101 protein-coding genes and 2 tRNA genes (2 of these 103 running past the window's edge) are annotated in these 113,767 nt (G+C 72.0%); 36 read left to right on the plus strand and 67 right to left on the minus strand.

Annotated elements, in window-relative coordinates:
• From ACFVQG_RS19615 to ACFVQG_RS19645, 7 genes are all read right to left on the minus strand, one after another.
• Window positions 1-945 carry the 5' portion of a tetratricopeptide repeat protein gene (locus tag ACFVQG_RS19615; protein ID WP_383384433.1) on the minus strand. It extends 36 nt beyond the left edge of the window, so 945 of the gene's 981 nt are visible here — the first part of the coding sequence; it begins with the start codon at window positions 943-945; the stop codon falls past the left edge of the window.
• A 102-nt stretch (window positions 946-1,047) separates the two neighbouring features.
• Window positions 1,048-2,286 (minus strand): HD-GYP domain-containing protein, encoded by a 1,239-nt coding sequence (locus tag ACFVQG_RS19620; RefSeq protein WP_383384436.1) that lies wholly within the window; start codon window positions 2,284-2,286, stop codon window positions 1,048-1,050.
• The gene (locus tag ACFVQG_RS19625; protein WP_383384440.1) at window positions 2,283-3,599 is read right to left on the minus strand and encodes an HD-GYP domain-containing protein; all 1,317 of its coding nucleotides are present in this window, start codon (window positions 3,597-3,599) and stop codon (window positions 2,283-2,285) included. The genes ACFVQG_RS19620 and ACFVQG_RS19625 overlap by 4 nt, the downstream gene beginning before the upstream one ends.
• A 116-nt stretch (window positions 3,600-3,715) precedes the next feature.
• Window positions 3,716-4,027: a mycothiol system anti-sigma-R factor gene (gene rsrA / locus ACFVQG_RS19630; RefSeq protein ID WP_383384444.1), complete on the minus strand. Its 312-nt coding sequence runs from the start codon at window positions 4,025-4,027 to the stop codon at window positions 3,716-3,718.
• The gene (gene sigR / locus ACFVQG_RS19635; RefSeq protein ID WP_383384448.1) at window positions 4,024-4,710 is read right to left on the minus strand and encodes an RNA polymerase sigma factor SigR; all 687 of its coding nucleotides are present in this window, start codon (window positions 4,708-4,710) and stop codon (window positions 4,024-4,026) included. The genes rsrA and sigR overlap by 4 nt, the downstream gene beginning before the upstream one ends.
• Before the next feature lie 239 nt (window positions 4,711-4,949).
• Window positions 4,950-5,591 carry an alpha/beta family hydrolase gene (locus ACFVQG_RS19640; RefSeq protein WP_383384451.1) on the minus strand — a complete coding sequence of 214 codons (642 nt, stop codon included), beginning with the start codon at window positions 5,589-5,591 and terminating at the stop codon, window positions 4,950-4,952.
• A 1-nt stretch (window position 5,592) separates the two neighbouring features.
• Window positions 5,593-6,408: an SOS response-associated peptidase gene (locus ACFVQG_RS19645; RefSeq protein WP_383384454.1), complete on the minus strand. Its 816-nt coding sequence runs from the start codon at window positions 6,406-6,408 to the stop codon at window positions 5,593-5,595.
• Window positions 6,409-6,458: 50 nt separating this feature from the next.
• Between ACFVQG_RS19645 and ACFVQG_RS19650 the strand changes: the two genes are divergently transcribed.
• From ACFVQG_RS19650 to ACFVQG_RS19665, 4 genes are all read left to right on the plus strand, one after another.
• Entirely contained in the window at window positions 6,459-7,172 is a 714-nt protein-coding gene (locus tag ACFVQG_RS19650; protein WP_383384457.1) for a M50 family metallopeptidase, read from the plus strand.
• Between the two features lie 181 nt (window positions 7,173-7,353).
• Window positions 7,354-8,694: a 3-phosphoshikimate 1-carboxyvinyltransferase gene (gene aroA / locus ACFVQG_RS19655; protein WP_383384460.1), complete on the plus strand. Its 1,341-nt coding sequence runs from the start codon at window positions 7,354-7,356 to the stop codon at window positions 8,692-8,694.
• 16 nt (window positions 8,695-8,710) lie between these two features.
• Window positions 8,711-9,721 (plus strand): ribosome small subunit-dependent GTPase A, encoded by a 1,011-nt coding sequence (gene rsgA, locus ACFVQG_RS19660; protein WP_383384463.1) that lies wholly within the window; start codon window positions 8,711-8,713, stop codon window positions 9,719-9,721.
• A gap of 120 nt (window positions 9,722-9,841) precedes the next feature.
• Window positions 9,842-10,165, plus strand: a complete 324-nt coding sequence (locus ACFVQG_RS19665) for a DMT family transporter (RefSeq protein ID WP_383384466.1) — start codon at window positions 9,842-9,844, stop codon at window positions 10,163-10,165.
• 19 nt (window positions 10,166-10,184) lie between these two features.
• Here the strand turns inward: ACFVQG_RS19665 and ACFVQG_RS19670 are convergent, their stop codons facing one another.
• Window positions 10,185-10,787 carry a TetR/AcrR family transcriptional regulator gene (locus ACFVQG_RS19670; RefSeq protein WP_383384469.1) on the minus strand — a complete coding sequence of 201 codons (603 nt, stop codon included), beginning with the start codon at window positions 10,785-10,787 and terminating at the stop codon, window positions 10,185-10,187.
• A 346-nt stretch (window positions 10,788-11,133) separates the two neighbouring features.
• Between ACFVQG_RS19670 and hisN the strand changes: the two genes are divergently transcribed.
• Together hisN and ACFVQG_RS19680 are read left to right on the plus strand one after the other, a co-directional pair.
• Entirely contained in the window at window positions 11,134-11,934 is an 801-nt protein-coding gene (hisN, locus tag ACFVQG_RS19675; RefSeq protein WP_383384472.1) for a histidinol-phosphatase, read from the plus strand.
• 119 nt (window positions 11,935-12,053) lie between these two features.
• A complete protein-coding gene (locus tag ACFVQG_RS19680) occupies window positions 12,054-12,446 on the plus strand; it encodes a cyclic nucleotide-binding/CBS domain-containing protein (RefSeq protein ID WP_383384475.1) in 393 nt (130 codons plus the stop codon).
• A 70-nt stretch (window positions 12,447-12,516) separates the two neighbouring features.
• Here ACFVQG_RS19680 and ACFVQG_RS19685 read toward each other — a convergent pair whose 3' ends face one another.
• Window positions 12,517-13,971 (minus strand): catalase, encoded by a 1,455-nt coding sequence (locus ACFVQG_RS19685; RefSeq protein WP_383384477.1) that lies wholly within the window; start codon window positions 13,969-13,971, stop codon window positions 12,517-12,519.
• Window positions 13,972-14,115: 144 nt separating this feature from the next.
• On the opposite strand from ACFVQG_RS19685, the gene ACFVQG_RS19690 reads away from it, so the two are divergent.
• A complete protein-coding gene (locus ACFVQG_RS19690) occupies window positions 14,116-14,532 on the plus strand; it encodes a Fur family transcriptional regulator (RefSeq protein WP_383384480.1) in 417 nt (138 codons plus the stop codon).
• A gap of 129 nt (window positions 14,533-14,661) precedes the next feature.
• On the opposite strand, the gene ACFVQG_RS19695 is transcribed toward ACFVQG_RS19690, so the two are convergent.
• The 4 genes from ACFVQG_RS19695 to ACFVQG_RS19710 form a co-directional block, all read right to left on the minus strand.
• A tRNA-Met gene (locus ACFVQG_RS19695) sits at window positions 14,662-14,735 on the minus strand.
• Between the two features lie 386 nt (window positions 14,736-15,121).
• Window positions 15,122-17,032: a sel1 repeat family protein gene (locus ACFVQG_RS19700; RefSeq protein WP_383384483.1), complete on the minus strand. Its 1,911-nt coding sequence runs from the start codon at window positions 17,030-17,032 to the stop codon at window positions 15,122-15,124.
• Between the two features lie 206 nt (window positions 17,033-17,238).
• Window positions 17,239-17,312, minus strand: a tRNA-Met gene (locus tag ACFVQG_RS19705).
• Window positions 17,313-17,356: 44 nt separating this feature from the next.
• Window positions 17,357-20,284 carry a UPF0182 family protein gene (locus tag ACFVQG_RS19710; protein ID WP_383385552.1) on the minus strand — a complete coding sequence of 976 codons (2,928 nt, stop codon included), beginning with the start codon at window positions 20,282-20,284 and terminating at the stop codon, window positions 17,357-17,359.
• A 163-nt stretch (window positions 20,285-20,447) separates the two neighbouring features.
• Between ACFVQG_RS19710 and ACFVQG_RS19715 the strand changes: the two genes are divergently transcribed.
• Entirely contained in the window at window positions 20,448-20,990 is a 543-nt protein-coding gene (locus ACFVQG_RS19715; protein ID WP_383384486.1) for a PPA1309 family protein, read from the plus strand.
• An 85-nt stretch (window positions 20,991-21,075) separates the two neighbouring features.
• On the opposite strand, the gene ACFVQG_RS19720 is transcribed toward ACFVQG_RS19715, so the two are convergent.
• The 3 genes from ACFVQG_RS19720 to ACFVQG_RS19730 all read right to left on the minus strand — a co-directional run bounded on the left by ACFVQG_RS19720 (window position 21,076) and on the right by ACFVQG_RS19730 (window position 24,350).
• Entirely contained in the window at window positions 21,076-22,173 is a 1,098-nt protein-coding gene (locus ACFVQG_RS19720) for a PDZ domain-containing protein (RefSeq protein ID WP_383384488.1), read from the minus strand.
• Window positions 22,174-22,549: 376 nt separating this feature from the next.
• Window positions 22,550-23,011: a molybdenum cofactor biosynthesis protein MoaE gene (locus tag ACFVQG_RS19725; protein WP_383384491.1), complete on the minus strand. Its 462-nt coding sequence runs from the start codon at window positions 23,009-23,011 to the stop codon at window positions 22,550-22,552.
• A 226-nt stretch (window positions 23,012-23,237) separates the two neighbouring features.
• Complete coding sequence (locus tag ACFVQG_RS19730) at window positions 23,238-24,350, minus strand: SDR family oxidoreductase (RefSeq protein ID WP_383384494.1); 1,113 nt, start codon at window positions 24,348-24,350, stop codon at window positions 23,238-23,240.
• Between the two features lie 194 nt (window positions 24,351-24,544).
• Here ACFVQG_RS19730 and ACFVQG_RS19735 point away from each other — a divergent pair, with 194 nt between their 5' ends.
• Entirely contained in the window at window positions 24,545-25,981 is a 1,437-nt protein-coding gene (locus ACFVQG_RS19735; RefSeq protein WP_383384498.1) for a zinc-dependent metalloprotease, read from the plus strand.
• Entirely contained in the window at window positions 25,978-26,499 is a 522-nt protein-coding gene (locus ACFVQG_RS19740; RefSeq protein ID WP_383384501.1) for an NUDIX hydrolase, read from the plus strand. Before ACFVQG_RS19735 ends, ACFVQG_RS19740 begins: the two co-directional genes overlap by 4 nt.
• A gap of 68 nt (window positions 26,500-26,567) precedes the next feature.
• On the opposite strand, the gene ACFVQG_RS19745 is transcribed toward ACFVQG_RS19740, so the two are convergent.
• From ACFVQG_RS19745 to ACFVQG_RS19760, 4 genes are all read right to left on the minus strand, one after another.
• Window positions 26,568-27,323 (minus strand): AIM24 family protein, encoded by a 756-nt coding sequence (locus ACFVQG_RS19745; protein ID WP_383384503.1) that lies wholly within the window; start codon window positions 27,321-27,323, stop codon window positions 26,568-26,570.
• A gap of 16 nt (window positions 27,324-27,339) precedes the next feature.
• Window positions 27,340-28,020 (minus strand): AIM24 family protein, encoded by a 681-nt coding sequence (locus ACFVQG_RS19750; RefSeq protein WP_383384506.1) that lies wholly within the window; start codon window positions 28,018-28,020, stop codon window positions 27,340-27,342.
• Between the two features lie 12 nt (window positions 28,021-28,032).
• On the minus strand, window positions 28,033-29,796 hold the full coding sequence (locus tag ACFVQG_RS19755) for a TerD family protein (RefSeq protein ID WP_383384509.1): 1,764 nt from the start codon (window positions 29,794-29,796) through the stop codon (window positions 28,033-28,035).
• 168 nt (window positions 29,797-29,964) lie between these two features.
• On the minus strand, window positions 29,965-30,555 hold the full coding sequence (locus ACFVQG_RS19760; RefSeq protein WP_383384512.1) for a M48 family metallopeptidase: 591 nt from the start codon (window positions 30,553-30,555) through the stop codon (window positions 29,965-29,967).
• A 273-nt stretch (window positions 30,556-30,828) separates the two neighbouring features.
• Here ACFVQG_RS19760 and ACFVQG_RS19765 point away from each other — a divergent pair, with 273 nt between their 5' ends.
• On the plus strand, window positions 30,829-32,067 hold the full coding sequence (locus ACFVQG_RS19765; protein WP_383384514.1) for a TOMM precursor leader peptide-binding protein: 1,239 nt from the start codon (window positions 30,829-30,831) through the stop codon (window positions 32,065-32,067).
• Window positions 32,060-33,457, plus strand: a complete 1,398-nt coding sequence (locus tag ACFVQG_RS19770) for an ABC1 kinase family protein (protein WP_383384516.1) — start codon at window positions 32,060-32,062, stop codon at window positions 33,455-33,457. The genes ACFVQG_RS19765 and ACFVQG_RS19770 overlap by 8 nt, the downstream gene beginning before the upstream one ends.
• Before the next feature lie 158 nt (window positions 33,458-33,615).
• Here the strand turns inward: ACFVQG_RS19770 and ACFVQG_RS19775 are convergent, their stop codons facing one another.
• The 4 genes from ACFVQG_RS19775 to ACFVQG_RS19790 all read right to left on the minus strand — a co-directional run bounded on the left by ACFVQG_RS19775 (window position 33,616) and on the right by ACFVQG_RS19790 (window position 37,177).
• Complete coding sequence (locus ACFVQG_RS19775) at window positions 33,616-33,939, minus strand: hypothetical protein (protein ID WP_383384519.1); 324 nt, start codon at window positions 33,937-33,939, stop codon at window positions 33,616-33,618.
• Entirely contained in the window at window positions 33,936-34,313 is a 378-nt protein-coding gene (locus ACFVQG_RS19780; RefSeq protein ID WP_383384522.1) for a WhiB family transcriptional regulator, read from the minus strand. The genes ACFVQG_RS19775 and ACFVQG_RS19780 overlap by 4 nt, the downstream gene beginning before the upstream one ends.
• Window positions 34,314-34,489: 176 nt before the next feature.
• Window positions 34,490-34,813 (minus strand): hypothetical protein, encoded by a 324-nt coding sequence (locus ACFVQG_RS19785; RefSeq protein WP_383384525.1) that lies wholly within the window; start codon window positions 34,811-34,813, stop codon window positions 34,490-34,492.
• A gap of 162 nt (window positions 34,814-34,975) precedes the next feature.
• Window positions 34,976-37,177 (minus strand): ATP-dependent DNA helicase UvrD2, encoded by a 2,202-nt coding sequence (locus tag ACFVQG_RS19790; RefSeq protein ID WP_383384528.1) that lies wholly within the window; start codon window positions 37,175-37,177, stop codon window positions 34,976-34,978.
• A 195-nt stretch (window positions 37,178-37,372) separates the two neighbouring features.
• Between ACFVQG_RS19790 and ACFVQG_RS19795 the strand changes: the two genes are divergently transcribed.
• Complete coding sequence (locus ACFVQG_RS19795) at window positions 37,373-37,630, plus strand: mycoredoxin (RefSeq protein ID WP_383384530.1); 258 nt, start codon at window positions 37,373-37,375, stop codon at window positions 37,628-37,630.
• A 62-nt stretch (window positions 37,631-37,692) separates the two neighbouring features.
• On the opposite strand, the gene nudC is transcribed toward ACFVQG_RS19795, so the two are convergent.
• The 5 genes from nudC to ACFVQG_RS19820 all read right to left on the minus strand — a co-directional run bounded on the left by nudC (window position 37,693) and on the right by ACFVQG_RS19820 (window position 47,785).
• A complete protein-coding gene (nudC, locus tag ACFVQG_RS19800; RefSeq protein WP_383384533.1) occupies window positions 37,693-38,637 on the minus strand; it encodes an NAD(+) diphosphatase in 945 nt (314 codons plus the stop codon).
• Between the two features lie 150 nt (window positions 38,638-38,787).
• Window positions 38,788-40,200, minus strand: a complete 1,413-nt coding sequence (locus tag ACFVQG_RS19805) for a dipeptidase (protein ID WP_383384536.1) — start codon at window positions 40,198-40,200, stop codon at window positions 38,788-38,790.
• Window positions 40,201-40,210: 10 nt separating this feature from the next.
• Window positions 40,211-43,672 (minus strand): UvrD-helicase domain-containing protein, encoded by a 3,462-nt coding sequence (locus tag ACFVQG_RS19810; RefSeq protein WP_383384538.1) that lies wholly within the window; start codon window positions 43,670-43,672, stop codon window positions 40,211-40,213.
• A gap of 121 nt (window positions 43,673-43,793) precedes the next feature.
• On the minus strand, window positions 43,794-47,141 hold the full coding sequence (locus tag ACFVQG_RS19815; protein ID WP_383384541.1) for an ATP-dependent helicase: 3,348 nt from the start codon (window positions 47,139-47,141) through the stop codon (window positions 43,794-43,796).
• A gap of 257 nt (window positions 47,142-47,398) precedes the next feature.
• The gene (locus tag ACFVQG_RS19820) at window positions 47,399-47,785 is read right to left on the minus strand and encodes an MGMT family protein (protein WP_383384544.1); all 387 of its coding nucleotides are present in this window, start codon (window positions 47,783-47,785) and stop codon (window positions 47,399-47,401) included.
• A gap of 185 nt (window positions 47,786-47,970) precedes the next feature.
• Between ACFVQG_RS19820 and ACFVQG_RS19825 the strand changes: the two genes are divergently transcribed.
• From ACFVQG_RS19825 to ACFVQG_RS19835, 3 genes are all read left to right on the plus strand, one after another.
• Entirely contained in the window at window positions 47,971-50,715 is a 2,745-nt protein-coding gene (locus tag ACFVQG_RS19825) for a lysylphosphatidylglycerol synthase domain-containing protein (RefSeq protein WP_383384547.1), read from the plus strand.
• A gap of 84 nt (window positions 50,716-50,799) precedes the next feature.
• The gene (locus tag ACFVQG_RS19830; RefSeq protein WP_383384550.1) at window positions 50,800-52,344 is read left to right on the plus strand and encodes an alpha/beta hydrolase; all 1,545 of its coding nucleotides are present in this window, start codon (window positions 50,800-50,802) and stop codon (window positions 52,342-52,344) included.
• A 209-nt stretch (window positions 52,345-52,553) separates the two neighbouring features.
• On the plus strand, window positions 52,554-54,083 hold the full coding sequence (locus ACFVQG_RS19835) for an alpha/beta hydrolase (protein WP_383384553.1): 1,530 nt from the start codon (window positions 52,554-52,556) through the stop codon (window positions 54,081-54,083).
• A 122-nt stretch (window positions 54,084-54,205) separates the two neighbouring features.
• On the opposite strand, the gene moeZ is transcribed toward ACFVQG_RS19835, so the two are convergent.
• The 7 genes from moeZ to ACFVQG_RS19870 form a co-directional block, all read right to left on the minus strand.
• Window positions 54,206-55,384, minus strand: a complete 1,179-nt coding sequence (moeZ, locus tag ACFVQG_RS19840) for an adenylyltransferase/sulfurtransferase MoeZ (protein ID WP_383384556.1) — start codon at window positions 55,382-55,384, stop codon at window positions 54,206-54,208.
• A 63-nt stretch (window positions 55,385-55,447) separates the two neighbouring features.
• The gene (locus ACFVQG_RS19845) at window positions 55,448-56,209 is read right to left on the minus strand and encodes a spherulation-specific family 4 protein (RefSeq protein ID WP_383384559.1); all 762 of its coding nucleotides are present in this window, start codon (window positions 56,207-56,209) and stop codon (window positions 55,448-55,450) included.
• A complete protein-coding gene (locus ACFVQG_RS19850; protein WP_383384562.1) occupies window positions 56,197-57,234 on the minus strand; it encodes an NAD-dependent epimerase/dehydratase in 1,038 nt (345 codons plus the stop codon). Before ACFVQG_RS19850 ends, ACFVQG_RS19845 begins: the two co-directional genes overlap by 13 nt.
• Before the next feature lie 55 nt (window positions 57,235-57,289).
• On the minus strand, window positions 57,290-58,366 hold the full coding sequence (locus ACFVQG_RS19855; protein ID WP_383384565.1) for a hypothetical protein: 1,077 nt from the start codon (window positions 58,364-58,366) through the stop codon (window positions 57,290-57,292).
• A complete protein-coding gene (locus tag ACFVQG_RS19860; protein WP_383384568.1) occupies window positions 58,363-60,033 on the minus strand; it encodes a DUF3492 domain-containing protein in 1,671 nt (556 codons plus the stop codon). Before ACFVQG_RS19860 ends, ACFVQG_RS19855 begins: the two co-directional genes overlap by 4 nt.
• 210 nt (window positions 60,034-60,243) lie before the next feature.
• Complete coding sequence (locus ACFVQG_RS19865; protein WP_383384571.1) at window positions 60,244-61,842, minus strand: DUF3152 domain-containing protein; 1,599 nt, start codon at window positions 61,840-61,842, stop codon at window positions 60,244-60,246.
• 8 nt (window positions 61,843-61,850) lie between these two features.
• The gene (locus tag ACFVQG_RS19870) at window positions 61,851-62,900 is read right to left on the minus strand and encodes an alpha/beta fold hydrolase (protein ID WP_383384574.1); all 1,050 of its coding nucleotides are present in this window, start codon (window positions 62,898-62,900) and stop codon (window positions 61,851-61,853) included.
• Window positions 62,901-63,159: 259 nt separating this feature from the next.
• On the opposite strand from ACFVQG_RS19870, the gene ACFVQG_RS19875 reads away from it, so the two are divergent.
• The 4 genes from ACFVQG_RS19875 (at window position 63,160) to ACFVQG_RS19890 (ending at window position 65,250) form a co-directional block, all read left to right on the plus strand.
• Window positions 63,160-63,381 (plus strand): hypothetical protein, encoded by a 222-nt coding sequence (locus ACFVQG_RS19875; protein ID WP_383384577.1) that lies wholly within the window; start codon window positions 63,160-63,162, stop codon window positions 63,379-63,381.
• A gap of 242 nt (window positions 63,382-63,623) precedes the next feature.
• The gene (locus tag ACFVQG_RS19880) at window positions 63,624-64,271 is read left to right on the plus strand and encodes a TetR/AcrR family transcriptional regulator (RefSeq protein ID WP_383384580.1); all 648 of its coding nucleotides are present in this window, start codon (window positions 63,624-63,626) and stop codon (window positions 64,269-64,271) included.
• Window positions 64,272-64,439: 168 nt separating this feature from the next.
• Entirely contained in the window at window positions 64,440-64,667 is a 228-nt protein-coding gene (locus tag ACFVQG_RS19885) for a DUF3107 domain-containing protein (RefSeq protein ID WP_383384583.1), read from the plus strand.
• A 313-nt stretch (window positions 64,668-64,980) separates the two neighbouring features.
• The gene (locus ACFVQG_RS19890) at window positions 64,981-65,250 is read left to right on the plus strand and encodes a hypothetical protein (RefSeq protein ID WP_383384586.1); all 270 of its coding nucleotides are present in this window, start codon (window positions 64,981-64,983) and stop codon (window positions 65,248-65,250) included.
• Between the two features lie 75 nt (window positions 65,251-65,325).
• Here ACFVQG_RS19890 and ACFVQG_RS19895 read toward each other — a convergent pair whose 3' ends face one another.
• Complete coding sequence (locus ACFVQG_RS19895) at window positions 65,326-66,126, minus strand: ferritin-like domain-containing protein (protein WP_383385555.1); 801 nt, start codon at window positions 66,124-66,126, stop codon at window positions 65,326-65,328.
• A 502-nt stretch (window positions 66,127-66,628) separates the two neighbouring features.
• On the opposite strand from ACFVQG_RS19895, the gene ACFVQG_RS19900 reads away from it, so the two are divergent.
• On the plus strand, window positions 66,629-69,013 hold the full coding sequence (locus ACFVQG_RS19900) for a DEAD/DEAH box helicase (RefSeq protein WP_383384589.1): 2,385 nt from the start codon (window positions 66,629-66,631) through the stop codon (window positions 69,011-69,013).
• A gap of 95 nt (window positions 69,014-69,108) precedes the next feature.
• Window positions 69,109-69,996 (plus strand): alpha/beta fold hydrolase, encoded by an 888-nt coding sequence (locus ACFVQG_RS19905; RefSeq protein ID WP_383384592.1) that lies wholly within the window; start codon window positions 69,109-69,111, stop codon window positions 69,994-69,996.
• Between the two features lie 8 nt (window positions 69,997-70,004).
• Here the strand turns inward: ACFVQG_RS19905 and ACFVQG_RS19910 are convergent, their stop codons facing one another.
• Window positions 70,005-70,898 carry an NYN domain-containing protein gene (locus ACFVQG_RS19910; RefSeq protein WP_383384595.1) on the minus strand — a complete coding sequence of 298 codons (894 nt, stop codon included), beginning with the start codon at window positions 70,896-70,898 and terminating at the stop codon, window positions 70,005-70,007.
• Between the two features lie 193 nt (window positions 70,899-71,091).
• Here ACFVQG_RS19910 and ACFVQG_RS19915 point away from each other — a divergent pair, with 193 nt between their 5' ends.
• Complete coding sequence (locus ACFVQG_RS19915; protein ID WP_383384598.1) at window positions 71,092-71,244, plus strand: hypothetical protein; 153 nt, start codon at window positions 71,092-71,094, stop codon at window positions 71,242-71,244.
• Between the two features lie 5 nt (window positions 71,245-71,249).
• Here ACFVQG_RS19915 and ACFVQG_RS19920 read toward each other — a convergent pair whose 3' ends face one another.
• The 4 genes from ACFVQG_RS19920 to ACFVQG_RS19935 all read right to left on the minus strand — a co-directional run bounded on the left by ACFVQG_RS19920 (window position 71,250) and on the right by ACFVQG_RS19935 (window position 74,585).
• Complete coding sequence (locus ACFVQG_RS19920) at window positions 71,250-71,855, minus strand: MarC family protein (RefSeq protein ID WP_383384600.1); 606 nt, start codon at window positions 71,853-71,855, stop codon at window positions 71,250-71,252.
• A gap of 77 nt (window positions 71,856-71,932) precedes the next feature.
• Window positions 71,933-72,790 carry a PHP domain-containing protein gene (locus ACFVQG_RS19925; protein ID WP_383384603.1) on the minus strand — a complete coding sequence of 286 codons (858 nt, stop codon included), beginning with the start codon at window positions 72,788-72,790 and terminating at the stop codon, window positions 71,933-71,935.
• A gap of 201 nt (window positions 72,791-72,991) precedes the next feature.
• The gene (locus tag ACFVQG_RS19930) at window positions 72,992-73,633 is read right to left on the minus strand and encodes a DUF6758 family protein (RefSeq protein WP_383384606.1); all 642 of its coding nucleotides are present in this window, start codon (window positions 73,631-73,633) and stop codon (window positions 72,992-72,994) included.
• 367 nt (window positions 73,634-74,000) lie between these two features.
• Window positions 74,001-74,585 (minus strand): suppressor of fused domain protein, encoded by a 585-nt coding sequence (locus tag ACFVQG_RS19935; RefSeq protein WP_383384608.1) that lies wholly within the window; start codon window positions 74,583-74,585, stop codon window positions 74,001-74,003.
• Between the two features lie 461 nt (window positions 74,586-75,046).
• Between ACFVQG_RS19935 and ACFVQG_RS19940 the strand changes: the two genes are divergently transcribed.
• Both ACFVQG_RS19940 and ACFVQG_RS19945 read left to right on the plus strand, forming a co-directional pair.
• On the plus strand, window positions 75,047-76,162 hold the full coding sequence (locus tag ACFVQG_RS19940; protein WP_383384610.1) for a magnesium and cobalt transport protein CorA: 1,116 nt from the start codon (window positions 75,047-75,049) through the stop codon (window positions 76,160-76,162).
• Between the two features lie 18 nt (window positions 76,163-76,180).
• Window positions 76,181-76,699, plus strand: a complete 519-nt coding sequence (locus ACFVQG_RS19945; RefSeq protein ID WP_383384613.1) for a hypothetical protein — start codon at window positions 76,181-76,183, stop codon at window positions 76,697-76,699.
• Window positions 76,700-76,790: 91 nt separating this feature from the next.
• On the opposite strand, the gene ACFVQG_RS19950 is transcribed toward ACFVQG_RS19945, so the two are convergent.
• The gene (locus ACFVQG_RS19950; RefSeq protein WP_383384616.1) at window positions 76,791-77,555 is read right to left on the minus strand and encodes a hypothetical protein; all 765 of its coding nucleotides are present in this window, start codon (window positions 77,553-77,555) and stop codon (window positions 76,791-76,793) included.
• A gap of 203 nt (window positions 77,556-77,758) precedes the next feature.
• Between ACFVQG_RS19950 and ACFVQG_RS19955 the strand changes: the two genes are divergently transcribed.
• Genes ACFVQG_RS19955 through ACFVQG_RS19965 form a run of 3 tightly spaced genes read left to right on the plus strand, consistent with a single transcriptional unit; the run spans window position 77,759 to window position 80,811 of the window.
• Window positions 77,759-79,042, plus strand: coding sequence for a magnesium transporter MgtE N-terminal domain-containing protein (locus ACFVQG_RS19955; protein WP_383384619.1), 1,284 nt, complete (start codon window positions 77,759-77,761; stop codon window positions 79,040-79,042).
• The gene (locus tag ACFVQG_RS19960) at window positions 79,032-79,634 is read left to right on the plus strand and encodes a DUF1003 domain-containing protein (protein WP_383384622.1); all 603 of its coding nucleotides are present in this window, start codon (window positions 79,032-79,034) and stop codon (window positions 79,632-79,634) included. Before ACFVQG_RS19955 ends, ACFVQG_RS19960 begins: the two co-directional genes overlap by 11 nt.
• A gap of 43 nt (window positions 79,635-79,677) precedes the next feature.
• Complete coding sequence (locus ACFVQG_RS19965; protein WP_383384625.1) at window positions 79,678-80,811, plus strand: Mrp/NBP35 family ATP-binding protein; 1,134 nt, start codon at window positions 79,678-79,680, stop codon at window positions 80,809-80,811.
• A 105-nt stretch (window positions 80,812-80,916) separates the two neighbouring features.
• Here ACFVQG_RS19965 and ACFVQG_RS19970 read toward each other — a convergent pair whose 3' ends face one another.
• The 5 genes from ACFVQG_RS19970 to sigE all read right to left on the minus strand — a co-directional run bounded on the left by ACFVQG_RS19970 (window position 80,917) and on the right by sigE (window position 86,149).
• Window positions 80,917-81,576, minus strand: a complete 660-nt coding sequence (locus tag ACFVQG_RS19970) for a hypothetical protein (protein ID WP_383384628.1) — start codon at window positions 81,574-81,576, stop codon at window positions 80,917-80,919.
• 190 nt (window positions 81,577-81,766) lie between these two features.
• On the minus strand, window positions 81,767-82,210 hold the full coding sequence (locus ACFVQG_RS19975) for a sec-independent translocase (protein WP_383384630.1): 444 nt from the start codon (window positions 82,208-82,210) through the stop codon (window positions 81,767-81,769).
• Between the two features lie 118 nt (window positions 82,211-82,328).
• On the minus strand, window positions 82,329-84,230 hold the full coding sequence (locus ACFVQG_RS19980; RefSeq protein ID WP_383384633.1) for a trypsin-like peptidase domain-containing protein: 1,902 nt from the start codon (window positions 84,228-84,230) through the stop codon (window positions 82,329-82,331).
• A gap of 135 nt (window positions 84,231-84,365) precedes the next feature.
• Entirely contained in the window at window positions 84,366-85,379 is a 1,014-nt protein-coding gene (locus ACFVQG_RS19985) for an anti-sigma factor family protein (protein WP_383384636.1), read from the minus strand.
• Window positions 85,376-86,149 (minus strand): RNA polymerase sigma factor SigE, encoded by a 774-nt coding sequence (gene sigE / locus ACFVQG_RS19990; RefSeq protein ID WP_383384639.1) that lies wholly within the window; start codon window positions 86,147-86,149, stop codon window positions 85,376-85,378. Before sigE ends, ACFVQG_RS19985 begins: the two co-directional genes overlap by 4 nt.
• 163 nt (window positions 86,150-86,312) lie before the next feature.
• On the opposite strand from sigE, the gene ACFVQG_RS19995 reads away from it, so the two are divergent.
• Window positions 86,313-87,011 (plus strand): O-methyltransferase, encoded by a 699-nt coding sequence (locus ACFVQG_RS19995; RefSeq protein ID WP_383385558.1) that lies wholly within the window; start codon window positions 86,313-86,315, stop codon window positions 87,009-87,011.
• Window positions 87,012-87,128: 117 nt separating this feature from the next.
• Here the strand turns inward: ACFVQG_RS19995 and ACFVQG_RS20000 are convergent, their stop codons facing one another.
• The gene (locus ACFVQG_RS20000; RefSeq protein ID WP_003966491.1) at window positions 87,129-87,296 is read right to left on the minus strand and encodes a DUF3117 domain-containing protein; all 168 of its coding nucleotides are present in this window, start codon (window positions 87,294-87,296) and stop codon (window positions 87,129-87,131) included.
• 366 nt (window positions 87,297-87,662) lie between these two features.
• Between ACFVQG_RS20000 and ACFVQG_RS20005 the strand changes: the two genes are divergently transcribed.
• Window positions 87,663-88,466 (plus strand): enoyl-CoA hydratase/isomerase family protein, encoded by an 804-nt coding sequence (locus ACFVQG_RS20005; RefSeq protein WP_383384642.1) that lies wholly within the window; start codon window positions 87,663-87,665, stop codon window positions 88,464-88,466.
• 281 nt (window positions 88,467-88,747) lie between these two features.
• Here ACFVQG_RS20005 and ACFVQG_RS20010 read toward each other — a convergent pair whose 3' ends face one another.
• Together ACFVQG_RS20010 and ACFVQG_RS20015 are read right to left on the minus strand one after the other, a co-directional pair.
• The gene (locus tag ACFVQG_RS20010; protein ID WP_383384644.1) at window positions 88,748-89,380 is read right to left on the minus strand and encodes a DNA-3-methyladenine glycosylase I; all 633 of its coding nucleotides are present in this window, start codon (window positions 89,378-89,380) and stop codon (window positions 88,748-88,750) included.
• The gene (locus ACFVQG_RS20015) at window positions 89,377-89,724 is read right to left on the minus strand and encodes a DivIVA domain-containing protein (RefSeq protein WP_383384647.1); all 348 of its coding nucleotides are present in this window, start codon (window positions 89,722-89,724) and stop codon (window positions 89,377-89,379) included. Before ACFVQG_RS20015 ends, ACFVQG_RS20010 begins: the two co-directional genes overlap by 4 nt.
• A gap of 165 nt (window positions 89,725-89,889) precedes the next feature.
• Between ACFVQG_RS20015 and folP the strand changes: the two genes are divergently transcribed.
• Complete coding sequence (folP, locus tag ACFVQG_RS20020; RefSeq protein ID WP_383384652.1) at window positions 89,890-90,750, plus strand: dihydropteroate synthase; 861 nt, start codon at window positions 89,890-89,892, stop codon at window positions 90,748-90,750.
• A 128-nt stretch (window positions 90,751-90,878) separates the two neighbouring features.
• Here the strand turns inward: folP and ACFVQG_RS20025 are convergent, their stop codons facing one another.
• Window positions 90,879-91,634, minus strand: coding sequence for a TIGR00730 family Rossman fold protein (locus tag ACFVQG_RS20025; protein WP_383384654.1), 756 nt, complete (start codon window positions 91,632-91,634; stop codon window positions 90,879-90,881).
• Window positions 91,635-91,741: 107 nt separating this feature from the next.
• Window positions 91,742-92,821 (minus strand): succinyl-diaminopimelate desuccinylase, encoded by a 1,080-nt coding sequence (dapE, locus tag ACFVQG_RS20030; protein WP_383384656.1) that lies wholly within the window; start codon window positions 92,819-92,821, stop codon window positions 91,742-91,744.
• 78 nt (window positions 92,822-92,899) lie between these two features.
• Here dapE and ACFVQG_RS20035 point away from each other — a divergent pair, with 78 nt between their 5' ends.
• Window positions 92,900-93,898 carry a heavy metal transporter gene (locus tag ACFVQG_RS20035; RefSeq protein WP_383384658.1) on the plus strand — a complete coding sequence of 333 codons (999 nt, stop codon included), beginning with the start codon at window positions 92,900-92,902 and terminating at the stop codon, window positions 93,896-93,898.
• A 326-nt stretch (window positions 93,899-94,224) separates the two neighbouring features.
• Entirely contained in the window at window positions 94,225-94,656 is a 432-nt protein-coding gene (locus ACFVQG_RS20040) for an ATP-binding protein (protein ID WP_383384660.1), read from the plus strand.
• Between the two features lie 187 nt (window positions 94,657-94,843).
• Here the strand turns inward: ACFVQG_RS20040 and ACFVQG_RS20045 are convergent, their stop codons facing one another.
• Both ACFVQG_RS20045 and fdxA read right to left on the minus strand, forming a co-directional pair.
• Window positions 94,844-95,950: a bifunctional succinyldiaminopimelate transaminase/glutamate-prephenate aminotransferase gene (locus ACFVQG_RS20045; protein ID WP_383384663.1), complete on the minus strand. Its 1,107-nt coding sequence runs from the start codon at window positions 95,948-95,950 to the stop codon at window positions 94,844-94,846.
• 119 nt (window positions 95,951-96,069) lie between these two features.
• Window positions 96,070-96,396 carry a ferredoxin gene (gene fdxA / locus ACFVQG_RS20050; RefSeq protein WP_053665104.1) on the minus strand — a complete coding sequence of 109 codons (327 nt, stop codon included), beginning with the start codon at window positions 96,394-96,396 and terminating at the stop codon, window positions 96,070-96,072.
• Between the two features lie 141 nt (window positions 96,397-96,537).
• Between fdxA and ACFVQG_RS20055 the strand changes: the two genes are divergently transcribed.
• Both ACFVQG_RS20055 and ACFVQG_RS20060 read left to right on the plus strand, forming a co-directional pair.
• Window positions 96,538-97,551 (plus strand): GNAT family N-acetyltransferase, encoded by a 1,014-nt coding sequence (locus tag ACFVQG_RS20055; protein ID WP_383385565.1) that lies wholly within the window; start codon window positions 96,538-96,540, stop codon window positions 97,549-97,551.
• A 22-nt stretch (window positions 97,552-97,573) separates the two neighbouring features.
• A complete protein-coding gene (locus ACFVQG_RS20060) occupies window positions 97,574-98,425 on the plus strand; it encodes a tetratricopeptide repeat protein (RefSeq protein ID WP_383384666.1) in 852 nt (283 codons plus the stop codon).
• 94 nt (window positions 98,426-98,519) lie between these two features.
• Here the strand turns inward: ACFVQG_RS20060 and ACFVQG_RS20065 are convergent, their stop codons facing one another.
• The 4 genes from ACFVQG_RS20065 to ACFVQG_RS20080 all read right to left on the minus strand — a co-directional run bounded on the left by ACFVQG_RS20065 (window position 98,520) and on the right by ACFVQG_RS20080 (window position 102,457).
• Window positions 98,520-100,721 carry a hypothetical protein gene (locus tag ACFVQG_RS20065; protein WP_383384669.1) on the minus strand — a complete coding sequence of 734 codons (2,202 nt, stop codon included), beginning with the start codon at window positions 100,719-100,721 and terminating at the stop codon, window positions 98,520-98,522.
• Between the two features lie 225 nt (window positions 100,722-100,946).
• Window positions 100,947-101,330: a DUF6113 family protein gene (locus tag ACFVQG_RS20070; protein ID WP_383384672.1), complete on the minus strand. Its 384-nt coding sequence runs from the start codon at window positions 101,328-101,330 to the stop codon at window positions 100,947-100,949.
• Window positions 101,327-102,196, minus strand: a complete 870-nt coding sequence (gene mshB / locus ACFVQG_RS20075) for an N-acetyl-1-D-myo-inositol-2-amino-2-deoxy-alpha-D-glucopyranoside deacetylase (protein WP_383384675.1) — start codon at window positions 102,194-102,196, stop codon at window positions 101,327-101,329. The genes ACFVQG_RS20070 and mshB overlap by 4 nt, the downstream gene beginning before the upstream one ends.
• A 66-nt stretch (window positions 102,197-102,262) precedes the next feature.
• Complete coding sequence (locus ACFVQG_RS20080) at window positions 102,263-102,457, minus strand: hypothetical protein (RefSeq protein ID WP_360217543.1); 195 nt, start codon at window positions 102,455-102,457, stop codon at window positions 102,263-102,265.
• Window positions 102,458-102,656: 199 nt separating this feature from the next.
• On the opposite strand from ACFVQG_RS20080, the gene ACFVQG_RS20085 reads away from it, so the two are divergent.
• Complete coding sequence (locus tag ACFVQG_RS20085) at window positions 102,657-104,777, plus strand: prolyl oligopeptidase family serine peptidase (RefSeq protein ID WP_383384678.1); 2,121 nt, start codon at window positions 102,657-102,659, stop codon at window positions 104,775-104,777.
• A gap of 217 nt (window positions 104,778-104,994) precedes the next feature.
• Here the strand turns inward: ACFVQG_RS20085 and ACFVQG_RS20090 are convergent, their stop codons facing one another.
• From ACFVQG_RS20090 to ACFVQG_RS20125, 8 genes are all read right to left on the minus strand, one after another.
• Complete coding sequence (locus ACFVQG_RS20090; protein ID WP_383384681.1) at window positions 104,995-106,035, minus strand: ABC transporter ATP-binding protein; 1,041 nt, start codon at window positions 106,033-106,035, stop codon at window positions 104,995-104,997.
• A complete protein-coding gene (locus tag ACFVQG_RS20095; RefSeq protein WP_383384684.1) occupies window positions 106,028-107,008 on the minus strand; it encodes an ABC transporter ATP-binding protein in 981 nt (326 codons plus the stop codon). Before ACFVQG_RS20095 ends, ACFVQG_RS20090 begins: the two co-directional genes overlap by 8 nt.
• Before the next feature lie 9 nt (window positions 107,009-107,017).
• Window positions 107,018-107,998, minus strand: coding sequence for an ABC transporter permease (locus tag ACFVQG_RS20100; protein ID WP_383384687.1), 981 nt, complete (start codon window positions 107,996-107,998; stop codon window positions 107,018-107,020).
• On the minus strand, window positions 107,991-108,914 hold the full coding sequence (locus ACFVQG_RS20105; protein WP_383384690.1) for an ABC transporter permease: 924 nt from the start codon (window positions 108,912-108,914) through the stop codon (window positions 107,991-107,993). The genes ACFVQG_RS20100 and ACFVQG_RS20105 overlap by 8 nt, the downstream gene beginning before the upstream one ends.
• Window positions 108,915-108,926: 12 nt before the next feature.
• Window positions 108,927-110,561: an ABC transporter substrate-binding protein gene (locus ACFVQG_RS20110; protein ID WP_383384692.1), complete on the minus strand. Its 1,635-nt coding sequence runs from the start codon at window positions 110,559-110,561 to the stop codon at window positions 108,927-108,929.
• Window positions 110,562-110,740: 179 nt separating this feature from the next.
• Entirely contained in the window at window positions 110,741-111,874 is a 1,134-nt protein-coding gene (locus ACFVQG_RS20115) for an ABC transporter ATP-binding protein (RefSeq protein ID WP_383384695.1), read from the minus strand.
• Window positions 111,875-111,889: 15 nt separating this feature from the next.
• Window positions 111,890-112,951: an ABC transporter ATP-binding protein gene (locus tag ACFVQG_RS20120; RefSeq protein ID WP_383384697.1), complete on the minus strand. Its 1,062-nt coding sequence runs from the start codon at window positions 112,949-112,951 to the stop codon at window positions 111,890-111,892.
• Window positions 112,952-112,966: 15 nt separating this feature from the next.
• A protein-coding gene (locus tag ACFVQG_RS20125) for an ABC transporter permease (protein ID WP_383384700.1) crosses the window boundary here: on the minus strand, window positions 112,967-113,767 show its 3' portion. It continues 177 nt past the right edge of the window; the window shows 801 of its 978 coding nt (coding positions 178-978); its start codon lies off the right edge, out of view; the stop codon is at window positions 112,967-112,969.

Below are 113,767 nucleotides of genomic sequence, written 5' to 3' on the forward strand. Positions count from 1 at the left end.
ATCCGGGCTGTCGGCCACCCAGCCGTCCAGCAGCCCCCGGACCAGGGAAGCCGGCGCAGCCAACCCGCACTCCCGCTCCGGCACCCACAGCTGTCCGTCCGTCCGGTGCCCGAGCGGCCCCGGGTGCCCGGGCTCGCTGTGGTCGTGCGGGTCGAGATGCTCGCCGTCGCCCTCGTCCGCGGGCATCCGGGACTCCGAGCACATCCGGCACAGCAGCCGCACGGACGACGACCAGTCCTCCGCGGCGAACCCGGCGTCCGCGGCGAGCTGCTCCAGCGCGTCCCGGTCGGCCTCGGTCGCCGCCTCGAGCAGCACCACCCAGGTCGGCACGGGCGAGGGCGCCCACAGCTCGATCTCGTCGAACACGGGGTAGCTGTGCCCGGCGGAGGTGGTCCGCTCGCCGTGCGGCACCCCGTCGTGCAGCACGACCTCGCCCCAGCGCCGCCCGGACGACGGCAGCGGGATCGACAGCACCTCGATCCGGGCGGGGTCCAGGCGCCGCCCCCACACCACCTCGGCCTCGCCCTCGGGCGACAGCCGTACGGCAGCGCTGCCGAGGTCCATGCCGACGGGCTCACCGGAGACGGCGGCGCCGCCGGGGACGTCGAGGCCGTACGCCTGCCAGGCGCGGCGGGCCAGCGACCAGTCCTGGAGGGCGGTGGCGGCGATGCCGACGTTCCACCAGTCGGGTGCGCCGGTCTCCCGGTCGAGCAGCGCTACGGCGCGCAGCCCGGCGGCCCGCGCCTGCTCCCAGTCGTGCCGGAACTTGTGCAGCAGGGCGAGGTTGAACCAGGACTCCGACAGCCAGGGCTCCAGGTCGGCGGCCCGGGTCAGCAGCGCGCCCGCGTCCTCGTAGCGGCCGTCGCCGATCAGGGTGAACGCACGGTCGGTGGCCTGCCGCCAGGAGGCGGAGGGCCGGTGCCGTCCCTTGCCGAAGATCCTCACGATTCCCGCCTGCCAGTTCCGTGGAGTGGGCTGGCTATGCCTTTCGCGCCCCCGAACACCCTCTCCTGCGCATCAAACCACGTATGGCTGGGGGGCCGCTCGCTACCCATGGGTTACCCAGCCTCGGGCGGGGTCAGACTCCCGGGCCAGCGCCCGGGCCAGTGACTCCACCACTTCCGGAGCGTAGTCATCCGCGGTACCCAGGCGCAGCTCCTCCAGCGCCGTCAGGGCCCCGCCGGGACCGGCGCCGCGCGCCCGCTCCTCGTAGGCGTTCACGGCCCGCACGATCCGGGCGGCGAGCGGCTGCTCCCCGCACGGGTCGGCCTGCCGCTCCACGACCACCGCGACGGCCGGGTCCACCCCGGTCTGCCGTACGACGGCCCCGCCGAGCAGCGCGATCCGCCGCTGTTCGGTGGCCGGGAGGTGGGCGGTGGCCCCGTCCGGGACCGGGTCGACCAGGCTCAGCTGGCCGATGTCGTGCATGAGCGCCGCGTGCTCCAGCACGGTCAGCTCCGGCTCGGTCAGCCCCAGGTCCCGGCCCACGGCCCGGCTGAGCGCGGCGACCCGCCGCGCGTGCCCGGCCGGGGTGTATCCGGCGACCTCGGTGGCGCGGGCGAGGGAGGCGATGGTCTGCCGGTAGGTGGTGCGCACGGCCGCGTACCGGCGGTAGGCCAGCTGTACGAGGAACAGCGGCAGACAGAACACCGGCAGCGCCCACAGGCCCACCACGGCGACCGCGAGCGCCGTCACCGCGCCCGTGGCGCACACCGCCGAGCCGATGCCGAGCAGCCCGCGCAGCTCGTCCCGCAGCAGCGGGCCGAACGGCCAGCCGGTACGGGAGTGGGCCGCGGCGGCGGCGAGCACGGCGTCGCACAGCGCGGTGAGCGCCAGCAGGGCGAGCAGCAGCAGGGCGTAGGCGGGGCCGATCCAGGCGTCGAACACGCCCCGGTTGTAGAGCGGCTGGAAGCAGACGGCGGCGAAGCCGACGGTGAGCACCCGGCGCGCCAGGTGGTCCGCCGTACCGCGCCGCCCGCGCGCGAGGTGCGGTACGCAGCCCACCAGCGAGGCGGCCAGTACGACGGCGACGACCTGGGCGGCGCCGTGCCCGGTGGCCCGGCCCGCGTCCTGCCCGAGCAGCGCGTACGCCAGCGCCCCCGCGGCCCCGAGCGGCGCCGCCTCCCGGGGCGGGGCGCCGGTCCACCGGGTCAGCTCGCCGACGACGACGAACACCCCGAAGGCGAGCGCGACGCCCCGGTCGTCCAGCCCCTGCCAGAGGGTGACGGCGAGGGCGGCGGAGGCCAGGGCGGCGGCGCAGAGGTGGATGAGCCGGTGCAGGGTCACGGGCCGCTCCGAGCGGCACCGGCGGGACGATCGGCGCCGGTGGGGTCGCCCTGGGGCGGCGGTGCCTCATCGGCCGTCACCGCCGGACTCCACCCCCACCGCCGTACCACCCGTGCCAGCGCCCCCACCATCCGTGGATCGAACTGCGCCCCCGCGCACCGCTCCAGCTCCCCGAGCGCCACCGGGACCGGACGGGCCCGCCGGTAGGCGCGGGTGGACGTCATCGCGTCGAAGGCGTCGGCGACCGCCACCACCCGCGCGGACTCCGGGATCTGGCTGCCCATCAGCCCGTACGGGTACCCGCTGCCGTCCAGCCGCTCGTGATGGTGCAGGACCGCCGCCCGCGCCTCGCCCAGGAAGGCGATGCCGCGCACCATCTCGTGCCCGTACTCGGGGTGCAGCTCGATCACCCGCCGCTCCTCGGGCGTCAGCGGCCCGTCCTTGCGCAGCAGCCGCGTGGGCACGCCCAGCTTCCCCACGTCGTGCAGGATCCCGGCGAAGCGGAGCGTCTCCACGCGCTCGTCGTCCATGCCCAGCTCCCGGGCGATCATCATGGACGCCTGGCCGACCCGCTCGCTGTGGCCGCGGGTGTACCCGTCCTTGATGTCGACGGCCTGCACGAGCGCCCGGATCGTCGCCCGGTGGGCGGCCCGCTCCCGGTGGTACTGGGCGAACACCCACCACGACACCCACATGGGCAGCAGCACGAGCAGCGCGGCGACGGGCCCGTACGGGCTGCGCCACAGGACGGCCATCATCAGCCCGGCGAGCCCGTGCGCGGCGACGGCGGCCAGCGACCTCGGGAACAGCCCCCGCCAGGCCCGCCGCACCGGCACCCGCTCGGCCAGCACGAGGATGCCCCCGTCCAGCGCGGTCAGCACCAGGCAGAAGACCAGCACCGCCGCCCCCGCGGGCAGCAGCGCGTAGGGGAAGTCGGGCGCCACGACCGCGTGCCGCCCGCCGAGCGCCCAGTGCGCGCGGGCGGCGGCCCACACGGCGAGCACCAGCTGCCCGGCCCGCCAGATCCGCCGCAGCCCCGCGGGCCGCTGCTCGACGGACGACAGCAGCGCCCCCGGCACCGCCACGAGCGCGGCGGCGGGCGGGGGCAGCAGGAAGGCCCCGGCGAGGAGGACGGGGTAGCAGGTCCCGGCGGGGCGCCGCCGGGCGATCAGTTCGCCACCGGCGTAGAGCAGCGCGAGCAGCGCCACCGCCCACCAGGGCGTCCGCACGGTGGGCAGCGACAGCAGACAGAGCAGGCCCCCGAGGGCGACAACGGCGACGTACACGCGTGCCCGCGCCGGTATCGCCTCCATGACGCCCCTTCCCCACCGCCCGGCCGTCGGTTCAGGCTGGGAGCGTAGGTCGGGAAGGGGGGAGTCCGAGGCGGGATACGCCTCGGATTAGCACATTCGAGTGATGCCGGAACCCGTCAGGATTCCTGGGGCGTGGCCGGACCCGCGGTCACGTCGTGGTCGGGGACGGCCTGCCCGGAGCGGATCAGCTCCAGCCGCCCCATGACCTTGGCGCGCAGGTCGGTCGGCACGTCGTCATGTCCGCAGCACCGCTTGACCAGCTTCTTCACGGCCTGTTCGAGGCCGTACTTCTCCAGGCACGGCGAGCACTCCTGGAAGTGCTGCTTGAACTTGTCGCGGTCCACGTCCGGCATCTCGCTGTCGAGGAACTCGTAGAGATGGTCAAGGACCTCGCTGCAGTCCGTCTCGTGGTGCTCTCCGCAGCTCATGAGCCCGAGCCTTTCGCTTCGTTCGACTCTCCGGCGCCGGCCGGGACCAGACCCCGCTCGCGGGCGTAGTCCTCGAGCATGCCGCGCAGCTGACGGCGGCCCCGGTGCAGCCGGGACATCACCGTACCGATGGGTGTCCCCATGATGTCCGCGATCTCCTTGTACGCAAAGCCCTCGACGTCCGCGAGATACACGGCGATGCGGAATTCCTCGGGGATCGCCTGCAGCGCTTCCTTCACGTCCGAGTCGGGCAGGTGGTCGAGCGCCTGCGACTCGGCGGAGCGCAGACCGGTCGACATGTGCGACTCGGCGCGGGCGAGCTGCCAGTCCTCGATCTCCTCGGCCGCGCTGCGCTGGGGTTCACGCTGCTTCTTGCGGTACGAGTTGATGAACGTGTTGGTCAGGATCCGGTACAGCCACGCCTTCAGGTTGGTGCCCTCACGGAACTGGTGGAAGGACGCGTACGCCTTGGCGTACGTCTCCTGCACCAGGTCCTCGGCGTCGGCGGGGTTGCGCGTCATGCGCAGCGCGGCCGAGTACATCTGGTCGAGGAACTCCAGCGCGTCCCGCTCGAAGCGCGCGCTGCGCTCCGCGGTCGACTCCGCGCCCCTGCCGCCCAGGCCCTCGGGCTGCTCCGCCTGGCCGTTGTCGGTCCCTGCGTCGGTACCGGGAACCGGACCCACCTCCTCAAGTGTCCGGGCGGGACTGACGTCGGTCCCACCAGAATCGGAGGATAGACGACGATCCGGTCCGCCCGCCGCTCGAATAGGAGCGTTCTTGGCCGCGTGCAGCACTGTCCAGTCCAGGTCAGTACGGCTGCTGCGGTCCGGGCAGATGGTCGAACCCATGCGGCGGACTTCCTCTCCTGCGAACTGTGTCTGTCCGCCACAACAGAGGCACGGCCTCCGGCATTCCCGAACCCTTACCCGAGCGCTGCGGCCCACTCGAGGACACCGTCGGTGACGATCCGCACCGCGTCCTCCTGGCTGATCCCCGCCCGCTTGGGCACGGCGAGGCCGTGGTCGGCGCCCGGAACCTCGACCAGGTCGTACGCGCCCTCGGGGAACTCCTCCGGCCGCCCGAACGGGTCGTTGCCGCCCTGGACCACGAGGGTGGGCACCCCGGAGCCGAGCAGTTCGCCGGCGCGGGACTTCTCCGGCTTGCCCGGCGGGTGCAGCGGGAAGCTGAGCGCGAGCACGGCGTGCGCGCCCAGTTCGGCGGCGGTGCGGCAGGCGACGCGCGCCCCGGCGCTGCGCCCGCCGGAGACCACGGGCAGCCCCGGCTTGGCGACCGCGGGCCAGATCCCGCGCCAGCCGACGTCGAGGGTCCTGGGCGCGGGGGCGACCTTCTTCCCGGCGACCCGCCAGGGCTGCTCCACGAGGGCGACGCTCACACCGTGCCCGGGGAGGACCTCCGCGAGCGCCTGGAGGTCGCGGGCCTCGATGCCGCCGCCCGCGCCATGGCTCACCGCCAGGACCAGGCGGGCCTCGCGTGCCCGGTGCCAGGTGACGCGGGCGTCCCCCGCGTCCGTGGTGATGGTCTCGGTCGTCGCGCTGATCGTCACGCTAGAAGAGTGTGCCCTCTTCCGGCCCCGCCAGCTCCTTCAGCAGCTCCGGGCCGTTGTTGCGGACGTTGCTGACGTCGGTGGAGACCGGGTAGGCGCGCAGCAGCCCGGCGGGCGGCGGCGCGAGCAGCTCGCGCAGGTCGTCGGCGTCGGTGCGGGCCGGGTCCAGCCAGGCGTCCCAGCGGTCCGGGGTGAGCATCAGCGGCATCCGGGGGTGGATCTCGGCGAGGGTGTGCGGGCCTTCGGCGGGGGCGACGGCGAGCGGGGTGGTCTCCGCCTCGGTGGTGATGACGGAGCAGGTCGCCCACCAGGCGCGCGGATGGTCGTCGGGCAGCGTCCGGTCCCGCCAGAACTCGTACAGCCCGGCCATCGCGAACACCGAGCCGTCGGCCGGGAGCACGAAGTAGGGCTGCTTGCGCGGCCGCTTGCGCTTCCCCTCCACCTCCAGGTCGCGCTCCTGCTGGCCGGTGACCCACTCGAAGTAGCCGTCGGCGGGCACGATGCAGCGCCGGGTGGTGAAGGCGCGGCGGTACGACGGCTTCTCGTGCACCGTCTCGGCGCGGGCGTTGATCATCCGGGCGGCGCCCTCGGGCGTCTTGGCCCAGGAGGGGATCAGGCCCCACTTGAGCCTGCGCAACTGCCGAACCGGGCGCGGGTCCGGCGCGTCTCTCAGAGGACGGTCGAGAACGGCGTAGACCTCTTTGGTGGGCGCCACGTTGTAGTCGGGCGCCAGTGCCTCCTCGGGCTCCCACTTCTCGATCTCAAAGATTCCTGCGAGATCCTCGGCCCCACGACTCGATGCATACCGTCCGCACATACGTGCCACACTGCCAGACTCCGCAGCACGAGAGGGAGCGCACCGGACACATGGACAGCACGACAGCCACCTCCCTGTGGGACGGACTGACCGGCGTCCAGCCGGAGCCCGACCTGTGGGTGATGATCGCCACCCTGGTCGCGGCGCTCGCCGTGGTCGTCCCGCACCGTGTGTGGCGTCTCTCCCGCAACGCCATCACCATCGCCCACGAGGGCGGCCACGGTCTGATCGCCCTGCTGACCGGCCGCACCCTCACCGGCATACGGCTGCACTCCGACACCAGCGGTCTCACCGTCAGCCGGGGCAAGCCGTACGGCCTCGGCATGATCCTGACGGCCGCCTCCGGTTACACCGCGCCCCCGCTGCTCGGCCTGGGCGGCGCCGCGCTGCTCGGCGCCGGGCGGATCACGCTGCTGCTGTGGCTGGCCACGGCGCTGCTGGTGGCGATGCTGGTGATGATCCGCAACGCCTACGGGGCACTGACGGTGGTGCTCACCGGTGGCACGTTCCTGCTGGTGTCCTGGCTGACCGGGCCACAGGTGCAGGCGGCGTTCGCGTACGCGGTGGTGTGGTTCCTGCTGCTCGGCGGGGTGCGCCCGGCCTTCGAACTCCAGGCCAAGCGACGGCGCGGGGGCGCGGGCGACTCGGACGCGGACCAGTTGTCCCGGCTCACGCACACCCCGGCGGGGCTGTGGCTGTTCCTGTTCCACGCGGTGTCGCTGTGCTCGTTGATGGGGGGCGGGCGGTGGCTGCTGGGGCTGTGAGTCACCCACACGGGTAGCGGGCGCCCAGGGCCACGGGCAGCAGGTCCCACACAGGGCGCGAGCGCCGCGCCCAACAGCCCTGCGTGCGCGGGCGCGACCAGCCACAACGCGCCCGCCGTCGACCGAGGACGGCGTTCCCCGGCCGAGGACCGGACGGCGAACCCCCACTAAAGTGGGGCGCATGACCGTTCACCCCGCCCCCACCGACCTCTGGCCCGCCCCGCACGCGAGCGGAGCCGTCGACGCGACGGTCCACGTGCCCGGGTCCAAGTCGGTCACCAACCGGGCCCTGGTGCTGGCCGCTCTGGCGTCCGAGCCCGGCTGGCTGCGCCGCCCGCTGCGCTCCCGTGACACCCTGCTGATGGCGGGCGCCCTGCGTGCCATGGGCGTGGGCATCGAGGAGACGGTGTCCTCCGCCTCCTCGGTCTCGGGCGAGCGCGTCACCGGTGAGGCCTGGCGGGTGCTCCCCACCGATCTGCACGGTCCGGCCACGGTCGGCGTCGGCAACGCGGGCACCGTGATGCGCTTCCTGCCGCCGGTCGCCGCCCTCGCCGACGGCCCCGTCCGCTTCGACGGCGACCCGAGGTCGTACGAGCGTCCGCTGAACGGCGTCATCGACGCGCTGCGCGTGCTCGGCGCCCGGATCGACGACGACGGCCGCGGCACGCTGCCGCTGACGGTGCACGGCGCGGGCGCGCTGGACGGCGGCCCGGTGGAGATCGACGCCTCCTCGTCGTCGCAGTTCGTCTCCGCGCTGCTGCTGTCCGGACCGCGCTTCAACCAGGGCGTGGAGGTGCGCCACATCGGCGCCACGCTGCCCTCCCTCCCCCACATCCGGATGACGGTCGACATGCTGCGTGCGGTCGGCGCCCAGGTGGACACCCCGGAGTCGGGCGGCGAGCCGAACGTCTGGCGGGTCGCCCCGGGCGCGCTGCTCGGCCGTGACCTGACCATCGAGCCGGACCTCTCCAACGCCCAGCCGTTCCTCGCCGCCGCGCTGGTGACCGGCGGCAAGATCCTCATCCCGGACTGGCCCGCCCGCACCACCCAGCCCGGCGACCGGCTCCGCGAGATCTTCACCGAAATGGGCGGTTCCTGCGAACTGACCGACTACGGCCTGGAGTTCACCGGATCGGGTGCCGTCCACGGCATCGACGTGGACCTGGGCGACGTGGGCGAGCTGACCCCCGGCATCGCGGCCGTCGCCGCCCTCGCCGACTCCCCGTCCACGCTGCGCGGCGTGGCCCACCTCCGCCTCCACGAGACCGACCGCCTGGCCGCTCTCACCAAGGAGATCAACGAACTCGGCGGCGACGTCACCGAGACCGCCGACGGTCTGCACATCCGCCCGCGCCCGCTGCACGGCGGCGTCTTCCACACCTACGAGGACCACCGCATGGCGACAGCCGGTGCGGTCATCGGCCTGGCGGTCGACGGCGTGCAGATCGAGAACGTGGCGACCACCGCCAAGACGCTGCCGGACTTCCCCGACCTGTGGACCCGGATGCTCGGGGCGGCGTAGGACGCGGGGAGCAGTCATGCGCCGCTACGGCAAGCACACCGACGAGGACGACATCCGCAGCCGCCCCGGCCGCCGGAACACCCGTCCGCGGACGAACATCCGCCCGAAGCACGAGGACGCCGCCGAGGGCATGGTCCTCACCGTCGACCGGGGCCGTCTGACGTGCCTCGTCGAGGACCGGGTCGTCCTCGCCATGAAGGCCCGCGAACTGGGCCGCAAGGCCGCGGTGGTGGGCGACCGGGTCGCCCTGGTCGGTGACCTCTCCGGCAAGAAGGACACCCTGGCCCGCATCGTCCGCATCACCGAGCGCACCTCGGTGCTGCGCCGCACCGCGGACGACGACGATCCCTACGAGCGCGTGGTCGTCGCCAACGCCGACCAGCTCGCCATCGTCACCGCCCTCGCCGACCCCGAGCCGCGCCCGCGGCTGATCGACCGCTGCCTGGTCGCGGCGTTCGACGGCGGCCTGACGCCCTTGCTGGTCCTGACCAAGTCGGACCTCGCCCCGCCCGACAAGCTGCTGGAGCTGTACGGCGACCTCGACATCCCCTACGTCGTCACCAGCCGCGAGGAACTGGACGACGGCAGTGCGGCGGACCGGGTGCACGCGGAGCTGGACGGCAAGATCACGGCGTTCGTCGGCCACTCAGGCGTCGGCAAGACGACCCTGGTCAACGCGCTGGTCCCGACCGAGCGCCGCCGTACGACGGGCGTGGTGAACGCGGTGACGGGCCGAGGCCGCCACACCACCACCTCCGCCCTCGCGCTGCCGCTGGCCGACTCCACGGGCTGGGTGATCGACACCCCGGGCGTACGGTCCTTCGGCCTGGCGCACGTCGATCCGTCCCGGGTGATCAACGCCTTCCCCGACCTGGTGCCGGGCACGGCGGACTGCCCCCGGGCGTGCAGTCACGACGAGCCGGACTGTGCGCTGGACGCGTGGGTGGCCGAGGGCCACGCCGATCCGGCCCGTCTGTACTCGCTGCGACGGCTGCTGGCGACGCGGGAGGCGAAGGAAGGGGACTGAGGGACTGAGCGAGCGCGGTAAGGGCATAATCGCAACGCCGAACGAAGCCGAGCAGTCACAGTCGCACTCACAGTGGCGGTCACCGTCATCAATGGTGTGGACCTACGGGGAGGAACAGCCATGGCGTGGCTGCTGGTCATCGTTGCCGGGTTGCTCGAAACCGGCTTCGCCGTCTGCCTGAAGCTGTCCCACGGCTTCACCCGCCTCTGGCCGACCATCGCCTTCGCCGCCTTCGCCCTGGGCAGCTTCGGCCTCCTCACCCTCTCCCTGCGCAAGCTGGACGTGGGCCCGGCGTACGCGGTGTGGACCGGCATCGGCGCGGCGGGCACGGCGATCTACGGGATGGTGTTCCTCGGCGACATCGTCTCGACGCTGAAGATCATCTCGATCAGCCTGGTGATCATCGGCGTGATCGGCCTGCAGCTGTCGGGCTCGGCGCACTGAGCGTTCTCCGCGCGGCGGCTCACACGAGCTGCTGCCGGGGAAGGGCGCTGCGCACCAGCTCGGCGACCCCGCCCTCGCGCGGCGGGGCGGCGACGCAGGAGAGGGCGAGCCGGACGGCGAGTTCACAGGACCGGGCGAGTTCGCCCGCACCGGCGCCACCCCCGGCCAGTACCGCGACGGCCCGGTCACGGACCAGCACGACGAAGTCCCCGGGCGAGGGCAACGGCCCGTCGGCCCGGCGCTGTGCGGGGACGGACGAGGAGGACGGCACCGGTGAGAGCGTCGGGGCGGGCAGCCGGTCGCTCCAGCAGCCGGTGAGCATGGCCCGTACCAGCGCGTTGTCGCGGGCCACGGCGGTCGTCCACTCCGCGGTCGCGGTCAGCCGCTCGCGGGCGTCGCTGTGCGCGCCGAGCGCCCGCTCGACCCCGGCGAGATAGCCGTCCGCCTCCCGGCGCACGAGCGCCCGCGCGAGCCCCTCCTTGCTGCCGAACTCGTTGTACAGCGTCTGCCGGGACACCCCGGCCGCGGCGGCCACATCCACCATCCGCACCGCGGACCACGGCCGCCGAGCCAACGCCGTATAGGCGGCATCCAGCAGAGACTCCCGCGCAGCAGGCATCATCGCCTCCCTCAGGGCGCCCAACCCTGCGCCCAGGTTTGACGCCCTCGGGGGCAGTGTCAAGGGGCCTTGCGGGGGCGTCCTGGCCGCGCGGGCGGACGCAGCCGCGGGGGGCCTAGCGGGGGGCAGCCGCGGTGTGTCTGGCCTGGCTGCGGGCGGTCGCTGTGCCGCCGTGGCACCGTGGCCGCGGTAGCCGCCGTAGCCGCCCTAGCCGCCGTAGCCGCCGTAGCCGCCGTAGCCGCGGGCAGTAACGCCCCCCCCCCCCGGCCCAGCACCAACGCCGGGCACCCGGCAAACCCGGGTCCAACCCCCGTGGCCCCACCCCACCCCCGCCAGATACCGTTCCCACATGCCCGACTACCTCGATGACCTCCGCCTCGCCCACGTCCTCGCCGACGCGGCCGACGCCGCGACAACCTCCCGGTTCAAGGCCCTGGACCTCAAGGTCGAGACCAAGCCGGACATGACCCCGGTCAGCGAGGCGGACAAGGCCGCGGAGGAACTCATCCGCGGCCATCTCCAACGCGCCCGCCCGCGCGACGCGATCCTCGGCGAGGAGTACGGCGTAGAGGGCACCGGCCCCCGCCGCTGGGTCATCGACCCCATCGACGGCACCAAGAACTACGTACGCGGCGTCCCCGTCTGGGCGACCCTCATCTCCCTGATGGAGGCAGGAGAGGGCGGCTACCAGCCCGTCGTCGGCGTCGTCTCCGCCCCCGCCCTCGGCCGCCGCTGGTGGGCGGCGAAGGGCCACGGCGCGTTCACCGGCCGCAGCCTCTCCTCCGCCACCCGCCTGCACGTCTCGCGCGTCTCGAAGCTCTCCGACGCCTCCTTCGCCTACTCCTCCCTGTCCGGCTGGGAGGAGCGCGGTCGCCTGAACGGCTTCCTGGACCTCACCCGAGAGGTCTGGCGCACGCGCGCGTACGGCGACTTCTGGCCGTACATGATGGTCGCCGAGGGCTCGGTGGACCTGTGCGCCGAACCGGAGCTGTCCCTCTGGGACATGGCGGCCACCGCGATCGTCGTCACCGAGGCGGGCGGCACCTTCACCGGCCTCGACGGCCGCCCGGGCCCGCACAGCGGCAACGCGGCGGCGTCCAACGGCATCCTGCACGACGAGTTGCTGGGCTACCTCAACGAGCGCTACTGAGCGCCGACGCCCTCTTGTTGCCCCCCTGCTCGGCCTGCCACTCTGGGAATCCCCCCGCTTGTGAACTTGTGAAAACATGAACAAGCGGCGGACCATCCCCCAGGAGGTGGCTCCAAGTCATGCTTGTCCGCGACGCCATGAGCACGGTCGTCCTCACCATCGGTCCCACCCACACCCTCCGCCAGGCCGCCGCACTGATGTCCGCCCGCGGCGTCGGCGCGGCCGTCGTCCACGACCCCGACGCCGACGGCATCGGCATCCTCACCGAACGCGACATCCTCAACTCCGTCGGCCGGGGCGAGGACCCGGACGCCGAACCCGCCGACGGCCACACCACCACGGACGTCGTCTTCGCCGCCCCGGCCTGGACCCTGGAGGAGGCGGCCCGTGCCATGACCCACGGCGGCTTCCGCCACCTGATCGTCCTCGACGGCAACGAACCCGTCGGCGTCGTCTCGGTCCGCGACATCATCCGCTGCTGGTCCCCGGCCCGTCAGCACGTGCCCGCCTGAACAGGCCAGTGGGCCGGACCCCCGAAGAGGCCCGGCCCACTGTCTACGACAAGCGGTCCAGTGCTGGAGTTCAGCCGCGCAGGGCCTGGACCGCGGCCTCCAGCCGCTTGCCGAAGTCCTCGTCGGCCTGAGCGAAGTTGCCGATCGCGCGCTCGACGATGTCCTCGCGCGAGACCTTGGAGATGAAGCCCGCCAGGTTGTCGATCAGGCGGCCCTTCTCGTCCTCCGACATCAGCCGGTACAGGTTGCCCGCCTGGACGAAGTCGTTGTCCTCGGCGTGCACGGGAGCCGGGTGGTTGCCGGTGCCGACGGTGTACCCGTCGAACGGCTGCCACAGCGGACGGCCGGTCTGCTGCGGCCCGCCGAAGCTGTTCGGCTCGTAGTTCTTCGCACCGCCGTGGCGGCCGTCGTACAGGAAACCGTCACGGGAGTTGGTGCGCGCCTCGGTGGCGTGCGGACGGTTCACCGGCAGGTGGTCGGCGTTGATGCCGACGCGGTAGCGGTGGGCGTCGCCGTAGGCGAACAGCCGCCCCTGGAGCATCTTGTCGGGCGAGGGACCGATGCCCGGCACGAAGTGCGCGGGCGAGAAGATGCTCTGCTCGACCTCGGCGAAGACGTTCCGCGGGTTGCGGTTCAGCTCCAGCTTGCCGATCTCGATCGGCGGGTAGTCCGCGTGCGGCCACACCTTGGTGAGGTCGAACGGGTTGAAGCGGTACGTCGCCGCGTCCGCCGCGGGCATGATCTGCACCTGCACGGTCCAGGTCGGGAAGTCGCCGCGCTCGATCGCCTCACGCAGGTCGCGCTGGTGGGAGTCGGGGTCCTCACCGGCGAGCCGGTTGGCCTCGGCCTGGGTGAGGTTCTTGATGCCCTGGTCGGTCTTGAAGTGGTACTTGACCCAGAAGACCTCGCCCGCCTCGTTGTTCCACTGGTAGGTGTGCGAGCCGTAGCCGTTCATGTGGCGGTACGAGGCGGGGATGCCGCGGTCGCCGAACAGCCAGGTCACCTGGTGGGTGCTCTCGGGGCTCAGGCTCCAGAAGTCCCAGACGTTGTCCGCCTCGGTCGAGCCCGTGTACGGGTCGCGCTTCTGGGTGTGGATGAAGTCCGGGAACTTGATGGCGTCCTTGATGAAGAACACCGGGGTGTTGTTGCCGACGAGGTCGTAGTTGCCCTCCTCGGTGTAGAACTTCAGCGCCCAGCCGCGCGGGTCGCGCACGGCGTCGGCGGCGCCGAGGTTGCCCGCCACGGTGGAGAACCGCAGGAAGGTCTCGGTCTGCTTGCCGACCTCGGAGAGGAACGCGGCGCGGGTGTACGGGGTGACATCGGCGGTCACGGTGAAGGTGCCGTAGGCCCCCGCGCCCCGCGCGTGCACCACACGCTCCGGAATGCGCTCGCGGTTGAAGTGGGCCAGCTTCTCCAGGAGGAGCTGGTCCTGGACGAGTACGGGGCCGCCGACGCCCGCCGTCTCACTGTTCTGGTTGTCGGCAACCGGTGCACCGGCCTCCGTGGTAAGCGGTCCCTGAGTCACGTGGGCCTCCTGCGCCATTCCTTGCTGTTCCTGTCCCTTGGCTAAAGCCGTTCCCGATCCTACAATGGACAATGTCTAAGTCAAGTAAAGCTCCAAAGTCACACCCGTTCGGGACCTGGTCCCCCTGCTGTTAGGCTGGACTTCATGAGTGACCTTCTGGAACGGCTGCGCGGACGTGGATGGCGCATGACCGCGCAGCGGCGTGTCGTCGCCGAGGTCCTCGACGGCGAACACGTCCACCTGACGGCCGACGAGGTCCACGCCCGGGCCGTCGCCAAGCTGCCCGAGATCTCCCGGGCGACCGTCTACAACACGCTCGGGGAGCTGGTCTCCCTCGGCGAGGTGCTCGAGGTCGCCACGGACAAGCGCGCCAAGCGGTACGACCCCAACGCGCACCGGCCGCACCACCACCTGGTCTGCGCCCAGTGCGGCGCCATCCGCGACGTCCACCCCACGGGCAACCCGCTGGCCGACCTTCCGACGTCGGAACGCTTCGGCTTCACGGTCTCGGACGTCGAGGTCACCTACCGCGGCCTCTGCCCGAACTGCGCCACAGCCTGACCGAGCACAACACATCAGCCCCGGCCGCCGATTGGCGCCGGGGCTGAAAACGACCCTGAGAACAACCCTGAAAACGACCTGGGGCCGAAACCCTGAGCTGCACTCAGGATTCCGGCCCCAGACCATCAGTAGCGGGGACAGGATTTGAACCTGCGACCTCTGGGTTATGAGCCCAGCGAGCTACCGAGCTGCTCCACCCCGCGTCGGTAAACGCAACATTACGTCAACCCCACCTCACGAGGCAAATCCCTTCACCAGGGCCCCTGACTACCGGGCGAGCGCGCTGCGTCTGGCCTGGGACACAGCTGCGGGCAGTCGTGCCGCTGGGGCGATGGGAGTCCCCCTCCTGCTCGAGCGGAGCCGAGAGCCTGGGGGGCGCTGGGGGGCACCCCCTGCTCAAGCGAAGCCGAGAGCTTGGGGGGGCGCTGGGGGGCACCCCCTGCTCAAGCGAAGCCGAGAGCTTGGGGGGTAGGCGCTGACGGCACCCCCCGCTCGATGAGCTTGGGGGAGGCACCCCGCGCGCGCCGGGCTGCGCGACGCCCCCGCCCAGCACCAGACGCCGGGCCCCAGCGGACACCGGGCACCACACCTACGCCGAGAGTTCCTCCCCCAGCGCATCCCGCAACCGCGCCGCCCGCTCAGCCACCTCCCCCGGCCCGAGCGCCACCGCCCGATCAGCCCACCGCTGCCCCTCCACCAGTTCCCCCCGCCGCGCATACACCAGCGCGAGCCGAAGCGCCGCCCGCCCATGCCCCGCGTCCGCCGCCCGCGTCCACCACACCGCCGCCTCCGGCTCACTCCCCTCCCGAGCCAACAGCAGCCCCAGATTGAACGCCCCGTTCCGCGACCCGGCCTCCGCCGCCACGCGGTACCACCGCGCCGCCTCCACCACATCGCCCCGCGCGGCGGCCAGCATCCCCACCCGCACCTGCGCCCGCCGATGCCCCTGGGAGGCCGCCCGCTCGTACCACTCCTCGCACTCCGTCTTCTGGTGCACGGCCTCGCCCAGCTCATGCCCCGACGTCCGGGGCCGCCGCGCGTCCAGCACCGTAGCCAGCCGGTACGCCGCCTCCGCGCTGCCACCCCCGGCCGCGCACCGCAGATGCCGCTCCGCCGCCTGCTCGTCCCCGTCCCGCAGCCGCGCGATCCCGACCTGCAACGCCGCCTCGGTGTGCCCGGCCGCCGCGGCACGCTCGTACCACCGCAGCGCGTCACGCTCCTCGCCCCGCCCGGCGTACAGGATGCCCAGGTTGAACGCGGCGTCCACGCTCCCGGCCTCCGCCGCCTTGGAGAACCACGGCTCGGCCCCCGTCGTGTCCCCGCCCTGCAGCAGCAGGATCGCCAGCGCGTTCGCGGCCTCCCGGTGCCCGGCGTACGCGGCCCGCCGGTACCACTGCTCGGCGTGCGTGGTGCGCCCCTGCTCGGCACAGAGCAGCCCGAGGTTGTACGCGCCGTTGACGTCCCCGGCGTCCATCGCGGCCCGGTACCACCGCTCGGCGGTCTGGGTCTCCCCGCGCTCGGCGTGCAGCGCGCCCAGCGCGTTGGCCGCGTTGCCGTCCCCCTCCTGCGCGGCCCGCAGCCACCACACGGCGGCGTTCTCGGTGTCACCGGCGTCCCGCAGCAGGAACCCGAGCGCACAGGCGGCGCGCGGCTCCCCGTCCTTCGCGGACGTCAGGTACCAGCGCCCGGCCTCCTTCAGTTCGCCCCGCTTCTCCAGGATCGCCCCGAGATGCAGCGCGGCCCGCCGGTGCCCGCGCGCGGCGGCCTGCCGGTACCACTGCTCTGCCTCCGCCAGAAGACCTTCACCGGCGCCGCCGCTGACACCGTTGTCAGCCCCAGGCTCGCCCCCACGCGGCACCTGGCGGTCCAGCGCGCGCGCCAGCCGGTACGCCGCCTCCCGGTGCCCCCGCTCGGCCGCCGCCCGCATCCACCGCTCGGCCGCGGTGTCCGCGCGGTGGTCCAGCAGGTCGGCGAGCGCGTACGCGCCCAGGACATGCCCCTGTTCGGCGGACTGCCGCAGCCAGTACTCGGCGGCGGGCTCGTCCCCGCGCTCACGGTGATGACGCCCCAGCGCGTGCGCCGCGGCGGCGGACCCGGCGACGGCGGCGATCCGCCACCATCCGGCAGCCTCGTCGGCGTACCCACGCTGGTGCAGCAGGACCCCGAGGTTGTTGGCGGCGGCACGGTCACCGGCGGCGGTCGCGGCACGCAGATGGGGCTCGGCTCCGCCGAGGTCGCCACGGCGCAGCAGCATGGCCCCGAGGACGCTCATCGCCTCGATGTCACCGGCCTCGGCGGCGAGCCGCTGGCGCAGTTCCTCCGCCGCCTGCTCGGCGGCCTCCGTCGTCTCGTCCGGCGCCTCCGGGGACAGCGGAGTCTCCGGGGTTTCCGGGGTTCCCGGGATCTCGGCACGGGGTGCGTCCAGCACCTCGTACCGCCCCGAAGAGTGCACAAATCGCCCTGACTCGAACAGAGTTGCCTTGTCCCCCATAACGTCCATCGTCGCACCACCTGCAACCTGGGTACACCTGGTATACCGCAGCCAGTGAGGTCACTTCAGCGTTTTGTCGACATGCCCACAGAGAGACAAGTCAAACACAGATCGCCCAACTCCCCACGGCGGCACGGCGATCCCGCACACCGGCACATGCGTTCGCACATCACGAAGGCCCGGATCCTGATCAGGATCCGGGCCTTCGTTGTGAGTAGCGGGGACAGGATTTGAACCTGCGACCTCTGGGTTATGAGCCCAGCGAGCTACCGAGCTGCTCCACCCCGCGCCGTTGTTCTGCAACCGTATCACGGCGCGGGGTGGGCTCCTGACTCAGTTCCCGGCGCCGCCCTCCGCGCCGCCGCCACCGGTGTTGTCCGGCTGCGCCTGGGCGTCCTCGGCGCGCCGCAGCGCGTCCTGGAGGTCCTCCTGCGCCCGGCCGTACGCCTCCCAGTCGCCCTTCTTCAGGGCTTCCTGACCGGCTTCGAAGGCCTTCTGGGCGTCGTTGAGGGCCTCCTGGACGGTCGGGTCCTCGGCCGTGGGCGGTGGTGTGGTCTCGCCGCCCTCGTCCTCGCCGGTGCCCTCACCCTCGTCCGGTGGTGGCTGCTCGGTCGCGCCGTCGGCCCCGAAGACCTTGTTGAGGGCCTCCTCGAGGGTGTCCTCGAAGGCGGTGGCACCGCCGTAGGTCACCAGGACCTTGCGCAGCAGCGGGTACTTGAGCCCGCCACCGCGGACGTAGACCGGCTCCACGTACAGCAGTCCGCCGTCGAGTGGCACGGCGAGCAGGTTGCCGTACTCGACTTCCGAGTCACCACCTCTCAGCAGCCTGATCGTCTCGGCGATGTCCTGTTCGGAGTTGAACTGGGACTGGATCTGTTTGGGTCCGGAGACGGTCGTACTGGTCGGCAGCTTCAGGATTCTGATCTGGCCGTACCCCTTGGTGCCCGCCTCGGCGTCGACCGCCATGAACGCGCTGAGGTTGTCACGCCCGTTGGGTGTGAACGTCGTCGTCAGCGAGAAGGCCTGTGTCTTCTGGTCGGGCATCTTCATGCTGAGGTAGTACGGCGGCACCGACTCGCTCGCCTTGTTCGTCGGGTCGTCCGGGACCTGCCACACCTCGCTGCCGCTGAGGAACGTCTCGGCGTCCTTCACGTGGTAGCGGGTGAGCAGTTCGCGCTGCACCTTGAACAGGTCCTGCGGGTAGCGCAGATGGGCCATCAGCGCGTCGCTGATCTCGCTCTTGGGCTCCACCGTGCCGGGGAAAGCCTTGCGCCAGGTCTTCAGGACCGGGTCCTGGGTGTCCCACTCGTAGAGCTTGACCTCGCCGGTGTACGCGTCGACGGTCGCCTTCACGGAGTTGCGGATGTAGTTGACCTGGTTCTGCTGGGCGACCACCGCGCGCTGGTTGTTCGTCGCGGTCAGCGAGTCGGCCGTCGTGTCACCCAGCGTCGTACGCGAGGAGTACGGATAGCCGTTCGTCGTCGTGTAGGCGTCGACGATCCACTGGATACGGCCGTCCACGACCGCCGGGTAGGCGTCACCGTCGATGGTCAGCCACGGCGCGACCGCCTCGACGCGGTCCTTCGGCGTGCGGTTGTACAGGATCCGCGAACCCTCGCCGATCGCTCCCGAGTAGAGGATCTGCGGCTCGCTGAACGCCACCGCGTACGCGGCCCGGTTGACCGGGTTGGAGAGGTTGACCCCGCTGTCGCCCTGGTAGCTGTAGGTCTTCTCACCGCTGTCGTCGGAGTAGTCGATCTCCTTCTGGGGACCGCCGACGATCGAGTACATGCTGGTCTTCTCGCCGTAGTAGATGCGCTGTTCGTACTTGCCCAGCTCACCCTTGGACGGCAGATCGGACTCGGTGAACTCCGGGCGGCCCTCGGAGTCGGCGGTGGTGCCCTCGGCGGCGACGACGCCGTAGCCGTGGGTGTAGCGGAAGTGGTCGTTGATCCAGTTGTTCTTCGGAATGCCGCTGAGGTTGATCTCACGCAGACCGATGACCGTGTCCTGGTCCTTGCCGTCCTTGCTGTACCGGTCGACGTCCAGGTTGGTCGGGAACGCGTAGTAGTTCCTGATCTGCTGGAGCTGCTGGAAGGTCGGCGAGACGATGTTCGGGTCCATGATGCGGATGCTCGCCGCGGCGTCGACGTCGTCCCGCAGCTGCGTCAGGTCCTCGGTGTTCGTCTTGCCCGCGTAGTCGCTGACCTTGGTGCCGTCGATGCCGTACGCCTGCCGCGTCGCCGCGAGGTTCTTCTCGACGTACGGGGCTTCCTTGGCCTGCTCGTTCGGCTGGACCTGGAACTTCTGGACGATCGCGGGGTACAGCCCGCCGATCAGGATCGCCGACAGCACCATCAGGCCGAAGCCGATGACGGGCAGCTGCCAGGTGCGCCGCCACAGGGTGGCGAAGAACAGCAGGGCGCAGATGACGGCGATGCAGAACAGGATCGTCTTGGCCGGGAGGTAGGCGTTGGCGTCGACGTACCGCAGGCCGGTCCAGTTGTCCGTGGCCTTGAAGTCGCTGGACTTCACCGCCAGGCCGTACCGGTCGAGCCAGTACGCGACCGCCTTCAGCGCCACGAAGATGCCGATGAGCACCGACAGGTGCCCGGTGGCGGCGGCCGTCGCGCGCGCGCCCGGGCTGGTGATGCGCAGCCCGCCGTAGAGGTAGTGGGTGAGCGCGGCGGCGATCACGGAGAGGATCGCGGCGGCGAAGCCGAAGCCGAGCAGGAACCGGTACCAGGGCAGGTCGAAGGCGTAGAAGGAGACGTCGAGGTTGAACTGCGGGTCCTTCTGGCCGAAGGACACGCCGTTGACCCACATCAGCCAGGTCCGCCACTGCCCGGACGCGGAGGCGCCCGCGATCAGGCCGACCAGGGAGGTGATGGCGAACAGCAGCCACTTCTTGTAGGGCGCGATGCCCATGCGGTAGCGGTCGAGGTTCTGCTGCTCCATCGACATGGCGCTCAGCGGCGGTCGCAGCCGGTGGGCCAGCCAGATGTTGAACCCGACCGCGAGCGCCATCAACAGGCCGAAGACGAAGAACAGTCCGATCTTGGTCCACAGGGTGGTGGTGAAGACGGAGGAGTAGTTCACCGACCGGTACCAGAGCCAGTCCGTCCAGAAGCCCGCGAACATGGTGAACGCCATGCCGAGAACGGCCAGCACACCGAGTGTCATGAGCAGGGTCCGGACACGCCGGGACGGGCGGCCCACTCTGATCCGTGGCCCCGTCGGGCCTCCGCCGCGGTCCGGCATCTGGAAAGCCAAGGTGGCACCTCGAAAATCGCTGTTGGTCTGTCAGGCCCCCGTGTTCGCGGGCCGTGCGTAGGGCCCCGTGATCGTAGGCCCTCACCTATGCAACTTACCTACGCTTTACTCAGTTCCCGATTCCGGGAGGGAACGAGGCAGGATTGTGACCATGTCCAACACTCCCATGGCGGCGAGCCCGCTCACCCGGGCCGTACTCGAGATCGACGAGTACGCCTCCGGCCTCGGCTGGGACCAGCCCGCCCGCCTCTTCGCCCTCGTAGACACCGCTCGACTGCGCACCCAAGAACCCTCCCTCGCCGCACAGCTCGGCCTGGGGGAAGAGCAGGAGACCACCGGTCTCACCCCGATCGAGCAGGACGAGATTCCAACGGACAAGGCGCTCGACGAGTTCCTCGCCACGATCGCCTGGCCGGACGCGGTGGCCGGGTGTGCCCTGACGGTGGAACGGCTGATGCTGCCGCCGTCCGCGGAGGCCCAGGTTCCGCAGGATCTCGACGAGGGTCAGCTGGCGAAGTGGGTGGCCGAGCACCCGGAGCGCCAGGAGGTCCGTATGACGGTCGCGGTGCTGCGCGACGGCGCCCGTGAGTCGGCGCTGCGGCTGCGGGAGAAGGACGCGCCGACCGAGGTGCTCACAGGTTCCGGCCTGGTGCCGGGGCTGGCGGAGGCGTTGGCGGCGACGTTCGAGGACTGAGGGCCGGTCGGGGCAGCGAGCCGGGGCCGTACCGCCGCTGATGTTCCGCGCGGTCGGCCCGTCCTGCCCCCGTGCTCCCCGCGGGTCAGCCCTTGGTGCCGCACTCCGGCAGGTCGGAGGTGTCGCCGTCGCGGATGTCCGCCAGCGCGCCGAGGGCGTCGTCGATGGTGTCCACCTTGACGAGCGTCAGGCCGTCCGGGGTGTCCTTGGCGGCCGCCGCGCAGTTGTCGGCGGGCGTCAGGAAGTACTCGGCGCCCCTGTCCCGCGCGCCGACCGTCTTCATCTCGACGCCGCCGATCGGGCCGACCTTGCCCTCGTCGTCGATCGTGCCGGTGCCCGCGACGAAGCTGCCGCCCGTCAGGCTGCCCGGGGTGAGCTTGTCGTAGATGCCGAGCGCGAACATCAGTCCGGCGCTCGGCCCGCCGACGTCGGCGAGCTTGATGTCGATCTTGAACGGGAAGGTGTGGTCGGTCCCGGCGGAGATCCCCACGATGGCGCGCTTCTCGCCGGTGTCGTCGGAGGTCGTGGTGGTGATGGTGACGTCCTTGGTGGCGGTGGCCGTCCGGTTCTCCTTCTCGGCGGCGGCCTGCTCCTTGGCGGGCACGATCGTGAAGACGACGTCCTCGCCGGGCTTGTGCTCGGTCACCAGTTCCGCCACGTCGGCGGGTTCCTTCACCGCGGTCCCGTCGACGGCCTTGATCACGTCCCCGGCGTGCAGGACGCCCTCGGACGGCGAGTCCTTGACGACGGTGGAGACGATCACCCAGGACTTCACCGGGATGTCGAGTTCCTTGAGGGCGGCGACCTTCGCGCTCTCCTGGGACTGACTGAACTCCTCGGCGTTCTCCTGGGTGGACTCCTCCTCCGTCTTGCCGTCCGGGTAGAGGGTGTCGTGGGGGACCACCTTGTTGTCGTGCGCCAGCCAGCCGTAGACGGCCTCGACGAGGTTCATCTTGTAGTCGGCGCTGGTGACGCGGACCGTGGTCATGTTCAGATGACCCGTCGTCGGGTAGGTCTTGCGGCCCTCGATCTGCAGCACCGGCTCGCCGTCGTGGTCAGCGAGGGTGTTCACCGTCGGCCCCGGGGACATCTCCGCGTACGGCACGCGGATGAGTACTCCCGCGCACAGGAGCGCGATCAGCATCAGGGTGGAGGCGAGCATCGTCGCGGTGCGGCGTGGCATGACTCGACAGTACGGGACGGTTCTGTCAGCGCACCGTCAGGGCCGTCCGTCCGGGAACGGCCCCCGTGACCTCGGGGTCCGTGCGGCGCCTGGGCGGTCAGCTGCCCGAGTGCGATTTCTCCATGGCGGCCCGGAAACGGGCGTACCCGTCCAGTTCGGGACCATCGCTACGGGCCTTGCGGGTGCGGTTGGCCCAACTACCCCAGAGCCCGCCACCGATCGCAGCCACAAGCGGAATCAGCAACCAGGCGAGCGCCCCCATGCCGACCTCCAACCCCAACGCGTCCGCAACTGACTGATCAGCAGATTAACCATCCGCACGGACAACGCTCGCGCCGGGGGTGCGGTTACGCAACCGGAATACGCGCCGGGCTCCTCAGCAGGCGCCGACCCATTCCTCGGTGCCGTCCGCGAACTTCTGGTGCTTCCAGATCGGCACCTCGTGCTTGAGGTCGTCGATCAGCTTCCGGCAGGCCTCGAAGGCCTCCCCCCGGTGCGGACACGACACGGCGACGGCGACCGCGAGATCCCCCACCTTGAGATCACCGATCCGGTGCACCGCGGCGAGCGCGCGCACCGGGTACTCGGCGACCACCTTCTCGGCGATCCGCCGCATCTCGGCCTCGGCGGTGGGGTGACAGGAGTACCCCAGCTCGTCGACGTCCGCGCCACTGTCGTGATTGCGCACGGTCCCCACGAACAGCGCCGTCCCCCCGGCCGCGTCATCGCCGACCGCGCGGAAGACCTCGTCCAGGGACAACGGCGTCTCCCGGATCCCGATCAACTTGATGGGCTCCTGAGCGGCCTGCTCACCGGGGTGATCGTTCATAGCTGCCATGCGCCCATCGTGCACCAAGGAGGGGGGCGGGGAAAACAGCCGCCTGCGGGGCAGTGGGCAGGCGCCGTGCCGACATAGCTGCGGGCAGTCGGGTCGCTGGGGCGGGGGTCTTCCCGCTCGAGCGAAGCCGAGAGCTTGGGGGCGGGTGGGCGCAGCGGCACCCGCCGCGCCGGGCCGCGCGACCCACCCCGGCCAGCACACACGCCGGGCACACAGCCCACAGAGGTCAGATCCGACGCCGCGCCTTCCGCGCCCGCCGCACCACCGCCGCCGCCCCCAGCAACGCCACCGTCGCCCCAGCCGCCCCCGCCGCCGTGGCGTCCTTCCGCCCCAGCCGCCGCCCGGCCACGGTGTGCCGCCCCGAGACCTCGTCCAGCAACTCGGCGAGCACCTCCTCGTTGGTCCACTGAGCCCGCCACCCGGCGTCGTGCAACCGGCTCCCGCTCACCACCCAGGGGTACATCGTGTACGCGAGGTCCCCGGCCGGGGACGGCGTGAGCCCGATCCGGTGCAGCCGCGCCGCCGCGCCCAGCGCCACCGCCGACGGCAGCTCCATCCGCCGGATGCCGCTCAGCTCCTCGACCTCCTCCTGCTCCAGCCACCCGTCGCACCCCACCGCCAGCTCCCCCTCGACCTTCTCCAGGACGGCGTACTCCAGGGCACTGCACAGATCCTCGACGTGGCAGAACTGCCAGGCGGGCCGCGACCCGGCCACCACCAGCAGCCGAGGCGACTCGAAGTACCTGGTCAGCGCGGTGTCGGTGCCTCCGACGAGCACGGCGGGGCGCACCACGGTGACATTGAGCCCGGGGTGCGCCCGAGGCGCCCGGCGCGCGAGCCGTTCGATCTCCAGCAGGTCACCCACCCCGGTGGCCTCCGCGGTGGCCCGCAGCTCGGCGTCCTCGGACAGCGGCAGCTCGTTGTCCGGCAGCGCGCCGTAGACCATCGCCGAGGTGCACAGCACCACCCGGTGGACACCGGCCGCCGCGGCCGCGGTCAGCACGGTCTGCGTCCCCCGGACGTTGTAGGCCGTTCGGGCGGCGGCGTCGGTCTCCAGGTCAAGGTCGACCGCGAGGTGCACGACGACGTCCGCGCCGCGCAGCTTCTCCGCGATCGCCGGATCACGGACGTCGAGGATGTGCCACTGCGCCGCCGCGCACTCCCCTCGCCGCTCGTCGATGGCGATGACCTGCTTGATCTCCTCCGACGCGGCGAGCCGCTCGGTGAGCAGGGCACCGATGCCGGACGCGGCGCCGGTGACCGCGACGACGGGCCCGCGCAGGGCGGACGGGGTTGAGTGGTTTCGCGCTGCGCGAACCTGCGGATCTGGGGAACTCACCGGGCGTCTCCAGCGGTTGTCTTCACATACGAGCGCGAGTGACGCGTACGTACCAGGTGGCATCCATCCTGCCGCAGGCCGTGCGTCGGCGAAGCACCGAGGCCCGATCCGCCCGCGGTGTCTACGCTGGAGGGTGTTGTCGGGCAGCCGCGCCGCCGGAAAGAACCGGTGGCCTTAACCAGCCGAGGAATCCCGTGAGTGACACCCCATTCGGATTCGGCCTTCCGCCGGAGGAGCCGGACGACGGCGACGAGGGCAAGAAGAAGGACCAGCAGAGCGGTGGTGGGCAGGGACCGGGCAACCCGTTCGGTTTCGGAGGTCTGCCCGGCGCCGGAGGCTTCGGCGGCCCTGGTGCGGACAATCCGCTCGCCGCCATGTTCGGTTCCCTGAACCCCACCGACCTGGGCGCCGCGTTCCAGCAGCTGGGCCAGATGCTCTCCTACGAGGGCGGCCCGGTGAACTGGGACATGGCCAAGCAGATCGCCCGCCAGACGGTCTCCCAGGGCGCCCCTGACGGCACCAAGGACGTCAGCGTCGGCCCCACCGAGCGCACCGCCGTCCAGGAAGCCGTACGCCTTGCCGACCTGTGGCTCGACGACGTGACGTCGCTGCCCTCCGGTGCCGCCTCCGCGGTGGCCTGGAGCCGCGCGGAGTGGGTGGAGGCGACCCTGCCCGCGTGGAAGGAGTTGGTCGACCCCGTCGCGGAGCGGGTCGGCGGCGCCATGGGCGACGTCCTGCCGGAGGAGATGCAGGCCATGGCGGGCCCGCTGATCGGCATGATGCGCTCGATGGGCGGAGCCATGTTCGGCACGCAGATCGGGCAGGCCGTCGGCGTGCTCGCGGGCGAGGTCGTCGGCTCCACCGACATCGGCCTGCCGCTCGGCCCGGCGGGCAAGGCCGCCCTGCTGCCGGTGAACATCGACACCTTCGGCAAGGACCTGGGCGTCCCCAAGGAGGAGGTGCGGCTGTATCTCGCCCTGCGTGAGGCCGCCCACCAGCGCCTCTTCGCGCACGTACCGTGGCTGCGCTCGCATCTGTTCGGCGCGGTCGACGGCTATGCGCGCGGGATCAAGGTCGACACCGCGAAGCTGGAGGACGTGGTCGGCCAGTTCGACCCGCAGAACCCCGAGCAGCTGCAGGACGCCCTCCAGCAGGGCATGTTCCAGCCGGAGGACACGCCCGAGCAGAAGGCGGCCCTGGCGCGTCTGGAGACCGCTCTGGCGCTCGTCGAGGGCTGGGTGGACGCGGTGGTGCACGCGGCGGCGAAGCCGCGTCTGTCGTCCGCGGACGCCCTGCGCGAGACCCTGCGCCGCCGCCGCGCCTCGGGCGGGCCCGCCGAGCAGACGTTCGCCACCCTGATCGGCCTGGAGCTGCGTCCGCGCCGCCTGCGGGACGCCTCCCGCCTGTGGGCGTCCCTCACGGACGCGCGCGGCGTCGACGGCCGGGACGGCCTGTGGGCCCACCCGGACATGCTGCCGACCGCCTCCGACCTGGACGACCCGGACGGCTTCGTGCACCGGGAGCACGCCGACTTCTCCGAGCTGGACAAGATGCTCGGCGAGGCGGCGGGCGGCTCCCCCGGGAAGCCGGACCTGAACAAGGACCGCGAGAAGGACGACGACAGCGAGTGAGCCTGTACGACGACACGGTCCTCGTACTGAAGGGGTACGAGGACCAGGCCGAGCTGCGCCAGGCCTACCTGGACCATCTCGCCGAGCATCCGGACGGCATGTGGAAGGCCTGCGCGGACGGGCACATCACGGCGAGCGCCCTGGTGATCGACCCGTCACGCGGGCGCGTGCTGCTCACCCTGCACCGGAAGCTGCGCATGTGGCTCCAGATGGGCGGCCACTGCGAGCCGACGGACGCCACCCTGGCGGACGCCGCGCTGCGCGAGGCCGCCGAGGAGTCGGGCATCACCGGGCTGACCCTGCTCGCGGGCGGCCCGGTGCGCCTGGACCGGCATCCCATCCCGCCGCCGTGCCACTGTCACTACGACGTGCAGTACGCGGTCCTGGCCCCGCCGGACGCCGCGCACACGGTCAGCGACGAGTCCCTCGACGTGCGCTGGTTCGCCTACGACGAGGTCGCGGACGTGGCCGACGACTCGGTGGTGCGTCTGCTGGAGGCGGCCCGCGCCCGGCTCTGACGGGTAAGGGGTGACCGCCATGGCGGTCACCCCTTACACCCGCCTACACCCGCGTCATGATCGCGGGCTCAGCTCCAGGCGTTGCCCTGGTTCTGCCCGCGCGCACCCTGCTGCCCCATGCCGTACTGCGCGGCGGCGCCCTGCCCGATCACGGCGTTCTGCGGCGGCAGCAGCTCGCTGGGCTGGACGAGCGCGTAACCGGAGCCCATGAAGCTCAGCTCCCAGCCCTCACCGGTGTTGCCGCGCCGCCGCCACACCCCCGAGGAATGCGTCTGGGCCTGCATCTGCACCCGCAGACCGGTGGACCAGGCGACGATCGCGTCCGCGTCGCAGTTGACGTACTTCTCCGGGGTGACCTGGAGCATCAGCGGCGCGCCCGAGGTCATCAGCGCGACCTTGCCGCTGCCGGAGATGTTGAGCTGGTACTTCCCGGAGCCGGAGATGCCGTAGAGGCTGTCGACGGCGATGACCTCGTGATGCAGTGACGAGTCCATCGCGAGGACGTAGCTGCTGTCGACGGTCAGCCCCTCGTGGTCCACGTCGACGAGGTGGACGTGCTGCTTGAGGTTGGCCAGATAGACCGTGCCCTGCCCGTGGCAGCGCATCAGGTCCAGACCCTCACCGGTGTGCGCACGCGCGCGTGCGGCGCTGTTGCCCTGGAACTCGGCGTCGAACTCGACGAGCCCCTGGTAGGCGACCATGGTCCCCTTGCGGGCGAGGATGTCGTCGTGGCCCGCCAGGCTGACCCGGAGCATCTGCTTGTTCTGCAGCGCCCAGCGGTCCTGGGTCTGCTGGTCGTTGTAGGCGAAAAGCGGACTCTGCATGGTGTGGTGCTCCCCCTCAGCCCCGGATCCGGAGGCGGTCGGTGCTGTCCTCGCTGGGCTGGACGACGACGATGCCCTGACCGGAGAACGCCATCTGGTACGCCTCGCCGCTGCCCCGGCCGATCAGCGACTGCGCCTTGAAGCTGCGCTTGCCCTTCACCTTGAGGTTCGGGGACCAGGCGATGAGCGCGTCCGGGTCGACGTAGGTCTCGTCCTCGCCACCGCCGCAGTCGACGACGATGGGCTTGCCCCGGGAGGTCAGCGCGACCCAGCCCTGCCCGGAGATCTTGGTGTTCCACAGGCCCTGTCCGGCGAACTTCGCCAGCCCCTTGACCCGCTCCACGCCCCACGTCAGATGCGCGTCGAAGGCGAGCAGGTTGGTGGCGTTGACCGAGATCCCGTCGCCGTTGAGGTTGATCACGACGACGTTGGCGCCGTAGTCGGCGAGGTAGAGCAGTCCGTCGCCGGAGCACTTCATCAGCGGCGCGCCCTCGCCGGTCATCCAGTCCTTGGCGATCTGCCGGACGGCGGGCGGGTTGGGCTCGTACTGCACGAAGCCCTCGTAGGCGACCATCGAGCCCACGCGCGCGAGAAGGTCGTTCCCGGTCTGCATGGCGACCTTCAGCATGTGGTTGCCGTGGTTCTCCATGCGGGCGGCGACGGGTGCGGGGGCGTGGCCCGCGAGCGGCTGGTTCATGACGGGCTCCCCTTAGATCTCGTAGGGCTGGACGACGATGAAGTTGCCGGGCGCGGCCCGGAACTGGAGGTTCACGCTCTCTCCGGTGTCGCCCGCGTAGGTGTTGCGGCGCATCCGCACCTGGCTGGAGACGACCACCTGGGCGGCGGACGACCAGGCCACGACGGCGTTGCAGTCGGCGAACGTCGTCGGCGTCACCGGCAGCACCACGGGCGTGCCGTGCGTCTTGACGACGATGGTGCCGGTGCCCTGGAACAGCATCGTGAACAGCGCGCCGCCGGGGATGCCGTGGCCCTCGATGCGGCGGACCTCGTAGGTGAGGCTCTCGTCGAAGGCGAGGACGTTCTCGGCGGAGACACAGATGCCGTCGCCCTGCAGCTCGATGGGGTGCAGCATCGTGGAGTTCTCGGCGAGGAACACCTGTCCCTGGCCGGTGCAGCGCATCAGCTGCATCTCCTGCCCGGTGGCGTTGCCCACGATCCGCCCGGCGAACCCCGCGCCCTTGTAGCTGAAGTCGACCTTGCCCTGGTAGAGCACCATGCTGCCCTGCCGGGCCAGCACCGGCTGACCGCCGATGCCGAGGTCCACGCGGACCAGCTTCTTGTTCTGCTGCGTCCAGCGCTGTCCGGTGGGCGTCTCCTTGAACTGCTGGAGCGCACCCGCGACGCCGGGCGCCTGGGGCGTGCCCTGGGGGACGCCCTGAGGCATGCCCTGGGGTGCGGCCGGTGGTGCTCCGTAGGGGGCCTGCTGGCCGTAGCCGGGGGGCGGCGTCGGCTGACCGTAGCCCGGAGGCGGGGTCGGCTGGCCGTATCCCGGGGGCGGCGCGGGGGCCTGCGGGGCGGTGGGCTGGGGGTAGCCGGGGGGCGGCGGGGGCGTCTGGCCGTAGGGGGCCTGCGGCTGGGGCGGCTGGCCGTACGGCGGCGGGGCCTGGGGCGGCACCGTGCCGCCGGGCGGGGTCATCGGCGCGACGACGGTGGGCGCGGTGTGCACCTGGGGGGCGGGCGCCGGGGGCGGGGTCGCTCCCGGCGGGGGTGCGAAGCCCTGCGGGGCGGGCTGCGGAGTGGGCGCCGGTGCGGGCGGGGGTGTGGGGGCCGGTGCGGGTGCCGGGGCGGACGGGGCGCCGAACGCGGGCGGGGCGGTGGCCTGGGCAGGCGGGGCGCCGAACGCGGGCGGGGCGGTGGCCTGGGCGGGCGGGGCGAAACCGGGGGCGGCACCGGTCTGGGGCTGCTGCGGGGCGGGCTGCTCCTCCTCGGCGACCTCGCCGCCGAAGTTCTTCAGCAGCGCGTCGAGACCGCCGTCGAAGCCCTGTCCGACCGCCGCGAAGCGCCATACGTCCTTCAGGTAGAAGTCGCCCAGCATCACGGCCCGCTCGGTGGTGAACTCCGAGCCGTTGAACGCGTACCGGGCCACCTCCTCACCGCCCGCGACGATACGGATGTAACCCGGGCTGATCTGCGACATCTGCCCCGCGCCGTCGATCGTCGCGGTGAACGACAGCTTCTGGATCTGCGCCGGGATCCTGTCGAGCGTGACCCGGAAGGACTCCGTGTCACCCGCCTGGGCCCCGAGCTGCTGGATGGCCTCCTCGGGGGACTTCGGCTGGTTGAAGAAGACGAAGTACCGGTCGTCCGAGAGCCGCTCGTCGGCGTCGAGTCCGAAACAGCTGATGTCGAAGGTCAGCCCGGGGCCGGAGATCTGCACGCCTACGTACAGATCCGTGCCCGCGGTGAGATCACTGATCCTGGCCTTGTGGCCGCGTTGGAATTCCCTGGCCATGCGTAACGACCGTCCCCCATCCCGAATGCGAGTGCGTCGCGTCAGGCTAACGGCAAACTCCGACACCGGCGGAAGTCGGTACAGACCCGGTACACAACCCGCGCGGGACAGTGCCAGAAGCCCGTTCGCGCGTGCTCCCCTCGCGAGCCCTCCCGCGCGGGAGGCCGGTCAGCGCGCGCCGGGCAGATGGGGCAGCCGCTCGGCGGCGACCACCCCTTCGAGGTAGCCCCGCGCCCGCTCGGTGCGCGGATAGGTCTCCAGCAGCCGCCAGAAGCGGGGCCCGTGCCCGGGCACCAGGAGATGGGCCAGCTCGTGCAGGAGCACGTAGTCGACGACGTACTCGGGCATGCCCTGCAGCCGGTGCGACAGGCGGATGCTGCCCTCGGACGGGGTGCAGGACCCCCAGCGGGTGTTCTGGTTGGTGACCCAGCGCACCGAGGTGGGCCGTGCCCGGCCGTCGAAGTACTGCACCGACAGCCGCTCGGCGCGCTCGGCCAGCTCGGTGTCCCCGAGGACCCGCTTGCTCTCCTGGGCCGCCAGCTTGTCGAGCATGACGCTCACCCAGCGTTGCTCCTCCGCCTCGGACATCCGGGCAGGGATGAGCACGACGGTGCGATCGCCCTCGCGGTACGCGGAGACCGTCCTGCGTCGACGCGCACTTCTGCGCACCTCGATCGCGCTCGTCCCCGAGCCGCTTGGCGGCTGGCTCGTCGTGCTGCGCTGTGGCGTTCCGGCACGGTGCAGTGGGTCGGCGGACACGCCCCGACGTTACCCGCTGCACACGGGGGAAGTCCCGACTCCGGGACGGTTCCGTTCCGATCCCCCACCGAGCGTTTGATTTGTACGACGCCCGGCCCAGCCGACACTCCGATTTATACGATGAATCCCCCCACCTGTGGATAACCCTCGGCGACCCACCCACCGCGGCAGGCATGCTGGCATCTGCGACTACGACCTCTCCGCGAGGCCCTCTCCCGCGATCGGGATCCGGGGCCTCGGGGTACGGGGCATCGGGATACGGGGGCCTGGCACATGCATCCGATGGTGAAGCCCGCGCTGCGGCGCGGCTGGCGCGACCTGAACACCGTGCAGTTCGGTATGACACCGGCGCACGCGCTGACCCTGGGGCCGGTGGACCTGGCGACGGGCAGCTTCCTGGACCTGCTCAACGGCACCCGCGGGCTGGACCTGCTGCGCGCGGAGGGGCGCCGCATGGATCTGCCGGACGGACATGTGGACGCCGTGGTGGACCGGCTGGCCCGGGCCGGGCTGCTCGACGACGCGCGGGGCGGGGGCCCGGCCGCCGACGCCCTGCGCGCGAAGCAGGCGGTCCTCGACCGGCTGCGCCCCGACCTCGCCTCCCTCTCCCTGACCAGCTCGAAGCCGGGCGACGCGGTCGAGCGGCTGGCCGCCCGCCGGTCGCTGCGCGTCCAGGTGCGGGGCGCGGGCCGGGTCGGGAGTGTGCTGGCCTCGCTGCTGTCGGGCGCGGGCGTCGGCGAGGTCGATGTGCGCGACGGCGGCTGTGTGGAACCTTGGGACGTGGCACCGGGCGGCCATCCCGCCACGGCCGTCGGCGAACGCCGCGACGAGTCCGCCCGCCGGGCCGTGCGCCGGGCGGCCCCCGACCGCCCGCCCCGCCGCGGCCCCCAGTCCCCGCCGGAGGACGGCGGCCCGGGCCGCCATCTGGTGATCCTCGCCCCACGGGACGACGTCGCCGTACACGCGCCCGACCCGACGGCCGCCGAACCCCTCATCACCTCCGGCACCCCCCATCTGTACGCCGGTGTCGTCGAGGGCACCGGCGTGGTCGGCCCTTTCGTCCTGCCTGGTGAGACGGCGTGCGCCCGCTGTCTGCACGAGGCGCGCACGGACCGCGATCCCACCTGGCCACGGCTGGTCGCGCAGTGGCGTTCGGGCCGACAGCCCCAGGTCCGCCCATGCGATGTGACGCTCGCCACCACCGTCGCCGGGCTCGCCGCCGCCCACGCCCTCGCCTTCCTGGACGGTCGGCCGCCGTCGAGCGCGGGCGCCCGCTGGGAGGTCTCCCTGCCCGGCCTCCACTGGCACGCCCGGCCCGTCTGGGCCCACCCGGCATGCCCGTGCGGGGCGGCGGAGAGAGTCAAGGAAGGAGCCGAGGAGGAAACGAAAAGGGAGCGGCCCTCCATGGACGGGGAGTCGCACGAGACAATGGCGGGGCAACGGTCGTCAACACAGGTATGCCGTAGGGCAGGCGCGGCGCGGCCGGCTGGCACTTGGAGGGCGCATGTCTGATCTTCCCCGCAAGGCGGTCACCCGGACCGCCAAGCTGGCCGCGCTGCCGCTCGGCTTCGCCGGGCGCGCGACTTGGGGACTGGGCAAGAGAATCGTCGGCGAGTCCGCGGAGCTGGTCGGCCGCGAGCTGCAACAGCGCACCGCGGACCAGTTGTTCAAGGTGCTCGGCGAGCTGAAGGGCGGTGCGATGAAGTTCGGGCAGGCCCTGTCCGTCTTCGAGTCGGCGCTGCCCGAGGAGGTCGCCGGTCCCTATCGGGCGGCGCTGACGAAGCTCCAGGAGGCGGCGCCTCCGATGCCCACGCGGACCGTGCACTCCGTGCTCGCGGAGCGGCTCGGCGAGGACTGGCGCGAGCTGTTCGAGGAGTTCGAGGACAAGCCCGCGGCGGCGGCCTCGATCGGCCAGGTGCACCGGGGGGTGTGGCACGACGGCCGTGAGGTCGCGGTCAAGGTCCAGTACCCGGGCGCCGGTGAGGCACTGCTCTCCGATCTGAACCAGCTGAGCCGCTTCGCCCGCCTCCTGGGACCGCTGGTCCCCGGTATCGACGTCAAGCCGTTGATCACCGAACTCAAGGACCGCGTCTCCGAGGAGCTGGACTACGGCCTGGAGGCGCAGGCCCAGCAGGTCCACGCGGAGGAGTTCGCCGATGACCCGGATGTCGTCGTGCCCGCCGTGGTCCACCAGAGCGAGCAGGTCCTGATCACCGAGTGGGTCGAGGGCATCCCGCTCTCGGAGATCATCTCGGACGGCACCGAGGAGCAGCGCGACCGCGCCGGTCAGCTGCTGGCCCGGTTCCTCTTCTCCGGCCCCGCCCGCACCGGCCTGCTGCACGCCGACCCGCACCCGGGGAACTTCCGGCTGCTGCCCGGCGGCCCGGACGGCGAGGACGACTGGCGTCTGGGCGTGCTGGACTTCGGCACCGTCGACCGGCTCCCCGCGGGCCTGCCGACCCCGATCGGCGACTCCCTGCGGATGACCCTGGACGGCGACGCGGAGGCCGTCTACGAGCTGCTGTGCGCCGAGGGCTTCGTCAAGGAGACCATAGAGCTGGACCCCGACGCGGTCCTCGACTACCTGCTGCCGATCATCGAACCGGCACGCGCCGACGAGTTCACCTTCAGCCGCGGCTGGATGCGCAGCCAGGCGGCCCGGATCGCCGATCCCCGTTCCCCCGCCCACCAGTTGGGCAAGCAGCTCAACCTCCCCCCGGCCTACCTCCTGATCCACCGGGTCACCCTCAGCACGATCGGCGTGCTGTGCCAGCTCGGCGCGACCGTGCGGCTGCGCGCGGAACTCGAGGAGTGGCTGCCGGGGTTCGTGCCGCTGGAGGAAGGGTTCGAGGGAGAAGAGGAAGACCTGGAGGAGCCGGAGGAGTCGGTGGCCGGGGCCTGAGCCGGGCAGGCGGTCAGCGCCGGGTACGCGCGGCGACCTTGGCGGCCGGGGCCCGGGGCGGGCCTGGCCGTCGGTGCGCGGCGCGGCCCTGGTGGCCGGTGACAACGCGGCGGGGGCCGGTCCGTTGGACGGACCGGCCCCCTGTGGGAAGCATCCGGTTACTGCATGACCGCCATGGCCAGCGCCCGGCGAGCGCGGCGCGAGGCGCGCTCGGCGCGGCGCTGCATCCGGCGGGCGGTCACCAGGCTCATGGCCTGGCGCTCCTGCCGCGCCTCATGCAGCCGGTCGTGCATATGCGCACGAGCCAGGGCTTCTGGGATGAGTTGCATCTCTCGGGTCCTGTTCTGACGCGAGTCGTTCGCGCCGGTGGTGATGACATCTGGGGTCGCCGAGCCGGTGGGCTCATGGGTGGACGGCTTCATCGGGGCCTGCTTCTGGGGGTCGTGCGTGAGGGGGCGATCGATCGTTCCTGCGGTGTTCATGCCGTGACCGGGTTCTTGCGCGGGCGGCCACGCGGCCGCTTCCGGGCGACGACAACACCCTGGACGAACAGCTCGCCACCCCAGACACCCCAGGGCTCACGCCGCTCCTTGGCACCGGCGAGGCAGGCCTCGATCAGCGGGCAGGTGCGGCAGAGGGACTTGGCGTACTCGACATCGGCCGGCGACTCGGCGAAGAAGACCTCCGGGTCGTAGGAACGGCAGGGGACGGGCACGCCGAGGTTCTCGATGGCGTCGTCGAGCGCGGTGAGCGCGGTGAGCGGGATGAGCGGGGTCAAGGTGGAGTCCTCCGTGAGACCGGGCTTGGGGATCGTGTCGGAAGGCGGTACGGACGGGGCGTGCGCTTCGAGTTGCACGGTTCGTCTTCCTCGTCTGGTCGTTCCGGTCGGGTGAGACCGGGTTGCGGCTGGTACCGGGTTCTTTTCTTGTCCCGAGGCCCCTTCACTCCGTCGCCCACGTTCGTGGGCAAACAGAAGGGCCGCGGATCCCGGATGGGGTTCCGCGGCCCTGAAGGCGCCGGCCTGATCGGCGATCAGGCTGGATCACTCCAGGGTTCTGGCCCACGGAAGGCCCACATCTGGTGGTGGTGCGTCGTCTGCTTGCGGACTCCGGCACCGGTCGCCGTAAAGGCATAGGCCTGCGCCTGTGCCACTACTGCCGCTTCCAGTGCCTTGGTCGGTCGCTCATTGCGCTCTCGGACGGGAAGACCCGCGAGAGAGACGACAGACGCCGGGCGGACGGCACGAATGCCGGACAGACCGGTGCCCGGGTTCGAGGCGCCGAGCATGCACAGGGAGACGGCCGAGCGATCGGTCATTTTGGCCGCGCTGATGAAGCTGGTGTTGATGCTGATCACTGGACTCGCCTCCTCTCGGCGTCTCAAGGACTGGGTGAACCAGTCCGACGGATATGCAAGTACAACACGGAATCAGGGCCTCAGGAAGGCCGCTGTTCCCGTGCCTAAGAACCTATGGGGATTCCTGGGGCATGCGCAAACTATTTTTTCGACGAGTTCGCATCAGTCCGATTCGTCCTCCCCGCCGACCTCCTGGCCTGCGCAGATGGCCAGCACATCGGCGCCGTAGCGGTTGAGCTTGCGCACGCCGACGCCGGGGATCCGGGCCAACTCGCCCTCGTCGTCCGGCGTTGCCTCGGCGATCGCCATCAGCGTCTTGTCGGTGAAGACGCAGAACGCGGGCTGACCGCTGCGCCGGGCCTGGACCGCGCGCCAGTCGCGCAGGCGTTCGTACAGGCCCTCGTCCATGTCGGAGGGGCAGTCCTCGCAGCGCAGCAGCTTCATCTCACCGGCGTCGGTGAGGGTGCGTCCGCAGACCCGGCAGCGGGCGGGGGTGCGCTGGGTCCGCCGTGGGGCCGCGGCGCTGCTGCGGCCGGGGATGCCGCGCTCGATGCCGCCCGCGGCTCCGGCGCCGGTGCGGCCCGGGCCGCCGCTTCCGGAGCCGGGCCGCAGCCCGTCCAGGAAGCGGCTGGGGCGGCGGTTGGGGCGGCCACCGGGCGAGCGGGACAGCGACCAGGAGACATGGAGGTGGGAGCGGGCGCGGGTGACACCGACGTAGAGGAGGCGGCGCTCCTCTTCTATCTGCTCGTCGGTTCTGGCGTAGCTGATCGGCATCATGCCCTCGGCGACTCCGACCAGGAACACGGCGTCCCACTCCAGGCCCTTGGCCGAGTGCAGGGAGGCGAGGGTGACGCCCTGCACGGTCGGGGCGTGCTGGGCGCTCGCCCGCTCGTCGAGTTCGGCGACCAGGTCGCCGAGGGTGGCCCCGGGCCGGGCGGCGGCGAAGTCCTGGGCGAGGCCGACCAGGGCGGCGAGGGACTCCCAGCGCTCTCTGACGGCCCCCGAGCCCGCCGGTGGCTGAGTGGTCCAGCCCTCCCCGGAGAGCACGGCCCGGACCTGGGAGGGCAGGTCCACGGCCTCGTCGAGGAGGGAGTCGTTGCCCCCGAAGCGGGCCGCGCCGCGCAGGGCGATGCCCGCCTTGCGCACCTCGGGCCGGTCGAAGAACCGCTCCGCGCCACGCAGCTGATAGGGGATGCCCGCGTCGGCGAGGGCCTGTTCGTAGGTCTCGGACTGGGCGTTCGTGCGGTACAGGACGGCGATCTCGCTGGCCGGGACGCCGGAGTCGAGGAGGGAGCGGATGCGGTGCGCGGCGCCCTCGGCCTCGGCGGGCTCGTCGGTGTACTCGGCGTAGACGGGGTCGGGGCCGGGGGCGCGCTGGGAGACGAGTTCCAGCCGGTGGTCGGCGGCGCGGCCGTGGGCCTGGGCGAGCAGACCGTTGGCGAGATGGACGACCTGGGGGCTGGAGCGGTAGTCGCGGACCAGCTTGACGACGGTGGCCTTCGGGTGGCGGACGCGGAAGTCGAGCAGATGGTCCGGCGTTGCTCCGGTGAACGAGTAGATCGTCTGGCTGGCGTCGCCGACGACGCACAGGTTGTCGCGGTCGCCGAGCCAGAGGTCCAGCAGGCGCTGCTGGAGGGGGCTGACGTCCTGGTACTCGTCGACGACGAAGTGCTGGTACTGGGTGCGGACCTGTTCGGCGACGTCGTGCCGGTCCTGGAGCACGGCGACGGTCAGCAGCAGCACGTCCTCGAAGTCGATGACCCCGCGGTCGCGCTTGAGGTCTTCGTAGGCGGCGTAGAGCTGGGCGATCTCCGCCGGGGAACGGGGGGCCTCGCGGCCCGCCTTCGCGGCTGCGAGCGGATAGTCGGCGGGGACGGTCTGGGTGACCTTGGACCATTCGATCTCGGCGGTGACGTCCCGCAGCTCGCCGCGGTCGAGGCGGACCCGGCAGGCGGCGGCCGCGTCGGCCACGAGCTGCACCTTGCGGTCGACGAGCCGGGGCATGGAGCCACCGATGGCTTTCGGCCAGAAGTACTGCAGCTGGCGCAGGGCGGCGGAGTGGAAGGTGCGGGCCTGCACCCCGCCCGCGCCGAGCTGCCGGAGCCGGCCGCGCATCTCGCCCGCGGCGCGGTTGGTGAAGGTGACGGCGAGCACGCTGGAGGGCGGCAGGATCCCGGCGCGCACGCCGTAGGCGATGCGGTGGGTGATCGCGCGGGTCTTGCCGGTACCGGCGCCTGCCAGGACGCACACCGGGCCGTGCAGCGCGGTGGCGACCTCGCGCTGCTCGGGGTCGAGCCCTTCGAGCACCGCGTCGGCCGAGTCCGGTACCTGCGGGAAGAGGGTGGAGTGCGTTGCTGCTGTCACACCGCCATGCTGCCAGGTCGCCAGAGGCTGCTGAGCCGGTTGTCCACAGGCGGGCCCCAGTAGTAGTACTAATGCGGCAGGCGTCACGTGCGGGCCACGGGCCGATACCCCCGGCGGGAATGGCGGCCGGGTCGGATACGTTCCCCCTCTGCAACCACCGCACCTACCCGAGCCGCCGAAGGAGCGCGAAAAGACATGCTGGGTTCTGTGACGATGTACAGCACCACGTGGTGTGGCTACTGCCGTCGGCTGAAAAGCCAGCTGGACCGCGAGGGCATCGCGTACACCGAGATCAACATCGAGCAGGACCCGGAGTCCGCCGCGTTCGTGGAGAAGGCGAACGGCGGCAACCAGACGGTCCCCACGGTTCGGATCACCCCCGGCCAGGGCGGCTCCGAGGTCGTCATGACCAACCCGAGCCTCGCCCAGGTGAAGCAGGCGCTCGGCGCCTGATCCTCGCGGCACGACGAAGCCCCGACCGGCCTCCTACGGCCGGTCGGGGCTTTTGTGTGCGGTCAGACGACACCGCGCGTCGGCAGCGGCTTGCCGTACCAGAGTTCGATGAGGCGGGCGGCGATGGAGATGCCGTACGGCGGCAGCACCTCGCCGCTCTCGAAGGCGGCGCGCAGTTCGTCGCGGGAGAACCAGCGGGCCTCGTGGATCTCGTCCCCGTCGACGTCGACGGCGGTGGAGGTGGCCCGGGCCATGAAGCCCAGCATCAGGCTGGAGGGGAACGGCCAGGGCTGGCTGGCGACGTACTCGACCTGGCCGACGGTGATCCCGGCCTCCTCGAAGACCTCCCGGCGTACCGACTGCTCGATCGACTCGCCGGGCTCGACGAAACCGGCCAGCGTGGAGAAGCGGCCCTCGGGCCAGTGCACCTGGCGGCCGAGCAGGATGCGGTCGTCCTCGTCGGTGACCGCCATGATCACGGCCGGGTCGGTGCGCGGGTAGTGCTCGGCACCACAGGCGGGGCAGCGGCGGATGTGCCCGGCGGCGGCGATGACCGTGCGCTCGCCGCAGCGGGAGCAGAAACGGTGGGTGCGCTGCCAGTTCTCCAGGCCGACGGCGTGCACCATCAGGCCCGCGTCGCGCGGTGAGAGCAGCAGACCGGCCTCGCGCAGGCCCGCCGGGCGCGCGGACTGGTCCATGCGGCCGGGCAGCGCGTCCTTCTGGAGGGCGAAGTAGCTGACGCCGTCCTCGTCGTTGCCGAGGAAATAGCGGTGTGCCTCGGTGAGGGGGGCCTCGAAGGAGGGGGTCATGACGAGTTCGGTGCGCCCGTCGGGCGTCTCGTCGATGAGGACCTGGCCGCCGGAGACCACGAAGCAGCGGGTAGAGGGGTGGCTCCACGCCGCCGCCAGCCAGGCCTCGTCGAGCCGGTGGTGTGCGGCGCGGTCGATGCCGCTCGGGGCGGTGAGCGAGATGGGTCGGTCGGCGGTGTGGTCGGTCCAGGTGGTCACGGGTGGTTGCATCTCCCCCGGTGGAACGGTTGTTTCGGCGGCGGTTCAGCGGGTCGTACGGCGGGTCGGGACCGGGTGCGGGCTCCGTGGTGCGGGACGGTGCTTCCAGTGTGCCCCGCTTGGAGTACCGCTCCGCGCGGCAGGGGCCGGTCAGGGCGCATGGCGCCAGCTCTCGGCCAGGTCGCCCCACAGATGGGCCGTGGTCTCGACTCCTTTGAGGAGGAGGTCGAGTTCCACTTTCTCGTTCGGGGCGTGCCAGCTGTCGGAGGGCACGGAGATGCCCAGGAAGAGGACGGGTGCGCCGAGGACCTCCTGGAGGTCGGCGGCGGGTCCCGAGCCGCCCTCGCGGGTGAAGCGTACGGGTGTGCCGAAGGCACGGCCCATGGCCCGGACCACGGACTGGAGGGCCGGGTGGTCCAGAGGGGTCAGACAGGGGCGGGTGGCGGCGCCGAAGACGATCTCGCAGCGGATGCCGTCGGGCACCCGATCGGCGGCCCACGCGCGGACGGCCTTCTCGATGTGGTCGGGGTCCTGGCCCGCGACCAGGCGGAAGGAGAGCTTCACCATGGCGGTGGACGGGATGATCGTCTTGCTTCCGGGGCCCTGGTAGCCGCCGCCGATGCCGTTGACCTCGGCGGTGGGGCGGGCCCAGACGCGCTCCAGGGTGGTGTGCCCGGCTTCGCCGTGGGTGGCGTGGGACTTGGCGGTGCGCAGCCACTGGTGCTCGTCGAAGGGCAGCTCGGCGAAGAGTTCGCGCTCGCGGTCGGTGAGTTCGACGATGCCGTCGTAGAAGCCGGGCACGGCCACGCGCGCGTGCTCGTCGTGCAGGGCGGCGACGAGGCGGGCGGCGGCGGTCGCCGGGTTGGGCACGGCGCCGCCGAAGGAGCCGGAGTGGATGTCCTGGTCGGGGCCGGAGAGCCGGATCTCGCACTCGGCGAGGCCGCGCATGCCCGTGCACACCGTGGGGGTGTCCTCGGACCACATGCCGGTGTCGGAGACGATCACGGCGTCCGCGGCGAGCCGGTCGGCGTGCTCCTCGACGAGGGCACGGAAGTGCGGGGAGCCGGACTCCTCCTCGCCCTCGATCAGCAGCTTCAGGTGCACCGCCGGGGTGGTGCGGCCGGTGGCGGCGAGGTGGGCGCGGACCCCGAGTGTGTGGAAGAACACCTGCCCCTTGTCGTCGGCCGCCCCGCGCGCGTAGAGGCGGTTCTCCCGGACGACGGGTTCGAAGGGGTCGCTGTCCCAGCCGTCCTCGCGGGCGGCGGGCTGTACGTCGTGGTGGCCGTAGACGAGGACCGTGGGTGCCTCGGGGTCTGCGGAGGGCCACTCCGCGTAGACGGCGGGCGCTCCGGGGGTCGGCCACACCTCGACGGTGGTGAAGCCGGTCTTGCTGAGCTTGGCGGCGAGCCAGTCGGCGCTGCGGCGGACGTCCGGCGCGTGGTCGGGCTGGGCCGACACGGAGGGGATGCGCAGCCACTCGGCGAGATCGTCGAGGAAGGCGGCGCGGTGCTGCCCGATGTACGTGCGGACGGCGCTGACGGCACTGTCAACGGTGTGGCTCATGGTCACGAGCCTATCGGCCGTCGCTGACACCCTGATCGTGCGATTCGTCACCGGACGGCTCCTCGATCAGCAGCCGCTCCAGCGCGGCCCGGTCCGGAAGGCCGCCGGGGCGTACCACCTCACCACTGCGCACATGAACGAAAGCGGCCGTGACCGACTCCAGGGGGACGCCCTGCTGCTCGGCCCACGCGAGCCGGTACACGGCGAGCTGGAGCGGGTCGGCGGTGGTGCCACGGCCGGTCTTCCAGTCGACGATCTCGTACGTCGCCGTGTCGCCGTCACCGGTCGCGTAAACGGCGTCGATCCGGCCGCGGACGACGCGGCCCGCGATGGTGATCTGGAAGGGGGCCTCCACCCGGTAGGGCGTGCGCTGGGCGTACTCGGTGCGTTCGAAGGCTTCCTTGAGGGCTTCCAGGTCCTGCTCGTCGGTGATGTCGGCGTCGCCGCCGGGCAGCTCGTCCGGTTCCAGCAGGGGCAGGGTCAGTTCCTCGAAGCGGGCCTCGACCCAGGCGTGGAAGCGGGTGCCGCGGCGGGCCGCGGGCTGCGGTGGGCGAGGCATGGGGCGGGCCAGTTCCTGGGCGAAGCCGTCGGGGTCGGCGGCCAGATGCAGCAGCTGGGAGGCTGTCAGGGAGGCGGGCAGCGGGACTTCCGTGACCCGTTCGCGGGCGCGCAGCAGCTCGCCGGTGAGGGCGTCGAGGTCGCGGTCCCAGGAGGCGATGGTGCGGGCCTCCTCCGGGGTGAGGGGCGCGTCGGCCGCGAAGCCTCCGGGGCCTTCGGGCGGCGCGGTGTCGATGTCCGGGGCGCTCGCCTGGTGGGGGACGGCGGGGCGCAGGGTGGGCAGGGAATCCCAGTCGTCCTCCGTGAGGGGGATGTCGTCGTCGGGTTCGTCGTCCTCCGGGGGCGGCGGCCAGTCGGGGTCCTCGTAGGTGCCCGGTTCGTGGCTGGTGGCGGGGTGGGCGTGCGGCTGGGTGGCGAGGTCGTCGAGGTGGGAGAGAACGGTCTCGGCGGCGGCCCGGCGTCGGGCGAGCGCCTCCTCGTCCAGGGGCAGCGGCCACACCTGCTCGGCGGTGGCCTGGTTCAGGGCGGGGTTCTCCTCGTCCTCGGCGGGTTCGTCCGCCCATGCCTCGATCTCGCCGTGTCCCGCGGCGCAGTGGTCGTGGAGGGCCTGGAGGAAGTCGGAGGGCCCACGGGGCTTCTTCTGGGTGGGGCCCCACCAGTGGCCGGAGCCGAGCAGCAGGGAACGGGGGCGGGTGAAGGTGACGTAGCCGAGGCGGAGTTCCTCGGTGTGCTGGTGGTCCTTCATGGCCTCGTGGAAGGCCTTCATCCCGCGCGAGTCCCACGCCTCGATGTCGGGCAGGGTGTCGGCGTCGCCGCGCAGCTCGTGCGGCAGCACCTTGGCCTGCGCGGTCCACTTCTCGCGGCCCTGGCCGCTGGGGAAGGTGCCGGTGACCAGTCCGGGGACGGCCACGACGTCCCACTCCAGGCCCTTGGACTTGTGGGCGGTGAGCACCTTGACGGTGTTCTCGCCGCCGGGGAGGGCGTTGTCGAGGCCCTTCTCGTACTGGGCAGCGGTGCGCAGGAAGCCGAGGAAGGCGAGCAGGGTCGCCTCGCCGTCACCCGCGGCGAAGGATGCGGCCACGTCGAGGAAGTTGGAGAGGGTCTCCCGACGACGGGCGGCCAGGGCGTGCGGCGATGCGGACAGTTCCACTTCCAGGCCGGTGACGGCGAGGACGCGGTGCAGTACGTCCATCAGGGGGTCGGCGAGGGAGCGGCGCAGGTCACGCAGTTCGGCGGCGAGGCGCGCGAAGCGGACCCGCGCGTCCGGTGAGAAGGGCAGCCCGTCGTCGTCCCCGCCGCCCTCCAGCGGGGTCTCCAGGAAGGTGTCGAGGGCGTCCGCGAGGGAGATCACCTCGGCCGGGTCGACCCCTTCGACGGCTCCGGCCAGCCGCAGGTCGGGGTCGTCGCCGGGGTCCACGCGCGCGTGGGCGACGAGCAGCCGGGCGCGGCGGCCCAGGAGGGCGAGGTCGCGCGGGCCGATGCGCCAGCGGGGGCCGGTGAGCAGCCGGACCAGGGAGGCGTTGGCGCCCGGGTCCTGGAGCACCTCGCAGACGGCTACCAGGTCGGCGACCTCGGGCAGGTGCAGCAGCCCGGACAGGCCCACCACCTCGACGGGCACGTCCCGGGCGACCAGCGCGCCCTGGATCTGCGCGAAGTCACCGGCCGTGCGGCACAGGACGGCGATCTCGCCGGGCGCCTTGCCGGTGTTCACGAGGTGGGCGACGGAGTCCGCGATCCAGTCGATCTCCTCGGCGTGGGTGCGCAGCAGGGCGCAGCGCACCACGCCGTCGCGTTCGGCGCCCGGGGCGGGGCGCAAAGCCTCCACGCCCGCGTGCATGGCGCGCAGGGGCTCGGCGAGGCCGTTGGCGAGGTCGAGGAGGTGGCCGCCGCTGCGCCGGTTCTCGCTGAGGGCCTGGCGGGTGGCGGGGCGGCCGTCCGCGTGGGCGAAGTGCTCGGGGAAGTCGTCCAGGTTGGCGACGGAGGCGCCGCGCCAGCCGTAGATCGCCTGGCAGGGGTCGCCGACCGCGGTGACGGGGTGGCCGGTGCCGCCGCCGAAGAGGCCCGCCAAGAGGACGCGTTGGGCGACGGAGGTGTCCTGGTACTCGTCGAGGAGGACGACACGGAACTCGTCGCGCAGGATGCGGCCCGCTTCGGGGAGCTGGGCCAGTTCGGCGGCGAGGGCGATCTGGTCGCCGAAGTCGATGAGGTCGCGTTCGCGTTTGGCGGCGCGGTAGCGCACGACGAGTTCGGCGAGTTCCCGGCGGGCGGCGGCGGTCTCGGGCACCTTGCGCAGATCGGCGTTGCTGAGCTTGGCGCCGTCCAGGGCGAGCAGCAGTTGGGCGTCCCACGCGCGCAGCCGTTCGGGGCCTACGAGGTGCTCGGAGAGTTCGGCGTCGAGGGTGAGCAGGTCGCTGACCAGGTCGGGGAAGGACCGGGTGAGCGCCGGGTAGGGGCCGGGGGCTTCGCGCAGCACGCGCGCGGCCAGCTGGTAGCGGGTGGCGTCGGCGAGCAGACGGGCGGAGGGTTCGAGCCCGATGCGCAGACCGTGGTCGGTCAGGAGGCGGCCCGCGAAGGCGTGGTACGTGGAGATCACCGGCTCGCCCGGGGGGTTGTCCGGGTCGATCACGTCCGGGTCGGTGACGCCCGCCTTGATCAGCGCCTTGCGGACGCGTTCGGCGAGTTCTCCGGCCGCCTTGTTGGTGAAGGTCAGGCCGAGCACCTGTTCGGGGGCGACCTGGCCGGTGCCGACCAGCCAGACCACGCGCGCCGCCATCACCGTCGTCTTGCCGGAACCGGCTCCGGCCACGATCACCTGCGGGGCGGGCGGCGCGGTGATGCAGGCCGTCTGCTCCGGGGTGAACGGGATGCCGAGCAGCTCTTTGAGCTGGTCGGGGTCGGTGATACGGGCGGGCACGTAGAGAGGCTAGCGGCGGCCACTGACAGCGGAGGCCACGATCGTCGCAGGGGGCGGAAGAAGCGCAGGTCAGCACGGGGGGTGCAACCTGTCACAGGGGCGCTCGGGCCTCCGGGCGCGCTCAGTCCACGACGTGACGCCCTTCGGGGCGTGCGCTGCACGACGCGCGGAAGGAGCAGTGCGTGCAGTGCTGCCCGGTCGTCGGCGTGAACCGCTCGTCGAGCACCTTCCCCGCGGCGGTGGCCAGCAGGTCGCCGACCCACTCCCCCTCCAAGGGCTCCTGCGCCTGCACCTTGGGCAGGGTCTCGCCGCCGTCCCGCTTGGCGGCGCCCTGGCGCAGCTGGACGAGTTCGGCGCCGCCCGGCTCGGGGCGCACCCCGTCGAAGGCGTCGTCCACGGCGCCCTCGCGGACGGCGAGCTGGTAGACGGCCAGCTGGGGGTGGCGGGCCACGTCGGCGGCGCTGGGTGCCTGTTTGCCGGTCTTGAAGTCGACGACGTAGGCGCGGCCCTCGCCGTCCGTCTCGACGCGGTCCATGGAGCCGCGGATGCGGATCTCGTAGTCACCCGCTTCGAGGGTGACGTCGAAGTGGTGCTCGCTGGCCACGGGGGTGCGTCCGGTGCGGTCCATGACGTGCCACTTGAGGAAGCGCTCGAGCGCCACGCGCGCGTGCTCCTTCTCCTGGGCCGACTTCCAGGGCGCGTCGAAGGCGAGCGCGTTCCACACGGAGTCCAGCCGTTCCATCAGCACGTCGAGGTCGGCCGGGCTGTGCCCGGAGGCGACCTCGTCGGCGAGGACGTGCACGACGTTGCCGAAGCCCTGGGCGGCGGTCGCCGGGGTGTCGGCCTTCACCTCGCGGCTGAGGAACCACTGAAGGGCGCAGGTGTTGGCGAGCTGGTCGAGGGCGCTGCCGGAGAGCGTGACGGGCTGGTCGCGGTCGCGCAGGGGCACCTTGCTCTCGGTCGGCTCGAACATGCCCCACCAGCGGTAGGGGTGCGCGGACGGCACCAGGGGGCGCCCGTCCTCGTCGGTGAGCGCGGCGAGCCGGGCCAGCCGGTGGGCGGCGGCCCGGCGCAGGGTGGCCGAGACGCGCGGGTCGACGGTGGTGGCGCGCAGTTCGGCGACGAGCGCGGCGACGGACAGCGGGCGGCGCGGGCGGCCGGTGACGTCCCTGGGTTCGACGCCTAGTTCGGTCAGGAAGCGGGAGGGCTGGTCGCCGTCTTCGGAGGGCGCCTTCACCGCGGTGACGACGAGCCGTTCACGCGCGCGCGTGGCGGCCACGTAGAACAGACGGCGTTCCTCGGCGAGGAGGGCGCCCGGCGTGAGCGGTTCGGCGAGCCCGTCGCGGCCTATCCGGTCGGCCTCCAGGAGGGAACCCCGGCGCCGCAGGTCCGGCCACAGGCCCTCCTGGACGCCCGCGACGACGACCAGCCGCCACTGGAGGCCCTTGGCGCGGTGCGCGGTCATCAGGCGCACGGCGTCGGGGCGTACCGCCCGGCGGGTGAGGGTGTCGGCGGCGATGTCCTCGGCGCCGATCTCCTCCAGGAAGTTCAGGGCGCCCCGGCCGCCGGTGCGTTCCTCCGCGCGGGCGGCCGTGGCGAACAGCGCGCATACGGCGTCCAGGTCGCGGTCGGCGTTGCGGCCCGCCGCGCCACCGCGCCGGGCGGCCCGCTCCAGGCGCGCGGGCCACGGGGTCCCGTCCCACAGGTCCCACAGCGCCTCCTCCGCCGTACCACCGCCCGCGAGGCGCTCCCGGGCCTTGCGCAGCAGCGCGCCGAGACGCTGGGCACCGCGCGCGTACGCCGGGTCGTGCGCGACCAGCCGCTCGGGCTCGGCGAGCGCCCGCGCGAGCAGTTCGTCGGAGGGCGGCGGCACGGGGTTGCCCGCGGCCCGCTCCTCCTCGCGCAGGGCGCGCCCGAGACGGCGCAGGTCGGCGGCGTCCATGCCCGCAAGCGGGGAGGTGAGCAGGGTGAGGGCGGTCTCCGTGTCGAGCCAGGGGCCGGGATCGGATGTCGCGGCTTCGGCGTCCCCGGTCCCCGCCTCGGCGTCCGGCCCAGGTCCCCCCGCGTCCCCACGCGCCTCCGCCTCCGCGACCGCCCGCAACGCCGTCAGCAGCGGCGCCACGGCAGGCTCGTGCCGCAGGGGCAGATCGTCACCGTCGATGTCGAGGGGGACGCCCGCGGCGGTGAGGGCGCGCCGGAGGGTCGGGATGGTGCGGGAACCCGCGCGGACGAGGACGGCCATCTCGCCCCAGGGGACGCCGTCCTCCAGGTGGGCCCGGCGGAGGATGTCGGCGATGTTGTCCTGCTCGGTGCCCGCCGTCGGGTAGGTAAACACCTCGACGCGACCGCCGTCCCGCACGGGGGCGAGGTCGCGGTGGGCGCGTGCCCTGTCCGCGGGCAGCCGGGGCAGCGGCATGCGCTGGGTCAGCAGCCGGGTCGCGGTGAGCAGGGCGGCGCCCGAGCGGCGGGAGGTGCGCAGCACCTCGACGGGCGCCGGACGGCCGTCCCCGCGAGGGAAGGCGTCCGGGAAGCCGAGGATGCCGTTCACGTCGGCGCCGCGGAAGGCGTAGATCGACTGGTCGGGGTCGCCGAAGGCGACGAGGGTGCGGCCGCCGCCCGCGAGGGCGTCCAGCAGCCGTACCTGTGCGGGGTCGGTGTCCTGGTACTCGTCGACGTACACGGCGTCGTACTGCGCGGCGAGCCGCTCGGCGACGGCGGGGCGATGGGCGAGGAGCACCGCGCGGTGGACGAGTTCGGCGTAGTCGATGACGCCCTGGAGGTCGAGCACGTCGAGGTACTCGGCGAGGAAGGCGGCGGCGGCGCGCCAGTCGGGGCGGCCGATGCGGTGGGCGAAGGCGTCCAGGGCCTCCGGGCCGAGGCCCAGCTCACGGCTGCGGGCGAGCACCGCGCGGACCTCGTCGGCGAAGCCACGGGTGGTGAGGCAGGCGCGCAGTTCGTCCGGCCAGCGCACCGGGGCGAGGCCGAGCCGCTCCAGGTCGGGCTGGCCCGCGAGGAGTTCGCGCACGGTGACATCCTGCTCGGGGCCGGACAGCAGCCGCAGCGGTTCGACGAACAGCTCGCTGTCCTGCTGGGCGCGGACGAGGGCGTAGGAGAAGGAGTGGAAGGTGGTCGCGCGGGGCGCGCGGGCGGCCCCGATGCGCAGCGCCATGCGGTCGCGCAGGTCGACGGCGGCCTTGCGGCTGAAGGTGAGGACGAGGACCCGCTCGGGGTGGGTGCCGCCCGCGATGCGGGCCGCCACGGACTCCACCAGCGTGGTGGTCTTCCCGGTGCCCGGACCTGCGAGGACGAGCAGCGGACCGGCCTTGTGGTCAACCACCACGCGCTGTGCGGCGTCCAGACGAGGGGGATCCGGTCGGACCGGCGGGGTACGTACCAGTCGGTAAGCGCCACGGTTCCCCTGCCGCACCTCAAGGTGCGGCAGGCGACTGGTGGAGGAAGGGAAGCTCACGTGGTTCGCCGGTCCTGGTGGGTGTGCTGGTGGGGCGACCGCCGCGCGTGGCGGGCGGTGGCCGCGGGATGAGGGGGACGCGTGCAGCCGACGCTACGCCGACGGATGACACGGAAGCAGGGCTTCCGCTTCTTCCCGCCGGGCCCTCACGCCACGCGCGCCCCTTGTCCCTCGAACGTACGTCATGTCACGGACGTGCCCTGTTTACTCCGTACGGATCACACGTCCCCCAAGGGCCCGGCCGATGGCGGAAGCTGTCAGGTGTGAGCCTTCGCGCTTCCGCCGCCGTCCCACCGCGCCTGCTTCACGTCCACGCGCGGCAGGTGTCCCTCGGCCGCACGGCCCGCGCCCTTCAGCGGAGTGCCCTCCGCGCGGTAGGCGTCCAGCGCCTCCAGCTCATGACCGGCGAGCAGTACCCCGTCCGCGCGGACGACCCGCCACCAGGGGACCGCGCCCCCGTAGAGGGACATCACACGGCCGACCTGGCGGGGGCCGCCCTCCTCCAGATACTCGGCGACGTCCCCGTACGTCATGACGCGCCCGGCCGGAATGCGTTCCGTGAGGTCGAGGACCCGCTCCGCGTACTCGGGCAGGGCGTCGGCGTACTCCGGGCGGGCGTCCTCGGGAAGGCTCTGCTCGCTCATTCGCCCCATCCTGCCCGACGCCACCGACAAAGTGACCGGCTCGCGACGGTGCGTATCCCTCGCCCCGGAGCAGCGCTTCAGGCAGACTGTGCGCCCCGCGTTTGCACCCTGATGCCCCCGTGTGTCGGTGGAGCATGCCACCATCGTGCGGGCGGTGACTGGTGATACGAGATCAAGAAGAGACGATGAAGCAGCAGGGCGTGCACCCCGACGACGCGGAGGGCACCTCTGATGCTTCGGCGCGCCCGGACACCACCAGCCCTGACGAGACGCCCTCCGCCGAGGGGACGACCGAGGGCACGGCCGCGATGAGCACCGCCCCGGAGAGTGACGATCCCCACATCGACGCGGTGGAGGGCGACGAACCACTGCTCCCCGCGCGCGTGCACCGTCCTTCCGATCTGATGCGGCTCCTGGTCGGCGTGCTCGCCGTCGCCGTCCTGCTCGCGATCGCCGCCTTCGCGCACGGCACCACCTCGGGGCTGGAACAGGACATCACCAAGGGCACCGGGCAGGCGCCCGATCTCCTGATCAAGATCGCGGGGCTGGCGTCCAGCATCGCAATCCTCCTCGTACCCGTTGCGTTCGCGATCGAGCGGCTGATCAAACGGGACGGGCTCCGCATCGCCGACGGCGTGCTCGCGGCCGTACTGGCACACGGAGTGACACTCGCCACCGACCTGTGGGTGGCCGAGGCCGCCCCGGACTCCATCCAGGAAGCGCTTACCCAGCCCTCCCCCGGCGACGTCAGCGCCCTCACCGACCCGGTGCACGGCTATCTGGCGCCCGTCATCGCCTATATGACGGCCGTCGGCATGTCCCGCAGACCACGCTGGCGCGCGGTGCTGTGGATCGTGCTGATGCTCGACGCGTTCTCGATGCTCGTCACCGGCTACACGACCCCGTTCTCGATCATCCTGACGGTGCTGATCGGCTGGAGCGTCGCCTACGGCACGCTGTACGCCGTCGGCTCACCGAACGTCCGCCCCACCGGACGGACGCTGATGGCGGGTCTGCGGACGGTCGGCTTCCACCCGGTGAGCGCCTCCCGCGACGACACCGGCGACACCTCCGACGGCGACCGTGGACGGCGCTACTTCGTCACCCTGGAGGACGGCCCTCCGCTGGACGTCACGGTCGTCGACCGCGAGCAGCAGGCGCAGGGCTTCTTCTACCGGGTCTGGCGCAACCTCACCCTGCGCGGCTTCGCCACCCGCCGCAGCCTCCAGTCACTGCGCCAGGCCCTCGAACAGGAGGCCCTGCTCGCCTACGCCGCCATCGCCGCCGGGGCCAACGCTCCCAAGCTGATCGCCACCTCCGAACTCGGCCCCGACGCCGTGATACTCGTCTACGAGCACAGCGGCGGACGCTCCCTGGACTCGCTGGCCGAGGACGAGATCACCGACGAGCTGCTGCGCAACACCTGGGACCAGGTGCGGGCGCTGCAGTCCCGGCGCATCGCGCACCGCAGGCTCGCGGGCGACGCGATCCTGGTGGATCGTTCCGGCACGGTGATCCTCACCGATCTGCGCGGCGGCGAGATCGCCGCCGGTGACCTGCTGCTGCGCATGGACGTCGCCCAGCTGATGACCACGCTGGCGCTGCGGGTGGGCGCCGAGCGTGCCGTGGCCTCCGCCGTCGCCGTGCTCGGTCCCGACGCCGTGGCCGACTGCCTGCCGATGCTCCAGCCGATCGCGCTGACGCGCTCCACCCGCGCGACCCTGCGCAAGCTGGGCAGAGAGCGCGCGGAACGCGAACGCGAGGCGGTGCTGGAGGCCTCCCGGCAGAACCGGCAGAACCGCCCGGAGGAGGCCGGTCAGGAAACCGCGGTCGTCCTAGAGAAGCGCGGCAAGAAGGCCGTACGCGCGCAGGCCAGGGCCGAGAAACGGGCCGTCGAGGAAGCCCTCGAGGAGGCGCGCGAGGACGATCCGCTCACCCAGATCCGCCACGAGGTCCTGCGCATCCGGCCCCAGGCGCCGGTCGAACCGGCCCGGCTGGAGCGGGTCCGCCCGCGGACGCTGATCAGCATCATCGCGGGTGCCATCGGCGCCTACTTCCTGCTGTCGCAGCTGACGCACATCGAGTTCGGCACCCTCTTCTCCAACGCCGAGTGGGGCTGGGTGGCCGCGGCCGTGCTGTTCTCGGCGCTGAGCTATGTCGCCGCCGCGATGGCCCTGCTGGGCTTCGTGCCCGAACGGGTGCCCTTCCCACGGACGGTGCTGGCACAGGTCGCCGGGTCGTTCGTGAAGATCGTGGCACCGGCCGCGGTGGGGGGCGTGGCGCTCAACACGCGCTTCCTCCAGCGGGCGGGCGTACGCCCCGGGCTCGCGGTGGCCAGCGTCGGCGCCTCGCAGCTGTTCGGGCTCGGCTGCCACATCCTGATGCTGCTGTCCTTCGGCTATCTCACCGGCACCGAGAAGACACCGTCGCTGTCACCGTCCCGGACGGTCATCGCGGGTCTGCTGACGGTGGCGGTGCTGGTGCTCGTGGTGACCTCGGTGCCGTTCCTGCGGAAATTCGTCGTCACGCGCGTGCGGTCGCTCTTCGCCGGTGTGGTGCCGCGCATGCTCGACGTGCTCCAGCGCCCGCAGAAGCTGATCACCGGCATCGGCGGCATGCTGCTGCTGACCGCCTGCTTCGTGATGTGCCTGGACGCGTCCATCCGGGCCTTCGGCGACGAGACCACCTCGATCAGCCTCGCCAGCGTCGCGGTCGTGTTCCTCGCCGGTAACGCGCTCGGTTCCGCCGCCCCGACGCCGGGCGGTGTCGGCGCCGTCGAGGCGACCCTGACCGTCGGTCTGATCGCCGTCGGCCTGCCCAGCGAGGTCGCCGCCCCGGCCGTGCTGCTGTTCCGGCTGCTGACCCTGTGGCTGCCGGTGCTGCCGGGCTGGCTGGCGTTCAACCACCTCACCCGCAAGGGAGCGTTGTAGCCACTGGCCCCAGCCGCAGCGCAGGCGTACCTCGTACGGACCGTGCCCCGCGCGTACGGCCGGACACGACCGCAGGATGGGTACATGCCGAACCCTCCCCGACTGCGCACCGCTGCCCTGACCGTCACCGCCGTGCTGCTGACCTCCACGCTGGCGGGGTGCGGCGACGGCTCCGACGACGAGGACCTGTCGGCCCAGGAACTGAACTGGAAGGACTGCCCGGCCCCCTCCCAGGCCCAGGGCGGCGGCACCACCCCCTCACCGCTGCCGGGCGGCGGCAGATGGCAGTGTGCCTCCATGAAGGCGCCCCTCGACTGGGACGACCCCGAGGGCGACACGATCGACATCGCGCTGATCCGGGCGAGGTCCAGCGGCGAGGAGAGCGAGCGCGTCGGCTCCCTCGTCTTCAACTTCGGCGGACCCGGCGGCTCCGGCGTCACCACCCTGCCCGCCTTCGGCACGGAGTACGAGACCCTGCGCTCCCGCTACGACCTGGTCAGCTTCGACCCGCGCGGCGTCGGCCGCAGCGCCGCCGTGTGGTGCGAGAGCGACCGGCAGCTCGACGCCTACTTCCAGCAGGACGCCACCCCCGACGACGCCGCCGAGCGCACCGCGCTCCTCAACGGCGTCAAGGACTTCAACGAGGCATGCGAAGACAGGTCCGAGCGGATACTGCCGCACGTGGCCACCACCGACGCCGCCCGCGACATGGACCTGATGCGCCAGGTCCTCGGCGACGACAAGCTCCACTACTTCGGCATCTCCTACGGCACCGAACTCGGCGGCGTCTACGCCCACCTGTTCCCGAAGAACGTGGGCCGCGCCGTGTTCGACGCGGTCGTCGACCCCACCCAGACGCCCGAACAGGGCGCCCTCGGCCAGGCCAAGGGCTTCCAGCTCGCGCTCGACAACTTCGCCGAGGACTGCGCGTCCAAGGAGGAGGACTGCCCGATCGGGGACAGCGCGCAGGACGTCAAGAACCGCATCGCCCGGCTGCTCAAGGACCTCGACGCCCGCCCGATCCCCGGCGTCTTCCCCCGCGAACTGACCCAGACCGCCGCGACCAACGGCATCGCGCAGGCGCTGTACTCACAGGACTTCTGGCAGTACCTCACCGACGGCCTGCAACAGGCGTACGACGGCGACGGCCAGATCCTGATGCTGCTGTCCGACTCGCTGAACGGGCGCGGCGAGAACGGCGAGTACAGCAATCTGGTCCCGGCCAACATCTCCATCAACTGCGCCGACGACCGACCGCGGTACACCGAGGCGCAGGTACGGCGGAAGCTGCCCGAGTTCCGGGCCGCCTCGCCCCTGTTCGGTGACTTCCTGGCCTGGTCCATGCTCAGTTGCACCGACTGGCCCGTGAAGGGCGCCGCCGACCATCCCGACGTGAGCGCGCCCGGAGCGGCGCCGATCCTCGTCGTGGGCAACACCGGCGACCCGGCGACGCCCTACGAGGGCGCCCGCAGGATGGCGGACGAGCTGGGCAAGGGCGTCGGTGTCGAGCTGACGTACAAGGGACAGGGGCACGGCTCCTACGACAGCGGGAACAAGTGCGTGCGGGGCGCGGTGGACGGCTATCTGCTGGACGGCAAGGTGCCCGAGGCCGGGACGGTCTGTTCCTGACTCGGTCCGTTCCTGACTTGCCCCGTTCCTGACACGCCCCGCTCCTGACACACCCCGTTCCCGTTCCTGACACGTCAATGGGAGCACCGCAAACCCGCTGGTCAGAAGGTTATCCACAGGCTCCGGCAGGCTCGGGCCGTTGCGCATAGCATGGCGTGACAGCGGTCCGCGGCGCAGAAGCGGACGGCCTGCGAGGGGGGATGTGCGACATGGCGCGTTTTGTACGGGGCGCGGCGCTGGGCGTCGCCGCGCTGCTGCTGGGGACGGGGTGCAGCGGCGGTGGCTCGTCGGACGACGGACCCTCGCCCGGTGACGGGTCGGCCGCGTCGTCCTCGTCCCGGGACACGTCCGCCCCGGACGTGCCGGAGCTGGACTGGGGCGGGTGCGAGGCCACCGACGACGCCCCCGCGCCCGGCGACGAATGGCAGTGCGCGACGCTGAAGGCGCCCCTGAACTGGTCGCAGCCGGACGGCGAGACGATCGACCTCGCCCTGATCCGAGCCAAGGCCACGGGTGACGACCGCATCGGCTCGCTGCTGTTCAACTTCGGCGGACCGGGCGGCTCGGGCGTCTCCATGCTGCCGTCGTACGCCAGTACGGCCTCCCTCCTGCGCGACCGCTACGACCTGGTGAGCTGGGATCCGCGCGGGGTGGGCGCCAGCGGGGGCATCCGCTGCCGGAGCGACAAGGAGATCCAGGCCGCCGAGTCGGTCGACGTCACCCCGGACACCCCGGCCGAGGAACAGGCCTACTTCAAGGACGCCGCCGACTTCGGCAAGGGCTGCGCGCAGGGCGCCGGAAAGCTGCTGGGGCATGTGTCGACCACGGACACGGCCAGGGACATGGACCTGATGCGCCAGGCGCTCGGCGACGACAGGATGCACTACTTCGGCATCTCCTACGGCACCGAACTGGGCGGTGTGTACGCCCATCTGTTCCCCGACAAGGTGGGCCGGATGACCCTGGACGCGGTGGTCGACCCGGCCGCCGACAGCGTGGGCCACGCCAAGAACCAGACCACGGGCTTCCAGCGCGCCCTGGACGACTACCTCAAGTCCCGGGGTGAGGATCCACGGCAGGGCACGCGGGAGATCGCCGACCTGCTGGAGCGGATCGACGCGGAGCCGCTGTCGACCTCCTCGGGGCGGAAGCTGACACAGACCCTCGCCGTCACCGGCATCGTCCTGCCGCTGTACAGCAAGTCCAGCTGGCCGACGCTGACCAGCGCCCTGGAGGCCGCCGAACAGGGCGACGGCACCGCGCTGCTGGCACTCGCTGACGGCTACAACGAACGCGACCCCTCGGGCAACTACGGCACGACGACCCACTCCCAACGGGTCATATCGTGCTTGGACGACAAGCAGCGGCCGACGCCCGCGCAGGCCAAGGCACTGCTGCCCGAGTTCGAGAAGCTCTCGCCCGTGTTCGGGACGTTCCTCGGCTGGGACACGGCCGGGTGGTGCCACGAGTGGCCGGTGGCCGGACAGCACGACACCCCGGAGGTGAGCGCGCCCGGAGCGGCGCCGATCCTCGTCGTGGGCAACACCGGCGACCCGGCGACGCCCTACGAGGGCGCCCGCAGGATGGCGGACGAACTGGGCAAGGGCGTGGGAGTGGTGCTCACCTGGAAGGGCGAGGGACACGGTGCCTACGGCAGCGGCAGCCGCTGTGTCGACACCACGGTGACCGCGTACCTGCTGAAGGGCACCGTGCCCGAGGACGGCAAGGTCTGCGAGTAGCGTCCGCGCCCCGCACGACGGCGGGGGCCCCGGGCACCTCTGGTGCGCGAGACCCCCGCCGCTCGGGAGACCTGGCCGCGGACGGGTCGGTAGGCCCGCCGCCGCGTCCGTCGGTTCAGCCGTCAGTACACCGGCTTGTCCGGCTCGATCTGGTTGACCCAGCCGATGACGCCGCCGCCCACGTGGACGGCGTCGGCGAAGCCCGCGGACTTCAGGACCGCGAGGACTTCCGCACTGCGGACACCCGTCTTGCAATGCAAGACGATCTTCTTGTCCTGCGGAAGGCTCTCCAGGGCGGTGCCCATGAGGAACTCGTTCTTCGGGATCAGCCGGGCGCCCGGGATGGAGACGATCTCGTACTCGTTGATCTCGCGGACGTCGATGATGTCGATGTTCTCGCCGTCGTCGATCCACTCCTTGAGCTGCTTGGGAGTGATCGTGGCGTCGGCCGCCGCCGCCTGGGCCTCCTCGGACACGACGCCGCAGAAGGCCTCGTAGTCGATGAGTTCGGTGACGGTCGGGTTCTCGCCGCAGACCGCGCAGTTCGGGTCCTTGCGGACCTTGACCTGGCGGTACTGCATCTCCAGGGCGTCGTAGATCATCAGGCGGCCGACCAGGGGCTCGCCGGTGCCGGTGAGGACCTTGATGGCCTCGGTGACCTGGATGGAGCCGATGGACGCGCACAGCACACCGAGGACGCCGCCCTCGGCGCAGGAGGGAACCATGCCGGGGGGCGGGGGCTCCGGGTAGAGGCAGCGGTAGCAGGGGCCGTGCTCGGACCAGAAGACGGACGCCTGGCCGTCGAAGCGGTAGATCGACCCCCACACGTACGGCTTGTTCAGCAGCACGCACGCGTCATTGACGAGGTAGCGGGTCGCGAAGTTGTCGGTGCCGTCGACGATCAGGTCGTACTGGCTGAAGATGTCCATCACGTTGTCGGCCTCGAGCCGCTCCTCGTGCAGGACCACGTTCACGTACGGGTTGATGCCGAGCACGCTGTCCCGGGCCGACTCGGCCTTGGAGCGGCCGATGTCCGCCTGGCTGTGGATGATCTGGCGCTGCAGGTTCGACTCGTCGACCTCGTCGAACTCCACGATGCCGAGGGTGCCGACGCCCGCGGCGGCGAGGTACATCAGCGCCGGCGAGCCCAGGCCGCCGGCGCCCACACAGAGCACCTTGGCGTTCTTCAGCCGCTTCTGCCCGTCCATGCCCACATCGGGGATGATCAGGTGGCGGGAGTACCTGCGGACCTCGTCTACGGTCAGCTCGGAAGCGGGCTCGACCAGGGGTGGCAGCGACACGGGGACTCCGTTGGTCGGTCAATCACTACGGTTGTTCTCCCCGTAACACTGCCATGGCCTTTTTCATTCCGAGACACCTGTTCCGATCCGCGAGACGATTTCGTCCCAGTAGCCGGGCATGGTCTCCCAGGGGCTCGTGCCGCGGCGCCGGATCCGGTCGGTGAAGTAGATCGTCGCGGCACCCTGCCAGCGGGCGATGCGCAGGGCTTCGTCGAGGTGGCCGCGCGGCACTCCGTGCACGAAGTGGCAGAAGCGCTCGGGCGGATGGTCGGCGGTCCACTCCGCGACCTGCGACCAGCGGTAGTCGCTCCAGGGGCCGCGGAAGGTGACGAGCTGGTCGGCGAACTCGGCGTAGCCGGGGTGCGGATGGCCGTTGTGCCCGAGGACGATGTGGGCATCGTCACGCAGTGCGCGGAGCTTGCCGACCGTGCGCTGGATGTCGGGGAGCGTGCTGCGGTCGGCGGGGCAGCGGTCGAGGAGGAAGCCGTCCACGCCGTACCAGTCGAGGTAGCGATGGGCGTCCGAGATCAACCGGGAGACCGCTTCGGCGGTGCGGACGCGGGCGCCGTGGGCCGTTTCGAGGTGGCCGAGGACGCGGACGCCCACGGTGCGGAGCCGGGCCGCGGCCTGGAGACAGTGCGGGTCGAGACGGGTGCCGGGGCCGCCCGCGACATTGAGGACGGCCCAGTGCACGGGGGCTCCGGGGCGGGCCAGATCGGCCCACTCCTTGGGGGCGACCAGGGGGTGGGCGTAGCCGGGGATGCCGAAGCCGCTGCCGGTGACGGGACCGGCCTGGGTCGATGTGGTGCTGGTCAGATGCGGCATGCGGCCTCCATCCAGATGTCGGCGAGGGACTCTTCGAGGTTGATCCGGGGGCGCCAGCCGAGTCGGTCGCGGGCGGTGCGGACGTCTGCCTGCTGCCAGCTGCCGCAGCCGTCGGGGTACGGGTACGCGCCCGGGTGCGGCACCGGAGCCGGGTGGTCGGAGTCGGGGCGGGGGTGGCCGATCGAGTGGGCGAGCGCGTGGCCTCCGGTGGCGTGGCCGCCGCCGGGGTGGCCGAGGCTGTGGGCCAGCTGCGACCTCATCGGGGGCGGAGGGCCGTCCAGTTCATGGAGTGCGCCGCCGTATCCGGCCACCCGGGCGAGGACCGCGGCGGCGTCGCGGAGGCGGACCGCGCGGCCGGAGCCGATGTTGATGACGCCCTGGGCGGCGGAGAGCGAGGCCGCGTGGACGGCGCGGGCGACGTCGCGGACGTCGATGAAGTCGCGCTGGATGCCCAGGCCGCCGAGTTTGAGTTCGCCGTCGCCGGTCTGCATGGCGCGGCGCATGGCCTCGGCGAGGCGGCCGAGCGGGGAGCCCGCGGGGGTGCCGGGGCCCGCGGGTGAGAAGACCCGCAGGACCACGGCGTCCAGGCCGGAGCCGAGGACGAGTTCGGTGGCGGCGAGCTTGCTGACGCCGTACGGGCCACCGGGGCGGGGGACGGCGTCCTCGGCGGTGGAGGAGCCGGGCTGGCTGGGCCCGTACTCGGCGGCGCAGCCGATCTGCACCAGCCGGGCGCCGCAGCCGCTGCGGCGCAGGGCCTCGCAGACGGTGGCGACGGCGACGGTGTTGTGGCGGGTGAGTTCGCGGGCGCCGCCACGGGTGGCTCCCGCGCAGTTGATCACCACGCCGGGGTGGACCGCGTCGAGGAAGCGGGTGAGCGCGCCGGGACTGCCGGAGGCCAGGTCGAAGCGGACGTCCGCGTCGTCACCCCGGCCGAGGGCGGTGAGCTGGACGGCGGGGTCGGCGAGGAGGCGGTCGGCGACGAAGCGGCCGATGTACCCGTTGGGGCCGATCAGCAGGACTCTCATCGGGCGGCTCCCTCAGTCGCCGCGGCTCCTTGGGTCGCCGGGTGGGAGGTGGTGGTCATGTGGGTTCTCCTTCGAGGGGGGTGGCCGGTCGTGCGTGAGCGCTCGCCCGGGTCAGCGTGCGGATGGCGTGGATGAGGAGAGTCAGTGCGGCCGCTCCGCAGATGAGGGTGGGGACGGCCGCGGCACCCCAGGCGGCCATGGATGTCTCCACGGGCCGGGCCAGGAAGGCGCAGCCCGGCAGGCGGGCGGCGAACAGGCTGGCCAGGGCGGTGGCCTCGGCGGCGACCGCGGCGGTGAGGACCATGGCGGGGGCATGGGTGCGGCCGTGGACGGCGAGGAGGCGGGCCAGCAGGAGGAGTGCGCCAAGAGTGAGGGTCTGGGCATGGGCGGCGGGCTCGTCCAGCAGTGCGGTGCAGAGAGTGAGGAGCGCGGTCAGCGCCGTGAGGAACAGGGCGATGGCGCCGAGGAGGAGGGGTCGGACCGAGCTGGTGAAGTCCTCCAGGCCCCGGCTGGCGGCCAGTCTGCGGCGGGCGCCCGACAGGAAGAGGTGGGTGCACCAGGCCGCGGGGGCACACGCCAGGGCCAGGGAGAGGAGCGGCGCGGTGACGATCGGCCAGGAGCCGTGGGCGGTACCGGTGGGCAGGGTGTCGGGGCCTCCGGCGAGCGCGGTGCGCAGGAGTCCGTCGCCGAGGGTGGCGTAGGCGATGAGCCAGAGGGTGGTCGCCGTGGAGAGGGTTCCGCGTACGGCCGCGGTGACCGCCAGGACGGCCGCCGCGGTCAGGAGCAGACGGGTGTGGCCCTCGGTGAGGTGCGGACCCGCCACCGCGACGGCGGCCAGTGCGCCGGGCAGCAGCGGGCGCAGGAGGCCACCAGTGCGGGCGGGCGGGGACGGGCTCGCGGGGACGGGCTCGGCGTCACGCGGGACGCGGGCGTACATCTCCTCCGCCAGCGAGAACACGTCCCGGTGGCGGAAGCGGGCCGCTGTGCGGTCGGTGACGCCGTGGGCCTCCAGGGCGGCGGCGATCTCCAAGGGGTCCACGGCGCGTTCGCACAACTCCCGGTGACGGTGCATCAGGGCCTTCACCGGGTCCGCGCCCCGGCGCGGGGTGGTGGACGCCGTCCGGTCGCTCATCGCGCCCCCTCGGTGGCGGGCACGGGCGTCGCGCGTACCGGTGGGCCCGGTGCCCAGCTGGGGATGGTGTGGGCGCTGCGGTCGGCCCAGCGGCCGGGGACATGGGCCTCGGCGGGGACGGCGAAGGGAAGGGGTTCCCCGGCCTCGTCCAGAACGACACGGCGGACCGGGCTACGCGAGACGATCTCCAGATAGATGCCGTGGAAGGCGGCGATGTTCTGCTCGACGGTGAACAGTTCGAGCGCGCGGGCGCGGGCGGCGGCGCCGAGGCGCTCGCGGCGTTCGGCGTCGCGCAGCAGTTCCACGCAGGCCTCCGCGAGCGCCTTCGGGTTGCGCGGGGGTACGACGATCCCGGTGCCGCCGATGACCTCCACAACGGCGCCGACCTCGGTGGAGACGGTGGCGCGCCCGCAGAACATGGCCTCGACCAGCCCGACCGGGAAGCCCTCGACGACGCTGGAGAGCACGGCCACGGCACCCGAGGCATAGGCGTCGGCGAGGCTCGGGAACTCGCCGGTCTCCTCGAAGGACACCGGGTTGTCCCCGACGGCGTGCCGCCCCTCGGCCTCGTCCGGGAACAGATGGGAGGCCAGTGCCTTGCAGTGGCTGAGGTAGGCCGCGCCCTCGGCGCCGTCGGGGGTGCCGATGATCCGCAGCCGGGTCCGGGGTTCGGCCTGGCGGATCTCGGCGAAGGCGTGCAGCAGGGAGATCAGGTCCTTGGCGGGTTCGACCCGGCCGACCCACACCAGCGTGTCGGGGTCCCCCTGCGGCCCCTCGCCCACCTCGGCGAACGGCGCCGCGTCCATCCCGGAGTACACCGTGCGCAGCGTGGCGCGGTCGGCGCCGCAGCGTTCCTGCCAGCGGCGGGCGTGTGCGTTGCCCGCGGTGACGCAGGCTGCCTGCCGGTAGACCTCGGTGGCGAGCCTGCCGTGGAAGGCGGCGAGCAGGGCGCGTACGGCCGGGGCGGTGTCACTGGCGCCGGAGGTCAGGTAGTGGGTCCGCAGCCGTACGCCGTACTCGGTGACCAGCAGGGGTACGCCGGTGAAGTGGCGGGCCAGCAGCCCCGGCAGCGCCGCCGCGCCCGCCGAGGCCGCGTGGCACAGGTCGACCGCGCCCAGCCCGTCGTCCTCGTACCAGTCGAGCGAGAGGGGGCGCAGAACGCCCTCCAGGTGCGCGGCCACCGCGAGCAGTTCGGGCACCCTCGCCTGTCGCGCCGTACGCCGCGCGCCGGGCGCACGACAGGCGCGCTCCAGGGCCCGTACGGCCGTCTCGGAGCGGAGTGCCGTCGGCAGGCCGCCCTCCTCGTGGGCCAGTTCGGCCAGTCCGTAGAGGGCACTGGCGAAACGGTCCGCCAGATGGGCGGAGGATTCGGTCGCGGGTGCGCACAGGGCGGTCGCCAGTTCGCCGTACAGCTCGGCGAACCGCCTGCGCACGCGCCTGCCGTGCACGACCCCGTCGTCCTCGGCCGACCAGAGCGGTGCCGTGCGCACCCTGCTGACCTGCGGTGGCAGCGGGAGCCAGCCCTCGTCCTCCTGGCGCTGGCTGCGGCTGAGCGCGTAGATGTCGAACTCGTGCTGCCCGAGCCCGCGCACGAGCCGGTCGCACCAGAGCGTGGCCTCACCGTTCAGGTACGGATAGCCACCCTCCGTGAGCAGTCCGATGCGCAAGAGTGCACCCCCGATCTCCCGTAAGGGGAGCCGCCGTTGGTCCCGGCGGCTCGCAGCGGGACGAACGTATGCGGACAAGGCGGTGGCGCGACGGACGGTTGTCCATCGCGCCACCAAAAGGGGTGAACGGTCGTAACTTTCCCGTGCGGGTCGCGTTTCGTCGCGCTAAGAGATCACTTGCGTACGGAACGCGACCGCCGGACGGGGTCGTCAGTCCTTGGGGTAGGGCCAGGCGTTGGGGAGGCAGCGGATGCCGTCGTACTCGAGGAACTTGGTCTGCTGCTGCATGACCGGGGCGAGGTCGCCCTCCTTGTCGCAGGTCACGTGCGAGTAGCCGAGCCGGTGGCCGATCTCGTGGTTGATCAGCATCTGGCGGTAGGCGTGGATCTCGTCGCCGTAGGTCTTCGCGCCCCGCGCCCAGCGATAGGCGTTGATCATGACGCGCTCGGTGGAGGCGGAGTCGCAGGAGACATTGTCGACCGTGGTGTCCAGGCCGGACTTGGCGCACCACTCGGCGGTGGTGCCGGGGCTGGCCAGGGTGATCACGAAGTCGGGGTCGCCGGAGTGGATGCGTTCGAAGGTGCGCCCGCCGTTGTGCGCCCAGCCGCGGTCGTCGTTCAGGGTCTTCTGCACGGCCTCCGCGAAGAGGTCGCCGTCCAGTCCGAGACCGTGTTCCACGTCGACGCGGTAGGTGTACTTCTGGCCCTTCCCCGGCGCCTTGTCGATCCCCGGGACCGCGTCGAAGGTCCCCGGTCCCTCCAGGGTGGGGCTGAGGGCGTACACCTTGCCCATCTTCTGGTCGTACGTCAGCGGAGCCACGGCCGGTGGCGCGGCGGGCACGGGGCGCCCCTCCGCGCGCGACGCGGTGTCGCCCGTGCCCTGCCGTGCCTGGGACTGCGCGCCCAGGGCGCCGTCCGTGGCGCTGTCCGAGCCCCGGTCGGTGACCTGTCCGGCGACGACGACCGCCAGCACGGTCGTCACCGCGGCCGCCGCGATGCCCGTGAACGTGCGCCCCTTGCCGCCCGCCTTGACCGGCGCCGGTTCGCCCGTCGGCGGGGCCTCGTCGAGGTCCGCGTCCTCCCAGCGGGTGACCGACCCGTACGGGTCGGGGCCGGAGGCCGCCGGAGGGGCCGTGCGGGGCGTGAAGAGGTCGCCGCCGTCCTCCTCGCCGAAGGCGTCGACGTAGTCCTGGCGTGGGCCGTGCGGGGCCGTGTGCCGCGGTCGCGGTCGCGGTATCCCCGGCCCGGGCGCCGTCCGCCCCGGCGCGAGGGGCACACCCGGCCCGCCGGGCGCCCCGTAGCCGAGCCCCTCGGCCGTGGGACCCCGCAACTCTCCCCAGGCGCCCCCTTGTTCACGCTGCTCCGGATGCCCGCCCCGAACCTGCGGGACACCGCGCGGGGGCGTCCCACCGGGAAAACGGGGGCTACCGTGCGCGGGCGTGCCATCTGGGAGCCGCGGGAACCCATGGGCGGGCGTGCCGTCGGGAAGCCTCGGAACACCCCGCGCGGGCGTCCCGTCCGGGAGCCGCGGAAACCCATGGGCGGGCGTGCCGTCGGGAAGCCTCGGAACACCATGCGCGGGCGTCCCGTCGGCAAGTCTCGGAACCCCGTACGCCGACGTCGTACCGCCCTCCGGCGGCAGCGGTCGCCCACGCCCGGGACCAGGCGGTGTCGGCGGCCCAAACGACGGCCCGGACGATGGTGCGGACGACGGCCCGGGTGATGGTGTGGGCCCCGGCGCCCTGCGCCGGTCCTTCGGCTCCGCGGTGTCCCCCTTGGGGGCAGGCCCCCGACGGCTGTGGCGTCCCACGTTGCGCCTCAGCTCCCCGAGTTGGCGGATTCGACCCGATCGCCCGAGCGTACTGCACTCCGGGCGCGCCGCCGCGGCTCCTTCGCTTCGTCCGCCGTCTCCTTTTCGGCCGTCTCCGCGAGGAGTTCGCGGAACGCCGTGGCGACCGTCCCCGGATACTCCATCATCGCCACGTGCCCGGCCTCCGGCAGGGTGAGCAGCCGGGAGTCGCGGAAGGCGCGCGCGGCCCTCTGCGCCATGCGGAAGCCGACGAGCTGGTCCCGGCCGCCGTACACCAGCAGCGTCGGCGCCAGCACCCGCTCGGCCTGGCGCCACAGGGCGTGCTGGCCGCCCAGCGTGTAGGCGTTGACGATGCCGCGCGCGGAGCGGGCCATCGCGTCCCAGAAGTACGGCAGCCGCAGCCGCCGTTCCATCTCCTCGACGGCGTTGCGGAAGCCCTCGGGCGTCACCCGTCCGGGGTCTCCGTAGCAGAGCCCGAGGACCCCGCGGACCCGCTGCTCGGCCGTCCAGTCCCGGGAGATCCGGGTGAACAGCCCGGCCACTCCGGGTAGCGCGAGCAGCGCCGTGGGGACGGCGGTGCGCTGGACGCGGATCTCGGGCAGGGCGGGTGACACGAGGGTCAGCGTACGGACGAGATCGGGCCGTACGGCGGCGACACGGGTGGTGACGGCGCCGCCGAGGGAGTTGCCGAAGAGGTGGACGGGGCCCCGGTCGGCGGCGTCGAGGTAACGGATGACCGCGCGCGCGTGCGCCGTGATGGAGTAGTTGCCGTCGTCCGGTGGCGGGGAGTCGCCGAAGCCCGGCAGGTCGATGGCCTCGCTCTCGACGGTGTCGTCCAGCAGGGGCATCAGCGACGACCAGTTCTGCGAGGAACCGCCGAGACCGTGGACGTACAGCGCGGGCGGCAGCCCCTCGCGCGCGGGTGGCCTGGAACGGACCGTCAGCGTGATGCCGGGCAGCCCCACCGACCTCAGCCGCTCGCCCTCCGCGACCCTGACGGGTGCCACCTTCGGGAGAACATTGGCTGGCGGCACGGACGGCAGCTCGGTCGAAGACATGCGGCAATGTTACGAGACGATCACGCACCAGTTCATGTGTTCGCCATCACAAACTGACACAGGGTGTCGCGAGACGTCACCCCACGCGACCCCGCGCGCGCCGGTCGCCGACCCCGGGAACACCTACGGATGCGCACCGAGTGACGCCCCGTGCGCGGATCGCATAGCGTCCGGATCAGGTGTCTCCTACGCTCGTACAGAGGGCACCCGCATGTGGCCCCTGCATCTTTCAGGGACGTGAGTAGGAAGGGAGCCCATCATGGCCGTCGACCCCACCGACCCCGAGACCTTCGAGGACGACGTACAGGAGGAGCCGGACTACGACGTCGAGGCCCCCGAGCCGGACGCCGCCGAGCAGCACGCGAACGTCACTCCGGACCGCGACGACCCGCTGACCGGCGTGGACCCCGCGCGGGCCAACGAGGCCGATCTCGCGGAGCAGGCCCGGGTCGTCCCGCTCGACGAGGACGACTACCGGTGAGGCGCCTGTGAACATCCCGCCGATATGCCGCTGATGTGTACGACCTGACAAGGCGCCGTTGAACAGGACGAACAGGAACGAGGACGATTTTTGCCCGTTTCACACCCGTTCGAAACCATCTGTACGGCTATTGCCGCCGTCCGGTCCGTGAAATTCTGCCTGCGCACCGCGCACAGCACGGTTACCGAAAAGTACGATGGCGGCGCGGCGCACACCGCATGTGGACGACTTTGGGAGGCGGCGTGACAGCCATCGAGCAGACAGAGGCGGCACGCCCGCGAGGCACGCGCCTGCCGCGCCGTGCCCGCCGGAACCAGCTGCTGGGCGCCGCCCAGGAGGTCTTCGTGGCGCAGGGCTACCACGCGGCCGCCATGGACGACATCGCCGAACGCGCGGGCGTCAGCAAGCCGGTGCTCTACCAGCACTTCCCCGGCAAGCTCGACCTCTACCTCGCCCTGCTGGACCAGCACTGCGAGTCCCTGATCCAGTCCGTGCGCCACGCGCTCGCCTCGACGACCGACAACAAGCAGCGCGTACGGGCCACGATGGACGCGTACTTCGCCTACGTCGAGGACGACGGCGGAGCGTTCCGCCTGGTCTTCGAGTCCGACCTGACGAACGAGCCCGCCGTGCGCGAGCGCGTCGACAAGGTCACCACCGAGTGCGCCGAGGCGATCTGCGACGTCATCGCCGAGGACACCGGCCTGTCGCGGGCCGAGTCGATGCTGCTGGCCTCGGGCCTGGGCGGCCTCGCCCAGGTGGTGGCCCGCTCCTGGCTGCACAGCGACCGCAGCGTCCCGCGCGACGAGGCGGTCCAGCTGCTGGCCTCCCTCGCCTGGCGCGGCATCGCGGGCTTCCCGCTGCACGGGACCGACCAGCAGCCGCACTGAACGACCAAGCGACCGGGGGCGGAAAAGACCCGCAGTCACGTTTGTTCCCGCACCCTGTTCGCTCGTGGCGTTCTCGTGCGGAGCGTGTGCGTCCCCTCACCGGGCTAATGTGTGCTGCGTACGGCGCGGACGCCCGCGCACTTCACTGACCGTCGGAGGGACATAGCCGTGGAGGTCAAGATCGGCGTGCAGCACGCGCCCCGCGAGATCGTTCTGGAGAGCGGTCAGACCGCCGATGAGGTCGAGCGGGTGGTGGCCGAGGCGCTCGCCGGGAAGTCGCAGCTGCTGAGCCTCGTGGACGAGCACGGCCGCAAGCTCCTCGTCCCGGCCGACCGTCTCGCCTACGTCGAGATCGGCGAGCCCGCCCCGCGCAAGGTGGGCTTCGGCGCGCTGTAGGCGCTGCGAGCAGGGCGGGGTCCGGCGACTCGGGTGAGTCGCCGGACCCCGCCCTTTTCGTCGCCCACGGATCGAATGCACCGACCACGGATCGAATGCACCACCCACGGGCCGAACGCGCCGCCCACAACTCGAACGCGCCACCTACGGGCCGAAACGCGCCGCCCACGGGCCGAACGCGCCACCCGCAGCTCGAACGCACCACCCACAGGTCGAACACAAGTCCTCCACAGGTGAGGATTGCATTCCGCAGGTCAGGGGTAAGACGGGCTACGACCGTTAGGGCAGGACGGCCGCGTGGGAGGACCCCGACATGTTCTTGGAAGCGTTCAGCTCCGCGATCCTCGGTCTGGCACTGGCCTGGGCCGCGGCCCATCGCCTGTCACACCGGCTCCCCGCCCGCCCACTGGTCCTGTCGACCGGCGTAGCCGGAGCCCTCTTCGGCGCCTTCGTGATGCACAGCGCGCTCGACGCCGGCGGCTTCCTGCTGGTCCTCGTCGGCGCGGCGATCGTGTCCGCCGCGTCCCTGTCGCTGCTGCTGCGCCCGGCGGGAAGACTCCGCGGCCGCTCGGCGACGGCCTGAGCCGCCGCCGGGCGCGCCCGCGCCCACGAGGACGGCACCGACGGCGGAACGACGACCGGTGACCCCCGGGACCGCTCAGGCAGCCAGCCCCAACGCGGCCATCCGCTTGGTGTGCGCCTCCGTGATCCGGGAGAACATCTTGCCGACCTCGGCGAGGTCGAAGCCGTCCGCGACCCCGCCGACCAGCATCGTCGACAGCGCGTCCCGGTCGGCCACCACCCGCTGGGACTGCGAGAGCGCCTCCCCCATCAGCCGCCGCGCCCACAGCGCGAGCCGCCCGCCCACGCGCGGGTCGGCGTCGATCGCCGCCCGCACCTTCTCCACGGCGAAGCTGGCGTGCCCCGTGTCGTCGAGGACGGCCAGCACCAGCCCCCGGGTGTCGGAGTCGAGGCGGGCCGCGACCTCACGGTAGAAGTCACTGGCGATCGAGTCGCCGACGTAGGCCTTGACGAGCCCTTCCAGCCAGTCCGAGGGCGCCGTCTGCTTGTGGAAGCCGTCGAGGGCGGCCACGAACGGCTCCATCGCGCGGGTCGGCTCCTCACCGATCTCGGTGAGCCGGTCGCGCAGCCGCTCGAAGTGGTGGAACTCCGCCGACGCCATCTTCGCCAGCTCCGCCTTGTCCGCCAGCGTCGGCGCCAGCTTGGCGTCCTCCGCGAGCCGCTCGAACGCCGCCAGCTCGCCGTACGCGAGCGCCCCGAGCAGATCCACGACCGCGGCCCGGTACTGCGGATCGGCGGCGGCGGCCGCCCAGTCCTGGGCGGCGACTCCGGTGTGCTCGGCCTGGGCGTCAGAAGGGGAGGACGTACCGGTGGCCGCTGTCTTCTCGGCGTTCCCGGCGACCTTGTCAGGCTTGTCAGAGCTGGTCATGAAGCGCACAATAGCCCGCTCGCCGGGCCGTGGAAGGCCCTGGTCAGTCACTGTGACAACGACGACCCACGGCAGTGTGACGACCACTACATGACCGAATCGGGCGTCGCATATGCGCGAATCCGGGGTATGGTGGTAATGCGCCTGCTGAGTACGCCGACGTATCTCGACGTATCTCGACGGGCCGCACGTATGAGGATGCCCGGTCGGTGGCCCGATCGGCTCCGACCCGACAGCCCTCCCTGACCGTACGCCGAAGCGCGTACGACGATCGGAGGGAACCCTCAGCGGTACGAGTGCTAGAGCGTCGGCAGAGGTCCCGTGCTCTTCGGCTGCCGCAAGGCGGCCGACGTCCCCGGCACGGTCCGACACGACCCCCGCGCTCGCCTCGCACCGCGCACACAGAAGAGGCAGCACCCTGACTACGACGTTCCGACAGCTCGGAATCCTCCCCGAGACCGCCGAGGCCCTTGAGGCCGTCGGCATCATCAGCCCCTTCCCCATCCAGGAGATGACGCTCCCCGTGGCCCTCTCGGGCACGGACGTCATCGGCCAGGCGAAGACCGGCACCGGCAAGACGCTCGGTTTCGGCCTCCCGCTCCTCGAGCGCGTCACCGTCCCCGCCGACGTGGAGGCGGGCCGCGCCCGTCCCGAGGACCTCACCGACGCCCCGCAGGCGCTCGTCGTCGTACCCACCCGCGAGCTGTGCACCCAGGTCACCAACGACCTGCTCACCGCGGGCAAGGTGCGCAACGTCCGCGTCCTCGCGATCTACGGCGGCCGGGCCTACGAGCCCCAGGTCGAGTCCCTCAAGCAGGGCGTCGACGTGGTCGTCGGCACCCCGGGCCGACTGCTCGACCTCGCGGGCCAGAAGAAGCTGAACCTGAAGCACATCAAGTCCCTCGTCCTCGACGAGGCCGACGAGATGCTCGACCTGGGCTTCCTGCCCGACGTCGAGAAGATCATCAACATGCTCCCGGTCAAGCGCCAGACCATGCTGTTCTCGGCCACCATGCCGGGCGCGGTCATCGGCCTGGCCCGCCGGTACATGTCGCAGCCGACCCACATCCGCGCCACCGCGCCGGACGACGAGGGCGCCACGGTCGCGAACACCAAGCAGTTCATCTACCGCGCGCACAACATGGACAAGCCCGAGATGGTGGCGCGCATCCTCCAGGCCGAGGGCCGCGGCCTGGCGATGGTCTTCTGCCGTACGAAGCGCACCGCGGCCGACCTCGCCGACCAGCTCAAGCAGCGCGGCTTCGCCTCCGGCGCCGTCCACGGCGACCTCGGCCAGGGCGCCCGCGAGCAGGCGCTGCGCGCCTTCCGCAACGGCAAGGTGGACGTGCTCGTCTGCACCGACGTCGCCGCCCGCGGCATCGACGTCGAGGGCGTGACGCACGTCATCAACTACCAGTCCCCGGAAGAGGAGAAGACGTACCTGCACCGCATCGGCCGCACCGGCCGCGCGGGCGCCAAGGGTACGGCGATCACGCTGGTCGACTGGGACGACATCCCGCGCTGGCAGCTGATCAACAAGGCGCTGGACCTGGGCTTCAGCGACCCGCCGGAGACGTACTCCACGTCCCCGCACCTCTTCGCCGACCTCGGCATCCCCGAGGGCACGAAGGGCGTCCTGCCGCGCTCCGAGCGCACCCGCGCGGGACTCGACGCGGAGGAGCTGGAGGACCTGGGCGAGCCGGGCGGACGCGGCGCACGCCGTGGTGGCCGCCGTGGCGACTCCCGCCCCGCCGACCGCGCGAGCGGCCGGTCCGACAGGTCCGACCGTTCCGATCGGCCCGCCCGTTCCGACGACGCGGCCGACGGCGAGCGTTCCTCCCGTACGCCGCGACGCCGCCGCCGGATGCGCGGCGGAGCCCCGGTGGACGCCACCGCGACGACCGCAGCGCCCGACGCCCTCGACGCCCCCGAGGCGGAGACGGCACCGCGCACCCCGCGCCGCCGTCGCCGTACCCGCAGCGGGGCGTCGGCGGAAACGGTCCCGGCAGCCGCCACCGCCGCCGAGGCCGCCGTGACGCAGGCGGAGGGCCCGGCCGTCCTGGACGCGCGGCCCGAGACGGTGCTCGCCGAGACCCCGGAGAGCACGCCGGACAGCGCCCCCGACGGCACCCCGGACACCGCGGGGGCCAAGCCGCGCCGCCGCCGCACCCGCAAGACGGCGGAGGCGCCGGTCATCGAGCCCGCCGCCGAGCCCGCCCCGGTGGCGGAGCCGACGGAGGAGCCCAAGCCCCGCCGCCGCACCCGCAAGACCGCCGCGGTGGAGCCCGAGGCGACCGAGGCCGTCGAGATCCCGGCGCAGGCGACGGCTGAGCCGGAGACCGCCGAGGCCAAGCCCCGTCGTCGTACGACGCGCAAGGCGGCGGAGGCCGCCGTGGACACCGCCGAGGCCACGGAAGCCAAGCCGAAGCGCACCCGCAAGAAGGCAGTGGTGGCCCCCGACGCCGCGGAGATCGCCCCGGAGCCGACGGAGGAGCCCAAGCCCCGCCGCCGCACCCGCAAGGCGGTCGCCACGGAGCCCGAGGCGGCCGAGACCGTCGAGACGGCCGAGGCCGAGGCCGAGGTCAAGCCCAAGCGCACCCGCAAGAAGGCGACCGCCCCGGCCGAAGCCGCCGTGGACACCGCCGAGGGCACCGAGGCCAAGCCGCGCCGCACCCGCAAGAAGGCGGCGGCCCCGGCCGAGACCCCGGAGGTTCCCGAGGTGACGGAAGAGGCCCCCAAGCCCCGCCGTACCCGCAAGACCGCCGCCAGGAAGACCACGGCCACCGCCGAGATCCCGGCCCAGGCCGGGCAGGAGCCCGAGGCGGCGGCCAAGCCGGTGCGGGCCCGCCGCACGACCCGCAAGACCGCGGTGGCGACGGAGTCCGCGGACGCCTGAGCCGCGTAAGCGATACGGCAGACCGATGGCCCGGCCCCAGCTCACCTGGGGGCCGGGCCATCGGCGTACCCGGGGCCGCCCGGTACCCTCGCCCCGTGACCGCGCCCACGCCCCTCCCCTTCACCCCGCCGCCCGCGGCCCGCGCCTACCGCCTGCGCACGGCCCGGGGTGACTTCGCCGTCGTGGACCACCCGGTGGCCCCCGGCGCCGAACCCCTGGGGGTCGCCCTGCTACTCCCCGGGTTCACCGGCAGCAAGGAGGACTTCCACCTGCTGCACGAGCCGCTCGCGGCGCGCGGGTACCGGACGGTGGCCGTGGACGGCCGGGGGCAGTTCGAGTCGGACGGCCCGGCGGACGACGAGACGGCTTATCTGCGGGGCGAGTTGGCCCGGGACGTGCTGGCTCAGGCCGAGGCGCTGGCGCCCGCCCCGGACGCCGGGCCCCTGCATCTGCTCGGCCACTCCCTGGGCGGCCAGATCGCCCGTGCCGCGGTGCTGATCGACCACTGCCCCTTCCGTTCGCTCACGCTCGTGGCGTCCGGACCGGCGCAGATCTCCGTCTCCCAGCAGCAGCGCGTGAAGCTGCTGCACGACGCGCTCGCCGTGCTGTCGATGGCCGAGGTGTGGGAGGCGATCCAGGCGATGGGCCCGCCCGAGGAGGTCGGCGGCCCGGCCCGAGGACTCGGCGGCCGGGACCACCTGCGCCGCCGCTGGCTGGGCCACAAGCGCGCCCAACTCGTCGCCACCGGGCGCCAGTTGTGCACCGAGCCGGATCGCGTCGACGAACTGGCGGGGGTGCCGCTGCCGTACCACGTCCTGTCGGGCGAGCGCGACGAGACCTGGCCGGTGCCGCTGCTGGACGACATGGCGGTACGGCTGGACGCGCGGCGCACGGTCGTCGCGGGCGCCGAGCACTCGCCGAACGTGGACCAGCCGCTGGCCACCGCCGAAGCCGTCGCCGACTTCTGGGACGCCACCGCCTGAATCCGCGGTCAGTACTGCGTCTGCAGGTGCTCCCAAAAGCCGTCCCGCAGCGCGCGCCGCAGATCCGCCTGGCCGCGCAGTGAGTACTGGAGCAGCCCCTCCGCCTCCACCAGCAGGTCCTGGTCGACCGGCCCGGGCAGATAGGGGTGGCCGGGCAGCAGTTCCACCAGCGCCTCGCGGCCCCGGTCGGACAGCCACTTGGCGGCGATCTGCGCGCCCACGAAGCGGACGTCCTCGCGGGCGGGCCGGGTGGCACCGGCCTCGTAGGCGGGGACGGTGCGCCGGGCGACGTACGGCTTGAAGAAGTCGAGGTCGAGGGTGCGCTGGCTGTCGACCTCCCACAGCAGCGGTTCGGCCTGGTTGCGGCCCTCCGGCGCCTCGATGCCCCACAGGTGCACGCGCGCGCCGTAGCCCTGCGCGGCCTCGACCGCCGACACCAGGTCCTCGTCGCCGCCGAGCAGGGCCGCGTCGCTGATGGCGCGGTGCCGGGCGAGGGACTCCAGGTCGGTGCGGATGAGGGAGTCGACGCCCTTCTGCTGGTTGTTGGCGTTGAGGTTGCCGAGGCGGACCTTGACGTCGGGCAGCTCGGCGATGGTCTGCTGCTCGGCGGTGTGGATACGGCGCCGGGCGCCGTCGTACCAGTAGACGCGCAGCAGTCGGCTGTCCGCGAAGATCGTGCGGGCCCTGTCGATCAGGGCGTCGATCAGGCCCTGGGCGTCCAGGTCGAAGGCCCGCCGGTCCTCCGTGCCGGCGACCAGTCGGCCCGCGGCCGCGTAGAGGTACCCGGCGTCGACGAAGATCGCATGGGTGGAGGGTGTCTTCGCCACCTCGGCGAGCATGCGTTCCAGCAGCTCGTTGGTCCGGTCGACGCGGGCGCTGAGGGCCGTGAGGTCATCGTTCATCACGTCCATTGTCACGGCGGTCACGCTGCGAACACAACTGGTCCCGATCGGTCCGCACCCTTAAAGCAAACAGACACTTACCGGTCAGTAATTAGTCGTTCGAAAAATTTCCTTAGCGTAGGGAATGTTTGTAACACGCGAACGGTTGCATACGTATGGAACACCCCAGACCGGACGAACGAAGGGAGAAGCCATGCGCTTCGAGATCATGCGCCTTGACGACGTCGACGGCACGCCCGTGGACACCACTGTCGTGGACGCGGCGTCCGTCAACCGGATCGTGCAGCAGGCCGCCGCGATAGGCCAGCGGCTCTGGATCCGCCCCGCCGCGCCCAGCGCGTCGTAGGACCGTCAGGCCCCCTGGATCACCTGAGTGACCCCGTTGATGATCTGCTGCACCGCGATCGCCGACAGCATCATCCCCGCCAGTCGGGTCACCAGCACGACCCCGCCGTCCCTGATGACCCTGATGATCAGCAGCGAGTAGCGCAGCGCCAGCCAGAGCACGACATGGATGGCGAGGATCGCGACCCACACCGACACCTGCGTCCCGACGCTGTCCGCCTTCTGCACGGCCAGGATGACCGACACGATCGCACCCGGTCCCGCCAGCAGCGGCATGCCCAGCGGTACGAGCGCCACGTTGACGTCCTTGGTCGCCTTCGGCTCGTCGGTCTTGCCGGTGAGCAGGTCGAGCGCGATCAGCAGAAGCAGCAGACCGCCCGCGATCATCAGGGCCGGGACGGACACATGCAGGTAGTCGAGGATCTGGTGCCCGAGCAGCCCGAACACGGCGATCACACCACCGGCGACACAGACGGCCTGGAAGGCCATCCGCCGCTGCACCTTGGCGGGCCGCCCGGCGGTGAGGGCGAGGAAGATCGGGGTGACCCCAGGGGGATCCATGATGACAAAAAGGGTCAGGAAGAGAGAGCCGAAGACGGCGACGTCGAACATGGCGAAGGTACTGCCTTGCGTGAAAGGTGAAAGGGGGAACGAGCGGTGAAGGGGAGGAGAGGGAGGGAGGCAGCGCCTCAGGCTCCCCCGGCCCCCGGCACCGGGAAGGCCCCCGTCGCCCGCCGGGTGATCTCGCCGTAGACCTCGGGGTCCGTCGTGTACTCACCGAGCACACAGGTCTTGCGGCTGCCGTGGTAGTCGCTGGAGCCGGTGACGAGCAGTCCCAGCTCCTTCGCCAGCCCGCGCAGTCGCGCCCGGGTGTCGAGGTCGTGGTCCATGTGGTCGACCTCGATGCCGTCGAGGCCCGCCGCCGCCATCTCGGCGATCGCGGACTCGGGGACCGTGCGCCCGCGCTTGGCTGCGGCCGGGTGCGCGAAGACCGCGACCCCGCCCGCGCCCTTGATCAGCCGGATCGCCTCGAAGGGGTCGGTCTCGTGCTTCTCCACGAAGGCCCGGCCGCCGTCGGCCAGCCAGTCCTGGGTGAAGGCGTCGCCCACGGTGGGTACGACACCCAGCTCGACCAGCGCCGAGGCGACATGCGGTCGCCCCACCGACCCGTCGCCCGCGATCCGCGCGACCTGCTCCCAGGTCACGGGCACGCCCAGCGCGTTCAGCTTGGTGATCATGCCCTTGGCGCGCGGCGTGCGGTCGTCGCGCACCAGCTCACGCTCGGCGAGCAGCGCGGGCTCCTCGGGGTCGAAGAGGTAGGCGAGCATATGCATGCTGACCCCGTCGATCCGGCAGGACAGCTCGGCGCCGGTGACGAGGGTGAGCCCCTCGGGCACCGCGGCGATCGCCTCGGCATGGCCGCGGGTGGTGTCGTGGTCGGTCAGCGCGACGACGTCCAGCCCGGCCGCGGCGGCGTTCCGCACCAGCTCCGCCGGGGTGTCCGTGCCATCGGAGGCATGGGAGTGGGTGTGCAGATCGATGCGCACGACACGGACTCCAACCGATGACGGAACAGACACTGACATCTGATACTAACGGCTCCCCGAACCCCCCTGTCACACCCGAACCCGACGTTCACCCCCTACTAACGTCCCGGAAACGTCCCCAAGGGGCGCGGGGAACCGCGCGACCGGCCACACACGGCCCGCACCCGCGCGACAGCACAAGCCACCCCGCCCGATAGGCGCCTACGGCTCAAGCAAGCGCGGCGACAGCGCCCCGCACGGCACCAGCTCCACCTCCGCGCCCGCGTCCCGCAGATCCGTCAGCACCAGCTCGTCGTACATCAGCAACCCGGACTGCTCGGGCCAGACGACCGCCCACAACCACAGCCCGAGCGCCTCGCCCGCGAAGACGGCGCGGTCGCTGGGGGTGCCGGAGACCAGCCAGAGAGGGGTGGGGCGGCCCGCGGCCAGAACCTTCGCCTGGGCGGGCTTCTCGACGTCCATGTAGGGACCCGGGTCCGGGCCGTCGATGCCCGCGTACCGCGCGCCGAGCCCGACCCCGAGTTCCTCGGCGACCAGGATCAGCTCACCCATTCCGCCCAGCGGACCGGGCCCGCTGGAGGCCACCGCCGACGCACGCCCCCCGCTGCGGTCGTCGCCCGCGCTGGCCACGCCGGTGTGCAGCCAGCCGACCGGCAGGGGCCAGGGCATCCACACCGGGACCTGGGTGCGGTGCACCACGACGCTGAGGGCCTCGACGCTGGGCGGGATCACGGGCTGCACCGGATGCACCGTGCCATGGGCATCGCACTGCCAGGAATCGGCGAAGAGGCCGGGAGCCCTGACCCGGCCACCACACTTCGGGCAACTGGGTTCGCCCCTCATAGAGCCCCACGGTCCTACCCGCGCCCCGCCACGTCAAGGACGATCACCCGTCCGGAGGGAACCGGAACGGCCCCGGCCGGAACGCCGCACCCTCCCGGGACGGGACCAGCCCCACCGCACCACACACCCCGGGACGGGACCAGCCCCACCGCACCACACACCCCGGGACGGGACCAGCCCCACCGCACCACACACCCCGGGACGCGAACAGCCCACCGCACCACACACCCCGGGACGCGAACAGCCCACCGCACCACACACCCCGGGACGCGAACAGCCCACCGCACCGCACGCACCCAAGACCGGAGCAGCCGTCCGCACCCACCGCCCCAACTACCCTGCCCCTCCGGCCAATCCGTGAGATCCGTCACCCCAGCGGCACGGACCCCCGGGCGGGATCGCGCAGGTCCGTGCCGTGGGTCAGCCAGCGCTCCTGGAGGGCCTGCGCGCCGTGCACCCGCTTCCAGGCGGCCTCGTTGGGGGTCATCGGCAGCAGCGGCAGGAACCGTACGGGTTCCAGCGGCTCGTCCAGCTCCAGGTCCTCGACCAGACCGCCCGGCTCGGCGACCAGCACCGAGGTGAACGCGGCGCCGGGCCACAGGGGTTCGCCCACGTCGAGGGATGCGCCGGGGGCCACCACGACACCCTCGACCTGCGGGGACGCGGCGAGCACGGCCAGCGGGCGGAGCACCTTGTCGGTGTCGGCGACGCCCGAGCGCACCGACAGCAGCAGCTCGGCGCGCGGGCCCCTGACCGGGTCGACGAGCGTCGCCGTGGGGTCGGCCATGGGTTGCGCGGACATGCCGAGGGTGGCGTAGCGGACGATGTCCCCCTGCTGGAAGCGGAGCACCTCGACGCGGTCCGTGCCGAGGAAGGTGACCGCGGCGCGGGCGTCCGGTTCGCCGAGCGCGCCGCGCAACCGGGCCTCGACCAAAGGAAGAACATCAGTCATGCCGCGAGCATAGAACTCGTCAGTAGCGGGCAAAGCCGCGCCTTGACACTTCAGTCGGCTGATACTCTTGGCCGGTGGTCGGGGCAGCACGCAGTAAGCGTCGCGAACGAGCCCCGACGCCGAAGGATCTCCCTCACGAGGGACCGACCGGAGGAGGTGGGGCTGTCATGGATCGAAGTCGACCGTGCAGTACCACTCGCTCTTCCGGCTCCTGACTCAGCTGCTCTGCTGCTCTGGCCTTCCCGCCTCTCGCGGCTCTCCGCTCGCCTTCCCCGGAAGAGCACTTCGTCTCGTCTTGCTTGATCTGTCTGATCTCAGTCAGTAGCGAAGCTCGCCACCGCGACGGTGCGGTGCTCCCCGCTTTGTGGACGTGCCAAACATCCCGAAGTCAGGACGTCCCCATTCCGGGCAGTTCCACCCGTCGAGGCGATCTGCGTTGCTCGCCCGCGAAGGAGCCCGCCATGTCGATGATCCGCGACCTGCGTGCCGTGGTCCGCCCGTCCCGCCCCGCGCTGCGCCAGGATCCCGGGGAGTACGACACCACCCGCGACCCCGAGAGCACCTCGGCTGTCGTCGACTGCGCCGTCTACCGCGACGGCGCCCGGATGCCGTCCGCCAAGGCGCCGACGCCGCAGGAGGCGATGCGCCAGGTGCGCCGCGACGGCGGGTTCGTCTGGATCGGGCTGCACGAGCCCACCGAGGCCGAGTTCGCCGACATCGCCACGGAGTTCGGGCTCCACCCGCTGGCCGTCGAGGACGCCGTACAGGCCCATCAGCGCCCGAAGCTGGAGCGCTACGACGACTCCCTCTTCACCGTCTTCAAGACCGTCCACTACGTCGAGCACGACGAACTGACCGCCACCAGCGAGGTCGTCGCCACCGGCGAGGTCATGTGCTTCACGGGCCGGGACTTCTTCATCACCGTCCGGCACGGCGGGCAGGGCTCGCTGCGCGCGCTGCGGCACCGGCTCCAGGACGACCCGGAGCTGCTGGAGAAGGGCCCGTCGGCGGTGCTGCACGCCATCGCCGACCATGTCACCGACGGGTACATCGCGGTCGCCGACGCCCTCCAGGACGACATCGACGAGGTCGAGACGGAGGTCTTCTCGCCGGGCCGCAAGGGCGCCCCGCGCGGCACCGACGCCGGGCGGATCTACCAGCTCAAGCGGGAGGTGCTGGAGTTCAAGCGGGCGGTGTCGCCGCTGCTGCGGCCCATGCAGCTGCTGAGCGAGCGGCCGATGCGGCTGATCGACCCCGACATCCAGAAGTACTTCCGCGACGTCGCCGACCACCTCGCCCGGGTGCAGGAGCAGGTGACCGGCTTCGACGAGCTGCTCAACTCCATCCTCCAGGCCAACCTCGCACAGGCGTCCGTCGCCCAGAACGAGGACATGCGCAAGATCACCTCATGGGCCGCCATCATCGCCGTACCCACCATGGTGTGCGGGGTGTACGGCATGAACTTCGAGCACATGCCCGAACTGGGCTGGCGGTACGGCTATCCGCTGGTCCTCGGGGTCACGGGGCTGATCTGCATCGGCATCCACCGCACCCTGAAGCGCAACGGCTGGCTGTGAGGGCCCTAGGCTGGGCGCATGACTGGACAACTGCTCGACCGGGCGCTCGTGGAGGAGGCCACCAAGAAGTCCGGCCTGATCTGGGTCAGGGGTGCCGGTGCTCCGGCCGCCCGGACGCTGTGGCACGTGTGGCACGAGGGCGCGGCCTGTGTGGTCGGTGACGGGCCGGGTGAGCAGCCGCTGCCGGGGCTGGTCGACGGTGCCGACGCCGAGGTGACGGTCCGCAGCAAGGACAAGGGCGGACGGCTCGTCAGCTGGACGGCGAAGGTCGTCGAACTGGCGCCGGGCTCCGAGGCGTGGGCGGCGGCGGTCGCCGAGCTGAAGGGCAAGCGCCTCAACGCCCCCGACGGCGAGGCCATGCCGGACCGCTGGCAGCGTGAGTGCCGGGTGCTGCGGCTGGAACCGACGGGCGCCACCGCGCCCCTGCCGGACGGCTCCCTGGCCGAGGCCCCGCTGCCGAGCCCGGCGACGACACGGCTGCCGGTACCGGCGGGGCTCCCGAGGCTGCTGCTCAAGCGCCGCGGACGGCGCCGCTAGGAGGAACCGGCGCGCCAGGCTCCGCGTCCGCGGCACGATCCGCCGGACACTCTCTAAGACGTCGGCAGCTGTTGGCCGTACCGGACACTCTCTAAGACGTCGGCAGCTGTTGGCCGTAGTCGACCGTCTCGTTCTTGGCGGGCTTGTCCAGGGCGAAGTCCTCGCCCCACTCGGAGAAGCGCAGTGTGCCCGCGTCGCCGCCGCGTACCAGGCGCAGCGGGTACGGCTTGCCCTCCAGGGAGACGTCGAGGGTGCCGCCCGCGCCCTGGTCGCCGGTGATGCGGATGGTGCGTACGCCGGACTGTTCGTGGTGGCCGTCGGTCGCCAGCGTGCCGTGCAGGGCCAGCAGGCTGTCGAGGAGCACGTCCTTGTCGGTGAAGGTGCTGAACCTCTTGTACGAGGGGTCCTGCTGGGGCACCTTCACGTACTTGCCGCCGAGCTTCTCCGCCGCGGCGGCGGCGTCGGAGTCCTCGCCGTCCCCGCCGCTCTCGTTGTTCCAGAACTCCGGGTCGGCCCTCAGGAACAGCTGCTCCCCCACCCGCAGCAGCCGGAAGGTGGCCCCCTGGGCGGTGACCGAGCCGGTGCCGCCGTCCGAGGTCAGGCGCATGTCCAGCTCGTAGGTGCGCCCGCTGGCGACGACGGACCCGGCCAGCCGCACGGCGTCGACGGAACCGGCGGCGGCGAGGGTCTTGGCCTGGATCTTCTCGGGGGGCAGCTTGCCCACCCCGTTCGTGCCCGCGTTCGGGTCCTCCTCGCTGCTGCATCCCGTCAGCACCGTGCCCGCCATGGCCAGTGCGCACATCCCGCCCGCCAGGGCGAGGCGGCTGCGGTTACGGCCCTGGGGAATCGCAGTCACAGGTGGGCTGCCTTTCCGACGTGTCGTTCAGCGGCGTACTGCAGCGTACCGGGGCTTGGACACGCAGACGGAGCCAGTCCGTCCGGACCGCTCACCAGGGCGGATCCGATCGGTACGGGCTAGCCTGAAGCGCACCCGAGTGGGCAAAAGGGATAAGGCGGAAGGCACGCCAGGAATACGTCAGGAAGAGGAAGGCGCGATACATGGCAGCGGGCGCCCCCCGGATCTTCGTCTCGCACCTCGCCGCGGTCCCCGTCTTCGATCCGAACGGCGATCAGGTGGGCCGGGTCCGCGATCTCGTCGCCATGCTGCGGGTCGGGCGGCGTCCCCCACGGGTGCTCGGACTGGTCGTCGAACTCACCACCCGGCGCCGGATCTTCCTGCCCATGACCCGCGTGACCGGCATCGAGTCCGGCCAGGTCATCACCACCGGTGTGCTCAACGTCCGCCGCTTCGAACAGCGCCCCACCGAGCGCCTCGTCTTCGGGGAACTGCTGGACCGGCGCGTGCACCTCGTCGAGACCGGCGAGGAGGTCACCGTCCTGGACCTGTCGGTGCAGCAGCTGCCCGCCCGCCGGGACTGGGAGATCGACCGTGTCTTCGTCCGCAAGGGCAGGAAGGGCGGCACCTTCCGCCGCGCCAAGGGCGAGAGCCTCACCGTCGAGTGGTCGGCCGTCAGCGGCTTCTCCCTGGAGGAGCACGGACAGGGCGCCGAGAGCCTGCTCGCCACCTTCGAGCAGTTGCGCCCCGCCGACCTCGCGAACGTCCTGCACCACCTCTCCCCCAAACGGCGCGCCGAGGTCGCCGCCGCCCTCGACGACGACCGCCTGGCCGACGTACTCGAGGAACTGCCGGAGGACGACCAGATCGAGATCCTCGGCAAGCTGAAGGAGGAGCGCGCCGCGGACGTCCTGGAGGCCATGGACCCCGACGACGCGGCCGACCTGCTCGCCGAGCTGCCCACGGACGACCAGGAGCGGCTGCTGAGCCTGATGCAGCCCTCCGACGCGGCCGACATGCGGCGCCTGATGTCGTACGAGGAGCACACCGCGGGCGGTCTGATGACGACCGAGCCCATCGTGCTACGACCGGACGCCACCGTCGCCGACGCCCTCGCCCGGGTCCGCAACCGCGATCTGTCGCCCGCCCTCGCCGCCCAGGTCTACGTCTGCCGCCCGCCCGACGAGACCCCGACCGGCAAGTACCTCGGCACCGTCCACTTCCAGCGGCTGCTGCGCGACCCGCCGTACACCCTGGTCAGTTCGATCATCGACGACGACCTCCAGCCGCTCGCGCCGGACGCCGAACTGCCGCTGGTCGCCGGGTTCTTCGCGGCGTACGACATGGTCGCGGCGCCCGTCGTGGACGAGTCCGGGTCGCTGCTCGGGGTGGTGACCGTGGACGACGTACTGGACCACATGCTGCCCGAGGACTGGCGGGAGACGGAGTTCCACCTGGACGAGGGGGTGGGTGCCGGTGGCTCCTGAGCGCGACACCGGCCGCGAACGCGCCCCGGCCGGAGCCACCGCCAGCGCCCGCACCCGACCCCGTCTCGACCAGCCGCGCCCGCCGCGGCGGCGCATCCTCCCCGAGTGGGACCCGGAGGCCTTCGGCCGCCTCTCCGAGCGCATCGCCCGTTTCATCGGCACCGGGCGCTTCCTGGTCGGGATGACGGTCGTCATCATCACCTGGGTGCTGTGGAACATCGTCGCCCCGCCCGGTGTGCGCTTCGACGAGTACCCGTTCATCTTCCTGACCCTGGCGCTCTCCCTCCAGGCCTCCTACGCCGCCCCGCTGATCCTGCTCGCGCAGAACCGGCAGGACGACCGCGACCGGGTCAACCTCGAACAGGACCGCAAGCAGAACGAGCGGTCGATCGCCGACACCGAGTACCTGACCCGGGAGATCGCCGCCCTGCGCATCGGCCTGGGCGAGGTCGCCACCCGGGACTGGATCCGCTCCGAGCTGCAGGACGTGCTGAAGGACCTGGAGGAGCGCGTCGACGGGCACGGCGGGCATACCGGACAGCGGGTATTCCCGGCGGAACGGTCACCGGGACGTGACGTACACGACCGCTGACGGGGCTCTCGGGCCACGCGCGGAGCGCCGTACCATCGTCCTTATGGCTACGGAAGACGCGGTGCGCGAAGCACTGGCGACGGTGAACGACCCCGAGATCAACCGCCCCATCACCGAACTCGGGATGGTCAAATCGGTGGAGATCGGTGCGGACGGAGCGGTCGCGGTCGCCGTGTACCTGACGGTCTCCGGCTGCCCCATGCGGGACACCATCACACAGCGCGTGACCGACGCGGTCTCGCGGGTGGAGGGCGTCACGCGGGTCGACGTCACGCTCGACGTGATGAGCGACGAGCAGCGCAAGGAGCTGGCGAACGCCCTGCGCGGCGGCCAGACCGAGCGCGAGGTGCCCTTCGCCAAGCCCGGCTCCCTCACCCGCGTGTACGCGGTCGCCTCCGGCAAGGGCGGCGTCGGCAAGTCGTCGGTGACGGTGAACCTGGCGGCGGCCATGGCGGCGGACGGGCTGAAGGTCGGTGTCGTCGACGCCGACATCTACGGCCACTCCGTGCCCCGCATGCTGGGCGCCGACGGGCTTCCCACCCAGGTCGAGAACATGATCATGCCGCCGTCCGCGAACGGCGTGAAGGTCATCTCCATCGGCATGTTCACGCCGGGCAACACGCCGGTGGTGTGGCGCGGGCCGATGCTGCACCGCGCGCTCCAGCAGTTCCTGGCGGACGTGTACTGGGGCGACCTGGACGTGCTGCTGCTCGACCTGCCGCCCGGCACCGGCGACATCGCCATCTCCGTGGCGCAGTTGGTCCCCAACGCCGAGATCCTGGTCGTGACGACCCCGCAGCAGGCGGCGGCGGAGGTGGCCGAGCGGGCGGGCTCCATCGCCGTCCAGACCCACCAGAAGATCGTCGGTGTGGTCGAGAACATGTCCGGCCTGCCCTGCCCGCACTGCGGCGAGATGGTCGACGTCTTCGGCACCGGCGGCGGCCAGTCGGTCGCCGAGGGCCTCACCCGCACCACCGGCACCAACGTCCCCGTCCTCGGCTCCATCCCCATCGACGTCCGCCTCCGTGAGGGCGGCGACGAGGGCAAGCCGGTCGTCCTCACCGACCCCGACTCCCCCGCGGGGTCCGCCCTGCGCGGCATCGCGGGCAAGCTGGGCGGCAGGCAGCGGGGCCTGGCGGGACTGTCGCTGGGGATCACGCCGCGGAACAAGTTCTGAGAGGCGTCAGCGGCGCGGGCAACCGAGCGACCAGCCACACCCCACCCGCACCACCCCAGGCCCCACGGCGAAGGGGCGCCGGACAACGACCGGCGCCCCCGAGACCTACGCGTACTCCGCGATGTCCTTGACCACGGCGAAGCCGAGCCCGTACGCGCTCATCCCGCGCCCGTACGCCCCCACATGCACCCCCTGCTCGGTGGACCCGGCCAGCACCCACCCGAACTCGGACTCCCGGTAGTGGAAGGACGTGGGTACGCCGTCCACCGGCAGGGACAGCGTGGACCACTCCGGCCCGGCGAGGTCGTCGGCCAGCGCCCACGCCGTCTCGGTCTGCTGGTCGAGCCAGTCGTCCCGCAGGGTGTGGTCCATCTGCCCGGGCCAGGTGAAGGACAGCAGCCCCACCCCGGCGAGCCAGGCCGCCGAGGACACCGAGGTGGCCTCCAGCAGCCCCGTACCGTCCGCGCTGCGCCGCACCGGGTTCGCGGCGACGGTCACCACGACCGCGAACCGGTCCCGCTCCTCCGCCGTCGCCTCGGCGCGCACGGAGGGCTCGTCACCGTGCCCGACGGAACCGTGCTCCACGGCTCCGTCGGCCGCCGTACCGACCTGCATCAGCCAGCGCGGCCCCGTGAAGGCCTCATCGAGGCCGTACCACGGGAAGGGCGCGCGCAGGTACCCGTCGATGGTGCGCCGGGCGGAGGGGACCTGCTGTCCGCTCTCCGTGTCCCGCGCCTGCTCGACTGCCCTACTCGTCGTCTCCATCTGCCCGGACGCCTCCTCGCTCTCGTCGGACCGGGCGGCCCGCCCCCCTTCGGGCGGCACTACTCGTCGGAGTACGGTCCGCACAACAACTCGGCAGCATATCCACACCACTGAGGGCAGCCGGGAAAGCGCCCGGCGCGTGGGTCGCCCGGGCGCCGGGTTCAGGCCGCGCGCACCCCGTCGGGACGGGTCAGGTGGCGTCCGCGTCGTAGGGCGGGCGCTCGTCGGGCTTCTTGGTCATGTCGACGGTGCCGCCGGACGGGGAGGAAGAACCGGAAGACGAGGGGGGCGGTGTCGCGGAGGAGTCGCTGTCGCGGCCCTGCACCGCGTCCGTGACCTCGGCCATCTCCTTCTTCAGGTCGAAGCCGTTGCGGATCTCCTTGAGCCCCAGGTCGTCGTTGTCCAGCTGCTTGCGGATGAAGGTCTTGGGGTTCAGGTCCTCGAACTCGAAGTCCTTGAACTCGGGACCCAGCTCCTGCCGGATGTCCTGCTTGGCGCTCTCGGAGAACTCACGGATCTTCCGGATCGTGCGCGTCACGTCCTGGATGACCTTGGGGAGCTTGTCCGGACCGAAGACGAGCACGGCGAGGACGATGAGCGTCACCAGCTCGAGCGGTCCTATGTCATTGAACACCTGAAGCTCCTTGCCATGTCCCGGGCCGGAACCAAGGTACCCGGCGATGCTGTCCAACCGGTACCGTCTGGTCGCTCGTGTGAGTCGGCTCGCGGCCGTCGCGGGCCGTCATTTCTCGTCAGTCCCCGTCGGAGGAACCGAGCACGAGGGAGATCGTCCGCTCCTCGCCGCCGCGCTGAACGGTGAGTTCCAACCGGTCCCCGGGACGGTGCGCACGTGTCTTGACGATGAGTTCCTCGCCCGAGTGGACGCGCTGGCCGTCGACCGCGGTGATGACGTCGCCCGCCTCGATACCGGCCCGGTCGCCGGGTCCGCCGGGGGTGACCGGGGCCCCTCCGTCGCGGCCCTCGGTGCCCACCCGGGCTCCGTCACCGCTGTAGTCCATGTCGAGCGTGACGCCGATGACGGGGTGCGTCGCCCGGCCGGTGTTGATCAGTTCCTCGGCGACGCGCCTGGCCTGGTTGACCGGTATGGCGAAGCCGAGTCCGATGGAACCGGCCTGTCCGCCGTCCAGGTCGGTGCCGCTGTCGGCGCTGCGGATCGCGGAGTTGATGCCGATGACCCGGCCGCGGGTGTCGAGCAGCGGGCCTCCGGAGTTGCCCGGGTTTATCGGCGCGTCGGTCTGGAGGGCGTCGACGTAGGAGATGTCGCTGCCGTCGCCCTTCTCGCCGCCCGCCGTGATGGGCCGCTCCTTGGCGCTGATGATGCCGGAGGTGACGGTCCCGGCGAGGTCGAAGGGCGCGCCGATGGCGACGACGGGGTCGCCGACCTGGACGTTGTCCGAGTTGCCGAGGGGCATGGGCTGGAGGCCCTTGACCCCGCGCACCCGGACCACGGCGAGGTCGTAGCCGCTGTCCCCGCCGACGAGTTCGGCGTCGGCGGTGTCGCCGCTGTGGAAGGTGACGGTTATCTCACCGTCGTCTCCGGCGGGCTCCACGACGTGGTTGTTGGTGAGGATGTGGCCGCTGCCGTCGAGCACGAAGCCGGTGCCGGTGCCCTGCGCCTCGTCGCCGCTGACATGCAGGGTGACCACGCCGGGCAGGGCGCGCGCGGCGATCCCGGCCACGCTGTCCGCGGACCGCCCGGCGGGCTCCTTCCCGGCCTGCGGCAGCTCCACGGTCCCGACCCCGCCGTTCCGCTCCAGGTACGCCCCTACGACGCCACCGACGCCGCCGGACACCAGCGCGAGCAGCACGGCGCCACCGACCAGGCCCTTCCGCACCCGGCGGCGCGGCGGCCGGGGGCTCTCCACGACATCACCGCCCTGCGCAAGCGGCGCGGCGCTCCCGTCGGCCACCGCCCAGGGGTCGTAGCGCCGCCAGGGGTCCTCGGAGGGCTCGTGGAGGGCCGGGGGCTCGGGGAGGGCGCCGGGGGCGGGAGGAGGCGCCATAGGGCCCTCAGGGGCGGGTGCGGGCGCGGGGGCCTGCGGTGGTACGAGGGGGCCGGGGGCCGCCGTCGCGGCCGTGACGCCGGGATGCGGCGCGTGCGGCGCGTGCGGCGCGGCCTGCTGGACCGGCGGGGCGTCGGCGGGGGCGTGCGTCGGGAGCGGGGCCACCGTGCCGTGCGCCGGGGTCGCCCCCGGGTGCTGGACGGGCGGGGCGGGCGCCCAGGGGCCCGGTTCGCCGTAGGGCGGGGTGCTGTAGGGGTCGGGGTCGTGCAGGGGGCGGACGGCGTCGGTGGGGGGCGCGTCGATGAGGGGCGCGTCGGTGGGGGGCGCGTCGGTGAGGGGCGCGCCCGCACCGGCAGGGTCCTCCTCCGCGGCCTTCACGGCCTCCACGGCCTCCGCCCTCTCCGCCGCCTCCGGTCGCCGCAGCTCGAAGTCGCCCCCGGAGGACGCCGCGCTCCCGTCCTCGGGGGCGCCGACGGTCGCCGGGCGCTCCAGCTCGAAGTCGCCGTCGGGCATCACGCCGTCCCGGTCGGACATCGCACCCGGTGCCCCGGACCCGGCGACGCCGGTGGGACCCGTGTCGGTCCCCTCGGGGTGGCTTGCCGGGCTCTGCGTGGGCTTCCCCTCGTTCATGCTCTCCCCACAGCTGGCCGCGGCACGGCTCGTCGGTGATGGCCGCGGTTCGTCGACTCCGCGCCCGGCGGCGATGCCAGGGGCGCGGCCCACCCCGGATTCAACCAGGTTCGCCTACGGACGCGCAGGGGCCGGTCAGCGGGTGACCGAGCCGGACGACGACGGGGAGGGCGCCAGGGTCCCCTCGGGCCCCGGCGCGACCAGTACGCCGGGCGCGGTGATCTCGGGGGCGGTGGCCCAGGAGGTCAGGGAGACGGGCGGGGCCGCCGCCAGCGGGCGTATCAGCGGGGACATCGCGGCGGCACCGGCCACCACGGGCGCGGTGAGGTGGTGCAGGGTCCGCGCCTGTTCGGCGCCGGGCGTGCTCACTCCGGGCAGCAGGGGCGCGGAGACCGCGGTGGTCGCGGCGGCCGGGGTCTCGGTGAGGGACCGCTGGCCACCCTGGCCGGTGGCGAACAGGGGGCCCGCCCCACGCCGTCGCTGGTTCTCGGGGACGGTCGCGGCGCCGGTGCCGGGGGTGCGCAGCGGGGTGACGTTACTGCCGGTGCCGGAGCCGCCGCGGGCGTCGGTGGTGTCGCCGGACGCGCCGGTGGTGACGCCGCCCAGGGCGATCGCGGCCAGCGACACCGCTCCGGCGGCGACGAAGGCGAACCTGCGCCCGCGGGAGGCGGCGCGCTCGGCCTCGTGCCGACCGACGTCATGGATGCGGAAGCCGCGCTGGGCGGCCGGGGCGGACGGCAGCAGGGGGTCGTGGCCGTGCGGACCGGCGGGGACGTACCCGAACTCGAATCTCTCGCCGCGCCTCAGACCGAAGATCCCGGTGGCGCCCGGCGCTCCGGGCAGCCCTCCGGCGAGGTCTCCCCCGCGCGGGGGCAGGCCCCCGGCGTCGGTGTCCCCTCCCCCGGGCAGCCCCTGGAGGCGGGCCAGGAGGCTCTCGGAGGGCGGAGGCGGGGCGGCTTCCGCGAAGACGTTCTTCAGACGGCGCTGGGCGTCGACCTCCGCCTTGCACTTCGCGCAGGTCGCCACATGCGCAAGGACGCGCTCGCGCGCGTCATGACTCAGTTCACCGTCGACGAGGGCGGCGAGCCGGTCTCCGAGATGCTGGTCTGCGAGGCGCTCCTCGGCAGATTTCGGCCGTGATCCACTCACGCGGACGCGCCCCCTCCTCCCAGTGCGGGAACGCTGGCCACGAAGGAGCGGCGCTCGGCGCGCGCCTTGGGGGACCGGTGTGCGAGCGCCTTGCGCAGCTGGGAGCGGCCACGGTGGATCCGGGACCGGACGGTGCCGAGCTTGACGCCGAGGGTCGCGGCGATCTCCTCGTACGACAGTCCTTCGATGTCGCAGAGGACGACCGCGGCGCGGAACTCGGGGGCGAGGGTGTCCAGGGCCTGCTGGACGTCGGCGTCGAAGTGCGCGTCGTTGAAGACCTGCTGCGGGGAGGGCTCGCGGCTGGCGAGGCGCTCGGCCGCGTCCTCGCCGAGGGCGTCGAAGCGGATGCGCTGCTTGCGGCGGACCATGTCCAGGAACAGGTTGGTGGTGATGCGGTGCAGCCAGCCCTCGAAGGTCCCCGGCGAGTACGTCGACAGGGAGCGGAAGACGCGGACGAAGACCTCCTGGGTGAGGTCCTCGGCGTCGTGCTGGTTGCCGGTGAGGCGGTAGGCGAGGCGGTAGACCCGACCACTGTGCGTGCTGACGATCTCCTCCCAGGTGGGCGGAGTCCACGCCTGCCCGTCCGCGTCGGTGGAGAAGGTCGCGGTACGGTCGCGGTCGGCGGCGTGGCCGGGGTCAGCAGCGGTGTCAGTCACGGATTTCGGCCTGCCCGCCGATCCGAGAAGGCGCCGCAGCGCTCCTCTCCGATCCACAGGCGCAGCCGCACCTCCCCTGGTGGCTCTGGTGGTGTCCAGTGGAGCCCCTACCATAGCCACCTCGTCCGTTAGCTCCGGATAAGCGGTTTTACGAGAATTTGATCTGCGCTGGTCCAGCTGATGCGGCTGCGTCAGCACTTGCTCGCCGCCTCGCTCCATGTCGTGATCCAACCGTGTCCCCCGCTGTCGTCTCCTGCCCCTTTTAACGCCCGGTCCCATCTGCGGGTTCCCGGCGGCAACGGATACAGTCACGCCCAGGCAACCACGGGGACAGGAGAGGGTCATTACCGGCAACGGGCAGACGGGCTGGGCGTTCGCCGACGCCTATCTCGCCGAGGACGAAGCGCTGCACTGGGCCCGGGACCGGGCCCGGGAGGCAGGGCTGCGTTCGGTGTCGCCCGGCACGGGCGCCGCGCTGCGGATGCTGGCCGCCTCCGTGGACGCGAAGGCCGTCGCGGAGATCGGCACGGGCACCGGGGTCTCGGGGATCCATCTGCTGCACGGGATGCGGCCGGACGGCGTGCTGACCACCGTCGACCCGGAACCGGAGCACCAGCAGTTCGCCCGGCAGGCCTTCCGGGCCTCCGGCTTCGCCAGCAACCGGGCGCGTTTCATCCCGGGCCGCGCGCTGGACGTCCTGCCCCGCCTCGCGGACGCGGGGTACGACCTCGTCTTCTGCGACGGCGACCGCCACGAGGTCCTGGACTACCTCGCTGAATCGTTGCGCCTGCTGCGGTCGGGCGGCCTGGTGGTCTTCGAGGGCGTCTTCGCGAACGGCCGCACAGTCGACTCCGGGCCGCAGCCCACGGAGGTGCTGCGGCTGCGTGAGCTGCTGCGCACGGTGCGGGAGAGCCCAGAGCTGATGCCGTCGCTGCTGCCGGTGGGCGATGGCCTGCTGTGCGCGGTCAAGCGCTGACCGACGGTCGGCCGGGCGGACGCCGGGCGGGTGCGTGATCCCGTGCAAACAGCCGCCCCGGCACCGAATCCTGAGTTTCGATGCCGGGGCGGCTGAAAGGGTATGGTCGCTTGCGCGTCAGCCCACGACCTTCTTGAGGGCGTCGCCCAGTGCGTCGGCCTCGTCAGGGGTCAGCTCGACGACGAGTCGACCGCCGCCTTCGAGCGGAACGCGCATGACGATGCCCCGCCCCTCCTTGGTCACCTCGAGCGGGCCATCGCCCGTCCGCGGCTTCATGGCCGCCATGCTCGTTCCCCTTCCTGAAACCAGCTCATCGTCAAAGCCGACGGCCCCTTGAAGGGCACGCGCCGTCCTCTGAAGGGGACGCGCGACACCGGCATCGAACACATTGCTTCCCAGCCATTATCCCGCATCCCACGACCCGATGACCAACATCAGTCGGCATCGCTTGGGCAACGCGCGCGAGCAAAACCACTCAATTCGGCGATGTGACTGCGATACTGCGCCGCCGCACCGACTTTCCCCGGCCAGAAACCGGCTCGAATTCTTTGACGCAGGTCACATGCCGGGCGCGGCCCACCGTCGGTGATCTCCGTCATGCTGTCCTTCGAACAAGGACATACCGACGGGTACGACGAGAGGGGATGTGCCATGGCCGACACCGTGCTCTACGAGGTGAGCGACGGGCTCGCGACGATCACGCTGAACCGCCCCGAGGCGATGAACGCGCTGAACATCGCGACCAAGGTCGCCCTGCGGGACGCGGCGCGGACCGCGGCGGACGACGACGCCGTACGGGCGGTGCTGCTGACCGCGGCCGGTGACCGGGCGTTCTGTGTGGGCCAGGACCTCAAGGAGCACATCGGGCTGCTCGCCGCGGACCGGGAGTCGGGCTCGGGGCAGACCATGAGCACGGTGAAGGAGCACTACAACCCCGTCGTGCGGGCGCTCGTCGGGGCGCCCAAGCCGGTGGTCGCCGCGGTGAACGGCGTCGCGGCCGGGGCGGGCTTCGGCTTCGCGCTCGCCGCGGACTACCGGGTGGTCGCGGACACGGCGGCCTTCAACACGTCCTTCGCGGGCGTGGCCCTGACCGCCGACTCCGGGATCTCCTGGACCCTGCCCCGGGTGGTCGGCCCCGGCCGCGCCGCCGACCTGCTCCTCTTCCCGCGCTCCATCAAGGCCCAGGAGGCCTACGAGCTGGGCATCGCCAACCGGGTCGTCCCCGCGGCCGACCTGCGCGCCGAGGCCGAGCAGGTGGCCCGCACCCTCGCCGAGGGCCCGACGCTGGCGTACGCGGCGCTGAAGGAGTCCATGGCGTACGGCCTCACCCATTCCCTCGACGAGACCCTGGAGAAGGAGGACGAACTCCAGGCCCGCGCGGGCGCGTCGCAGGACCACGCGATCGCGGTCCAGGCGTTCGTGAACAAGGAGAAGCCGAAGTACCTGGGCCGCTGAGCAGGCGCCCCGGCCGGGACCGGCCCCGCGGGACCGTTCGGCCAGGGGCGCCACACCGGGCCCGACCGCACCGGGCCCGACCGCACCGGGCCCGACCGCACCGGGCCCGACCGCACCGGGCCCGACCGCACCGGGCCACCGGGCTGCCACGCCGGACCCCCGGCCCGGGGGCCGCCCGCCGAGCCAACCTGCCCCATCCACCCCATCCACCCCATCCACCCCTGCCAGGCCCGTCCGCCGGAACCGCACGGCACGACCTGGCCGCCGGGACGGTTCGCGGATCAGGCGTCCGGGCCCGGCGGCGGGGTCGTCCCGACAGGGTTCAGGCGGTCGCCCGTGCGTATGACGCACGTCTCCAGGTGGTCGTCCACCAGGCCGCAGGCCTGCATCAGGGCGTACGCCGTGGTGGGGCCGACGAAGCGCAGGCCGCGCTTCTTGAGGGACCTGGAGAGGGCCGAGGACTCCGGGGTGATCGCCGGGACGTCGGCGAGGGTCTTCGGGACCGGGCGGGTGGCCGCGTCCGGCGCGTGGGACCAGATCAGGTCGTCCAGGTCGCCCGGGGCCCAGTCGGCCAGCACGCGGGCGTTGGCGAGGGTGGCGTCGATCTTGGCGCGGTTGCGGATGATGCCCGCGTCGGCGAGGAGACGGTCGCGGTCGGTGTCGGTGAACTCGGCCACCGACGCGATCTTGAAGTCCGCGAAGGCGGCGCGGAAGCCGGGGCGGCGGCGCAGGATGGTGATCCAGGACAGGCCGGACTGGAAGGCCTCCAGGCTCAGGCGCTCGAAGAGGGCGTCGTCGCCGTGGACCGGGCGGCCCCACTCGTCGTCGTGGTACGTGACGTAGTCCTCGGTGGACAGGGCCCAGGGGCAGCGCAGCGCGCCGTCCGGGCCCGCGAGGGCGGCTCCGTCGCTCACTGGTCGCCCTCCGCCTCGGACTTGTGCAGGTCGGCCCGCGCCGCGGCTCTGGCCCCGGTCAGCGCGGATTCCAGGTCGGCGATCCGGGCGTCCCGCTCGGCCAGTTCCGCGCCGAGGCGGTTCAGGGCGTCGTCCACGTCCGCCATGCGGTAGCCGCGCGCGGCCAGCGGGAAGCGCAGGGCGTCGATGTCCGAGCGCAGGACCGGGCGGTCCTCCGGCAGGCTGTCGTACAGCCGCTCGGGCGCCGCCTCCGGCAGCGGTCCGTCGCCCTCGCCGCCGCCCACCACGGCGAGTGTCACCGCGGCGACCACGACGGCGAGCGCGACGACCAAGAACAAGAACATAACCATCGCGACGCCCCACGCTCTGAGTCAGAGATCTCGGCACCGACCGCGCCGATGTCGAATGTGTCAGGGTCCGATCGTGCCATGCGAGTCTGACAGTTAGGGTCGCAGGCGGCCGTAAGAGGCCGAGGACCAGGACATTCGTACGAGAAGAGGTCACAGGGGATGCTCAGGCTGGGCAGGCGGGAGTTCGACCCGCGCGAGCCGGTGATCATGGCGATCGTGAACCGGACCCCGGACTCCTTCTACGACCAGGGAGCGACCTTCCGCGACGAGCCCGCCCTCGCCCGGGTGGAGCAGGCGGTCGCCGACGGTGCGGCGATCATCGACGTCGGTGGCGTCAAGGCCGGGCCGGGCGAGGAGGTGACCGCCGAGGAGGAGGCGCGGCGGACGGTCGGGTTCGTGGCGGAGGTGCGGCGGCGGTTTCCCGATGTCGTCATCAGCGTCGACACCTGGCGGCATGACGTCGGTGAGGCGGTCTGCGAGGCGGGCGCGGACCTGTTGAACGACGCGTGGGGTGGGGTGGATCCGCGGCTGGCGGAGGTCGCCGCGCGGTATCGGGTGGGGCTGGTGTGCACCCACGCGGGTGGGGCGCAGCCGCGGACCCGGCCGCACCGGGTGACGTACGACGACGTCATGGACGACATCCTGCGGGTGACCGTCGGGCTGGCGGAGCGGGCGGTGGGGCTGGGGGTGCCGCGGGAGTCGGTGCTGATCGATCCCGGGCACGACTTCGGGAAGAACACGCGGCACAGTCTGGAGGCGACGCGGCGGCTGGGGGAGATGGTCGCGACCGGGTGGCCGGTGCTGGTGTCGCTGTCCAACAAGGACTTCGTCGGGGAGACGTTGGACAAGCCGGTGAAGGAGCGGGTGATCGGGACGCTGGCGACCACGGCGGTGTCGATGTGGCTGGGGGCGCAGGTGTACCGGGTGCATGAGGTGGCTGAGACGCGGCAGGTGGTGGACATGGTGGCGTCCATCGCCGGGTGGCGGGAGCCTGCGGTGGCCCGGCGGGGGCTGGCGTAGGGGCCTTCCTTCGCCCCGCCGCCCCTGCCCCTGCCCCTGCCCCTATCCCGTCCCCTGGGGGCTGCCGCCGCCAGACCCCCGCTTCGGCCCTCAACGGGCCTCGTCCTCACCCGCCGGACGGGCTACGGCTACCGCCCCGCCTCCTTCGACACCAACGCCACCGCCTCCTCCACGTCGTCCGTCACATGGAACAGGGCGAGGTCCTTCTCCGCCGCCTTGCCCTGGGCCACGAGGGTGTCGCGGATCCAGTCGACCAGGCCGGACCAGTAGGCCGTGCCGAAGAGGACGATGGGGAAGCGGGTGACCTTGCGGGTCTGGACGAGGGTGAGGGCCTCGAAGAGTTCGTCGAGGGTGCCGAGGCCGCCGGGGAGGACCACGAAGCCCTGGGCGTACTTGACGAACATCATCTTGCGGACGAAGAAGTAGCGGAAGTTCAGGCCGATGTCGACGTAGGGGTTGAGCCCCTGCTCGAAGGGCAGCTCGATGCCCAGGCCGACCGAGACGCCGCCCGCCTCCAGGGCACCCTTGTTGGCGGCCTCCATCGCGCCGGGGCCGCCGCCCGTGATGACCGCGAAGCCCGCGCCGACCAGGCCGCGGCCGAGCCGCACCCCCGCGTCGTACTCGGGGGAATCCACCGGTGTCCGGGCCGAGCCGAAGACGCTGATCGCGGGCGGGAGTTCGGCGAGGGTGCCGAAGCCCTCGACGAACTCCGACTGGATGCGCAGGACGCGCCAGGGGTCGGTGTGGACCCAGTCCGAGGGGCCGCCGGTGTCCAGCAGCCGCTGGTCCGTCGTACTCGCCGTGATCTGGCCGCGTCGCCGGAGGACCGGTCCCAGGCGCTGCTCCTCAGGCCGCCTGCCGTTCCCGGGGTTGCCGGTAGCCATGTGCGCTCCCTCCGCTTGCTGTCGTTCCACCTCAGCGTAGATCTACGCGGGTTACGTACGGGGTACCTGAGCATGTCCGCCGTACGGCCGGGTAAACCGGCTCGCGATCACGTCGTGAGCCAGGCCCGCAGGCGCTCCTCCCCCGCCAGGATCTTCGCGGTCTCGACGCGTTCGTCCCGCCTGTGCGCCAAGTGGGGGTTGCCGGGACCGTAGTTGACCGCCGGGATGCCGAGGGAGGAGAAGCGGGAGACGTCCGTCCAGCCGTACTTGGGCTGCGGGGTGCCGCCGACCGCCTCGATGAACGCCGCCGCGGCCGGGTGGGAGAGGCCGGGGAGGGCCCCGCCGCTGTGGTCCTCGACCAGGAACTCCTCGATGCCGCAGTCCGCGAACACCTCGCGGACATGGGCCACGGCCTCGTCCTCCGTACGGTCCGGCGCATAGCGGAAGTTGACCGTCACCACACACTCGTCGGGGATCACGTTCCCGGCGACCCCGCCCGAGATCCCGACGGCGTTGAGGCCCTCGCGGTACTGGAGGCCGTCGATCACCGGGTTGCGCGGCTCGTACGCGGCGAGGCGGGCCAGGATCGGGGCGGCGGCGTGGATCGCGTTGGAGCCCATCCAGCCGCGCGCCGAGTGCGCCCGCTCGCCACCGGTCCTCAGCAGCATCCGCAGCGTGCCCTGGCAGCCGCCCTCCACCTGCCCGTCGGACGGTTCGAGCAGCACGGCGAAGTCGCCCGCCAGCCACTCCGGGTGGGCTTCGGCGACATGCTTCAGGCCGTTCAGGTCGGCGGCGACCTCCTCGTTCTCGTAGAACACGAAGGTCAGGTCGCGGTTGGGGGCCGGGACGGTGGCCGCGACGCGCAGCTGCACGGCCACGCCCGACTTCATGTCGCAGGTGCCGCACCCCCACAGCACGCCGTCGTCGTCGAGACGCGAGGGGACGTTGTCCGCGATGGGCACGGTGTCGATGTGACCGGCGAGGATCACACGCTGGTCGCGGCCCAGGTTCGTACGGGCGACGACGTTGTTGCCGTACCGGTCGACCGTCAGATGCGGCAGGGCGCGCAGCGCGGTCTCGATCGCGTCCGCGAGGGGCTTCTCGCTGCCGCTCTCCGAGGGCAGGTCGACCAGCCTGGCGGTGAGCTTCGCGGCGTCCAGGGTGAGGTCAAGCGGGGTGTCGGCCATGCGGTCGACCCTAACGCGAACGAGATTCCGTACTCTCCAGTACCTTCCAGGGCCGTACTCTCCAGTACCTTGTACGGCGTGCCAGAGCCGTCCCCCATCCTCCGCAAGCGTCGCGGCCGTCTCTTCCGTATCGGGGCGGCCCTCGTGGTCCTGTGCGCGGTCGCCGGTTATCTCGCGGTGCAGTACGTCACCGGCGGGACCGGCACCCCGGGCTGCAAGGTCGTCTCCGCCAGGGACGAGGGCGCGACCTACGAGTTCACCGAGGAGCAGGCGGTGAACGCCGCGACGATCACGGCCGTCGGCATAGCGCGCGGCATGCCCGAGCGGGCGGTGACGATCGCGCTGGCCACCGCCCTCCAGGAGTCCGCGCTGCGCAACATCGACCACGGCGACCGCGACTCGCTCGGCCTGTTCCAGCAGCGCCCGTCCATGGGCTGGGGCAGCGAGGAGCAGATCATGGACCCGTCGTACGCGTCGGGCATGTTCTACGACCATCTCGCCGAGGTCCCCGGCTACACCCGGCTGCCGCTCACCGTGGCCGCGCAGCGCGTGCAGCGCAGCGGCTTCCCGCAGGCGTACGCCAAGCACGAGCCGGACGCCACGCTGCTCGCCGCCGCCCTGACCGGCCGGGCGCAGGCCACCCTGACCTGCGCCGGGCGCCCGGGCGCCGCGCGGGCGGCGGGGCCGGACGCGGTGCGCTCGGCGCTGGTGCGGGAGTTCGGGCGCGACGCGCTGGAGGAGGCCGCGGCGGAGGTGGGCGGCGACCGGTCCGACGAAGGCACCACGGAGTTCGCCGCCGAGACCAGTGGGCGGTCGGTGACCGTGCCCGTCTCCGCCGACACCAACGCCGTGGCCGGGCGCACCGTCGAGCAGCGGGGCTGGCAGCTGGCGCACTGGGCGGTCGCCAACGCCTCCGCGCTGCACATCGAGACCGTGTCCTACGGGGGCCGGGAGTGGGTCGCCGGGAACGCCGACAGCGGGTGGCGGGCCGCCGAGGACTCCGAGGCCACCGACGCCAAGGGCTCCGGCGGGGCGGGCGGCGCCACGAGTGCCGTCCGAATCGTCACTGGGCAGTAGTACGAGGCCTCACCCTCGCGGGTTACCTGCGCGCACCCCGGGCGACGGGGTGCGCAGGTTTTCGTGCCGTCACCCTCGTGACCGGCGAAACCCTTGGGAACAAAGGGCTGCGGGCATTCGGCGGGCTTTCCGGACAGGTCTTCTTTGCCCGTTTTTATCCACAACAGATAATGCGACACATTGCCAACTCTTTACGTTGTGCCGCCGCAACCTTCCCGGGTTTCAAGCGGTAGTCACTGCGTCTGGGCCCGGACGATCAACAGTCCTCGACTGTTCTCTGCATCTCTCTCCATCTGTCTTCAGTCCTCTCCCGTCAAAGGAGCACCATGTCCCTCCCCCTGACCCGTCGGATCGCCCGTGCCGCGCTGCTCGTCGCTGCGGGAGCGGCTGCCGGGGTCGGTGCGGCCGGCTCCGCCAGCGCGGCCCCCGAGCTGCCCGCCACGCCCAACCTGGGTGGTCTGACCGCCCTGGACGGGGCGAACGTCGGCAACACCGTCGACAGCGCGGCGCAGGGCGTCACCGGTGCGGCCGGTGAGACCGGCAGCAAGGCGGTCAAGAAGGCGGTCCCGGCCGCGGGCAAGACCGGCGGCCAGGCCGTGAAGAAGGCGACTCCCGCAGTGCAGAAGGCGGCCGGTGACGCCGCCGGGGCCGCGGGGGACGTGCTCGGTGACACGACCAAGACCGCGACCAAGGGCGGGCTGCCCACGGACGGGCTGACCAAGGGAGCCCCGGTCCAGGGGCTGTCGCCGCTGGGCTGACGCGGCCCGGTTCTACCTGGTTCCTGGTTCCTTTCCTGGTCCCCGGTTCCTCGTTTTACCTGGTTCTACGGCGGTGGGGTTCGGGGGTCTTCCCCGAACCCCACCGTTTTCGTGCCCACGGTGCCCACGGTGCGCGCGGTGCCCGCTGTGCCCGCTGTGCCCGCTGTGCGCGCGGTGGGCACAGCGCCTACAGGCGCGCCACCGCCGCCGCCACCCTCTCGTCCGTCGCCGTGAGGGCGACGCGTACGAACCGGGCGCCCGCGGGGCCGTAGAAGTCGCCCGGCGCCACCAGGATGCCGCGGGCGGCCAGGTGGGCGACCGTGTCCCAGCAGGACTCGTCGCGGGTGGCCCACAGGTAGAGGCTGGCCTCGCTGTGCTCGATGCGGAAGCCGTGGGACAGCAGGGCGTCGCGCAGGGCGGTGCGGCGGGCGGCGTAGCGGTCGCGCTGCAGGCGGACATGCTCGTCGTCGCCGAGGGCCGCCACGACGGCCGCCTGGGTCGGGGCGGAGGTCATCATGCCGCCGTGCTTGCGGATCTCCAGCAGCGGGCCGAGGACAGCGGGGTCGCCGGCGATGAACGCGGCGCGGTACCCGGCCAGGTTGGAGCGCTTGGAGAGGGAGTGGACGGCCACGATGCCGTCGTACGAGCCGCCGTTCACGTCCGGGTGCAGGACCGAGACCGGGTCGGCCTCCCAGCCCAGCTCCAGGTAGCACTCGTCGGAGAGGAGCAGGACGCCGTGGGCGCGGGCCCAGGCGACAATCCTCGTCAGCTCGGCCTTGGACAGCACCCGGCCGGTCGGGTTGGACGGCGAGTTCAGCCAGAGCAGCCTCAGACCGGCCGGGTCCAGCTCGGTCGGGTCGTCGTACGCCTCGTGGTCCGCGCGGGCCAGCCGGGCGCCGACCTCGTACGTCGGGTAGGCGAGGCGCGGGTAGGCGACCCTGTCGCCGGGGCCGAGGCCCAGCTGGGTCGGGAGCCAGGCGACGAGTTCCTTGGAGCCGACGACCGGCAGGACGTGGTGGTGGGTCAGGTCGCGGGCGCCCAGGCGGCGGCCGAGCCAGCCCGTGATCGCGTCGCGCAGCTCGGGGGTGCCCCAGACGGTCGGGTAGCCGGGCGAGTCGGCGGCGGCGATCAGCGCCTTCTGGATCAGGTCGGGGACCGGGTCGACCGGGGTGCCCACGGACAGGTCGACGATGCCGTCCGGGTGCTCGGCGGCCGTCTTCTTGTACGGCGCGAGCTTGTCCCAGGGGAAGGCCGGAAGGCGGTCGGTGACAGGGGACGCGAAGGGCGCTGACACAGGTTCTGGCTCACTTTCTGGTACGGCAAACGCCTCGGTCCCGTACGGCGCCGGGGATGACCGGAGTCATCGGGCCGTACGGGACCGAGGCGGCACGGTGACGCGGGCCGCTTACCGGGTTACTCGCCCGAGGCCTGCGGCGGCAGCGCGGCGATGAAGGGGTGGTCCCGCTCGATCAGGCCGAGCTTGCTGGCGCCGCCCGGGGAGCCGAGTTCGTCGAAGAACTCGACGTTCGCCTTGTAGTAGTCCTTCCACTCCTCCGGAGTGTCGTCCTCGTAGAAGATCGCCTCGACCGGGCACACCGGCTCACAGGCACCGCAGTCGACGCATTCGTCCGGGTGGATGTACAAGGACCGCTGGCCCTCGTAGATGCAGTCGACCGGGCACTCCTCGATGCACGCCTTGTCCTTGACGTCGACACAAGGCTGCGCGATGACGTAGGTCACGCTGTCGTTCCTCCTCGATACGGGCGCTGGCGGGCCTCCTCAGGCTCCGCCGCCTGGCGCGCGGGAGCGCGGCGTCGTCGATGCCCGCCCCTAGTATCTCCGTTCTTGGGCATGATCCGAACAGGAGGGGTGAACTGGCCTGTGGAAATGTCGGCCGCTGGGCGTCTTGAGGTCCGTATCACCGCCGCTGACGTGGGTAAACGCGTCTCAGTACGGCGATTGACCGGCGCGTCGGACACGGAGGGCAAATTCACCGACACGGTGGGTGTTCTCACATCATGGGATGACGATGTGCTGGTGATCACATGCCGGGACGGGGAGTCCGTCCGGATCGCGGAGTCCTCGCTGGTCGCGGGAAAGGTCGTACCGGCCGCACCGGCGCGCCGCCGTGGACCCGCCGCCTCCTACGAGGAACTGGCGCGGGTCTCCGCGCGGGCCTGGCGCCCGGTGGAGAGCGAGCGGCTCGGCGCGTGGGAGCTGCGCGCCGCCGCCGGGTTCACCCGGCGGGCCAACTCGGTGCTGCCGCTGGGCGATCCCGGGCTGCCGCTGGACGAGGCGCTCACCGTCGTACGGCGCTGGTACGGGGCCAGGGGGCTGCCCGCCTATGTGCAGACCGCCACCGGGGGCGCGGGCACGCAGGAGGTGCTGTGCGCGGAGCTGGAGCGGCGCGGGTGGGTGCGTGAGGTGACCGCCGAGCTGTGGATCGGGGCGCTGGCGCCGGTCGCCGACCTGGGTGCGGAGCCGTCCGCCGTGGTGCTGTCGAGGAGCGCCGACGACGCGTGGCTGGCGCGGTACCAGCGCAAGGGCGTGAGCGAGGTGGCGCTGCGGGTGCTGGGCGGCGGGCCGTCGGTGTGGTTCGCGACCGTGCCGGGGCCGCGGGGGGTCCCGGCCGCGATCGGACGCTGTGTCGTGGACGGGCGGTGGGCCGGGTTCGCCGCCGTGGAGGTCGACCCGGAGCAGCGGCGACGGGGGCTGGCGACGACCGTGATGGCGGCGCTGGCCCGGCAGGCGCTGGCCGAGGGCGCGTCGGCCGGGTGGCTGCAGGTCGAGACGGACAACGCGGGGGCGCGGGAGCTGTACGCCCGGCTGGGCTTCGCCGCGCACCACGCCTACCACCACTACCGGGAGCCGGGCCCCTCCGGCACCTCCGGCTGACTGCTGCTGAAGGGCACCACACATGCGTCCCCCCTTCCCCCCGCCGCCCGAGCGCTCCGCCGAGCTGCGGCGGCGGTTCGCCGCGGAGGCGCGGTCCGAGCTGCCCGATCTGTCGGCGCTGTGTCTGCTGCTGGGCGCGGTGGCGGACGGCTCGCTGGACGAGGCGGGCGTCGACGCCGCGCAGGCGGAGCTGGACGACCTGGCGGGGCGGCTGCCGTTCCGGCCCGGCGGACCGCACGCGTGGGCGGTGGCGTCGCGCGCCCTGCTCGGCGAGCGGCTCGGCTTCCACGGCTCCCCCGGCGACTACCAGCGCCTGGAGTCGTCCCTGCTGCACGAGGTGCTGCGGCGGCGGCGCGGGCTGCCGATCCTGCTGTCCGTGGTGTGGCTGGAGGTGGCACGGCGGGCCGGGGCGCCTGTGTACGGGGTCGCGCTGCCGGGGCACTTCGTGGTCGGGTTCGGGACGCCCGGGGAGCAGGTGCTGGCCGATCCGTTCGACGGGGGGCGGGTGCTGACCGGGTCCGACGCGGAGCTGCTGGTCGCGGGGGCGGCGGGGGTGCCGCTGGAGCCGGGCATGCTGACGCCCGCGGATCCGCTGGACGTGGTGCTGCGGGTGCTGAACAACGTGCGGGCGTGGGCGGCGGCGCGTCCGGAGCGGTCGGATGTGGCGCTGTGGGCGGTGGACCTGTCGCTGCTGCTGCCGTCGCATCCGGCCCGGCTGCGCTACGAGCGGGCGCAGTTGCTCGTGCAGCGCGGGGAGTTCCTCGCCGGGGCGGCCGAGTTGGAGGCGTACGCGGAGGTCGTGGCGGCCGTGGACGAGGCGACGGCGGAGCAGGTACGACGGCAGGCCCGGACGGCCCGGGCGAAGCTCAACTAGGGCCTGTCTGACGATTCCCGCCTGCTCCGCGCCCCTTCGGGCGACGACGGCAATGGTCGGACAGGCCCTAGCGTCCTCGCCCGGACCGTGCGGGTCAGCTCGGGTCCGTGTCTATGACGGCCGTGCGGTCCGAGGTGCTCGTCAGGGCCAGGCGCAGGGCGCCGATCACGTCCTCGACGGTGACCGGGGTCTTCTCGCCGGTGGCGCGGGTGATCCGGACGTCGTCGAAGGTGCTGCCGTACAGCTCCTTCAGCGCGTCCTTGTCGTAGCTCTCGACGAGCTTGCCGTTCACGGCCTTCACACCGAGGAACCGCCACAGGGAGTTCTCGGGGCTGAAGGAGATCGAGTGCGCGGGGTCGGTCTGGACGGTGACGGTGTCGGACATCGCCGGCTGGGCGAACTCCTTCATCATCCGGTCGACCTCGGCCTTGCCGACCGTCGGCTGCCTGGCCGTGGTCGGCACCTGCACGGCGGCGGCGGTGCCGGACTCCACCTGGGTGCGGTAGGCCGCCGCGACGGCGTCGGCCGCCGGGTCCACGGCGATGCCCTTGCCTTCCTTGCCGTAGACCGGGACCGCCTTGCCGGACTCGAACTTGATGGTGCCCTCGGTCACCGAGCCGCTGCCGCCCGCGGCGGTCTCCAGGGCGGCCTGGAGCTTCTCCTCGTCGACCGGCATGACCGGTTCGACGACGCGCTGGTTGCCGAAGAGGGAGCCGATCACCGAGACCGGGTTGTAGTCGCTCTCCGCCGCCGCCGCGACCGTGGCCGTGGCGTCGAACTGGAGGCCCGCCTGGTCCGGCTTGAGGGCGACGGTCTCGCCGTCCACGGACAGCTTGAGCGCGTTGCCGATCCGGTCGCCGAGGGCCTCGTCGAGCTTCTTGACGGCCTCGTCGCGGGTGCCGCCGCCGATGTCGACGCCGAGCACGGTGGTGCCCTTGGGCACGTCGGAGCTGTTCATCAGCAGCCCGGCGCCGTAGGCGACACCGGCGATGACGACCACGGCGCTGCCGAGCAGCACCAGCTTGCTGCGGCCCTTCTTCTTCGGGGCCGCGGCGGCGGGCGCGCTCGGCTTCGGCTGCTGGGGCACCCTCGGCGGGGCCGCCTGGGGCCGGGGTCCGTCGGCGGGCGCGCCGGTGCCGAACGGCGGGGTGCCGTGGTCGGCGGGCGGGACGACGGGGATGCCGCTGCTGACGGTGTGGCCGGAGACGTTGTCCGCGGAGGTGCCGTAGAGGCCGCCGGGGGGTTCGGGGGCGGGCTTCTGCGGGGTGAGGATCGCGGTGTCGTCGCTGAGGCCGCCGCCGGGGCCGGGGTGGCCCGGGTGGCCGGGGGCGCCAGGGGCCGTACGGGGGCCGTTGCCCGCCATGCCGGGGCCACCGGGTACGCCGGGCCCGCCAGGGCCGCCGGGGGCCATGCCGGGGCCGTCGCCAGTGACCGGGCCGCCGGTCGGGCCGGTGGGGTGCTGCTGGGCCGCGCCGTAGCCGCCGTAGGGGTCCTGGGCGTGCTGGCCGGTCTGGCCGCTGGGGTCGTCGTCCGCGTAGTACGGCAGGTCGTCGCGGGTCGGCTCGGTGGCGCGCTGGCCCGCGTTCAGGGCCTCGGTCACGTCGAAGGAGCCGGTGCCGCCGCCGTGGCCGGGGGCGACGGGGCCGCCGGTGGCGCCGGGGAGCCCGGCGCCGTTCGCACCGCCGCCCTGCGTGTTCATGGAGCCGACGCCCCCGCCGGGACGCGCGGCACCCGGCCGCGGGGCACCGGTCGCCGGGGTGCTCGGGGCGGGCGAAGGGGCCAAGGGCGCCGCGCCGTTGGCGGTGCCGCCGCCCTGACCGCCCTTGGGGCCCGAGGACTTGCGGGGCGCGAACCAGTCGCTGGTCTTCTCCTCGGCACCGGGCCCACCCGGGGCGCCGGAACCACCGGGGCCACCGGAATCCGGCACCGCGGACATCCCCGGCACACCGGCCCCCGTCGGCTCCGCGCCCCGCTCACCACCGCCCAGGGCGGCGACGGCGGGTACCCCGCCGGGCGGCGTCGGCGTCTCCCCCTCGGCCGCGCCCGCGTCCTCGGTCTCACCGACGGGCTTGCGCACGACGACCGGCGGAATCGGCCGCGATCCGGGGATGTTGATCCGGATCCGGGTCGTCAGCGTGGTCTCGGTCTTGCGGTCCTCCGGCTGTGCGGCCGTACGGCCCGCGTCCGCGTTGCCGCCCGGCCCCGTGGGGGTGCCGTACGGCGGCGTGCCCGACGGGTAGGCGGCTCCACCGCGCCCGTTGGGCCCGGAGGACGGACTGTCAGTTTCACGACTCAAGGCAGGTTCTCCCGGTTGGCTCGCCGCCCGTTGCGACCTCGCTCTGCTAGGGGGTCCCCCCGGCTCGAACGAATTCGTCGAGTGCTTGGGGGAGGCTCGGCGGCGGGACCACCATACTGGCCACTTCTGGCGCTTATCCCACGACCGCTGTGGAAACCCACACCGGACTCGCACGAGCGCGGGATGGCGAACTGGTACGTCAATGCCAAGTCGGGCGGAGCGACCCTACGGTTGCCGTCCGGTCGCAAGCGTGGCGCACATCACAGCCACACCCATGCCACCGAGCAGGAAGAGGTACGAGCCCGCTCCCGCGGCGAAGAGGAAGTCGCCCTCCGGACGGCTGGCGGTGAGCAGCACGGCGGCGACCATCCAGCCCGCCGCGGGCGCGATCGCCCCGCCCCGGCCGCCGAGCGCGCGGGCACCGCCGAGGAACAGCCCGGCCGCACCGGCGAGCGCGAGCAGCAGCCCGCCGGGGAACCACCCGGCCTGCACCAGCGCCCCGGCGCCGCCGACGACCGCGCCGAGCAGAAAGAGCCCCAGGTAGACGACGATCCGCACGGCGGACGGCCGGTGCAGGGGCTGGGCGAGCAGGGAGCCACGGTCACTCATGCCGCACCTTCCAGGGGGATCCCGGCGAACAGGTCGCGCTCCCGTTCGCCGCCGCGGCCGGGTTCGCCGCTGGCCAACTCGTAGTACTCGGTGGCGAAGATCGGCTGCGCCAGCTCGTTGGAGAGCGCGAAGTACGGCTCTACGGCCTCGATCTGGGTGGCGTGCGCGGCCATCGCCGCGGTTTTGGCGGCGGCGTACGCGGTGCCGTCGATCTCGGCGGTGATCCGCTCGTCGGGGACGACGCCGGGTACGTCGTCGAGGGTGGCGCTCCGGGTGAAGGGCAGGCCGGGCAGCGCCTCGCGCAGGCGGTCGAAGGCCTCCTCGGCGGCCGTGCGCGGGACGCGGTTCCAGTAGACCTTGGCGACGGGGCAGCCCGCCTCGGCGGCCAGCTCGGCGGCGCGCATGGCGATGCGGTGGGCCTGGATGTGGTCGGGGTGGCCGTACCCGCCGTTCGGGTCGTAGGTGACCAGGACCTGGGGGCACACCTCGCGGATGACCTCGACCAGTTGGGCGGCGGCCTCGTCGAGGTCGGCCTGCCAGAGGCAGCCGGGGTCGTCGTTGTCGGGCAGGCCCATCATCCCGGAGTCCCGGTACCGGCCCGGGCCGCCGAGCTGACGGAAGTCCTCGACGCCGAGCGCGCGCATGGCGGCGGTCAGTTCGCCGAGCCGGTGCTCGCCGAGGGCGGCGCCGGTGAGGTGGGCGAGCCCGGGCGGGATGACCTCGCCGCGCTCACCGAGGGTGCAGGTGACCAGCGTCACATGGGCACCCTCGGCCGCGTACCTGGCCATGGTCGCGCCGTTGTTGATCGACTCGTCGTCCGGGTGCGCGTGCACCAGCAGCAGACGACGCGCGGGCAGTTCCGTCATGGACCCACCCTACGAGTCCGTGGTGGGCCCGCCCCACGAGGACCGCCGCGGCGCCGCGCGCCCCCGTCAGAACTTGATGCTGCCGATCATGCCCGCGATGTTCGTGGTCAGCTCGTTGATCGTCGGCGCGACGGTCGAGGAGGCGAGGTAGAAGCCCAGGAGCATGCACACCACGGCATGCCCGGCCTTCAACCCCGACTTCTTGACCAGCAGGAAGACGATGATCGCCAGCAGCACCACCGCCGAAATCGAGAGTGCCACGGCGGCTCACCTCCAAGAACCCGGGAACGTGGGGGAAACGGTCTGGAAACGGTCGGGAACACGTGCGGGGGAACTGGTAAATCCATACAACAGCCAGCAGGTTCATACCCACGCAGCGCTAGTGATCATAACTATGAGTACGTGCGCATCGATCGGCGCACGGCCGCACAAGGGGGCGCATGGCCAATATGGTCAGGGCATGACGATGGCGCCTGATTCCTTCCCCCGACGGCACGCCCGCACCCAGCGATTCACGCTCGGCGCGCCGCGTTCGTTCACGGTGGCTCCCGACGGTTCCCGTGTCGCGTTCCTGCGCTCCGGCTCCGGCTCCGACCGGGCCAACTCCCTGTGGGTTCTCGACATCGCGGACGGCCAGGAGCGCCTGGCCGCCGACCCGGGCGCCCTCCTCGGCGGCGCGGGTGAGGACCTGCCGCCGGAGGAGCGGGCGCGGCGTGAGCGCAGCCGTGAGGGCGGTGCCGGGATCGTCGGCTACGCCACCGACACGGCCGTGGAGTTGGCGTCTTTCGCCTTGTCAGGGCGGCTTTTCACGGCCGAGCTACGGGCCGGTACGGCGCGTGAACTGCCCACCGTGGGGCCGGTGATCGACCCGCGCCCAGCGCCCGACGGACGGCATGTCGCGTATGTCGCGCGGGGTGCCCTGCGGGTGGTCGGCGCGGAGGGCGAGGACGACCGGGCGCTCGTCGAGCCGGAGGCGGAGGGGGTTTCCTACGGTCTGGCCGAGTTCATCGCCGCGGAGGAAATGGCGCGTTCGCGTGGGTTCTGGTGGGCTCCGGAGTCCGACCGGCTGCTGGTGGCGCGGGTCGACGACACGCCGGTGCGGCGCTGGTGGATCTCCGACCCGGCCCGGCCGGAACGTGACCCACAACACGTCCCGTACCCGGCCGCGGGCACGCCCAACGCGGACGTACGACTGCTGGTGGTCGGCCTGGACGGCACCCGCACCGAGGTGCTCTGGGACCGCGCCCGGTACCCCTATCTGGCCCGAGTGCACTGGTCAGCGGCGGGCGCCCCGCTGCTGCTCGTACAGGCGCGGGATCAGCGTGGCCAGCTGTATCTGGCGGTGGACCCGGACACCGGCGTGACCCGGATGGTGCACGCCGACGATGATCCGATTTGGCTTGATCTTTTCCCCGGGGTGCCGTGCTGGACGCCCGCCGGGCAGCTGGTGCGGATCGCCGACGAGGGGGGCGCCCGGGTGCTCGCGGTCGGCGAACGCCCGCTGACCGGACCGCAGTTGCACGTGCGGGCGGTGCTCGACGTCTCGGACGACGACGTACTGGTGGCGGCGTCCGCGGGGGCGGAGGCGACGGCCGCGGAGATCGGCGAGACGCATGTGTACCGGGTGAACGAACTGGGCCTGGAACGGCTGTCCCAGGAACCCGGCGTGCACTCCGCGGTGCGCTCCGGCAGCGTCACCGTGCTGGTGTCGCACACGCTCGACCGGCCCGGGGCCCAGGCGCGGGTGCTGCGGGACGGCAAGCAGCTCGCCACGGTCCGCTCCTACGCCGAAGATCCCGGTTTGACCCCGCGCATCACGCTCACCGAGGGGGGCGCACGCCGCATCCCGTGCGCCGTGCTTATGCCTCGGGACTACGCCGGTGACACCGCGCTCCCGGTCCTCCTCGACCCCTACGGCGGCCCGCACGGCTCCCGCGTCGTCGCCGCGCACAACGCCCACCTCACCTCCCAGTGGTTCGCCGACCAGGGCTTCGCGGTGGTCGTCGCCGACGGCCGCGGCACCCCGGGCCGCTCCCCCGCCTGGGAGAAGGCCATCCGGGACGACCTCGCCGAGGTCGTCCTCCAGGACCAGGTGGACGCCCTCCAGGCGCTGGCCGCCGAGCACCCGCTCGACCTGACCCGGGTCGCCATCCGCGGCTGGTCCTTCGGCGGCTATCTGGCGGGCCTCGCGGTACTGCGCCGCCCCGACGTCTTCCACGCGGCGGTGGTCGGCGCCCCGGTCACCGATCTACGCCTCTACGACACCCACTACCAGGAGCGCTACCTCGGCCACCCGGACGAGCGGCCGGAGGTCTACCGCCGCAACTCGCTGATCGACGACGCGGGCCTGGTCGACGCGGCCGAGCCGCACCGCCCGATGATGATCGTCCACGGCCTCGCCGACGACAACGTGGTGGTCGCCCACTCCCTGCGCCTGTCCTCCGCCCTCCTGGCCGCGGGCCGCCCGCACGAGGTGCTCCCGCTGTCCGGGGTCACGCACATGACGCCGCAGGAGGAGGTCGCGGAGAACCTGCTGCTGTTCCAACTGGACTTCCTGCGGCGCGCCCTCAACCTGGCCTGAGCGGAAGACCTCCGGGAGCACCGCAACCATCAATTGAGGAACCACGACGAAACACCGGCCAGTTCCGCGAGAGCGGCGCCGGTTTAGGCGCAAGAACGGGGCAACGGGCCGGGGTGACATGGCGCGCCCCGGCCCGTTTACGGCACCCGCACGGCCGTACGCTCTATAGCGTGCCGCGTCCGTATATCGGAGCCGGGTCAGGGGAGTTGCCTTTCTGTTACTCGGCCGGGGTCTCCGGCGGCACCACCTGTTTCTCCTCCGCGAAGTGGCAGGCCGAGTCGTGGGCGGCGGGGCCCCTCACCCCCTGGAACTCCCCCGGGACCGCCAGCGCCGGTACCTCCACCACGCACCGCTCGCGCGCCTTCCAGCAGCGCGTGCGGAAGCGGCAGCCGGACGGGATCTTCGTCGGGGACGGCACGTCACCGGCCAGGATGATCCGCTCCCGGTGCTCACGGGCCTCCGGGTCGGGCACCGGGACCGCGGAGAGCAGCGCCTGGGTGTAGGGGTGGGTCGGATGGTCGTAGATCTCCTCGTCCGTGCCCGTCTCGACGATCCGGCCGAGGTACATCACCCCGACCCGGTCGGAGATGTGGCGCACGATCGACAGGTCATGGGCGATGAAGACGTAGGAGAGGTCGAACTCGTCCTGGAGGCGGGCCATCAGGTTGATGACCTGCGCCTGCACCGACACGTCCAGCGCGGAGACCGGTTCGTCGGCGACGATGATCTCGGGGCGCAGGGCGAGGCCGCGGGCGATGCCGATGCGCTGGCGCTGGCCGCCGGAGAACTGGTGCGGGTAGCGGTTGATGTACTCGGGGTTCAGGCCGACGACGTCCAGCAGCTCCTGGACCCTCTTGCGCCGGTCTCCCTTGGGGGCCGCCTCGGGGTGGATCTCGTAGGCCTCGCCGATGATGTCGCCGACGGTCATCCGGGGGTTGAGGGAGGTGTACGGGTCCTGGAAGACCATCTGGATGTTGCGGCGTACGGCCTTCAGGGCGCGGCCGGAGAAGCCGGTGATGTCCTGGCCCTTGTACCGGATCGTCCCCGCGGTCGGCTTCTCCAGGCTGACCAGCATCTTGGCGACCGTGGACTTGCCGCAGCCGGACTCGCCGACGATGCCGAGGGTTTCGCCGCGGTCGAGGTGGAAGTCGACGCCGTCCACGGCCTTCACGGCGCCGACCTGCTTCTTGAAGAGGACGCCCTGGGTGAGCGGGTAGTGCTTGACCAGCCCGCTCACCTCGAGGATGGGCTCAGCCATGCAGGCACTCCCTCCAGAAGTGGCAGGCGCTGCCGCGCTCGCCGGGCCCCTCGACCTCGTACAGGGGCGGCTCATCGGTCGTGCAGACGTCCCTGGCCAGCGGGCAGCGCGGGTGGAAGGCGCAGCCCGGCGGGATGCGGAGCAGACTGGGCGGCAGGCCCTTGATGGCGTACAGCTCCTGGCCCTTCTGGTCCAGGCGCGGGATGGAGTCCAGCAGGCCGCGGGTGTACGGGTGGGCGGGCGCCTTGTAGATGTCGTGGACGGGCGCGGACTCCACGATCCGGCCCGCGTACATCACCGCGATCCGGTCGGCGACGTCGGCGACCACGCCGAGGTCGTGGGTGATGAGGATGAGCCCCATGTGGTACTCGCGCTGCAACTCCGCGAGCAGCTCCATGACCTGGGCCTGGACGGTGACGTCGAGGGCGGTGGTGGGCTCGTCGGCGATGATCAGCTTCGGCTCCAGCGCGAGCGCCATCGCGATCATGATGCGCTGGCGCATGCCGCCGGAGAACTGGTGCGGGTACTGCCGTACGCGCTCCCTGGCGGCCGGGATGCGGACGCGGTCCATCAGCTCCACGGCCTTGGCGCGGGCGTCCTTCCTGGACATCCCGCGGTGCACGGTGAACATCTCGGCGAGCTGGTCGCCCACGGTGAGCACCGGGTTGAGCGCGGAGAGGGCGTCCTGGAAGATCATCGCCATCTCGGCGCCGCGGACCTTCCTGCGCTGGTCCTCCTTCAGCTTCAGCAGGTCCCGGCCCTGGAAGAGGACCTCGCCGCCGGTGATCCGGCCGGGCGGCATGTCGAGGATGCCCATGATGGCCTGGGCGGTGACGGACTTGCCGGAGCCGGACTCGCCGAGCACGGCGAGGGTCTCGCCCGCGTCCACCCGGTAGCTGACGCCGTTGACGGCCTTGGCGACGCCGTCGCGGGTGCGGAACTCCACGTGCAGGTCGCGTACGTCGAGCAGCATGGCGGCGGCTCACCTCAGCTTCGGGTCGAGGGCGTCGCGCACCGCGTCGCCGAGCATGATGAACGCGAGCACGGTGACCGCCAGCGCCCCGGAGGGCCACAGCAGGGCGTGCGGGGCGTTGCGGATGTACGGCGAGGCGGCGGAGATGTCGATGCCCCACGAGACGCTGGGCGGGCGCAGGCCGACCCCGAGGAAGGACAGGGTGGCCTCCAGCGCGATGTAGGTGCCGAGCGCGATGGTGGCGACGACGATCACCGGGGCGACGGCGTTGGGCGCGATGTGCCGCAGCAGCAGCCGGGAGTGGGAGGCGCCGAGGGCGCGGGCGGCCTGGACGTAGTCGTTCTGCTTGGCGGTGATGACGGAGCCGCGGGCGATCCGGGAGAGCTGCGGCCAGCCCAGCAGCACGATGAACCCGATCACCGGCCAGATGGTGTTGCTGGTGACCACCGACAGCAGCACCAGCCCGCCGAGGACGACGGGGATCGCGAAGAAGACGTCGGTGATGCGGGAGAGCACCGCGTCCCCGACGCCGCCGAAGAAGCCCGCCAGGGCGCCCAGGACGCTCCCCAGGACCGCGACCCCGAGGGTGGACAGGACACCGACCGCGACGGACGTACGGGCCCCGTAGACGGTCCGTGTGTAGACGTCGCAGCCCTGCCCGTTGAAGCCGAAGGGATGGCCGGGCTGGGAGCCCTCCTGGGCGCGGGCGAGGTCGCACTTCAGCGGGTTCCCGGAGGCGATCGCCGACGGCCACAGGGAGATGAAGACCAGGAAGAGGATGACCAGCGCGGAGCCGATGAAGACGGGGTTGCGGCGCAGGTCGTGCCAGGCGTCGGACCACAGGGAGCGCGGCTTCTCCTGCGGGCCGGTGCCCTCGGGGCCGCCGGGCGTCCGCTCCAGGGTCTCCGCCTCCGCCAGTCCCAGGTCCATGGCACCTCCCTGGCCGGTGGCGGCGATGGCGTTGTCGGGCTCGCGCGGCGGCTCAGGCATAGCGGATCCTCGGGTCGAGTACGGCGTACAGGAGGTCGACGATGAGGTTGGCCAGCAGGAAGACGAGCACGAGGACGGTCACGAAGCCGACGACGGTCTGGGTGTTCTGGCGCAGGATGCCCTGGTAGAGCTGGTAGCCGACGCCGTGGATGTTGAAGATCCGCTCGGTGACGATCGCGCCGCCCATGAGGAAGCCGACGTCGGCGCCGATGAAGGTGACGACGGGGATGAGCGAGTTGCGCAGCAGGTGCCGGGTGATCACCCGGCGCCGGGGCAGGCCCTTGGCGACGGCCGTACGGACGTAGTCGGAGCGCCGGTTCTCCGCGATGGAGGTACGGGTCAGCCGGGTGACGTACGCGAGCGAGACCGAGGCGAGGACCAGCCCCGGCACGATCAGCTCGTCGAAGGTGGCCTCGGAGGAGACGGACGGCTTGATCCACCCCCACTTCACCCCGAGCAGCAGCTGGATCAGCAGACCCGTGACGAAGGTGGGCACCGAGATGACGACCAGGGTCACCAGCAGGACGCCGGTGTCGATGGGACGGCCGCGGCGCAGGCCGGTGACGACGCCGAGGCCGATCCCGATGACGATCTCGAACAGGATCGCCACGAGCGTGAGCCGGATGGTGACCGGGAACGCGGTGCCCATCAGCTCGGTGACCGGCTGGCCGTTGAAGGCGGTGCCGAAGTCGCCGGTGAAGACGTTGCCCATGTAGGTCAGGTACTGCTGCCACACGGGCTTGTCGAGGCCGAACTCGTGGCGCAGCTGGGCCGCGGTCGCCGGGTCGCACTGGCGGTCGCCGCAGAGTCCCGCGATGGGGTCGCCCATGACGTTGACCATCAGGAAGATCAGCAGCGTGGCCCCGATGAAGACCGGGATCATCTGGAGCAGCCGCCGGACGACGTAGCGTCCCATCGCCGCCCCCTCTCAGCCGACCTGGATCTCGTTGTAGACGGGGACGCTGAACGGGTTGAGCTTGACGCTGGACAGCCGCTCCGAGTAGCCCGCGCTGCCGTTCTGGTACCAGAGCGGGATGGCGGCCATGTTGTCGCGGACGACCTCCTCGGCCCGCTGGAAGAGGTCGACGGCCTTGGCGGTGTCGGACTCGGCGTTGGCCTGGTCGACGAGGTCGTCGAACTCCTTGTTGGTCCACTTGCCGTCGTTGGAGGAGGCGTTGGTGTAGTAGAGCGGCTGGAGGAAGTTCTGGATCAGCGGGTAGTCCATCTGCCAGCCCGCGCGGAACGGGCCGCTCATCTTCTGGTCGGTGATCTGGCTGCGGAAGTCGGCGAAGGTGCCGACGGGGTTACCGACGCAGGCGCGGTCGTTGTCGAGGGCGTTGTTGATGGAGTTGCAGACGGCGTCGACCCAGTCCTTGTGGGACCCGGTGTCGGCGTTGTAGGTGATCTTCACCTGCCCGCCGGGCAGTCCACCGCCCTGCTCGATCAGCTTCTTCGCCTCGGCGGGGTCGTACTCGCACAGCTCCCCGCACAGCTCCGGGTCGAAGCCGCCCTCCTCGCCGAGGACGGGGGAGGTCCAGTCCTTGGCGGGGGTGCGGGTGTCCTGGAAGATCGTCTTGGTGATCTGCTCACGGTCGATGGCGCGGGACAGGCCCTTGCGGACGTTCGCGATGTCGTCCGCGCTCCAGTTCCGGTCGTAGAACGGGAAGGCGAGGGTCTGGATGATCCCGGCGGGGGTGTTGATGTACCGGTCGCCGAGGTCGTTCTCCACGTTCCGCAGCTGGGCGGCGGGCACGTCGTCGACGAGGTCGAGGTTCCCGGCCAGCAGGTCGGTGTAGGCGGTGTTGTTGTCGGTGTAGACCTTGAGGTCGACGCCGCCGTTGCGCGCCTTGTCGTCGCCGGGGTAGTCGGCCCACTGGCGCAGGGACATCTGGGAGCCACGGGTGTACGAGTCCACCAGGTACGGCCCGTTGCCGATCGGCTTGGCCAGCCAGGCGTCGTGGTCCTCGAAGAACGCCCGGGGCAGCGGCACGTAGGCGTTGTAGCCGAGGGTCTCGGGAAAGGTCGAGAACTTCTGGTTCAGCCGGACGGTGAAGGTCCGCTCGCCGGTGACCTTCAGACCGGACAGGGTGTCGGCGGTCTGCTTGCTCCCGTCCTCCGGGTGGACCTCGTCGTAGCCCTCGATGTAGCTGAAGAAGTAGGCGTTGCGCTGGTTGTTCTTCAGGCTGGCGCCGTAGTTCCAGGCGTCGACGAAGGACTGGGCGGTGACCTTCTCGCCGTTGCTGAAGGTCCAGCCGTCCTTGACGGTGACGGTGAAGTTCCGCGAGTCGGTGGTCTCGATGCTCTCCGCGAGCATGTCCTTGGCCTCGCCGGTCTCCGGGTCGTACTTCTTCAGCCCGCGGAAGACCATGTCGAGCACCTTGCCGCCCTGCACCTCGTTGGTGTTGGCGGGCTCCAGCGGGTTCTGCGGATCACCCCACGACGAACTGAGCACGGCCCCCGTGTCACCCGAGCCGCCCCCGTCGTCCCCACCCCCACAGGCGGTCCCCACCAGCCCCACGGCCACCGCACCCGCGACCCACCTGGCGTACCTGCCTCCACCCATGGAGTCCCTCCTCGTATCGCGCCGTAGGTCAGCGCGGGGGCGCTGATCCGTTACCGGCCAATATCGGGGGGTTGGGGGCGGGGTGCATGCGGGGTCGGGCCGGATGGGTGGTGGGCGCCCGGAAACGCCGGAGCCCGGCATGGCAGCCGGGCTCCGGGGGACGTGGCGGTGAGGCCGTGTCAGGACTTGCCGGGCGTCTCGTTGGCCGTGGACGACTCCAGGGCCTTGAGGGCCGGGTCCAGGACGACGTCCGCGCCGTGGGCCTCGGTCGTCGGGTCCTCCGGGAAGTGGCAGGCGGTCAGGTGACCGTCGTGGTTGCCGGAGATCTGGACCAGCGGGGGCTCCTCCGTGGCGCACTTGTCCTGCGCCTTCCAGCAGCGGGTGCGGAAGCGGCAGCCGGACGGCGGGTGGATCGGCGAGGGGACGTCACCGGAGAGCCGGATGCGCTCGCGCTGCTCGCCCTCGTCGTCCAGGGGGACCTCGGGGACGGCGGAGAGCAGGGCGTGGGTGTACGGGTGCCGGGGCCGGTTGTAGATGGAGTCACGGTCGCCGACCTCGACCACCTTGCCGAGGTACATGACCGCCACGCGCTGCGAGAAGTGCCGCACGATCGCCAGGTCATGGGCGATGAAGACGAACGCGATGCCCAGCTCCTCCTGCACCTTCTGGAGGAGGTTGACCACCTGCGCCTGGATGGACACGTCCAGGGCCGAGACCGGCTCGTCCGCCACGATCAGCCTCGGGTTCAGGGCGAGCGCGCGGGCGACGCCGATGCGCTGGCGCTGACCGCCGGAGAACTCGTGCGGGAAGCGGTTGTAGTGCTCGGGGTTGAGGCCGACCAGCTCCAGCAGCTCCCGGACGCGCTTCTCCCGGCCGCCCGCGGGGTCGATCCCGTTGACCTCCATCGGCGACTTGATGATGGAGCCGACGGTCTGCCGCGGGTTCAGCGAGGAGTACGGGTCCTGGAAGATCATCTGGATCTCGGACCGCACCGGCGCCAACTGCCTGCGGCTGGCACGCGTGATGTCCTGCCCGGCGTACGTGATCTGTCCCGACGTCGGCTCCAGGAGCCGGGTGATCAGCCGTCCGGTGGTGGACTTGCCGCAGCCGGACTCGCCGACGACGCCGAGGCTCTCGCCCACGCCGACGGACAGGTCGACGCCGTCGACGGCCTGGACGGCGCCGACCTTGCGTTTGATCGGGAAGCCGCCGTAGATCGGGAAGTGCTTCGTCAGGCCCTTGACCTCCAGGAGGGGTTCCGTGGAGGTGCCGGTGGAGCCCTGCTGTGCGGGGAGGGTGAGGTTCTCGCTCATGATCTCGGTCTCTCCCTAGCGCAGCCGGGGCTGGATCTCGTCGATGAAGATGGTCTGCTTCTGCTCGGCCGTGAGGTGGCAGGCGGCGGCACGGCCCTCGCCGAGCGACGGCCGCACGTCCACGCACTGGGTGCCGGACACCTGGTCGCGGAAGGTGCAGCGCGGGTGGAAGGGGCAGCCGGACGGCGGGTTGAGCAGCGAGGGCGGGCTGCCCGGGATCGGCGTCAGCTCCTGCTCGATGTCGCCGTCCAGGCGCGGCATGGAGCTGAGCAGCCCCCAGGTGTAGGGGTGCGTCGGGGTGCGCAGCACCTCCTTGACCGAGCCGCGCTCCACGGCCCGGCCCGCGTACATCACCAGCAGGTCGTCGGCCATGTTGGCGATGACGCCGAGGTCGTGGGTGATGAAGATGATCGCGGAGCCGAACTCCTGCTGGAGGTCCTTGAGCAGGTCCAGGATCTGCGCCTGCACGGTCACGTCGAGCGCGGTGGTCGGCTCGTCGGCGATCAGCAGGTCGGGGTCGCACATCAGCGCCATGGCGATCATCGCGCGCTGGCGCATACCGCCGGAGAACTGGTGCGGGTAGTCGTCGAAGCGCACCTTGGGCTGCGGGATGCCGACCTTCTCCAGCATCTGGATCGCCCGGTCCTTGGCCTCCTTCTTGGAGGCGCCCATGTGCTTCATGTACGGCTCGGAGAGCTGCCGTCCCACCGTGTAGTACGGCGACAGCGCCGTCAGCGGGTCCTGGAAGATCATCGCCATCTTGTTGCCGCGGAGCTTCTCCAGCTCCTTCTCCTTGGCGGTGACGAGTTCCTGGCCGTCCAGGACGATCTCGCCGTCGATGGTGGTGGTCCGGGGGTTGTGCAGGCCCAGGATGGTCAGGTTGGTGACGGACTTGCCGGAACCCGACTCACCGACGATGCCCAGGGTCTTGCCCCGCTCGACATCGAAGGAGAGCCCGTCGACCGCCTTGACGATGCCGTCCTCGGTGGAGAACTGCACCCGCAGGTCACGGACCGAGAGGAAACTCTCGGACCCGGTCGGGGCCGGGGCGTCCTCGGTCTTGGTCAGTGTGGTCACGGTGGTTCGTTCTTCCTAGGAGAGCCGGACGCGCGGATCGATCCAGGCGTACGCGATGTCGACGAGGATGTTCAGGAGCAGGATGAAGAAGGCTCCGACCAGCATGACACCCATCGTCAGCGGCAGGTCCTTCGTGACCGCTCCGTCCACGGCGAGGCGGCCGATTCCCTGGAGGTCGAAGGTGAGTTCCGTGACGACACCGCCGCCGAGCAGGGCGCTGAGGTCGATGCCGAGGATCGTCACGATCGGGATGAGCGAACCGCGCCACGCGTAGCGGAAGAACACGTACTTCTTGCCCATGCCCTTGGCGCGGGCGGTGCGAACGTGCTCCTCCTGGAGCTGCTCGATCATCGAGGAGCGCGCCATACGGGTGTACTGGCCGGTGAAGATCGTCGCCATCACGGCCATGGGGATCCACAGACCGCCGAGCCAGCCGAACGGGTCCTCGGTGAACGGGATGTACTTCGGGTTCTCCACCCAGCCGGTGCTGTACACGAAGATCAGCAGCACGATCGGGCCGAGGAAGTAGATCTGGAACGAGCTGAGCACCATGGACGCTCCGGTCGCGGCCTTGTCCACCATCGTGCCGCGCCGGTATGCGGCGATCATGCCCGCGCCGATGCCGAGGACGAGGAAGACGACCAGGGCGCCGACCGTCAGGGACAGGGTCAGCGGGAAGCGGTCCATGATGATGTCGGTGACGTTGTCGTTGTAGAAGAACGACCGTCCCAGGCACGGGGCGGGGCAGTCACCCTGCGGGAAGTCCCGGCCGGCCACGATGCCGGACATGAACTCCCAGAACTGCGTGACCAGCGG

Origin of the sequence: Streptomyces sp. NPDC057877, from assembly GCF_042796855.1 — a bacterium.
Classification (GTDB): domain Bacteria; phylum Actinomycetota; class Actinomycetes; order Streptomycetales; family Streptomycetaceae; genus Streptomyces.

Coding starts and splice junctions, on each gene's coding strand:
- ACFVQG_RS19625 (WP_383384440.1), bottom strand. CDS start 3,599: ATGGAGGCGATACCGGCGCGGGCACGCGTGTACGTCGCCGTTGTCGCC.
- rsrA (WP_383384444.1), bottom strand. CDS start 4,027: ATGAGCTGCGGAGAGCACCACGAGACGGACTGCAGCGAGGTCCTTGAC.
- ACFVQG_RS19645 (WP_383384454.1), bottom strand. CDS start 6,408: ATGTGCGGACGGTATGCATCGAGTCGTGGGGCCGAGGATCTCGCAGGA.
- ACFVQG_RS19650 (WP_383384457.1), top strand. CDS start 6,459: ATGGACAGCACGACAGCCACCTCCCTGTGGGACGGACTGACCGGCGTC.
- aroA (WP_383384460.1), top strand. CDS start 7,354: ATGACCGTTCACCCCGCCCCCACCGACCTCTGGCCCGCCCCGCACGCG.
- rsgA (WP_383384463.1), top strand. CDS start 8,711: ATGCGCCGCTACGGCAAGCACACCGACGAGGACGACATCCGCAGCCGC.
- ACFVQG_RS19665 (WP_383384466.1), top strand. CDS start 9,842: ATGGCGTGGCTGCTGGTCATCGTTGCCGGGTTGCTCGAAACCGGCTTC.
- ACFVQG_RS19670 (WP_383384469.1), bottom strand. CDS start 10,787: ATGATGCCTGCTGCGCGGGAGTCTCTGCTGGATGCCGCCTATACGGCG.
- hisN (WP_383384472.1), top strand. CDS start 11,134: ATGCCCGACTACCTCGATGACCTCCGCCTCGCCCACGTCCTCGCCGAC.
- ACFVQG_RS19680 (WP_383384475.1), top strand. CDS start 12,054: ATGCTTGTCCGCGACGCCATGAGCACGGTCGTCCTCACCATCGGTCCC.
- ACFVQG_RS19690 (WP_383384480.1), top strand. CDS start 14,116: ATGAGTGACCTTCTGGAACGGCTGCGCGGACGTGGATGGCGCATGACC.
- ACFVQG_RS19700 (WP_383384483.1), bottom strand. CDS start 17,032: ATGGACGTTATGGGGGACAAGGCAACTCTGTTCGAGTCAGGGCGATTT.
- ACFVQG_RS19710 (WP_383385552.1), bottom strand. CDS start 20,284: ATGCCGGACCGCGGCGGAGGCCCGACGGGGCCACGGATCAGAGTGGGC.
- ACFVQG_RS19715 (WP_383384486.1), top strand. CDS start 20,448: ATGTCCAACACTCCCATGGCGGCGAGCCCGCTCACCCGGGCCGTACTC.
- ACFVQG_RS19720 (WP_383384488.1), bottom strand. CDS start 22,173: ATGCCACGCCGCACCGCGACGATGCTCGCCTCCACCCTGATGCTGATC.
- ACFVQG_RS19725 (WP_383384491.1), bottom strand. CDS start 23,011: ATGGCAGCTATGAACGATCACCCCGGTGAGCAGGCCGCTCAGGAGCCC.
- ACFVQG_RS19745 (WP_383384503.1), bottom strand. CDS start 27,323: ATGCAGAGTCCGCTTTTCGCCTACAACGACCAGCAGACCCAGGACCGC.
- ACFVQG_RS19750 (WP_383384506.1), bottom strand. CDS start 28,020: ATGAACCAGCCGCTCGCGGGCCACGCCCCCGCACCCGTCGCCGCCCGC.
- ACFVQG_RS19755 (WP_383384509.1), bottom strand. CDS start 29,796: ATGGCCAGGGAATTCCAACGCGGCCACAAGGCCAGGATCAGTGATCTC.
- ACFVQG_RS19765 (WP_383384514.1), top strand. CDS start 30,829: ATGCATCCGATGGTGAAGCCCGCGCTGCGGCGCGGCTGGCGCGACCTG.
- ACFVQG_RS19770 (WP_383384516.1), top strand. CDS start 32,060: ATGTCTGATCTTCCCCGCAAGGCGGTCACCCGGACCGCCAAGCTGGCC.
- ACFVQG_RS19775 (WP_383384519.1), bottom strand. CDS start 33,939: ATGAACACCGCAGGAACGATCGATCGCCCCCTCACGCACGACCCCCAG.
- ACFVQG_RS19795 (WP_383384530.1), top strand. CDS start 37,373: ATGCTGGGTTCTGTGACGATGTACAGCACCACGTGGTGTGGCTACTGC.
- ACFVQG_RS19805 (WP_383384536.1), bottom strand. CDS start 40,200: ATGAGCCACACCGTTGACAGTGCCGTCAGCGCCGTCCGCACGTACATC.
- ACFVQG_RS19820 (WP_383384544.1), bottom strand. CDS start 47,785: ATGAGCGAGCAGAGCCTTCCCGAGGACGCCCGCCCGGAGTACGCCGAC.
- ACFVQG_RS19825 (WP_383384547.1), top strand. CDS start 47,971: ATGAAGCAGCAGGGCGTGCACCCCGACGACGCGGAGGGCACCTCTGAT.
- ACFVQG_RS19830 (WP_383384550.1), top strand. CDS start 50,800: ATGCCGAACCCTCCCCGACTGCGCACCGCTGCCCTGACCGTCACCGCC.
- ACFVQG_RS19835 (WP_383384553.1), top strand. CDS start 52,554: ATGGCGCGTTTTGTACGGGGCGCGGCGCTGGGCGTCGCCGCGCTGCTG.
- ACFVQG_RS19845 (WP_383384559.1), bottom strand. CDS start 56,209: ATGCCGCATCTGACCAGCACCACATCGACCCAGGCCGGTCCCGTCACC.
- ACFVQG_RS19850 (WP_383384562.1), bottom strand. CDS start 57,234: ATGAGAGTCCTGCTGATCGGCCCCAACGGGTACATCGGCCGCTTCGTC.
- ACFVQG_RS19855 (WP_383384565.1), bottom strand. CDS start 58,366: ATGAGCGACCGGACGGCGTCCACCACCCCGCGCCGGGGCGCGGACCCG.
- ACFVQG_RS19870 (WP_383384574.1), bottom strand. CDS start 62,900: ATGTCTTCGACCGAGCTGCCGTCCGTGCCGCCAGCCAATGTTCTCCCG.
- ACFVQG_RS19875 (WP_383384577.1), top strand. CDS start 63,160: ATGGCCGTCGACCCCACCGACCCCGAGACCTTCGAGGACGACGTACAG.
- ACFVQG_RS19890 (WP_383384586.1), top strand. CDS start 64,981: ATGTTCTTGGAAGCGTTCAGCTCCGCGATCCTCGGTCTGGCACTGGCC.
- ACFVQG_RS19900 (WP_383384589.1), top strand. CDS start 66,629: ATGACGCTCCCCGTGGCCCTCTCGGGCACGGACGTCATCGGCCAGGCG.
- ACFVQG_RS19910 (WP_383384595.1), bottom strand. CDS start 70,898: ATGAACGATGACCTCACGGCCCTCAGCGCCCGCGTCGACCGGACCAAC.
- ACFVQG_RS19915 (WP_383384598.1), top strand. CDS start 71,092: ATGCGCTTCGAGATCATGCGCCTTGACGACGTCGACGGCACGCCCGTG.
- ACFVQG_RS19920 (WP_383384600.1), bottom strand. CDS start 71,855: ATGTTCGACGTCGCCGTCTTCGGCTCTCTCTTCCTGACCCTTTTTGTC.
- ACFVQG_RS19930 (WP_383384606.1), bottom strand. CDS start 73,633: ATGAGGGGCGAACCCAGTTGCCCGAAGTGTGGTGGCCGGGTCAGGGCT.
- ACFVQG_RS19935 (WP_383384608.1), bottom strand. CDS start 74,585: ATGACTGATGTTCTTCCTTTGGTCGAGGCCCGGTTGCGCGGCGCGCTC.
- ACFVQG_RS19940 (WP_383384610.1), top strand. CDS start 75,047: ATGTCGATGATCCGCGACCTGCGTGCCGTGGTCCGCCCGTCCCGCCCC.
- ACFVQG_RS19945 (WP_383384613.1), top strand. CDS start 76,181: ATGACTGGACAACTGCTCGACCGGGCGCTCGTGGAGGAGGCCACCAAG.
- ACFVQG_RS19955 (WP_383384619.1), top strand. CDS start 77,759: ATGGCAGCGGGCGCCCCCCGGATCTTCGTCTCGCACCTCGCCGCGGTC.
- ACFVQG_RS19965 (WP_383384625.1), top strand. CDS start 79,678: ATGGCTACGGAAGACGCGGTGCGCGAAGCACTGGCGACGGTGAACGAC.
- ACFVQG_RS19970 (WP_383384628.1), bottom strand. CDS start 81,576: ATGGAGACGACGAGTAGGGCAGTCGAGCAGGCGCGGGACACGGAGAGC.
- ACFVQG_RS19980 (WP_383384633.1), bottom strand. CDS start 84,230: ATGAACGAGGGGAAGCCCACGCAGAGCCCGGCAAGCCACCCCGAGGGG.
- sigE (WP_383384639.1), bottom strand. CDS start 86,149: ATGGTAGGGGCTCCACTGGACACCACCAGAGCCACCAGGGGAGGTGCG.
- ACFVQG_RS20000 (WP_003966491.1), bottom strand. CDS start 87,296: ATGGCGGCCATGAAGCCGCGGACGGGCGATGGCCCGCTCGAGGTGACC.
- ACFVQG_RS20005 (WP_383384642.1), top strand. CDS start 87,663: ATGGCCGACACCGTGCTCTACGAGGTGAGCGACGGGCTCGCGACGATC.
- ACFVQG_RS20015 (WP_383384647.1), bottom strand. CDS start 89,724: ATGTTCTTGTTCTTGGTCGTCGCGCTCGCCGTCGTGGTCGCCGCGGTG.
- folP (WP_383384652.1), top strand. CDS start 89,890: ATGCTCAGGCTGGGCAGGCGGGAGTTCGACCCGCGCGAGCCGGTGATC.
- ACFVQG_RS20025 (WP_383384654.1), bottom strand. CDS start 91,634: ATGGCTACCGGCAACCCCGGGAACGGCAGGCGGCCTGAGGAGCAGCGC.
- dapE (WP_383384656.1), bottom strand. CDS start 92,821: ATGGCCGACACCCCGCTTGACCTCACCCTGGACGCCGCGAAGCTCACC.
- ACFVQG_RS20040 (WP_383384660.1), top strand. CDS start 94,225: ATGTCCCTCCCCCTGACCCGTCGGATCGCCCGTGCCGCGCTGCTCGTC.
- ACFVQG_RS20060 (WP_383384666.1), top strand. CDS start 97,574: ATGCGTCCCCCCTTCCCCCCGCCGCCCGAGCGCTCCGCCGAGCTGCGG.
- ACFVQG_RS20070 (WP_383384672.1), bottom strand. CDS start 101,330: ATGAGTGACCGTGGCTCCCTGCTCGCCCAGCCCCTGCACCGGCCGTCC.
- mshB (WP_383384675.1), bottom strand. CDS start 102,196: ATGACGGAACTGCCCGCGCGTCGTCTGCTGCTGGTGCACGCGCACCCG.
- ACFVQG_RS20085 (WP_383384678.1), top strand. CDS start 102,657: ATGACGATGGCGCCTGATTCCTTCCCCCGACGGCACGCCCGCACCCAG.
- ACFVQG_RS20090 (WP_383384681.1), bottom strand. CDS start 106,035: ATGGCTGAGCCCATCCTCGAGGTGAGCGGGCTGGTCAAGCACTACCCG.
- ACFVQG_RS20095 (WP_383384684.1), bottom strand. CDS start 107,008: ATGCTGCTCGACGTACGCGACCTGCACGTGGAGTTCCGCACCCGCGAC.
- ACFVQG_RS20100 (WP_383384687.1), bottom strand. CDS start 107,998: ATGCCTGAGCCGCCGCGCGAGCCCGACAACGCCATCGCCGCCACCGGC.
- ACFVQG_RS20105 (WP_383384690.1), bottom strand. CDS start 108,914: ATGGGACGCTACGTCGTCCGGCGGCTGCTCCAGATGATCCCGGTCTTC.
- ACFVQG_RS20110 (WP_383384692.1), bottom strand. CDS start 110,561: ATGGGTGGAGGCAGGTACGCCAGGTGGGTCGCGGGTGCGGTGGCCGTG.
- ACFVQG_RS20115 (WP_383384695.1), bottom strand. CDS start 111,874: ATGAGCGAGAACCTCACCCTCCCCGCACAGCAGGGCTCCACCGGCACC.